The 115,343-nt window shown below is 54.2% G+C and carries 88 protein-coding genes and 1 pseudogene (1 of these 89 running past the window's edge); 52 read left to right on the top strand and 37 right to left on the bottom strand.

Annotation, left to right across the window (positions count from 1 at the left end; translation table 11 throughout):
* The 4 genes from L888_RS0105265 to L888_RS13415 form a co-directional block, all read right to left on the bottom strand.
* Positions 1 to 414: the 5' portion of a glycoside hydrolase family protein gene (locus tag L888_RS0105265; RefSeq protein ID WP_156924984.1), read on the bottom strand. It extends 1,290 nt beyond the left edge of the window; 414 of the gene's 1,704 nt are visible here — the first part of the coding sequence; the start codon lies at positions 412 to 414; its stop codon lies beyond the left edge, outside the window.
* 271 nt (positions 415 to 685) lie between these two features.
* The gene (locus L888_RS0105260) at positions 686 to 2,170 is read right to left on the bottom strand and encodes a glycosyl hydrolase family 28 protein (protein WP_156924983.1); all 1,485 of its coding nucleotides are present in this window, start codon (positions 2,168 to 2,170) and stop codon (positions 686 to 688) included.
* A 46-nt stretch (positions 2,171 to 2,216) separates the two neighbouring features.
* The gene (locus L888_RS0105255) at positions 2,217 to 3,212 is read right to left on the bottom strand and encodes a glycoside hydrolase family 43 protein (RefSeq protein ID WP_027952117.1); all 996 of its coding nucleotides are present in this window, start codon (positions 3,210 to 3,212) and stop codon (positions 2,217 to 2,219) included.
* 68 nt (positions 3,213 to 3,280) lie between these two features.
* Positions 3,281 to 5,998: a hybrid sensor histidine kinase/response regulator transcription factor gene (locus L888_RS13415; protein WP_075261845.1), complete on the bottom strand. Its 2,718-nt coding sequence runs from the start codon at positions 5,996 to 5,998 to the stop codon at positions 3,281 to 3,283.
* 217 nt (positions 5,999 to 6,215) lie between these two features.
* Between L888_RS13415 and L888_RS13410 the strand changes: the two genes are divergently transcribed.
* Together L888_RS13410 and L888_RS0105240 are read left to right on the top strand one after the other, a co-directional pair.
* The gene (locus tag L888_RS13410) at positions 6,216 to 6,461 is read left to right on the top strand and encodes a RagB/SusD family nutrient uptake outer membrane protein (protein ID WP_044248712.1); all 246 of its coding nucleotides are present in this window, start codon (positions 6,216 to 6,218) and stop codon (positions 6,459 to 6,461) included.
* 99 nt (positions 6,462 to 6,560) lie between these two features.
* Positions 6,561 to 7,877: a family 43 glycosylhydrolase gene (locus tag L888_RS0105240; RefSeq protein ID WP_027952116.1), complete on the top strand. Its 1,317-nt coding sequence runs from the start codon at positions 6,561 to 6,563 to the stop codon at positions 7,875 to 7,877.
* A 217-nt stretch (positions 7,878 to 8,094) separates the two neighbouring features.
* Here L888_RS0105240 and L888_RS15060 read toward each other — a convergent pair whose 3' ends face one another.
* Genes L888_RS15060 through L888_RS0105225 form a run of 4 tightly spaced genes read right to left on the bottom strand, consistent with a single transcriptional unit; the run spans position 8,095 to position 10,087 of the window.
* Complete coding sequence (locus L888_RS15060) at positions 8,095 to 8,391, bottom strand: alpha/beta hydrolase family protein (RefSeq protein WP_052323275.1); 297 nt, start codon at positions 8,389 to 8,391, stop codon at positions 8,095 to 8,097.
* Positions 8,352 to 8,681 carry a hypothetical protein gene (locus L888_RS15055; RefSeq protein ID WP_390182670.1) on the bottom strand — a complete coding sequence of 110 codons (330 nt, stop codon included), beginning with the start codon at positions 8,679 to 8,681 and terminating at the stop codon, positions 8,352 to 8,354. The genes L888_RS15060 and L888_RS15055 overlap by 40 nt, the downstream gene beginning before the upstream one ends.
* Before the next feature lie 27 nt (positions 8,682 to 8,708).
* Positions 8,709 to 9,689: an aldo/keto reductase gene (locus tag L888_RS0105230; protein ID WP_027952115.1), complete on the bottom strand. Its 981-nt coding sequence runs from the start codon at positions 9,687 to 9,689 to the stop codon at positions 8,709 to 8,711.
* Between the two features lie 5 nt (positions 9,690 to 9,694).
* The gene (locus L888_RS0105225) at positions 9,695 to 10,087 is read right to left on the bottom strand and encodes an alpha/beta hydrolase (protein WP_044248703.1); all 393 of its coding nucleotides are present in this window, start codon (positions 10,085 to 10,087) and stop codon (positions 9,695 to 9,697) included.
* Between the two features lie 240 nt (positions 10,088 to 10,327).
* On the opposite strand from L888_RS0105225, the gene L888_RS0105215 reads away from it, so the two are divergent.
* Both L888_RS0105215 and L888_RS0105210 read left to right on the top strand, forming a co-directional pair.
* A complete protein-coding gene (locus L888_RS0105215; RefSeq protein WP_015310337.1) occupies positions 10,328 to 10,762 on the top strand; it encodes a DUF6078 family protein in 435 nt (144 codons plus the stop codon).
* A gap of 262 nt (positions 10,763 to 11,024) precedes the next feature.
* The gene (locus tag L888_RS0105210; protein ID WP_005846230.1) at positions 11,025 to 11,375 is read left to right on the top strand and encodes a hypothetical protein; all 351 of its coding nucleotides are present in this window, start codon (positions 11,025 to 11,027) and stop codon (positions 11,373 to 11,375) included.
* Between the two features lie 120 nt (positions 11,376 to 11,495).
* Here L888_RS0105210 and L888_RS0105205 read toward each other — a convergent pair whose 3' ends face one another.
* The 8 genes from L888_RS0105205 to L888_RS0105170 form a co-directional block, all read right to left on the bottom strand.
* Positions 11,496 to 13,163 (bottom strand): DUF6850 family outer membrane beta-barrel protein, encoded by a 1,668-nt coding sequence (locus L888_RS0105205; protein ID WP_027952113.1) that lies wholly within the window; start codon positions 13,161 to 13,163, stop codon positions 11,496 to 11,498.
* Entirely contained in the window at positions 13,160 to 15,934 is a 2,775-nt protein-coding gene (locus L888_RS0105200) for a TonB-dependent receptor (RefSeq protein ID WP_027952112.1), read from the bottom strand. The genes L888_RS0105205 and L888_RS0105200 overlap by 4 nt, the downstream gene beginning before the upstream one ends.
* A gap of 21 nt (positions 15,935 to 15,955) precedes the next feature.
* A complete protein-coding gene (locus L888_RS0105195; RefSeq protein WP_005846237.1) occupies positions 15,956 to 17,233 on the bottom strand; it encodes a DUF4876 domain-containing protein in 1,278 nt (425 codons plus the stop codon).
* 24 nt (positions 17,234 to 17,257) lie between these two features.
* Positions 17,258 to 17,662: a heavy-metal-associated domain-containing protein gene (locus L888_RS0105190; RefSeq protein WP_005846239.1), complete on the bottom strand. Its 405-nt coding sequence runs from the start codon at positions 17,660 to 17,662 to the stop codon at positions 17,258 to 17,260.
* Between the two features lie 356 nt (positions 17,663 to 18,018).
* Positions 18,019 to 18,648, bottom strand: coding sequence for a porin family protein (locus tag L888_RS0105185; RefSeq protein ID WP_027952111.1), 630 nt, complete (start codon positions 18,646 to 18,648; stop codon positions 18,019 to 18,021).
* A 116-nt stretch (positions 18,649 to 18,764) separates the two neighbouring features.
* A complete protein-coding gene (locus L888_RS0105180) occupies positions 18,765 to 21,851 on the bottom strand; it encodes a glycosyl hydrolase 53 family protein (protein WP_044248699.1) in 3,087 nt (1,028 codons plus the stop codon).
* Between the two features lie 74 nt (positions 21,852 to 21,925).
* Complete coding sequence (locus L888_RS0105175) at positions 21,926 to 23,533, bottom strand: RagB/SusD family nutrient uptake outer membrane protein (protein WP_027952109.1); 1,608 nt, start codon at positions 23,531 to 23,533, stop codon at positions 21,926 to 21,928.
* Between the two features lie 34 nt (positions 23,534 to 23,567).
* Positions 23,568 to 26,663 (bottom strand): SusC/RagA family TonB-linked outer membrane protein, encoded by a 3,096-nt coding sequence (locus L888_RS0105170; RefSeq protein WP_027952108.1) that lies wholly within the window; start codon positions 26,661 to 26,663, stop codon positions 23,568 to 23,570.
* 235 nt (positions 26,664 to 26,898) lie between these two features.
* Between L888_RS0105170 and L888_RS0105165 the strand changes: the two genes are divergently transcribed.
* Complete coding sequence (locus tag L888_RS0105165) at positions 26,899 to 30,333, top strand: two-component regulator propeller domain-containing protein (protein ID WP_027952107.1); 3,435 nt, start codon at positions 26,899 to 26,901, stop codon at positions 30,331 to 30,333.
* Positions 30,334 to 30,436: 103 nt separating this feature from the next.
* On the opposite strand, the gene L888_RS0105160 is transcribed toward L888_RS0105165, so the two are convergent.
* The 6 genes from L888_RS0105160 to L888_RS14645 all read right to left on the bottom strand — a co-directional run bounded on the left by L888_RS0105160 (position 30,437) and on the right by L888_RS14645 (position 39,557).
* Positions 30,437 to 31,837 carry a threonine/serine exporter family protein gene (locus L888_RS0105160; RefSeq protein WP_005846253.1) on the bottom strand — a complete coding sequence of 467 codons (1,401 nt, stop codon included), beginning with the start codon at positions 31,835 to 31,837 and terminating at the stop codon, positions 30,437 to 30,439.
* The gene (locus L888_RS0105155) at positions 31,837 to 33,528 is read right to left on the bottom strand and encodes a putative transporter (RefSeq protein WP_027952106.1); all 1,692 of its coding nucleotides are present in this window, start codon (positions 33,526 to 33,528) and stop codon (positions 31,837 to 31,839) included. Before L888_RS0105155 ends, L888_RS0105160 begins: the two co-directional genes overlap by 1 nt.
* A 403-nt stretch (positions 33,529 to 33,931) precedes the next feature.
* The gene (locus L888_RS0105150) at positions 33,932 to 35,116 is read right to left on the bottom strand and encodes an acyltransferase family protein (protein WP_245594827.1); all 1,185 of its coding nucleotides are present in this window, start codon (positions 35,114 to 35,116) and stop codon (positions 33,932 to 33,934) included.
* 371 nt (positions 35,117 to 35,487) lie between these two features.
* A complete protein-coding gene (locus tag L888_RS0105140; protein WP_211234597.1) occupies positions 35,488 to 37,770 on the bottom strand; it encodes an alpha-N-acetylglucosaminidase in 2,283 nt (760 codons plus the stop codon).
* Between the two features lie 99 nt (positions 37,771 to 37,869).
* Positions 37,870 to 39,378 carry a glycoside hydrolase family 28 protein gene (locus L888_RS0105135; protein WP_044248696.1) on the bottom strand — a complete coding sequence of 503 codons (1,509 nt, stop codon included), beginning with the start codon at positions 39,376 to 39,378 and terminating at the stop codon, positions 37,870 to 37,872.
* Between the two features lie 11 nt (positions 39,379 to 39,389).
* The gene (locus L888_RS14645; protein ID WP_169732667.1) at positions 39,390 to 39,557 is read right to left on the bottom strand and encodes a hypothetical protein; all 168 of its coding nucleotides are present in this window, start codon (positions 39,555 to 39,557) and stop codon (positions 39,390 to 39,392) included.
* 60 nt (positions 39,558 to 39,617) lie between these two features.
* On the opposite strand from L888_RS14645, the gene L888_RS0105130 reads away from it, so the two are divergent.
* The 7 genes from L888_RS0105130 to L888_RS0105100 all read left to right on the top strand — a co-directional run bounded on the left by L888_RS0105130 (position 39,618) and on the right by L888_RS0105100 (position 46,291).
* Entirely contained in the window at positions 39,618 to 40,064 is a 447-nt protein-coding gene (locus L888_RS0105130; protein WP_005846264.1) for a PaaI family thioesterase, read from the top strand.
* A 12-nt stretch (positions 40,065 to 40,076) separates the two neighbouring features.
* Positions 40,077 to 41,153, top strand: coding sequence for an isochorismate synthase (locus L888_RS0105125; RefSeq protein WP_027952102.1), 1,077 nt, complete (start codon positions 40,077 to 40,079; stop codon positions 41,151 to 41,153).
* A 46-nt stretch (positions 41,154 to 41,199) separates the two neighbouring features.
* Positions 41,200 to 42,864, top strand: a complete 1,665-nt coding sequence (menD, locus tag L888_RS0105120) for a 2-succinyl-5-enolpyruvyl-6-hydroxy-3-cyclohexene-1-carboxylic-acid synthase (protein WP_027952101.1) — start codon at positions 41,200 to 41,202, stop codon at positions 42,862 to 42,864.
* Positions 42,840 to 43,664 (top strand): 1,4-dihydroxy-2-naphthoyl-CoA synthase, encoded by an 825-nt coding sequence (menB, locus tag L888_RS0105115; RefSeq protein WP_005846270.1) that lies wholly within the window; start codon positions 42,840 to 42,842, stop codon positions 43,662 to 43,664. The genes menD and menB overlap by 25 nt, the downstream gene beginning before the upstream one ends.
* 183 nt (positions 43,665 to 43,847) lie before the next feature.
* On the top strand, positions 43,848 to 44,171 hold the full coding sequence (locus tag L888_RS0105110) for a GxxExxY protein (protein ID WP_044248693.1): 324 nt from the start codon (positions 43,848 to 43,850) through the stop codon (positions 44,169 to 44,171).
* A 120-nt stretch (positions 44,172 to 44,291) separates the two neighbouring features.
* Positions 44,292 to 45,323 carry an o-succinylbenzoate synthase gene (locus tag L888_RS0105105; RefSeq protein ID WP_027952099.1) on the top strand — a complete coding sequence of 344 codons (1,032 nt, stop codon included), beginning with the start codon at positions 44,292 to 44,294 and terminating at the stop codon, positions 45,321 to 45,323.
* Positions 45,302 to 46,291, top strand: a complete 990-nt coding sequence (locus tag L888_RS0105100; RefSeq protein WP_027952098.1) for an AMP-binding protein — start codon at positions 45,302 to 45,304, stop codon at positions 46,289 to 46,291. The genes L888_RS0105105 and L888_RS0105100 overlap by 22 nt, the downstream gene beginning before the upstream one ends.
* A gap of 241 nt (positions 46,292 to 46,532) precedes the next feature.
* Here L888_RS0105100 and aroB read toward each other — a convergent pair whose 3' ends face one another.
* Positions 46,533 to 47,591, bottom strand: a complete 1,059-nt coding sequence (aroB, locus tag L888_RS0105095; RefSeq protein WP_027952097.1) for a 3-dehydroquinate synthase — start codon at positions 47,589 to 47,591, stop codon at positions 46,533 to 46,535.
* Between the two features lie 246 nt (positions 47,592 to 47,837).
* Between aroB and L888_RS0105090 the strand changes: the two genes are divergently transcribed.
* Positions 47,838 to 50,828: an outer membrane beta-barrel protein gene (locus L888_RS0105090; RefSeq protein WP_027952096.1), complete on the top strand. Its 2,991-nt coding sequence runs from the start codon at positions 47,838 to 47,840 to the stop codon at positions 50,826 to 50,828.
* Between the two features lie 120 nt (positions 50,829 to 50,948).
* Here L888_RS0105090 and L888_RS0105085 read toward each other — a convergent pair whose 3' ends face one another.
* From L888_RS0105085 to L888_RS0105070, 4 genes are all read right to left on the bottom strand, one after another.
* On the bottom strand, positions 50,949 to 53,342 hold the full coding sequence (locus L888_RS0105085; RefSeq protein WP_027952095.1) for a TonB-dependent receptor: 2,394 nt from the start codon (positions 53,340 to 53,342) through the stop codon (positions 50,949 to 50,951).
* 224 nt (positions 53,343 to 53,566) lie between these two features.
* Positions 53,567 to 54,028 (bottom strand): RNA-binding S4 domain-containing protein, encoded by a 462-nt coding sequence (locus L888_RS0105080; protein WP_044248689.1) that lies wholly within the window; start codon positions 54,026 to 54,028, stop codon positions 53,567 to 53,569.
* Positions 54,025 to 54,603, bottom strand: coding sequence for an aminoacyl-tRNA hydrolase (gene pth / locus L888_RS0105075; protein ID WP_005846286.1), 579 nt, complete (start codon positions 54,601 to 54,603; stop codon positions 54,025 to 54,027). Before pth ends, L888_RS0105080 begins: the two co-directional genes overlap by 4 nt.
* Positions 54,604 to 54,613: 10 nt before the next feature.
* Entirely contained in the window at positions 54,614 to 55,225 is a 612-nt protein-coding gene (locus tag L888_RS0105070; protein WP_005846288.1) for a 50S ribosomal protein L25/general stress protein Ctc, read from the bottom strand.
* A 240-nt stretch (positions 55,226 to 55,465) separates the two neighbouring features.
* Here L888_RS0105070 and nusB point away from each other — a divergent pair, with 240 nt between their 5' ends.
* From nusB to L888_RS0104990, 15 genes are all read left to right on the top strand, one after another.
* Positions 55,466 to 56,587, top strand: coding sequence for a transcription antitermination factor NusB (nusB, locus tag L888_RS0105065; protein ID WP_027952093.1), 1,122 nt, complete (start codon positions 55,466 to 55,468; stop codon positions 56,585 to 56,587).
* 47 nt (positions 56,588 to 56,634) lie between these two features.
* Complete coding sequence (gene yajC / locus L888_RS0105060; protein ID WP_005846292.1) at positions 56,635 to 56,955, top strand: preprotein translocase subunit YajC; 321 nt, start codon at positions 56,635 to 56,637, stop codon at positions 56,953 to 56,955.
* On the top strand, positions 56,948 to 57,928 hold the full coding sequence (locus L888_RS0105055) for a CdaR family protein (protein ID WP_027952092.1): 981 nt from the start codon (positions 56,948 to 56,950) through the stop codon (positions 57,926 to 57,928). Before yajC ends, L888_RS0105055 begins: the two co-directional genes overlap by 8 nt.
* Positions 57,928 to 58,527 (top strand): dephospho-CoA kinase, encoded by a 600-nt coding sequence (gene coaE, locus L888_RS13400; protein WP_044248709.1) that lies wholly within the window; start codon positions 57,928 to 57,930, stop codon positions 58,525 to 58,527. Before L888_RS0105055 ends, coaE begins: the two co-directional genes overlap by 1 nt.
* Positions 58,499 to 58,942: a DUF5606 family protein gene (locus L888_RS0105045; protein WP_027952091.1), complete on the top strand. Its 444-nt coding sequence runs from the start codon at positions 58,499 to 58,501 to the stop codon at positions 58,940 to 58,942. Before coaE ends, L888_RS0105045 begins: the two co-directional genes overlap by 29 nt.
* Before the next feature lie 181 nt (positions 58,943 to 59,123).
* Positions 59,124 to 59,540, top strand: a complete 417-nt coding sequence (locus tag L888_RS0105040) for an Hsp20/alpha crystallin family protein (protein ID WP_015310347.1) — start codon at positions 59,124 to 59,126, stop codon at positions 59,538 to 59,540.
* A 122-nt stretch (positions 59,541 to 59,662) separates the two neighbouring features.
* A complete protein-coding gene (locus tag L888_RS0105035; protein WP_044248685.1) occupies positions 59,663 to 60,652 on the top strand; it encodes a calcium/sodium antiporter in 990 nt (329 codons plus the stop codon).
* 78 nt (positions 60,653 to 60,730) lie between these two features.
* Positions 60,731 to 61,423: a queuosine precursor transporter gene (locus L888_RS0105030; RefSeq protein ID WP_015310348.1), complete on the top strand. Its 693-nt coding sequence runs from the start codon at positions 60,731 to 60,733 to the stop codon at positions 61,421 to 61,423.
* A gap of 3 nt (positions 61,424 to 61,426) precedes the next feature.
* Entirely contained in the window at positions 61,427 to 61,891 is a 465-nt protein-coding gene (gene queF, locus L888_RS0105025; RefSeq protein WP_027952088.1) for a preQ(1) synthase, read from the top strand.
* A gap of 327 nt (positions 61,892 to 62,218) precedes the next feature.
* Entirely contained in the window at positions 62,219 to 63,997 is a 1,779-nt protein-coding gene (locus L888_RS0105015; RefSeq protein WP_027952086.1) for a biotin/lipoyl-binding protein, read from the top strand.
* 81 nt (positions 63,998 to 64,078) lie between these two features.
* Positions 64,079 to 64,597 carry a hypothetical protein gene (locus L888_RS0105010; protein ID WP_027952085.1) on the top strand — a complete coding sequence of 173 codons (519 nt, stop codon included), beginning with the start codon at positions 64,079 to 64,081 and terminating at the stop codon, positions 64,595 to 64,597.
* A gap of 32 nt (positions 64,598 to 64,629) precedes the next feature.
* On the top strand, positions 64,630 to 65,166 hold the full coding sequence (locus L888_RS0105005) for an HD domain-containing protein (protein WP_027952084.1): 537 nt from the start codon (positions 64,630 to 64,632) through the stop codon (positions 65,164 to 65,166).
* Between the two features lie 348 nt (positions 65,167 to 65,514).
* Positions 65,515 to 68,364, top strand: a complete 2,850-nt coding sequence (locus L888_RS0105000) for a putative LPS assembly protein LptD (protein ID WP_027952083.1) — start codon at positions 65,515 to 65,517, stop codon at positions 68,362 to 68,364.
* 35 nt (positions 68,365 to 68,399) lie between these two features.
* A complete protein-coding gene (locus tag L888_RS0104995) occupies positions 68,400 to 69,572 on the top strand; it encodes a trans-sulfuration enzyme family protein (protein WP_027952082.1) in 1,173 nt (390 codons plus the stop codon).
* Positions 69,573 to 69,641: 69 nt separating this feature from the next.
* Positions 69,642 to 70,832 carry a MalY/PatB family protein gene (locus L888_RS0104990; protein WP_027952081.1) on the top strand — a complete coding sequence of 397 codons (1,191 nt, stop codon included), beginning with the start codon at positions 69,642 to 69,644 and terminating at the stop codon, positions 70,830 to 70,832.
* A gap of 89 nt (positions 70,833 to 70,921) precedes the next feature.
* Here L888_RS0104990 and L888_RS0104985 read toward each other — a convergent pair whose 3' ends face one another.
* A complete protein-coding gene (locus tag L888_RS0104985) occupies positions 70,922 to 73,174 on the bottom strand; it encodes a cation:proton antiporter (protein ID WP_005846318.1) in 2,253 nt (750 codons plus the stop codon).
* A gap of 89 nt (positions 73,175 to 73,263) precedes the next feature.
* The gene (gene pepT / locus L888_RS0104980; protein ID WP_027952080.1) at positions 73,264 to 74,487 is read right to left on the bottom strand and encodes a peptidase T; all 1,224 of its coding nucleotides are present in this window, start codon (positions 74,485 to 74,487) and stop codon (positions 73,264 to 73,266) included.
* Positions 74,488 to 74,963: 476 nt separating this feature from the next.
* On the opposite strand from pepT, the gene L888_RS14870 reads away from it, so the two are divergent.
* The 5 genes and pseudogenes from L888_RS14870 (at position 74,964) to L888_RS13390 (ending at position 83,618) form a co-directional block, all read left to right on the top strand.
* Positions 74,964 to 75,305, top strand: a complete 342-nt coding sequence (locus tag L888_RS14870) for a GNAT family N-acetyltransferase (RefSeq protein ID WP_316929386.1) — start codon at positions 74,964 to 74,966, stop codon at positions 75,303 to 75,305.
* Between the two features lie 142 nt (positions 75,306 to 75,447).
* A complete protein-coding gene (locus tag L888_RS0104965; RefSeq protein WP_027952079.1) occupies positions 75,448 to 77,397 on the top strand; it encodes an alpha-galactosidase in 1,950 nt (649 codons plus the stop codon).
* A 21-nt stretch (positions 77,398 to 77,418) separates the two neighbouring features.
* The gene (locus L888_RS0104960) at positions 77,419 to 79,797 is read left to right on the top strand and encodes a T9SS type A sorting domain-containing protein (protein ID WP_027952078.1); all 2,379 of its coding nucleotides are present in this window, start codon (positions 77,419 to 77,421) and stop codon (positions 79,795 to 79,797) included.
* 87 nt (positions 79,798 to 79,884) lie between these two features.
* Positions 79,885 to 81,336, top strand: coding sequence for a sialate O-acetylesterase (locus L888_RS0104955; protein ID WP_027952077.1), 1,452 nt, complete (start codon positions 79,885 to 79,887; stop codon positions 81,334 to 81,336).
* A gap of 87 nt (positions 81,337 to 81,423) precedes the next feature.
* Positions 81,424 to 83,618, top strand: a pseudogene (locus L888_RS13390) (GH92 family glycosyl hydrolase).
* 21 nt (positions 83,619 to 83,639) lie between these two features.
* On the opposite strand, the gene L888_RS0104945 reads toward L888_RS13390, so the two are convergent.
* Positions 83,640 to 84,701 (bottom strand): AI-2E family transporter, encoded by a 1,062-nt coding sequence (locus tag L888_RS0104945; protein WP_027952076.1) that lies wholly within the window; start codon positions 84,699 to 84,701, stop codon positions 83,640 to 83,642.
* A 32-nt stretch (positions 84,702 to 84,733) separates the two neighbouring features.
* Complete coding sequence (locus L888_RS0104940; protein WP_015310358.1) at positions 84,734 to 85,357, bottom strand: thymidine kinase; 624 nt, start codon at positions 85,355 to 85,357, stop codon at positions 84,734 to 84,736.
* Positions 85,358 to 85,494: 137 nt separating this feature from the next.
* Here L888_RS0104940 and rsmI point away from each other — a divergent pair, with 137 nt between their 5' ends.
* Together rsmI and L888_RS0104930 are read left to right on the top strand one after the other, a co-directional pair.
* Positions 85,495 to 86,208, top strand: coding sequence for a 16S rRNA (cytidine(1402)-2'-O)-methyltransferase (gene rsmI, locus L888_RS0104935; protein ID WP_027952074.1), 714 nt, complete (start codon positions 85,495 to 85,497; stop codon positions 86,206 to 86,208).
* Positions 86,205 to 87,062 (top strand): Cbp1 family collagen-binding glycoprotein adhesin, encoded by an 858-nt coding sequence (locus tag L888_RS0104930; RefSeq protein ID WP_027952073.1) that lies wholly within the window; start codon positions 86,205 to 86,207, stop codon positions 87,060 to 87,062. The genes rsmI and L888_RS0104930 overlap by 4 nt, the downstream gene beginning before the upstream one ends.
* Before the next feature lie 26 nt (positions 87,063 to 87,088).
* On the opposite strand, the gene L888_RS0104925 is transcribed toward L888_RS0104930, so the two are convergent.
* Positions 87,089 to 87,541, bottom strand: a complete 453-nt coding sequence (locus L888_RS0104925) for a nucleoside deaminase (RefSeq protein ID WP_015310359.1) — start codon at positions 87,539 to 87,541, stop codon at positions 87,089 to 87,091.
* Positions 87,542 to 87,646: 105 nt separating this feature from the next.
* Between L888_RS0104925 and L888_RS0104920 the strand changes: the two genes are divergently transcribed.
* Genes L888_RS0104920 through pyrH form a run of 3 tightly spaced genes read left to right on the top strand, consistent with a single transcriptional unit; the run spans position 87,647 to position 89,541 of the window.
* Positions 87,647 to 88,030 carry a YraN family protein gene (locus L888_RS0104920; protein ID WP_027952072.1) on the top strand — a complete coding sequence of 128 codons (384 nt, stop codon included), beginning with the start codon at positions 87,647 to 87,649 and terminating at the stop codon, positions 88,028 to 88,030.
* Positions 88,005 to 88,799 carry a biotin--[acetyl-CoA-carboxylase] ligase gene (locus tag L888_RS0104915; protein WP_027952071.1) on the top strand — a complete coding sequence of 265 codons (795 nt, stop codon included), beginning with the start codon at positions 88,005 to 88,007 and terminating at the stop codon, positions 88,797 to 88,799. The genes L888_RS0104920 and L888_RS0104915 overlap by 26 nt, the downstream gene beginning before the upstream one ends.
* Before the next feature lie 31 nt (positions 88,800 to 88,830).
* Positions 88,831 to 89,541, top strand: a complete 711-nt coding sequence (pyrH, locus tag L888_RS0104910; protein WP_027952070.1) for a UMP kinase — start codon at positions 88,831 to 88,833, stop codon at positions 89,539 to 89,541.
* 79 nt (positions 89,542 to 89,620) lie between these two features.
* On the opposite strand, the gene L888_RS0104905 is transcribed toward pyrH, so the two are convergent.
* Positions 89,621 to 90,481: an AraC family transcriptional regulator gene (locus L888_RS0104905; protein ID WP_044248679.1), complete on the bottom strand. Its 861-nt coding sequence runs from the start codon at positions 90,479 to 90,481 to the stop codon at positions 89,621 to 89,623.
* A gap of 242 nt (positions 90,482 to 90,723) precedes the next feature.
* On the opposite strand from L888_RS0104905, the gene L888_RS0104900 reads away from it, so the two are divergent.
* From L888_RS0104900 to L888_RS0104890, 4 genes are all read left to right on the top strand, one after another.
* A complete protein-coding gene (locus L888_RS0104900) occupies positions 90,724 to 93,825 on the top strand; it encodes a SusC/RagA family TonB-linked outer membrane protein (RefSeq protein ID WP_027952068.1) in 3,102 nt (1,033 codons plus the stop codon).
* 72 nt (positions 93,826 to 93,897) lie between these two features.
* Positions 93,898 to 95,124 (top strand): RagB/SusD family nutrient uptake outer membrane protein, encoded by a 1,227-nt coding sequence (locus L888_RS13385; RefSeq protein ID WP_245594825.1) that lies wholly within the window; start codon positions 93,898 to 93,900, stop codon positions 95,122 to 95,124.
* Positions 95,109 to 95,309, top strand: a complete 201-nt coding sequence (locus tag L888_RS14865) for a RagB/SusD family nutrient uptake outer membrane protein (protein WP_245594824.1) — start codon at positions 95,109 to 95,111, stop codon at positions 95,307 to 95,309. Before L888_RS13385 ends, L888_RS14865 begins: the two co-directional genes overlap by 16 nt.
* Before the next feature lie 43 nt (positions 95,310 to 95,352).
* On the top strand, positions 95,353 to 96,993 hold the full coding sequence (locus tag L888_RS0104890; RefSeq protein WP_027952067.1) for an alpha-L-fucosidase: 1,641 nt from the start codon (positions 95,353 to 95,355) through the stop codon (positions 96,991 to 96,993).
* A gap of 41 nt (positions 96,994 to 97,034) precedes the next feature.
* Here L888_RS0104890 and L888_RS14445 read toward each other — a convergent pair whose 3' ends face one another.
* From L888_RS14445 to L888_RS0104875, 3 genes are read right to left on the bottom strand one after another with little or no spacing between them, the layout of a single operon-like run.
* Positions 97,035 to 97,181 (bottom strand): hypothetical protein, encoded by a 147-nt coding sequence (locus tag L888_RS14445; RefSeq protein ID WP_005846363.1) that lies wholly within the window; start codon positions 97,179 to 97,181, stop codon positions 97,035 to 97,037.
* Between the two features lie 48 nt (positions 97,182 to 97,229).
* A complete protein-coding gene (locus L888_RS0104880; RefSeq protein WP_027952066.1) occupies positions 97,230 to 98,741 on the bottom strand; it encodes a Y-family DNA polymerase in 1,512 nt (503 codons plus the stop codon).
* Positions 98,742 to 99,320 (bottom strand): isochorismatase family protein, encoded by a 579-nt coding sequence (locus L888_RS0104875; RefSeq protein WP_005846382.1) that lies wholly within the window; start codon positions 99,318 to 99,320, stop codon positions 98,742 to 98,744.
* Between the two features lie 580 nt (positions 99,321 to 99,900).
* Here L888_RS0104875 and L888_RS0104870 point away from each other — a divergent pair.
* On the top strand, positions 99,901 to 100,656 hold the full coding sequence (locus L888_RS0104870; protein WP_027952064.1) for a YaaA family protein: 756 nt from the start codon (positions 99,901 to 99,903) through the stop codon (positions 100,654 to 100,656).
* A 227-nt stretch (positions 100,657 to 100,883) separates the two neighbouring features.
* Here L888_RS0104870 and L888_RS0104865 read toward each other — a convergent pair whose 3' ends face one another.
* A complete protein-coding gene (locus L888_RS0104865; protein ID WP_005846386.1) occupies positions 100,884 to 101,177 on the bottom strand; it encodes a hypothetical protein in 294 nt (97 codons plus the stop codon).
* A gap of 280 nt (positions 101,178 to 101,457) precedes the next feature.
* Here L888_RS0104865 and serS point away from each other — a divergent pair, with 280 nt between their 5' ends.
* The 9 genes from serS (at position 101,458) to L888_RS13990 (ending at position 114,798) form a co-directional block, all read left to right on the top strand.
* Positions 101,458 to 102,750 (top strand): serine--tRNA ligase, encoded by a 1,293-nt coding sequence (serS, locus tag L888_RS0104860; RefSeq protein WP_027952063.1) that lies wholly within the window; start codon positions 101,458 to 101,460, stop codon positions 102,748 to 102,750.
* Positions 102,751 to 102,940: 190 nt separating this feature from the next.
* On the top strand, positions 102,941 to 105,340 hold the full coding sequence (locus tag L888_RS0104855) for a bifunctional dihydroorotate dehydrogenase B NAD binding subunit/NADPH-dependent glutamate synthase (protein WP_027952062.1): 2,400 nt from the start codon (positions 102,941 to 102,943) through the stop codon (positions 105,338 to 105,340).
* Between the two features lie 128 nt (positions 105,341 to 105,468).
* Positions 105,469 to 106,626: a hypothetical protein gene (locus tag L888_RS0104850; RefSeq protein WP_027952061.1), complete on the top strand. Its 1,158-nt coding sequence runs from the start codon at positions 105,469 to 105,471 to the stop codon at positions 106,624 to 106,626.
* Between the two features lie 21 nt (positions 106,627 to 106,647).
* Complete coding sequence (locus L888_RS0104845) at positions 106,648 to 107,520, top strand: nucleoside phosphorylase (RefSeq protein ID WP_027952060.1); 873 nt, start codon at positions 106,648 to 106,650, stop codon at positions 107,518 to 107,520.
* A 12-nt stretch (positions 107,521 to 107,532) separates the two neighbouring features.
* The gene (mnmE, locus tag L888_RS0104840; protein ID WP_044248672.1) at positions 107,533 to 108,957 is read left to right on the top strand and encodes a tRNA uridine-5-carboxymethylaminomethyl(34) synthesis GTPase MnmE; all 1,425 of its coding nucleotides are present in this window, start codon (positions 107,533 to 107,535) and stop codon (positions 108,955 to 108,957) included.
* Between the two features lie 191 nt (positions 108,958 to 109,148).
* A complete protein-coding gene (locus tag L888_RS13380) occupies positions 109,149 to 110,189 on the top strand; it encodes a site-specific integrase (RefSeq protein WP_044248669.1) in 1,041 nt (346 codons plus the stop codon).
* Positions 110,190 to 111,102: 913 nt separating this feature from the next.
* Positions 111,103 to 111,321 carry a helix-turn-helix domain-containing protein gene (locus L888_RS0104830; RefSeq protein WP_014226349.1) on the top strand — a complete coding sequence of 73 codons (219 nt, stop codon included), beginning with the start codon at positions 111,103 to 111,105 and terminating at the stop codon, positions 111,319 to 111,321.
* A 1-nt stretch (position 111,322) separates the two neighbouring features.
* On the top strand, positions 111,323 to 112,276 hold the full coding sequence (locus L888_RS0104825) for an AAA family ATPase (protein WP_027952058.1): 954 nt from the start codon (positions 111,323 to 111,325) through the stop codon (positions 112,274 to 112,276).
* A 5-nt stretch (positions 112,277 to 112,281) separates the two neighbouring features.
* Positions 112,282 to 114,798 carry a S8 family peptidase gene (locus L888_RS13990; protein WP_075261839.1) on the top strand — a complete coding sequence of 839 codons (2,517 nt, stop codon included), beginning with the start codon at positions 112,282 to 112,284 and terminating at the stop codon, positions 114,796 to 114,798.
* The last annotated feature ends 545 nt before the right edge of the window (positions 114,799 to 115,343 follow it).

Raw genomic sequence — 115,343 nt, 5'->3', positions numbered from 1 at the left:
GCCGTTGAGCACGAGTGTGATGTTCTGCTGCGGCTTCTTTATCTTGAACTTCAGTATACGGGAGTTCAGTTCCTCCACGTCGTATATGTCGGCGTTGTGGGGCAGTATGTCGTAGTCGCCCAGTTCCTTTCTGCAAGACACTACAATCTCTGTTGGTGTGTCTTTTCTGATGTCTACCACTCCGAAGTTGCCAGTGCCTCCCCATTCGTTCTTGGCGCAGTACAAACCGGTGTAAGCCTCTTTGTTTACCAGCACGTTGAAGCGTGGAGAGAGGTCGGTAGCCGTCATTTCGTTAGGCCGTGCAAATGTCTTGAAGCTGCCGTCGGCTGCGGTATGGTTTGTTCCCTTGGCGTTTGTGGTAGACCATACCTCATAGTCTATGGCGTCTGCCGGCTGTGCAGCAAATGCTGACAAGACTAGGGAGATTATAAATAAAGACTTTATTCTCATATATCAAATAGATGTTTATGGTTTCGATAATAGTAAATAACTCTGTTGCAAAAGTCCGAAATATCCGTGAAACGATATATAAAATTTGTCTTGTTGAATATAAAAAACTGTTATTTTGCTATTTTTATACAATTTTTCAAATTTTTACATACACTCCATTGATGCGTGTTTTTGATTCTGTGGATAAACCTTGTAAAGCGCAGTTTGCTGCATGGTAGCTCCGACGGCTTTGTTGTCAGAATTTCAATTCTTTCTTGAGGTCATGTCCGATGGCAGGTTCGAGGTCGAAATGTGGCGAATCGGCGCTTTGGAGTCTCTTCCCGTTGATGCGCACATTGGCGAACTTGATGTTTCTAAGGAGCTTGTCGGGTGTGCCGTCACGATGCCATTCGTAGAGCAAGACCTTGTTGTTGAGTGGTCCGTTGTCTATCTCGAACGAGCGTATGTTTCTGAACGTCACATTGTAGACGCCTCCTTCTCCCGTCTGGTCACCCTCCAGCTGTCCGAACCAGAAGTCCTGTCTGAAGCCCAGACCTATCAGGCGTTGGCAGTGATACACGTCTATGTTCTCAAACAACAGGTCGTGGAAGAACGTGCCATGGAGTGAACAGATGTTCATGGCGGCGCGTTCGTTGAGGTTGTTGTGGTGTACAGGATCGTCGTAGGAGAAGAGTATGTCGGTGTCGGTGAATCTGATGTTGTTGTATTCGCGGCAGTGGGTCTCGGCGCCTATGCCGAAAGCGTTGTTGCAGTCGTTCCATAACTGCAGATGGCTGAAGCGCAGATCGGTGACCGCCACGCCTTCTGACGGCTTGTGGTTGCCCAGTCCCTTGATGGCTATGGCGTCGTCGTTGGCGCGTATGAAGCAACTGTCTATGGTGCAGTGCGATGAGTTGACGATGTCTATGCCGTCTACGCTTGCGTAGTGGGGGTTGAATATCTTTATTCCCTTCATTCTTACGTTGTTGCTACTGCCTACAATCACTTGCCACGCATGCCACGCATGACCGTGCACGGTGATGTCTTCCACTGCGCAGTGGATAGAATTGTCTACAGTGACCATGGATGTCTGGTTGTTGCATACCATTCCGTTGCCGTAAATCTTTGCTCCGTTGCCGTCTCTTATAGACAGTCTGCCGTTGACGACAGCTCCCGGTGCGAGGTATATTTTCTGTTCGCCGCTGACCGTAAGGGTTGTAGAGCCGGTGAGTTGCTTAAGGTTATAGTAGCCGGGACCGAAGAGATGGGTCTTTGACGGCTCGTCATATCTGTAGCCTGTGGGCTGCGCTTCCTCTGCATATCTGTTGCAAAACAGGTGCAGGACGTGGCCTTTGCGTGGACAACCGTTTATGACGAGGGTCTGTTGCCAGTCTGCCTTTTTCGTCGTTATCTCTATCTGACGCTTGCCTTTCTGCTTCACCTTGCAGTCTTTAGGCTTGGGCAGCAGTTCAAGTGAGCGTATGTCTTCATCCAGCCTTACGCTGATGGTGACTTCTTCACCGTCTTTCATTTCGAAACTTCCGAAGTCGATGGTGCCGCCCCAGAATGTGCTGTCGTTGTAGAGTGCCACCTCTTGCCCTTCGACCGTGACGGCGAAATGGCGTGGCAGCGGTTCCATGAACGGGTATCCGGCGGGTACGGGACTGGTTCTGACGTGTTGGGCTTTGGCGGGTAGCAGACCAAACAGCAAGACGGTAGCCAATAATGTGATGTTTCTCATTTTGTTATATTTGCAAGATAAGTGGGTCTTGTTATGAAAAGTCTCTTTACTTCACCTCTTGGCCTAATCTCAGCGTGTTGCCGAGGTCGTCGACACGGAAGATATGAGCCCGTTCGTTGCCGCTGTTGGGCGAGTGCAGTACGATGCAGAGCTGGCCGTCGAAGGTGCGGAAGAGCATGCCGTGGCCACCGTCAGAGGTGTATAGCGGCTCAGTCTGCTGCCGCCAGGGGCCTGCCACCTTGTCCGTCGTAGACTTGGCGATGCCTGTGGCGTAGTCTTTGCCGTGGAAACTCGACCATATCATGAGCAGTTTGCCGGTGCGTGTGCGGTAGAGAAAGCATCCGTCGGTGACCACTGCGCGTGGCATGTCGGCTGCCTCTGTAGCCACACCTGTAGCCCATGGCGCTGCTGTAGCGTTGAAGAGCATCTGCGGGTTGCCCACCGTGTGTGAGAGATCGGGCGACATACGTATGAGATTCATGGTTCCGTCGCACACTTGTACCCACTCGTGGCAGTATATCATGTATGGTATGCCGTCTTCAACCCATAGCGTTCCGTCGAGCGCCATCTCGTCGAGAGGCGTCTGCTGGTGCTTCGTGAGGGGCAGGAACGGACCAGTCGGCGTGGCGGCGCGGAAGATTTGAGTGCCGCGCCATTTGTATTCGGCCCAGCCTTCCACGTTGTTTTTCCATTTGATGTCGCTGTTCACGGTGGCGAAAGCGTAGTATTTGCCTTTGTATTTGTGTACCTCAGGCGCCCAGATTACGCCCGTGCTCCAGTTGTCGGAGGGCAGGGTGAGCACCTGCTTGGGTCCGTGCCACTGCTTGAGGTCTTTGCTGCGATACACCTCGATGCCTCCCGTCTCCTTGCCGTCGGCGTTCTTCGCGTTGTGTGTGCGGTAGAGATAATAGGTCGATGACGCCTTATCGGCGAGGATGTAAGGGTCGCGTATCTGCAAATCGGTTAGTGACAGAGTTTTCTCTTGCGCCACTATGGCGAGCGATGAAAGGCAGAGTAAGACTGTAATGCTGCTTTTTCTCATAACTCTTGATGTTAATTAGTGAGTGATATGTATGTGTCTTGTTGTCTTGTCTGGTTCCCGTCGCGCTCTCAGCGCTTCTGGTTGCGGAATTCGTTAGGCGTCATGTTGTACTGGTCCTTGAAGCATTTGGAGAAGTAGGCGGGTGAAGAGAACCCGACTTTGTAGCCTATCTCCGCAATGGTGAGTTCTGTTGTGCGCAGCAACTCACGGCTACACTCCAGCCGAATCATTCGTATGTGCTCGACAGGAGCCTGTCCTGTCAGGTTCTTTATCTTCGCATAGAGCTGCGCCCGGCTCAGATTCATCTTTGAACTGATGTCTTCGATGTTGAGGTCGGGGCTTGAGCAGTTCTCCTTTATGCAGTCCTGGAAGCGTTTGACGAACTCCGACTCGCGCGGAGTGGCAAACATTTCGAATTTGTTGTCGTCGTGGGCAAACGACTCGCGCAGCAACTTGCGGTTGGCAAGCAGATTTTCCACTCTCGCCGTGAGCACCTCTGCGGAGAACGGCTTGGTGATGTAGGCGTCGGCACCGTTGTCGTATCCCTCAATGTAGTTGCTCTCGAGCGACCGCGCCGTGAGCAATATCACGGGTATGTGGCTGGTTGCTGTTGTCGTCTTCAGCTTCTGACAGCATGTTATTCCGTCCATTACGGGCATCATAACGTCGCACACCACGATGTCCGGAATCCAGTGGAGCGCTTTCTCATAGCCCTCCTTGCCGTTGTAAGCCTCCTGGCATTCGTACTCGTTACCAAGTATTACGCGCACATATTCGCACATGTCTTTGTTATCGTCGATAATCAATACGCGTGGCTTGCTGGCTCCTTGTATGTTTACTTCCTCCAACATCTTGTCGTCGTCCAGTAGCTTTTGCTCCATCTCTTCGCGTTTTTGGGCTATGGGCATGGTCACGGTGAAGGTCGTTCCCGAGCCTACGGTGCTTTCCGCACTGATGGTTCCGTGGTGCAGTTCGACAAGCGACTTGGTGAAAGTCAGTCCTAATCCTGTGCCCGATTGGCTGCCAGGCGCTTGATAGAAGCCGTCAAATATTCTTGGCAGCACGTCCGGGGCAATGCCTTCTCCCGTGTCGCACACCTTCAGCGTGAACGTGTCGTTGTCGGAAGTGAGCGACAAGGTGATGCGTCCCCCGTCGGGTGTATGTTTGAAAGCGTTGCCGAGCATGTTTACAACGATGCTTGTCATCTTCTTTCTGTCTGCCTGGCCCCAGAGAGTACGTGTCTTTTCGTGGTTGAACTCAAGCGAAATGTTTTTGCTGATGGCGTGGTTGCGGAAGTTGTCGGTCCAGTCTTTCAGTGCCTTGACAAGCTCAAACTGTTCTAATCGCAGCTCCATCTTGCCGTCCTGCACCTTTCTGAAGTCGAGAATGTCGCTTACAAGACTCATGAGAGTGGACAGATTCTTGCTCGCAACGTCAAGCAGACTATGGCGTTGCGCCTCCGTCAGCCTTTCGTCGGTGCGCAGTTTCTCTATCGGTCCGGCAATAAGTGTCAGCGGAGTGCGGAACTCATGGCTTACGTTGGTGAAGAAGTTGAGTTTTGTCTGCACCTCTTCCTCTATCTGTTGGTTGAGCAACAGCAGGCGGTTGTTGCTCTCAAGCAGTTTCTGTGTCTGTATCTCTTTCTCTGCATATTGCTTCTTTATGGTGGCGTGCAGCTCGTGTTTCTTCTTGAACGAGCGGTATATCGTGACGCAGTAGATGGCGAGTGAGATGACGAGTATGGTGAGTAGCAGTGATATGCGCAGTCGCAAGGTACTCTCTGTTTGTGACATGTCTATCTGCACACGCATCGACTGTATCTGCGAGTCAAGCCTGTCGATTTCTATATGTTGCTGCAGTATGGTGGAGACGTTGTCGCGGTCGACAACGCCGGTAGGCAGTATCTCGTCCCTTGTGTAGGGTTGTCGGTTTATGATTTTCATGGCAAGGTCTACCACTTTGTCGCCTCTCGTAGGGTAGACGAAGCTTGCCGAGATAGAGTTTTTCTTCACTTGTTCGATGCCGGACGGTTTTTGGGCGAGGGCGTCGATGCCGATAACTTTCAGCAACTTGCCCTTGGCAAGATAGCGGCTCTGCAGTTTGTAGTTGACCATACCATCGCTATGGTAGAACACCACGCTTATATCGTCGTGCATAGCGAGCGCCTTGTCAACTATAGCCTCGGCAGTCGGGTAGTTCCAGTCACCGTGTGGCGAGGCAACTACCTGTACTTGTGGAAAGGCTTTCAGTGCACTAATAAATCCGCGGTGGCGTTCTTCCGTGGCGAGGTCGCCTGCTTTGCCCTGCACCTCAAGCACTTTGCCGCCTGTCGGCATCAGCATGCGTCCGATATATTCGCCTACCGACCGCCCTATTTCCTCGTTGTCTGCGCCTATGAATGCCGTGTACTTGCAGTTGATGCTCTTGTTGTCTACAAGCACTACCGGTATGTTGCGGTCGTAGCAGCGGTTTATGGCGTCTATAACTTCCTTTGTCGGTATGGGCGATATGATGAGTAGGTCAATCCCTTCCTTTACTAAGGAGTCTATTTGGTGTACCTGCTGCGAGCTGTTATTGTTTGACGACACGGTGGTGACATTCAGATTCTCATATCTGAACGACGCGTAGTTTATCTCATTGGCAAGTTTTTCCCGCCACGAGAACTGATGGTAGAGCACAACTCCGATCTTTGTCTTCTTATCATTGCTGCCGCAGGACAGCAGCATGGTCAAAGATAGCGCGGCAATGAGTGCGTGCGTGAAAAATGATTTATTGCAGTATGGCATAAGCATATGGTGAATATATGTCGTATAAGTAATAGAAATATCGTGAAAAGAGTATTGTCAAGGAGGTTCGTATGAGTATCGTCTGTTAGTGAACTATAGTGCAAATATCATAAAAAACGGCTTAACGGCAGAAGTGAATAAGCAGAATTTTATGTTTACAAGACATTTTTTATGGATTTCAATTGATTTTTTATATCAACCTGGCCACAAGGCAGAGATGGACGTTGCCCCAGCTGATATTGACATCGACTTCATTCTCGATGAAAGAGCCCGCGAGATGGCAGGCGAGTACAACCGATGGATGGATCTTAAACGTACAGGCAAACTCATAGAGCGCACGAAGAAATACAACAATCTTACGTCAAGCAAGGGGAGCATGGACGACCATATCCTCGTCAGACCAATTCCACAGTCGATTATCGACCAAACGACAGGTTATTTCCCACAGAACGCAAACTATTGATACAGTAAGATGTATTCCTGCTAATAATTAGGTTTATAGTAAGTTTTTAAAGAAAGGGAGACGCGTGATGCGCTTCTCCCTTAATGTAAAGACATCAGTATGAAGTCACTTGTTCTTTTAGTATTCACTTTACTCTGTTTGCATGGATTTGGGCAAACCATAGTCAACGGCGTGCCATGGTTCGACCAGAATGGCAATACTGTCAACGCCCACGGTGCGGGCATCATTCGTGATGGCGGTCGCTGGTGGCTTTTCGGCGAATATAAAAGCGACACGACCAATGTCTTCCCTGGGTTCGGTTGCTATTCTTCCGACGACCTTGTCCACTGGATTTTCGAGCGCGTGGTGCTGCCCGTACAGAAGGATGGTATCTTGGGGCCGCAACGTGTGGGCGAACGGCCGAAAGTGATGCGGTGCCCCAAGACGGGAGAGTATGTGCTCTTTGCCCATGCCGACGACATGAAGTATACGGATCCGCACACGGTGGTGGCCACCTGCGTTACCATTGACGGTGACTACCGGCTTCGCGGCACGCTGCAATACAAGGGCAAGCCTATTCGTAAATGGGATATTGGCGTCTTTCAGGACACCGATGGCCGCGGCTATTTGCTATGCCATCATGGTCCCATTTATAGACTCAGCGATGACTATCTGAGCGTGGACACGATGATTGCCGATGTGATGGACATAGGTGAGTCGCCCGCGATGTTCAAGAAAGACGGCATCTATTATCTGCTCACGTCGAACCTGACGAGCTGGGAGCGCAACGACAACTATTATTTTACGGCCACCAATATCGCCGGTCCCTGGATGAAGCATGGCACGTTTAGCCCTAAAGGCACGCTTACATGGAATTCGCAGACGACATGCGTGCTGATACTGCCCGATGGTACACCAATGTATATGGGCGATCGATGGAGCTATCCCCATCAGGCATCATGTGCATCCTATGTATGGTTGCCTATGCAAATAGATGGAGACAGCCTGTCTATCCCACAATATTGGGAGACATGGAATCCGCATACTCTCAAGGCCATCGACATGCTGTGTGGTGGCAAGCAGTTGTCAATGGGGTTTGACTCCAACAAGCCGGGTGAATCGGTGAGTATACAGTTCAGAGGTTGCCAGGCTGCTATCACAGGCAAAACCGACCGTCACGGCGGCTATGCCCTGGTTACCGTGAACGACAGACGAGGTAAGACGGTGTTCTCCTCGCTGGTCGACTGCTACAGTCTTGTGCCCAGTGAGGGTATCCGTCTCCTCACGCCCGTACTGCTCTATGGCTGCTACCGCATCACCGTAAAAGTAACAGGCGACCGTCCTAAATGGTCGGACAAGCGTAAGAACAATTACGGTTCTGACGATTGCCGTGTAAGAATAGATGCGTTGTATGTATTCAAGGCACCGGTTCATTAAAGGTAGAAATTAAAAAGTATATGAACTTTAGAGCGTTTTTCATCAATCTGCTTCTCCTGACCATGTCTTACATAGGAAAATCTGCGTATCAGCAGAGTCTGGGAGAAAATGACTATCCTGTTTCTTATCATTCTAACAAACGGGTTTATTTTGCATCCAAGTGGTTTTGTTGCAGCCAATTTGCAAACAGGTCGGCCAGCACGTTATTGTTGAAGTCTTACATCAGGAAGTGCGTGTTGCCGCGTATACCGAGCTTGGGCAGCTCCACGAGCGTGGCATTGCCGCCATGACGATTGATGCAATCGACGAACTTGCGGCCCATTTGCAGTCGCACGCGCCAGTTTTCGTCACCGAGATTCTTGCTTGGCGTTTCGGGGATGTAGTCGCCGAAATACATCACGACGGGTATTTGCGTGAGCCGTTTGAACTGTTCCGCCGGCACGGGAATGCCCTCGCAGCCACCCGTCAGCCCGTCTATCTTTGCCGGTACTTCCCCCTCGGGGAATACATACACGCCCGGCTCGTAGGCGGCGACGGGAATCCATGAACAAATACCAGCGGCAACTGTTTGGCATCTGCCGGTATCTGGTAATCCACGAAAGCATGGTTTACGCGTGCACTCTGTCCCGTTTCCACTTGCGTGGCCCAGCCCACAAACTTGGAGTTGTCGTAGCTTCCCTCGCGTTGCAGGGTCTTGCCGCCGACAGAGAAGTGTCCCTGACGGGCTATCGAGAGTGGTTGTTGTGCCATTGCACTTGCCGAGAAGAGCAGCATGACAGCTGCCAAAGAGTTTTTTATCTTCATTGTTTTTCTTATTTTTGAGGGTTATTGTTATCTGTCTATATTCTTTTGCGCCTCTGCCGAATAGTGGTTGCCTTGCAGCGTGATGCTGTCAAGCGCCTCGTTGATGTCCCGCATTTCCTTTTCTGTATATACCACTTCGGCTGCAGCAATGTTGTCCGTAAGATGTTTCAGGCTTCGGCTTCCGGGAATGGAAACGATGAACGGCCGTTGCGCCTTGAGCCATGAGAGGGCCACTTGGGCAGGTGTGACGTGCTTGCGCTCGGCTATCGACTTCACTAAATCTACGATTACCATGTTCGCCTCGATGTTCTCCTGGGAGAAGCGCGGCACGGTGGAGCAGAAATCGTTGGCGCCAAACTTCGCGTCTTTGGTGATGCTGCCCGTGAGGAAACCTTTGCCCAACGGACTGAACGGTACCAGTCCGATGCCCAGTTCCTCCAGTGTGCCGAGCAGTTTCTGCTCCGGCTCACGCCAGAACATGGAGTATTCGCTCTGAATGGCGGTTAGCGGCAGCACGGCATGGGCACGGCGAATATTGGAAACGCCGGCTTCCGACATGCCCCAATGCAGCACCTTTCCCTCCTTGACAAGCTGGGCCACGGTCTCGGCCACCTCCTCGATGGGCGTATTCTTGTCCACCCGGTGCTGATAGTAGAGGTCGATATGGTCGGTGCGCAACCGCCGCAACGAGCCCTCCACACTCTTGCGGATGGTCACTGGACTGCTGTCGAGTGTCTGCTTGAAGTCTTTGAGCTGTATGCCGAACTTCGTTGCAATCTTCACTTCGTTGCGGATAGGCTCCAACGCCTCGCCCACAAGCTCCTCGTTGATGTAGGGGCCGTAGCATTCCGCCGTGTCGAAAAAGGTTACATCCAACTCGTGCGCCTTGCGGATGAGCGCAATCATTTTGTTCTTGTCCCTTGCCTCACCGTATCCGTGGCTCATTCCCATGCAGCCCAGTCCGATGGCCGACACCTCGAGGTCTTTACCTAATGTTCTCTTTTCCATATCCATTATTTGTTATTTTGATTTAACTTGCTTGCAAAGAAGCCTTGAATCTTGGCTGTTATCTGGTTCACGTATTCGGGCACGTAGTAGGTTTTGATGTACGTGGCCCCCGGAATGATGAGCAGTTGCTTGTCGGCCGTGCCCGTTGCCTTGGCGAATGCCTCCTCCGACATGTAGCGGCTGTCGGCTTTTTCGCCGGCAATCACGAGCAGCGGCTGGCTGATGAGGTCTGCATGGTCGGTGGCATCCCACGCCATCATGTCCATGAGCGAGCTTTTCAGGTAGCTGCCCGGCGCGTTGGACGTCTTGTGCGTGACGGCATAATAGAAGTAGCCCTCACGATAAAGGTCCACCTTGAGCCGGCGGGCCTCGTCGGGCGACATGTTTGCGAAGCCCATCACCTCGGGCGCCACTCTCCCCCTGATAGCGGGCGTCGAAAGCGATGGCGACGAAGCCGGCCTCGGCCAATCGCTGTGCATAGAGCCCCGCCACCTGCTCTTTGCTGCCTTTTACACAAAACTCCACTGTTCGGGCCAATTTTTCAGAAAATGAAAGGACGACACGAGTTTCGACGAAACACATTGGGCTTGCAATATAATAAAATAATGTGTAACTTTGTGACTAAAATCACTGGAAATATGGAACTGACTTACCAACAAATACCAACAGGATGGCCGCTGTGCTTCCTGAAAGAATGTGTGCGCAAGGGCGAATGCCTACGCTATCGAGCCGGTCTTGCCATTCCCGCCGACCTGCAACAGACCCTCTCCGTCACCCCGTCTGTGCTGAAAGGCCCCGTGTGTCCGATGTTCAGAAAGATAGAGACCATGCGGGTTGCCGTGGGCTTCAGCCGTATATTCAGGGAGGTGAAGCAGCGGCATGCCCCCCAAATGCGTGCGGAGCTGACGGCCTATCTTGGCGGCAACGGCACCTACTACCGCTACTTGCATGGCCACCGCGCTCTCTCCCCCGAGCAGCAAGCGTGGATAGCCGAATTGTTTCGCGGTTACGGCTACACCGAAGAAGTGGTCTTTGATGCCTACGAAGAACGTTTCCGCTTCTACAACGACTGACGACCAAGGCGTTACCGCACATTGGTAATAGCATTACCACATGCCGGTAATGGCATTACCGCAGGCTGGTAATCCTGTTACCACGCTTTGGTAACAATGCGTTGCAAGGCATATCTTCAAGGCGCAAGCATCGGTTGGTGATGTTTCAGACGGTTTGCCTTGATGCTTTCTGCCGAAAAATGAAAGGAAAACCGACTTTTGTGTAAGGCCGGTTCCGTTAGTTCTCCGTATCTTTGCATGGACAAACAAAAGACGAAGCCGTATGAAAAAGATTTTATCGCTTGCATTGATTCTGCTGGGTGCGCTGGGCGCAAGTGCCTGTACACCGGCTAAAAAGGAAATAAGGGAGGTTGAAAGCATGAATCTGCAAACGCTCGACCGCATCGACAATAATCATATGTTCTCATTGAAAGCGGGCGAGATGGTGATTATCGGGCTTCAGCAATTGATGGAGAATACGCAGTGTTCTGTCGATTTGGATGCAATGTGTATCTACGTAAAACAGGATTTCTTGGAGCTTTGCACGCCACGCAGCAATTATGGCATCAAAGGTTCGTTGGCTCTTTATTCCTGTCCGATGATAACTTTCGAGAATGATTCTCGGAATAAATAGACTCTGTATGAGTTTTTTAAGCATGTGTATGTTTTTATAACAACTGTGATTGACTCATAAATGGTAGAGGAAAGAATTTTCCATGGATGCCGGGCTAAACAGCAAGAAACCTGGAGACAATCAAAAAGAAACGAATGCCGTTAGGGATGCCCAATGTTCCTGATGCTTGTCAGGCGTTGCGCGAATCATCGGAGCCGTAGAGGGAAAACCGATGGCTTCGCTGTAGGACACATCGTCTTTCCGTCTGCCATTGGCCAAATAGAGCTTGGCATTCAGACCAACGTCCATCTTTTTCATCCGGTGCTGCCAAGTGACGCTTGCCGTCACCTTGTCGAGTTCGGCACAGCGGAAAGCATAGGGGGCAAAGGCATGCTGAAAGTCAAGATGGGCAATCTGTTGGTTCTGAAAAGACACGTTGTAGTCATTGTCGGCTACGTGTTGGCGGGCATACAGCATGCTCAGGGCGATGTCGTCCTTGGTTCCCTGCCAGTCGATGCCCAGCTTGACATGGGGTGTCAGGGTGCAAACGCGGATATGGTGGTTGTCGGCCTTGTATTTCTCCACATAACTTTCGGTTGCTGCACCTCCCTGTAGGCTAAGTTCAACACGGCCCATCCGTCTGGACGCTTTCAGTGCGGAAGAAAGCCGGCTGGTGTTGCGGACGTAGTTTTGGCGGGTATCGATGGTGCGGAAATCATAAATGTTGTTTTCCTTGTCAATCAGATATTCCTCAATGATGTTCTCATAGCCTTTGCGCATCGTGATGTCGCCCGCGGCGGCCAGTTCAAATTGCCAGTCGTTTTGATGGTCAAATATCAGACGGATGAGTGGCGAGAGCTGGTGGCTACGCGACTCGTAGAGGTTGTAGATGTCGCTCTCTTCCGTCTTCATGTGGTCGAAGGAATAGCCCAGCGCGGCATGCACGCGGAGGGGGTGGGCCTGGGATGAGAGGTATTGCACCCGCGTGTTCAGCTCGTCGATGTAGTACATGCGTGATTTTCCGAAAGATACTCCACTCTGGCGGGTGTCGTAAAGCCCGAAACCGTAGCAGACGAAGAAACGGTCCTGCTGTCCCGGACGCCAGTAGCGCAGTTGCATGTGCTGCTTGTTGCGGCCATATCCGGCATCGAACAACAACAGATTGCGCCCAATTTGTCGTGCCACGCCGGCGTTGAAGCGCAGCCATGTGGTGTTGTTCAAGGCGCGCGGATCGGTCAGCCGATAAGCCTGCTCACCGTAAAAGGAGGCTTTTGCGCCTAAAGTCCATTTGCCGAGCGTGAATGCGTAGTTGCCTTCTGCAAAGTAAGTGTCAAACTTAAAGTCTCCGCCGCAGGAATCGGTAGATATATATGGGAAATAGAGTTCTGGCAGCCGCATGGCGCTCCAGCCGATGTTGCGATGCTTGCCTTGGGCGTATTGGATGCGGCCCGACAGGGTTCCGCTTCGGGGTAAGGTGTATTCGCCGTAGGCTCCTACGCGGTAGTCTGTGCTGCCGTTGCCCTCGTAAGGAATGAAGTCGCCCTTGGTGTCGGCACCTGCCAATCCTGTGTAAACAATGGCCGAGCGCCGGAACAAAGTGGTGTCACTCTGTTTGTGCCATTGCGTGAAAGCCGGATTTGCGTAGATTGTCTTGGCAGCGGTCAGCGTGAAGTCGGAATGGGTGGACAGCCAGCGGTCTTCGGATGGTGACAGACTGTAGTTCACCCGGTCGGGCAGTCTTTGGGAATAAAGTTGATGGCCGACAAGCAAGACAGAGGCGAGGAGGTATATTCGTATGTTGCGTATCATAAATTGAAATTAAAGTATAGTTCGAGCCCGAAATAAGGGTCGTGCCACTCGCGCTGGGTAATCTTGCTGCCCGAGAGATACTTGGGGCTGACATCGAGCAGACCGTTGACGAAGAACGACAACTTGGTGCCTTTGTTGAACTCTTTGGTAGCCTTGATATTCCAGAGAAGGGATATGGGCTTTTCGTTACGGGCATATTTCACGGGCAGGATTGTGCGTCGGAAATAGCGGAACGTTCCGTCGTCGGCAGCGATGCGCGCCCGGACCGATTCGTCTACCGGCAGCCGGTTTCCCTGCATGTCGATGTATTCCGTGGGAATGTAGTCGTGGTTATCCTTATACTGCGAGGTGTTGAGCCACACGACTTGGAAGAAATTCGTCAGAAACAGCTTGAACTTCGGAATATGCGTGTTGAGCCAGATGTTGGAGTTCAGACGGTGGTACTGGTTCTTGGCGCCGTTGTCGTAGATGCAGACGTAAGGATATTCCTTGCCGCCAATCTTCACGGCAGGGTAATAGTAGAGCGGCAGCGACGAGGCGTAGTCGGTCTGATAGTAAGCGCCGTTAATCTCTATTGTCGTGAGCAGCGGCTTGATCTTCGGCAGTATCAGGCGGTATTCTATTCCCCGTTTGATGACCTTGCTGGAGTTCCTGACCTGTTGCGACGTGGTGAAAATGCTGTACTGTTCTTGTATATAATCGCTTTTCTGGGGGATGCGCCCCTCGATGCTCACGCCGGGCTTCAATGTGGTGTAGAGGTCGTAGGTCAGCGGGTGGTACTCTGTGAAGTACTCAAAGCCCGCGTCCGACTTTTCGTAGAAAGCCGTCAGCGAGAGGCTGAAGCCATGATAATCTATGTCCCATCCGGCCTCCATCTTTCGATTCTTGTTGACACGCAGGTCGCGATTGGCCACGTCGTAGACATTGGTGTATGTGATGAGGTGGCGGTATTGGGGATCGACGGTATAGGCGTTGAGCATGTAGAAGTCCTTGTAGAGCTTCTCGGGATAGAGATAGTCAAGCGTAGGCGTCTTGCTTTCCTCGCCATAGCCTATGCGGAAGGTGTTCTTAAACGTTTTGCCTATGGTGTACGAGAGATTCAGGCGCGGGTCTGTCAACACATAGCCATGCAGATAGTAATCGTGGGGCAGGTTCATCAGCATGGAAGCGCGGCCTCCGATGGAGAGTTGCAGGATATTTTTATTATTGTCATCGTAAATAAAGTCGGCCTGGGCATAAGCCGCTCCATTTCCCAAGGCAGGCACTGCCCAGTTTGGTCTCGGGCGCATATACGAGTTGTCGTAGGGGAACGGCGGACGTGTCTCGTCTTTGATGACGGCACCCGCTCCGTGGTTTTTCACGTTGGTATATTCTGCCCCGTATTGCAGATTGAGCATCGTATTCTTCAGCAGCTGAATGCGTGATACGGCATTTAGCTGGGCATAGATGTTTACAGGCTGGTTGTCGATATAGAAGTCGCTGTAGTATTTGCGTGGCAGGTAAATACCTTCGTGCTCACCCTCCTCGTATGCCAGCGGCGTGTTCAGCGGGCCTGAACCCGATATGACCATGCGGTGGCGGCTTATTTTGTCGCGGGTATAGTCGGCAGACATGACCAGTTCCAGTTGGTTCAGCCACGCCTTGCCGAGTGTGAGCATTCCTTTCATCATCAGGGCCGTGCGGCTGTAGTCGGCCTTGTAGGACTCGTCATACTCATAGGTCAGCTCGTCTTTTTTCATCTTGCTGGCGGTAACGGTCTGGCTCAGCCGCCCGTCGAGGTCGAGACTGTAGTTGCCGAGTCTTACCTTATTATTATAGTAAAGCTGTCCCGTCAGTCGCGAGAACTTGTCCATTTCCTCGCGGATGTCATCGATGGAGCGCAGGTAGTCGATGCCTGCGTGGAGCGTACCGGCTTTTTCTCCAAGCCGCCAGCCTTTCCCTGTATAGAAGAGTTTGTTCTTCAGGTCGGTCTTCAAGCGGACGCGCAGTGGGGTTACGCCGTGCTTCGACGAGATGCTTATCATACCACTTGAAAGGTTGCCGTAGCGGGAAGACGAGATGCCGCGCGTGAACTCTACGCTCTGGATGTGGTCGGTGGAAATCATTCGCATGTCGGCCCCTTGGTTGATGCCCGTGCGGCTGCGCACCTCACGGTCGTAGCTGCCACTGCCCTCGGTGACGCCCACCAGCTGGGAACGGATGCCGTCGTTTGTGACCGGGGCACCATCGGTGACGATTCCCACTCCCAGCGAGGTGTTGGCATCGGAGCCCACTTGGCGGCTGCTGATCTGTGAGAATTGTGTCAGGTTGTTTTCTTTATACACGCTGCCGGGCAACAGCAGCAGCACGTCGGCCAGCGAGGTGGGCTGGATATACTCCAGAGCGGCCTCGTCGACAACAACCTTTCCCTTGCGGCTTTTCCTTGCCATCACTTCAAACTCCGGCAGGATGAAACTGCTGCTTTGCAGTTGGAGCGACAGACTGACATCCTTTGTGGCTGTGAACTGGCGCTTCAACTTGGCATAGCCTAGGCACTCCACCTCGACGACATGCTTGCCCACCGGGACGTTACGGAGTTCAAAGTATCCGTTGACGTCAGATCGGGTGCGAAGCTCCTGGTTCTGGATACTGACGATGGCGAAGCTTGCAGCCTCGCCATCGTGGTCGGTTATGACCTTTCCCTTTACCGTACAGGTCTGCCCCATGGCAGCGGTCACCATGCATAGCAGGGAAAGCGTCAAAAGGAGAATTTTCTTTTTCAAAGTGTTCATTTGCTGTTTCCCACTGCCGGCTTACTTCTTTCTCCAGCCAATGGGGAATGCGTTTTGGGTGAGTCCGGCAGCCTTTCGCTCGTTCACGTTCTGCATGTCCTCATCGCTGTTGTTGGTGTCCTTGTAGAAAATCTTGTCACCCACTTTGATTTCTTTGCGGATGCAGAGCTCCTGACGGTGACATCCGTTGACGAGGAACTTGCCGCGATCCACAATCTCCGGTACCACGCGGGTCTTTACGTCCTGCGGTACGTCGCTGGTCTGAATGCCATCGATGATTTTCTCCGTCTCTATGGCGAGGATATGAATGTCGATGTCGCCCTCCGGAGTGGTCTCGGTTGCCTTGACATGAGTCTTCGACAACGTGGTATGGCTCTTGACGAAAGCGTCGATGGTAGACTGCAAGCCATTTTCCAGACGGAACATCACCGGCGACACGTAGCCGCGGGGATGGAGGAAGAATCCATAGGAGTCGCCATTCTCCGTGAGGAGCACATTGGGAACATTGGGATTGTCCACGTCCTTGGAATCGGGACCTTCGTACAACTCGAAGTCGGCGCCGCTCAAGTCTACGGCATGGTCGTAGGCAATCTCGCCTTTCACCACTTCAGAATGGTTGATGGCGGTGAAAGCAATTACCAGCTTCTCGCCGGGCTGCACGGGATGATCCTTGCCACTGCCCGGGACGGTGATGAATCCGCCGATGGGCACCTGGTTGGGATAATATTTGTCGTACCACAGCTGCTTGTTCTGCCAGGAGATGTGCATGGTCACGCCAATGCTCACGCCGTCGGCATAAAGCACGTTCTCCGTCGGGTTGAACAGCACGATGTACTGGTCGGGGTGCATCATGCGGCCCGAGTTGGTCTCGCCGTTGAAGAACACCTCGCTGAAGATGAAGTCCTTGCCAAGTGCACTGGCCGGCAGCGAGTTCACATAGCCGTCGATTGCCTGTCCAGAAGTGTTTACATTGACATTCTCCATACGCAGCGAGATCACCACATGTTCGCCCTGGGCGTTGGTGACGTCTTTCTCTATGGCGATGTTATAGACACCCATCGGCAGAGAGGCAACCGCCTTTCCGTTGGCATCAAGCGGGAACTGGCTTGTGTTCTGGCTGCGCACCTCGGTGAACTTGACGGGCGTGCCTGCCAAAGTCGCTACATCCAGTGCTCCTGCAACCTTGGGAATGGCGTTGAACGTCACATCAATCTTCTTCTCAGCCTCGTCTTCAGAGCAAGAGGCGAGCAGCATTGGGCAGATGAGCACTGCCAATGCAAATTTTACTAATCGCATCATACGGTATTAAATTATAATTAGAGTTTACTTGGATTCCTTGTCGTGTCCGCAACCTCCGGCTCCACACTTGTGCTCGCCGGCTTTCTGCTGCTTCTCTTTCTTGCTGCATTTATGTTCACCGCCCTTGCCTTCGTGCTTGCAACCTTCCTTTTTGTCACATGACGTGGCGACTTTAGCTTCAAACTTGGCATCGGTCAGTGCTTTTTGCAGTGCCTCCACGTTGGTCTTTGCCGCATCATAGCTTACGCTGACAGCCTTGCACTCGAGATTGACTTTCACCTCGCTGACGGCCTTGTTGGCTTTCAGGGCTTTCTCTACTCGGTTTGCACAGTTCTGACAGTGCATGTTGCTTACCTTAAATTTCACGTTTTCTGCCAGCACGTTCATGGCGAACATGGTGACAAGCATCATCATTACAATCTTTCTCATTTTATTATTATGTTGTTGGGTTGTTAGTTGCGGTGCAAAGTTACGCCCATCCTTTGGAATACACAATACCTAAAAATTAGGTTTTTTCTCTCCAATGGTGGTGACGTATAATGCTTTTTTATGATCCAACAACAATCATCACGTGGGCATCATGACACGTTGGCCATGTGCCGTTTCAAAAAGGGAAAGCCGTACAACAGTTCGCAGGTCTGCGAAATTCACTTTCCATTTGCTTGAGACTTTTGCAGGTCTGCAAAGCTCATTTTCCGTTTGCTTGAGGCTTTTGCAGACCTGCAATGTTCACTTCCCGTTTTGTATTGGACTTTTGCGGGGGAGGAGAACGACGCTACGTTCAGTTAAAAATAATAGCCCACGCTGATTTGCCATGCACTCAATTTGCCGTTGCCTACAGTCTTTTCCCACGTACCACCCAGATTCCTGTTGATGTTGATATTGGCCGATTTGCTGCAGGCAAGATTGTAGTTGGCCGACACTTGGCAATGCTTGAGTAGCGTCACGCCCACGCCCATGTTGACACTGACGGTCGCTTTCTTGAAATCCCAGTCGCCATAGCAAGTCCCGATGGTTTTGTCACCGACGTTGAAGCCAACCTGCGGACCGACAAAGACAAATGCTTCCACTGCATGGCCCAGTGACCTGCCATAGCGCAAGTTGACGGGAACCACTACTTGTTGCAGCTTGATGGTTGTGGAATAAATCTTGCCGCCCACAACGTTCGGGGTAATCTTCGTGCTCCGCTGATCGTAGAGCACGGAGCCATCGACGGCAAATCCCAGCGGCAAACCCACCCTGACCGTCGGGCCGATGAAGAATCCCGCTTGATTTTTCATATCGTCATAGTCGTCGAAAGTGTAATGGAGGCCGGTCAGATTCAGACCTCCTTTCACGCCAAACTTCACTTGTGCCGAGGCTGAGAGGCAAGTCATTCCGGCAAAAAGCATTGCAATCAATAGTTTCTTTTTCATCTTTGGTTGGGTTTTATAAGGTTTTACTCCGCAAAGATACTGAATTTTTTATATACAGTCTGTTTTCTTCAACTTTTTATTTGTGAAAGGGGAGGGGGGCAGGATGGCGCGAATTCCTATTTCACGGTCACCGAAATCACTTTCTCGCCCAATTCGCGCTTGGCTTCTTGGGGGAAATACACCTCCATGTCTTTCTGCAATGGAAGTATGCGGAGTTCCAGTTGCCTGCAGTTTTCCGGCACGCGCCAGAGCCCAAACTGAAAGTGGCGGCCATTGTAGAAGTTGTCGTCGAGGAGTTTTCCATCACAGTACAACCGGGCCACGTCTCCCTGATATTCAATGTCGAGCACTTTCAGGCCGCTGTGCCAATCGCCTATCCGGGAGAGATCCAGCAGATAAACCGCAGCGTGCTCAAAGTCTTCATCCGTCGGTTCTTCAGCGACACCGGCCGCTCCGACCGTGATGGAGCGTTCAGGCCTGGCCTCGCGAACCTTGGTCACGGCCACCGTCACGCCGGGGCTCTGCGGCAAGACAGTCCTTGCATGCTCATCGAGCACGGACTGTGCCGCGGGCGAATGCAGCTTCAGATAGTCCAGGTCGAGGTCGAAACTTTCCGCTTCTGCCGCTGCAAGCAGATAGAAATCGGTGTTCCCCCGCTTGTATATGGCTTTCTTGGTGCCTTGAGGACGGACGTTGCCCAGCAGTTTGCCGTCCACCATGAACTCCGTTGCAAAGCCCTCAGGCTGGAAGAAATAATAAGCCACGCGCCCATTTGCCCTCTCACGCCGGGCCAGGAGCTGGGCTGTTGCATACTTCAAACGGACGTCTCCAAGCCGAAGGTTCACGGGAAAGGCAGCCACTCCACCTGCGGGCACCACCATTGGGCGCTGTGGAAAGGTCACGCCGCAAACCGTGAACTGCACGCCTTGCTTGGCCGAGAGCCCCTGCAGCCGCTCATAATTGTTCACAAATACGAAGGCCTTGTCGCCGTCATGGCGGTAGTTCCAGCGCAGTTTCGAGTCGTCGCCCTTTCGGAACACCGCATCTTCAGGGAACGCGGCCGCCATCGGGGCCAGGAGTTCGCCGAAGTCGCGCATGAACACATGCAGCTTGCGCAACGTGAAAAAGTGGGGGTTCACCTGCCCGAACTCGCCCAGGGGAGCCTGAAAATCATAGGTTTTCACCGGCAGATCGTTATAGTTGGTGGCCATGGTGCGCTGCATTTCATTGAGTGTCGTGAGTTTGCCGTCGGGGTTCGTGCCGCCGTGATACATGTAATAACCCAACAGATTGCTTCCCGATCCGAGCTTTACCATTGCCATGGAATAGGCATCGGCAGGATAGAGATATACCCTGCGGTGGAAGCTCGTCATCATTCCGCCGCCCAATTCACAGGTGAAATAAGGGTATTGCAGGTCGGCATTCTCCCTTTCTGCACCTTGTCTGCCGTAGTCTATCTGCTCGGAACCGATGTTTTCGTTGGCCCGGCTGGGCTGAAAATGGAATGCCTGCCAGTAATTTCCGGCGGTCTCCTTGACAGAACGGTCCCAGAAACCGTCGGCATAATCGCCAAAGAGCGGAATCATCTCGCCGTAGGGCATCTTGTCGGCCAATTTGGGCCAGCCCGTGCGCGTATAGAACGGGAGGTCGAAACCTACCTCTTTCGCAATCTTCTTCAGCGAAAGCAGATAGGAAGCATGCCCGCCGAACTCGTTGTCAAACTGTGCCGCAACGACCGGCCCGCCGTCTTTCCACTGCAATCCCTGCACCTGCGTGAAGATTTGGCGATAGAGGTTTCTGGCCATTTCGAGAAACTCCGGATTCTCCGAGCGCATTTTCACCCCACGCTTCAACGCCCAGTCGGGAATGCCGCCATGGCGCACCTCGCCATGGCAGAACGGCCCCAGCCGCAGAATCACGGGCAAGCCCTCCAGCTGGCACACCTCGAGGAAGTCGCGCAGACTGCGCCGGCCGCTCCAATCGTATTGTCCTTCCACCTCTTCTATATGGTTCCAGAACACGTAGCAGGCTATCATCGTGATTCCGCCAAGCTTCATTTTGTGCACCTCGCGGGCCCATTCCTCGGCGGGAATGCGGCTGTAGTGAATTTCGCCCATCACGGGCGCCACGCGCTTGCCGTCTATCATGAGGCTCAGGCCGTCCCACGTCACTGCTGGCCGGGCATTCACCATGGTTGCCGCCTCCCTGAAAGCATCCATGATGACCGTGGGACGATGATTGCGGAATGCCCCCAGTTTGTACTGGCCTTCGAGTTCGGGAGCCCAGTAGAACACCCCATGGCAGTGCCCGTCCGTCTGATGGGCAGCTGCATCGATGAGCCGTTTCATGAACTCGCGTCCCTGCACGGGTCGGTCGGCATCGTAACCCGTCTCGACAATCATCGACTCCGAGCCATACTTGGCGTAGAGATGATTGATGTTGGCCACAGCCTTTTGCAGCGTTTCCTCGTCTGAAGAGGTAAGTTTGGCTTCCTGGTCCCAATAAGGATAGACACTGAGCCCAATCATGTCCCACTTGGCGCCATACTGCCTGAGCCCGTCGAAAATGCGGTCGTAACGCTCCTGGTCGCAGCCTCCGTCAAGATGAACGATGCACGCTGCCTCTGGATAGACCGACTTCACGGCGTCATATCCTGCCTGGGTGAGGCCGGCATACTGCTTCATATTCTCCTCGGCCCTGCCCATGGGCCAGAGAAAACCGTGGGTTGTCTCGTTTCCCACCTGCACCCATTTCACCTCGATGCCGTGGCTTTTCAGGGCCTGCAGCACATCGGCAGTGTGGCGGGCCAGCGCCTTGCGCATCTGGCCATAGCTCATTTTCTGCCACGCCGCCGGAATGTCCTGGTGTCCGGGGTCCGCCCAGGAGTCAGAATAATGGAAGTCGAGCATGACGGCCATGCCGTGGGCTTGGGCACGCTGCGCCATCTGGAGCACGTCGTCCTTGCCGCACCAACCGTTTTTGGGGTTTACCCAAACCCGTAAACGCGCTGCGTTCACGCCGTAAAGCCGTTGCAAACAGACGTTATTCGCGACGCGTCCACGGGCATTTCGCAACGCCACTCCGGCGTGTTCCAGTTGGGTGGTCCCGCTGATGTCTGCGCCCAGCCAGAATGTTTGCCTCTGTTGTCCCCATGCAGGCAGGGACAATGCCATGAGAAAAAGTGCAAAGATAGCTTTCTTCATAAATACAGTTTTTGGTTTTTGCAAAGATAGCAAATAAGTTGTTGAGCCCCCAATGCCGGCTGTTGCAATGTTCGTTATCTTTTGGGGCCGTCGTAATTGTCGCGGGTGAAGTACTGCGTGAGCTCTTTTCCTCCGTCCTTGGCCTGATTGACGGCAAAGTCGGGTATGGGGAAATACTCGCTCGACGGTGTTCGTCCGCTGGCTTTCATGCGTGTGTAGTACTGGTTGAAGCGAATCAAGTCGATTTTGCGGCAGCCTTCATAGAAGAGTTCGTGCCCGCGCTCCGTGCAGAGTGCATCGAGAAAAGCCGCCACCGTGGCGGTCTTGCCGGCGTCGAGGTCGGCCAGCCCTGCGCGATGGCGCACCTGGTTCACGCAGTCTACAGCCTTTTGCGAAACGGCATTGTGGGCCCTTGCGTCTGCCTCGGCATAGAGCAACAGCACGTCTGCCCAGCGTGCCAACGGATAGTCAGTGCCTTGGAAGGCCGTCGACGTCTCGATGGGATACTTGTTAACGATGAATCCATCCCAGAGGTCGCCCAGATGGTCGGCCGTCACCCAATGGTTGTTCTTGCTGTAATAACGGGTCAGGATGGTCTCCGCGCGCTTGTCGCCCGGCTCGAAGGTGTCGTAGAAGTATTTCGAGATGTTGAAGCACTGCCCCCAGCCTCCGCCTTGATTCACGAACGGGGTGGGGTTGCCCTTGTCGTCATATTTCGTTGCGTCGCCGGGCACTGCATACCAGCTCGTGGGATTAAAGTTGCCCTGAGTGCCCGACCCTGTGGCGTTGTTGCTGCAGCTGCACGACATGATTACTTCACTGTTGAACTTGTTTGCAATCCTGAACTGGCCGGCATAATCGGCAAACAAGCTGTAGCTGCCATGGAACTGGCCGAACAGATCGCAAGCCTTCTGGTAGTAGCCTTGCACGTGGTAGCCCTCGTTCAGGTAATGGCGCATCAGGCAGAAGCGGGCGTAGTCGGCATTGTAGCGTCCCTTTTCTTTCTGGGTTTCATTGACGTGCAGGGCGGCATACTCCAGGTCGTCGGTGATATACCGGGTCATTTGGTCGAGTGACGGGCGAACCAAGTTGGCTTCCGCCTCCTTGCTGCCCACGTCTTTCGGATTCACGATGACCGGCACAGGGCCGTAGAAGTGCAGCAGATAGTACATCATCAGCCCCCGGCAAAGCCGGGCCTCGCCCAGGTATTCCTCCTTTGTCGCAGCCGGAAGCACTTTCTCGTCGGCATTCTCGATGGCGCCTATAATCTTGGTCATCCGGGTGATGTCGCGCACTTTCTCGTAGTGGCTGGGGTCGCCGCCCGAACCGCGGCCCACAAGTTTCAAGTCGTCGAACTGCCCGGCCGACATCTTTTGCCAGCTGCCACCCAACGAACTGATGTTCCAGGCGCTGCTTTCGTCGCTTGTCGTGTCGAGCATGCGGTAAAGTCCGCCTTCAGCTACGTAGAAATTGTGTTGCCATGAAGAGAAGTTGTAGCCCCAGTTCACGGAGAAAGGCACGTAGCAATCCATCAGGTAGCTCTCGTAATCGGCCGCCGAAGCCGGGAAATTGGTCGTGGACAGCGTGCCGAATATCTTTGCGTCGAAATTGTTTTCGCAACCGGTCAGGCCTGTGCCGGCGAGTCCCATGGCCAAAGCCATGTACAATATGTTCTTTTTCATTGTCGTGCTATATTAATAATGTGTCGTAGTTGTTTTAGAATTGAACCTTTACTCCCATGGAGAAAGTGCGTATCATGGGATACTCGGCCTTGCCGCCCTTGTAGCTTCCGCCGGTCGTTACCTCGGGGTCGAAGTTCTTGTAATCGGTGAAAGTGAATGGATTCTGTGCGTCTGCATAGATGCGAATGCTGCCGATATGCTTTTTCAGCGAGCCGAGGTTGGTGCTGGAGAAGGTGTAACCCAGCGTGATGTTGCGAACGCGCAGGAAGCCCGCGTCCTGGTAATAAACGTCTGTGCCCGCCCCGCCCGGCAATGCGGCACTGGCAAGTCGGTAGGCAATGCCTGGCAATGTGCCGTTGGGATTGGTCTGCGAGTTGTAGACATCAGCCACGATCGTGCTCTGGTTGGAGGTCTGGTTGGCCAGTTTGCGCACGTCGCTCCAGTCGTATGAGTAGTTGTATTTCTTCAGTCCAAGCTGCGAATACACAAAGATGTTCAAGTCCCAGTCCTTGTAAGTAAAGGTGTTGCCGAAGCCCCAGTAGAGTGCTGGAACCACATTCACCATGTCTACGTCCTTGACCGTAATCTCGTTGTCGCCGTCGAGGTCCTTGATGATGGGGCAACCGGGATGCTGATACAGGGTCGGCTGGTATGCGGGCATGTTGCTCTTGTCGCTGTTCACGATGCCCGCGGTGCGGTAAAAGTAGAGTGCATTCACGGGTTCGTCCTTTCGTTGCTGATACTCCAGATAGTCATACTGCGGCATGCGCTCTTTCCAGATTGAATTGTAGTGCGAAAGCGTCAGCATGGATTCCCACTTGAAGTTCGGAGTGACGATGTTCTTGGTGTTGACAGTAGCGTCCCAACCATAGCGCCGAATGTGTCCGCCATTGACGGGATGGGTGCTGAACATGGACAGACCTTCGGTATTGGCATAACCCAGCATGTTGGTAATGTCGTTCACGAAGTAGTCGAAGCTGCCGCTCACGCGGTCTCTGAGGATCGAAAAATCCAGTCCGACGTTCTTCATTACGGTCTTCTCCCAGGTCACATCCGGGTAGTCATTGCTCGCGAGATAGTAGGGCACGTGGTCGGTTGTGTTGTTATCGAACATCACATGATTGCCGAATGCACTGTATGCGCCATAGAGCGAGGCCCTCAAATAGTCGTTGCCGGTCACACCGTATGAAGCCCGCAGCTTCAGCATGTTCACCCATTTCACGTCTTTCATGAAGTTTTCATTGAATATCTTCCATGCTGCCGATACGGATGGGAACCAAGCATATTTCTTGCCTTTGAAGAACTTGTCCGTACCGTCACGGCGCAGTGTTGCCGCGAGCACGTAGCGGTCGAGCAGGTCGAAGCTGGCGCGCGCAAACTGTGAACGCTTCTCGTCGCTTGTGCGATACGAGCCGATGGTCTTGTCGCCCGTGGCCGCAGCGATGTTGTCGTTGCCTAAGGCGTCGTTGATGTCCTTGTACGAGATGCCCATGCCGTGGGAGTGGTTCAGGTAGCGGCCCATGCCCAGCACAGCATTAAAGGTCAGGGCATCGCCGAAGAAGTTGTGGTCGAAGCTGATGGTTGCTTCCATGGTGGTGTTGTCGCGCTTGTCGCTCTGCATGCTGCCCCTTGAACGGAACATCTGGTCGAAGTAAACGGTTGAGGGTATGTACACGTTGCGCTCTGCATTCTCCTTATTATAACCATAGAGCAGCTTGGCTTTCAGCATCTGTGGAACGATGGTGAAGTCGAAAGTAAAGTTTGCATTGAAGCCGTCAGTGTTCGATCTGTCGGTCATGTCCAGCATTCCCACCGGGTTGGGCACGCTCATAAAGGTGGTATAACTGCCATCTTCGTTGTAGATCGGCAGGTTCGACGGATAGATGAGGGCTGCACTCAGGGCACCCGAAGCCTGAGAACCGCGCCCGTTTGACGTGCCGCCTACAGTACCGTTATTGTTGTTGTTGCGGTTATAGTTGACATTGGCCGTGATCTTCATCCAGTCGAACACCTGCGCAGCTACATTGGAACGAAAGATAAATCGCTCGTAAGCGTTGTTCTGAACAGTACCAACCTGGCGATAGTAGTTGCCCGACACATAGTATTGAAGTCTTTCGGCACCTCCCTGAATGGTTACATTGTGACTCGAGATGCTGCCGTTGCGCAGCACTTGGCTCTTCCAGTCTGTGGTTTGCGCGCTTGCAATCTGCTCTGCTGTGAACACGTCGGAGTTGCCTCCGTCGTAGGCATTGGGGCCATAAGGGGCCATTTGGTTATTAAACAGGTACTGTTCTTTCTTGAACAGGTTGGCATAGCTCATGTATTCCCGGGCATTGAGCGAACTGATGTATCTGTAATTTGAGACGAGCGACACCTCCCCGTCGTAGCTCACACGCATCTTGCCCTGCTTTCCGCTCTTGGTTGTAATGAGCACCACGCCGTTGGCCGCGTTGATTCCATAGATAGAAGCCGAGGCATCTTTCAGCACTTCTATGCTCTCTATATCGTCCGGATTCAAGCCTGCCAGCCCCGAACGGTTCACGCTCGACGGCATAACGGTGGTGGAACCGCCGGAGCCGCCTTCAAGCGAACCGGTCGGCATCACCACTCCGTCGACTACGTAAAGAGGCTGGCCGCCCCCGCGAATGGTCATGTTCACGCCGCCACCAGGCTGTGCACTGGCCATGGTCGCCTGCAATCCGGCCGCACGCCCCATCAGCATCTGGCTCATGTTGGTTGTTCCGGTCTTTACCACTTTGTCGGCATCCACCTTGGCAATGGACGTGGTGAGGTTCTTGCGGCTTACCGAACCGTAACCTGTTGCGATGACTTCGTCGAGCAGATTGGCGTCTTCCATCATGTTTACGTCAATACGGCCCTTATTGACTGTTGCCGTAAGAGGCTTAAATCCTATATATGTGAACTCAAGTTTTTCACCTCTGTTCACGGAAATGCTGTAGTTTCCATCCATGTCGGTTACTGTAGCTCTTGGAGTTCCGGGCACCTTTACGGTCACGCCAATCAGCGGTTGACGATTGGCGTCGAGGACTGTACCCGTTACTTCTTGCTGCTGTGCCATCGCACTCATTGGCAGTCCCAGCATGCACAATAAAGCAAAGTAATGTTTCATACGTTTAATTTGTTAGGTATTAATGTTGGTTTACGATAAAATTAGGTTTGCTTCCGGTTGCAAAATTATGTAAAATAGGGCATAAATCGATATAAGTTTTTGGACATTGAACAACACATAATAGACATTTCGTCGGTTTTTTGCAACATAAAACAGACAACGCGAGATATTTCTACCGTCTAATTTATGTCTTTTCCGTATTTTTAGTATCTTTGCTACGCAACAATCCCACACGATGAAATATCTGAGAAATCTGCTGTTCCTACTGGCAATAGGCATGTCTGCAAACCTTTCTGCCCAGTTTGCAACGGGCTATCAAAACATCATTGTAGGCGAAAACAATTGCGTGATGAACATCGTGCAAGACCGTGACGGCATTATTTGGGTGGGTGCCGGCCATGGGCTCTACAGTTATGATGGGTATAATTGCATCTTCCATCGTCTCACCAATAGGTCGGGAACCAACTTCAACACCTACTGCATTGCTGCCCATGACGGCTATATTTATTTAGGTAGCGACCAAGGACTCTTTATCTACGACCGTCTCCACGGTTCGCTCTCACAGCCGGAGTCTTCTCAAAATAAGGATATACGCACCATTGTGACCAGTGGACGCACGCTCTTCCTTGGCTGTATGGAGGGACTTTTCACCTATAATCTGGATAATCACTCCGTGCAACAGCTTTGTCCGACGTTAAAAACCGTCTATTCTCTGCAACTCACGCCTAAAGGAATACTGGCAGGCTCGTTCTCTGGACTACACATGGTGCGGGGCAATAACTACACCACATATCCCATCCACGTGTTCGTAAACTCATTGGCTCACGACCAAGGGACACGTTATTGGATTGGTACCGAAGGCAATCTGCTTAGTCTCGACATTGCTTCCAACCGTTTTGAAACCTTCTCCCGGCTCAAGGGAAACAGCATCAAGTCGATGGCGAAAGACCGACGGGGCCGTCTTGTCATAGGTACCGACAATGGACTTTATGTCAAGGAGGGAAGCAAATTGAGCCATTTTGTGCACGACTCCGGCAATCCACTCTCTCTGGGCAACAATATTATCTGGAGAGTGTTCATCGACAAACAGCAGAACCTGTGGTTAGGCAACGAGGCCGGCCTGTCGCTCATGCACGCTGCACGGCAATTCAAACGCTATCGCATCGACGAAATGATGCGTTCCAACGAGGGCAACTACCTGCACGAGCTCTACATTGACCGCCGGGGCACCCTCTGGGCCGGGGGTACCAACGGTCTCATCCGCTATTCCACGGGCAGGGGAACTGCCCAAAAGGCGTGGTTCAGACAGGGTAACACGACGCATCCGCTCTCCCATAACCGCATACGCAAAGTGTATGAGGATCCACAAGGAGACATTTGGGTGGCCACCGATGGCGGTATCAACCTCTATCGTCATGCCAAAGACCAGATGCGTAATTTCGTTATTTACAACAAGAACAAGCGGCATAGTGCACGTTGGGCATACGATATTTTCCTCGATTCACGGCAGCGGCTGTGGGTGGCAGCCTACGATGGCGGCATCTTCGTCGTGAGCAAGCAGAAGCTCCTCGCCTCCAATGGCGAATGCGTCGCAGACGAACACTATACCGATGGCCCCCATGGCCTTTCGGGCTTTCATGTACAAAAGCTCCTTCCCACCCATTCGGGCACCGTCTGGACAGTGTCGAACGGTGGTATCGACATCATCGATCCTGCCAGACACCGCGTTACCCATGTTACAGACAACTACGCAAACTGTATTCTCGAAGACCGCCGGCATCGCGTCTGGATGGCCTACGATGGTGGAATCAAATGCTACGATGCCCCCGATAAAGCACCGGTGACCTACGATTTCTCGGGTTCTGGTTTCTATAAGAACATTGTCAGCATGCAAGAAGCCGACGGTCGCATCTGGGCTTTCAGCCGCTTCAACTGCCGTGTCATTGATGACAACGGGCATGTCAACATCTTCCGACTGCCCGACATCGGGGTGTCGGCCAGCTGTTATTCCCCGCTACGCCATGAGTTCTATGTGGGAGGCACCGACGAGATGGTCACTTTCAGTCCCCAAATAGTGTCACAACTCAACGCTCATCCCCGATTATTGCTCACGAATATCAAGGTCAACAATACCAATTTCTCCGATTATCACTACGATGCGCGCTTTATAGACAAACTGCAACTGAAGAGTTCCGAGAACAATCTCACCCTCAACTTCACCGATATACCTTATAAGAATCAGGTAGGATTGCTCTACGCTTATCGCCTCAAGGGCAGCAGCGATACATGGTATCAGCTCGATCCCCGTTCGTTGGAACTCAATTTTGCCGGGCTTCCCCATGGCAGCTATGAACTGGAGATAGCTGCTATCGATGGATTGGGCCATCCACTGGCCACAGCCTACCGTCTGCCCATCTGCATTCTTCCGCCATGGTATCTGGCGTGGTGGGCCAAGTTGCTCTATCTTGTCTTCACATTGGCCCTTGTCTTAGGCTTCCAACGCTATATCCGCGTGCGCCGGAACCTGACCAGAGAACAGCAGGAACGACAGTCCATCCTCGAACAGCAAGAGGCCCGCAACCGTTTCTTCCATCAGCTCTCACGGGAAATGAAGACGCCTATAGCCAATGCTTTCATTGGTGTTGGGCAGCTTCTTGAGCATACGCACACAGACGAAACCATTCGCCGACTGGGCGTCATCCAGCAGGCCGCCACCCAGATGAACACGCTCATACGCCATGCTTTCGACCTGAACAATCACGAGAAGACGCAGCCAAACGACCTTGTCGTCCACGACATTGACCTCAACACCTTCTGTCAGCAAATGGTTCGCAACATGCAGCAACAGGCTGCACGGCGCAACATAGAGTTGCAGTTTGAGGCACCCGAACGGCATCTGCACAAAAACATAGGCATTGTACGTTTCGACGCTATCATGTACATTCTGCTGCGTTTTGTCGTCAACAACACCATCAGCAACGGCCATGTCGTCATGACACTTGCCTTAAAAGAGGATCGGCTGCTCATCATCCTCACTACAGACCGGCCCAAGTTCACCGAAAACGATGTACAGCACATCTTCGAGCGCTATCCGGCCAATCATGATTCTGCCGGCAAAAACGAGAGCAACACCGAACTCTATCTTGCACGCGAATACGTACAAGCCATGCAAGGCGAGCTCTATACCCGCTGCAACAACGAGGGCGGAATCGACTTCTGCCTCTCCATTCCGAATGGTGACACTCGTCAAGCCATCACGAGCACAGCCATGTCGGCAGACGTTACGGAGAAGACCACGGCCAAAAACGAGGTGGACAATCGACTCATGAACGACATTACGGCCACCATCGAGAATCATATCATGGACTTCGACTTCAATGTGTCCATGCTGCAATACGAACTTGGCATAGGCAATAAACTGCTCTACCGCAAGGTGAAACTCCACACGGGCCAGTCGCCCGTGGAATACATTCGCAACATCCGCATGAACCGGGCAGCCCTGCTCCTCAAGGAGGGCAGGTTTTCCGTTTCCGAAGTGATGTATATGGTCGGTTTCACCAATTCGAGTTACTTCTCAAAGTGTTTCCAAAAGTCCTATGGAACCACGCCGACTAAGTTTTGCAGACGCAGTCGCCATGAACCCCTTGAAGGCAAAACGAACAAGCATTGAACAAAGTGTAGGGACACACCCAGAGTGTGTCCCTACTTGTAAGTCGCGGGTATAGGGTTTTGACAGGCCCCCTTTACCCATAAAATTTTGCCGAAAGGCCTGTTTACAGTTTCGACAGGTCCACCATCTCGCCGTGCTTCACGCGCCGCTCCTTGATGAGCTTCAGGAGCTTTTGCTTGCGCTTGGGCTGGATGAGGCGGCGCACAAAGATGTTGGGGATGGCCACACCTGCAGCAATAAACAGGATGACGAGGCTGGCATGGATGGCGTGGTTAAAGGCCACCGTGAGCTCGCCAACCACACCCGACATGTCGATGAAGGCAAAAAGCGACCGGTACATCAGCACACCGGGAATCATAGGAATGACACTTGGGATGGCGATGACCTGGTGAGGGATGTGGTGCCAATGGGCCGACCGCGTGGCGATGAGGCTCACCAAGGCCGAGCCGCAGAACGATCCCACGATGAGTCCCATGTCTAAACCGATGTTGCCGTTGCTGGGACCGAGGTTCACGAAGTTGCGCGTGCACACGGCGATGATGCCTGTCACGGCCAGCACGGGTAGTATGCGGGGAGGCGTGTTGTAGATGGTGGCGAAGCCCATAGCCGAAATTGCGGCCGCCGCGGCAAACGTCAGGTAGTCGTGATGAGGCGTCATGCTCAGGTCTTTCACGAAGTTGTCGATGCCGCACACCTCGATGGCGAAAGCGATGCCAAACGACATGGCCAGCACCATCATCAGGGTAATGACGGCCCGTGTGATGCCCACGCGCACGTAATCGCTCAGCATATCGCTCACGAAATTGATGAGCGGCACGCCCGGCACGATGTAGAGCGTGCAGGCCATCAGCGGATGCCACGGCGTGGACGACAGTAGGAACCCGGGCGCGGCGGCCGCAATCTCCGGCCGCAGAGAGAGCCAAGCCAGCAGCCAGGCCACGAGAGTGGACACGAATGCGCACACGCCGATGTTCACATACACGTTCCAACCCATCTTGCCCAGCCAGCCTTTCAGGCGGAAGCCCAGCATGGCGGCGATGGCGGAATAGAAGAAAGCCGTCCAGTCGCCGCCGAACTGGATGCAAAATCCGCCGCAGGCCAGACCCACGGCCAAGGCTGTGAGCCAGGGCGAATAGTTCTTCTTCACGTGCTTCAAGGCCTCCAACTCTTTCTCGTAACGGTCGAGCGACCAGTCTTCGCGGATGGCCGTCCAGAGCATTTTGCTTACTTTGGAGATGACCGTGTACTCTATGTTGTGCTTCGCGCAGCGTTGATACTTGGAGAACGAGTGGTTCTTGTCGCTCAGGTTCACCATAATCATGTCGAAGTTCAGATAGATGTGCACGTTCTCTTCGGGCAGTCCCAGATAGGCTTCGCAGCGTTCCATGTTGCGCATGATGCGCGGACAGTCTGCATTGCTCTGCATGAGGAGGCAGCCGGTGCGCACCAGAAGGTCGAGCTTGTGCCGCAGCAGATGTTCGTTGTGATGGTTCTCTGATTCCATTATGCAAAAAAGAGGAGGATTAATATCTGTATCGTGATGATGCGAAGGAACATTGCAAACGGGTACACCGTGGCGTAACCCACGGCCGGCGTGTCGCTCGTCGTCAGCATGTTGGAGTAGGCGAGGGCGGGCGGATTGGTGTTGCCGCCGGCCAGTACACCCATCAACGTGTAGTAGTTCAGGTGCAAACCGTAGCGGCCTATGAGCCCGCCCAGCAGGATGGGCACCACGGTGAGCAGCAGTCCGTAGCCTATCCAGGCCAGGCCTTCGCCGCCGGTCAGCGTGCTGAAGAAGTCGGGGCCGGCCCCGAGTCCCACGCACGCCAGGAAGATGGCGATGCCCATTTCGCGCATCATCATGTTGGCACTGATGGTGTTGTAGGTCACCAGATGGTAGCGTGGACCGAAATAACCCACGAGGATGGCCACGATAAACGGGCCGCCGGCCAGGCCCAGCTTGACGGGTTGGGGTATGCCGGGGATGATGAGTGGCAGGTTGGCCACGACGCAGCCCAGGGCAATGCCCAGGAAGATGGGGATGAGATTGGGATAGTTGAGCCGCTTGAGCGAGTTGCCCAGCATCTTGCTCACGTGGCCGATGCCCAGTTCCGTGCCCACCACGGTGAGCTTGTCGCCCAGCTGCAAACGCAGGTGGGGGTAGGCCACGAGGTCCACACCCGACCGGTTCACACGCGTCACGGTGACGCCGAAGTTGCCGTTCGCGTTGAGTTGTTCCAGTGTTTTGCCGTTCAGCTCGGGGCGCGTCAGGAGCACCCGGCGCGACAACAGCTCCTGTTCGTAGGGGCTCCAGTCCAATTCTACCGGCATGCCCACCAGGGCCGTAATGGCATCCACGTCTTTCGGAGCGGCTATAATGAGCACGCGGTCGTGCAGATGCAGCTCGGTGTGACCGTTTACCACAGCGTTGTGCTCCGTGTCGTCGTGGGGCACGATGCGCGAAATGACGAAGCGGCGCTTCACCAGCTCGCGCACGTGTTTCACGGTGGCGCCGTCGATGCGCTGGTTAGTGATTTCGAGCGTGAACTGTCTAACGGTGAGCTGCTCCAGATGGCCCAGCCCCCGTTCGGCCGCTTGCTCCTCCTCGGTGGGGCGTATGCGCAGGATGTAGCGCAGCAGGATGAACGAGAGAATCACGCCGATGACGCCCATCGGATAGGCCAAGGCGTAACCCATGGCGATGTCGGGGGCCTCGACGCCCCGCAGTCCGAAGTAGGCTTGCTGGGCTGCACCCAGTCCGGGCGTATTGGTGACGGCTCCCGAGAAGATGCCGGCCAGGGCCGTGATGGGCGTTCCCGTGGCAAAGTGGAGGCCCACGGTGAGCGCCAGTCCCACCGCAATGGTCGTCACAACAAGCATGTTGAGCGACAGTCCGCCTTTCTTGAACGAGGAGAAAAAGCTCGGGCCCACCTGCAAACCAATGGAGTAAACAAAGAGCACCAGCCCGAACTCACGCAGGAAGTGAAGCAGGTTGGGGTCGAGGTTCATGTTGAAATAGCCGAATACGATGCCGATAATCAGGACCCAGGTGAGCCCCAGCGACACGTTCCTCACCTTGAGCTTGCCCAGAATCAGCCCGAGGGAGATGACCAGCGACAGGATTAAGAGGGAATGAGACACGCCGCCTCCCCAGTATTCGGGGAAGCCTTCGAAGAGATTTCTCAATAATTCCATGATGCGTTGTGCAATATATGATGTGTGATGTGTATGTGCGCGGGTGCTGCCGTTACGTTTTGTCGTGCAAAGGTACAAAGATTAACACACATTCCGCCCCCTGCGGCCGACTTTTTGTGCAGGTACACACAAAATCCGGCCACGCTCTGCACCACGCGCCGCCATCACCCGCCGGCATGGCCATCCGGACATGACGGACAGTCCCCCGCACGTTTGCCTTTGCACGGCGGAGGTACGGGGGATGTACGGTTTCATGGTGGCGGCACGGCCATGGCGGCATCATCGCCTTGCGATTGCGCCGTCATCGCAACGTGGTTACGGCGTAATCGCAGGGCCTTTACGGTGTCGTCGCGTCGCGTTTGCGGCCTTTTCGCACGGCCGTGGCGGGGCCATGGCTGCCGGGCTACAGCTTGATGTAGATGTGCCGCCGCCAGAGAGGGTACCCCATCAGGGTGTGCACCGCCACGAAAAGGGCGGCGTAGGCCGCGCTGGCCCAGTAGCCATTGGCCACGATGGCGTGAATGCCGTCGTATGCGGCGGCCTTGATGCCTGTGGCTCCCAGGACAATGGCGATGGCCTCGCTGGCCACATAGAGGAACAACGGGTTGGTGCCGAAGATGAGAGTAAGGCTCACCGCGGTGCCCTGCCGGGGCCGGAGGGTGCCCGTGGGTGTGGCCGCGGTGTGGGGTGCGGGCCGACGCCACAGGTCGACGAGCAGGATGAGCAGGGCCTGCAGCAGGGCGGCGAGGCCGCAGCTGAGGCAGACGTATGAGGGGCTCCACACGCGCTTGTTGAGCGGCAGCAGGGGGGAGAGGGCCAGACCGACCACTGCAAGCACAGTTCCGGCCGCCGCGAAGCGCATCATCGACCGCCGGGCGGCAGGGCCCGCGCCGTCGCGCCCGGGGCCCAGGGCCCAGTGGGCCACGTAGAAACCCGCGAGGGTGTGGGCCACGGCAGCGAGGGTAGAGACCAGCCCTTCGGGGTCCACGGGCGACTTGTGGTAGAGATGGGCATGGCCCAGCACCGCCTGGTCCACACGCGACAGCAGGTTGATGGCGGCATCGTAAGCATAGCCTTGGCCCATGAGCAGCAAGGCGCCGTAGGCGGCCAGCAGTGCGGCGATGATGGCGGGCATGGCCCGAAAGCCATGCAGCCACCGCTGGCAGCCTACGGCGATCAGGGCCGTGGCTCCGTAGCAGAGGGCTATGCGCTGCATCACGCCCATGATGCGCAGGTGCGACAGGTCGAACGGACGACCGCTGCAAGCCATGTCGAACCAGTTGATGGCCAGGCCGATGACGAAGAGCAGCAGCGTGCGGCGCGCTATCTTGCGGCCCAGACGGGCTGACCAGACGAACTGCGTTTTCCGCAGACTGAGGTAGGTGGACACGCCCATGATGAAGAGAAAGAAAGGGAAGACCAGGTCGCAGAGGGTCATTCCGTTCCATCGGGAGTGCTGGAGCTGGGCGAAAATCTGCTCGCCCGCCCCGTTGTTGACAAAAATCATGAGCATCACGGTGAGCCCACGAAGCACGTCAAGACTGATGAGACGCTGGGAGGACATACGGGTTATGGTTGGGTTGGACATGGGGTTGTGTGGTGGTTTTGGACATAACAACATGTGGTTTTAGACATAACAACATATTTTACATATGGCTGCGCGGTGGGGTTAAAGACAGAGTAACATAATAACATGGGGCTGGCGCGGTGAGGTTAAAGACAGAGTAACATAATAACATGGAGCTGGCACGGTGGTTTGGAGGGAGCAAGTTCTTGTTTTGTTTAATGAAAAGGCGTGGAGGGGCTGTAAATTCGGTGCTTACGATTAATGTTAAGACCGTCCAGACGGCCGAAATTGAAGAGCAAACCATCGTCGAAGCCTGTGGCTTTATTCTTATTGCGCAGCCATCTGTTATTATGTTACTATGTCTTTAAACCATGTTGCTATGTCTTTAAACCTCACCGCGCGGCCTGAATATCGTCGAGCATACGCAGGGCTTCGTGGGCCATGTCTATGGGCGAGCCCACGGGTTGGGGCGAGTAGGTGTTGTGTCGGAGAGTCCAGGGCTCCTCCAAGGCATACCAGTCGATTTGCGGGCCGGCCGGCATGGCGAGGGCAAAGAGCTCTGAAGAGGTCTTCGTGGCGTTGGGTCCGCCACCCAGTGCGTCGGGGTCGGGCAGGGCGTTGCGGGCCATCTGTCGGGAGAGCGCGTCGAGATAAGTGTGCCAACGCATGTAGTAGAAGTCGGCGAGCAGCCCCTGCCACTCCTTGTGGGCATAGTCGCGCAGGCCGCCCTGGTCGGCACACGCGCGGTTGCCCCACGTGGTAATCTGCACGCGGGCGTTCCATTCGTAGAGGTCTTTCTCCGCGGGCGTGGTGCCCAGACTGCGTGCCGCCTCGGTCCAACGGCCCAGGCGGAACTCCCGGCGGGTGCCCAACAGCCGGTCCTGCATGAGCAGGAGTCCGAGGAACCGGGCCGAATCCCGCGAGAATGCCCGGCGGTCGAAGCCGTTGTAATCGGCTATGGCGTGCAGGTAGACCTGCCGCGCCTGGTCGTCGATGGCCTGGCGCACGATGTCCACAAGGTCGTATTCATAGTTGTTGTTGCCCTTGAGGCGGTCGGCCGCGGCCGCCATCAGTCGGGCTGCTTCGAGTGTAGCCGAAGGCTCGTAGTAGTTGCGCATCTTCGACCAACTCTTTACCTGAAAGTTGTTGAGCGAGGGCCGCCCGTCGAAGATGCTCTCATGGGGCCCCTGCTGGTTGTTGCCCGCAGGACAGTTGTAGATGGTTTCGGCCAGCAACTGCCATGCCTGCTGGGCGTGCGGGTCGTCGGTTCCATAGCGTGCCTTGACATATCCGCGCACCCACTCCGTGCGGAAAGTGCGCGCATCGGCGGCCTGGGCTACCTCGTCCGTGCGCCAGGGCAGTTCGCTCATCAGCTCGAACATGATGGGATTGTTCTCCGAGCCCTCCATGGTGAAGCCTATGCCGCGCAGGTGTCGGCGGGCCTGCTGCAGCGGCGACTGCGGCGACGTGGCCAGACGGAAGTTGCCAATGAGCTGGTCTATGCGGCCGTGCAGCCCCACGTTGCCCCCAAAGTTCTCGAGCATGCAGAAGAGCCAGTCGTGTTGCCCGTAGCCCTCGGCGCGTTTCCAGATGGAGGGCGCACCGAACATGGGGCGACATTCGGAGAAGAGATCGAGCACGGTGAGGCTGCCTGCGGGCAGTCCGTCAGTCATGGCGGGGCGTGGATTCTCGGTCCATCCCTGAATCACCCAGTTGGCTTTGGGGTTCTCGCGCTTCATGGCCGCCATGAGCTTGCGGCCCGCCTGGGCGTAGTCGATGTAAACGTCGTCGCTCGTCTCGTGGAAAGGATCCATGGAATAGTAGTGCGACTTGCCGTAGAGGCGTGTCTGCTCGCGGTAGTACAGGTCGGCAATCTCGTCGAAACGCGGGTCGGTGGCACTGAGGTTGGCCGGGCGAACATAGCCGTTCCATGTGCCGCCGGGCGTCACGTCGAGTCCCAGTTTCTGCTTGGCATCGTGGGGCATCATGCCGCAATAGCCGGGCAATACCGGCTCCATGCCCAGTTCGCGCTCGCGTTGGAGTATGCGTTTTTGCAGGGCTTCCTGCTGCCTGTACCACGAGTCGGGCAGCGGTCCGCCCCAGCCCTCGAGGTTGTTCATGGCCCACCAGGCCAGAAAGGCAGGGCCCGCAATGAAGCGGTTCACCTCGTCGCGGGTGTAGCCCAGCCTAAGCAACATGTTGCGCCAAACCACTTCTTCGCCCACGATGGCCAGCGGCATGTTCACGCCGTGCAGGGCCATCCAGTCAATCTCCTGCTGCCAGCGGTCCCAGTTCCAAAAGGCCATGGAGTAAGAAAAGGTGCAGTAATTGAAGTCGTAACGCTCGGCAAGGTCGGTCTCCCGGCGCACGGGCCTGGCTATGCGGGGCAGTCGGGCGGGCAGCTTGGCGGTCATATTGTTCCACGAGAGGTGGATGCCGGCATGGTATTTCAGGTACCAGTTCAGGCCCGAAGCGATATTCACCCAGGTGTTGCCCTTGATGCACACCTTGTCGCCGGCCTGTGAAAGTTCAAAGAAGTCGCGGTCGGAGGGTTGTAGCACGGTCTTGAACTTGCCGGCCGAGCCGGGGGCAATGCGGCCGATGAGCCGGTCCACGGGGTTGGCCTGTGCCAAAAGGGCACAGCAACAGCAAAGGAAAAGCAGGAGTCGTTTCATTGTCTTGAGGGTTGATTGACGGCAAAGATAATGAAAAAACTCGGCTTTTCCCTGCGTTTGCACCGCTTTTATGCGGATTTTGCACCGTGTTTCTGTGGTTTATTCCTGCGCTCCGCAGTTGTGGTAGACAATCTGCCGGGTGGCGCCGTCACGGGGCAGTCGGATGTCTTCGAGCCGTACATCCTGCGCGTCGTCGAAGACCATGGCCGGGCGAAAGTCGGCGTCGGCCAGCGAGAGCCCCACGTTTTTCAGGCTCAGTCCCCGCACGTGGCGCACGTAAAATCCCCATGAAGGCAACTCGCCGAACATGGTAAACTCCGGGTAATCCTTGATGCGCTCGGGCACACTGTCGAGCCGCCAGAGCGGCAGATAGGCCATGCCCTTGGTGGCGCGACCGGGGCAGACGATGCGAATGTTCTCCAGCTCGACATCCTCGATGCAGTTGCCCGGGATGCCGCAGATGGGCGAAGGCATGGCGTTGTGGAAGAAGTCGACCTCCGGGCCACGCAGGTCGTAGTCGGCATCGGGCCGTCCGAAAGGCACCTGCACGAAGACATCCTTGAGCCTGATGTGGCGAATGGCCCCCGGCCGCTGGCCGGCACGCTGCCCCAGACGGATGAAAATGGGGTTGCCTGTATTGGTGGCCACTACGTCTTCCACGCTCACGTGTTCGATGATGGCTCCGTCGACACTCTCGATGGCAATGGCTGAGCGGAACGTGTCGAGCACGCGAATGTGGCGGATGCTGACGTGACGGAAGCCGCCGTAGGAGCCCGTACCGAACTTAATGGCACTGGCCGAGCTGCGTATTTCGCAGTGGCTCACGTCGATGCTGTCGTTGCCGCTGTCGGGATTGTACGATTTCAGGCAGATGCCGTCGTCGGCGCTGTTGATGCAGCAGCCGGTCACGGTGACGCGTTGGCAGTCGGTCAGGTCGATGCCGTCGTTGTTCCAGTAGGCGCGGTTGTGGAGGTCGATGCCGCGAATGGTGATGTTTCGGCTCATGTTGAACGAGAGGCCCCAGTTGGAGCTGTTGCGCAAATGCAGCTGTTCAATGCGTATGCCGTCGGTTTCGGCCAGATAGAAGAGGGTGGGGCGCACGAGTTCGCTGGGGCGCATGCGCCGTGTGTTGTAGTGGGCGTCGACGTAGGCACCGGCGTGGTGCAGGCTGTCGGCCGCGAGGGCAAGGGCCAGTCCCTGCCCGTCTATTGTGCCCTCGCCCGTGAAACTGATGTTGCGGGCGCGGTGGGAGACGAAGAGACCCAGGTGTGCATTGTCCATTCGGTCGGTCTCGCTGCCCGAATGCGCAGTGACGTTGAAGTAGTCGAAGGGTGAGGTGCTGCCCAGAATGGTGGCTCCTCGCTCCACGTGTACAACCACGTTGGAGCGCATGTGGATGGATCCCGTGAGGTAGCACCCGTGCCCAAAGACGATGCGTCCGCCGCCCTCCCGGCTCACCCGGTCGACGAGTTGCTGGATGGCCGCGGTGTTCATGGTGGTTCCGTCGCCTACGATATGGTACTTTTCGGCTGCGTAGTCGCGTGCCGCAGCGGTCTGAACCAGTAGGCAGAGCGCGGCGGCAAGGGTGGTCAGGGCTTTGATGCGCATGGTGGAGAGTGTTAGGTTTGGCTTGGATCCGACTGCCCGCCTGGTGGGGAAAGTCTCGATTTGACGCGGCAAATATAAGGCGTTTCGCCGAGAAACACAAGTTTTGCGGCTTGCTTTTTCATGTTTTCACCCTTTCTTTTTGTTGGCTTTGCCGTTTCATCGCCAATATTTTCGGCCAATCCGTGACGATTTTCAATGATAATCTGTATCTTTGCCCATGTTATACAGGGAACGACAACATGAACATAGAATATCAAAAAGCAAGCGTCGAGCATCAGGACGGACTGTCCAACACGCTCGGCATGGAGTTCATCTCCACGCCCGAGCCCGATACCTGCATGGCGCGCATGCGTGTAGACAGGCGCAACCGGCAGCCGTTCGGATTTCTCTCGGGCGGTGCTTCGCTGGCTTTGGCCGAGAATTTGGCCGGCGTGGGCTCCATGGCCCTCTGTCCCAACAAGATATGCGTGGGCATCAGCGTGAGCGGAAACCACGTGCGTGCCGTGCTCGAGGGCGACACGGTGACGGCTTACGGCCGGCTGCAGTTCAAGGGACGCACCCTCCACGAGTGGCAGGTGGACATCAAAAACTCTGCTCACGAACTGATTTCTACCGTGCACGTGACCAACTATGTGGTGACGCCCAAGAAAGGAACGCCGTTCGACCAGCAACCGGCGGACGAGTAATGCAGACGTGAGGTGAGAAGAAATTTAGTCAATTATGCCTACTGGCGACTGCCCGAGACCGGCCGCTGCATCTTCATGGCACAAGCCGACGGAGAGCCGGAACAGCTGAAAACGGTGGCCGATTTGGACGGACGGTCGGGCTGGGTCATGGCACCCTTTGAGCCATCGGCCGATTGCCCCATCCTGCTCATGCACCCCGACGTGGTGGAAGAACTGCCCACTGACGGGCCGCCAACGGGCGAAGCTGTCCCGGCCGCGTCCTGCCATGGAGCCCATTCCCGACTGGAATCAAAGGCAGAGGAGGGAGACGACACGGCCGAGCGACAGGTTTATCACCACGATTTCTCCAGCTTTCACCATGAAATCGCGGCCGGCCGCTTTGCCAAGCTGGTGTTGTCGCGCCGCGCTACGGTGAAGGGCGCGAACGTTCGGGCCGAGCAACTCTTCTGGAAAGCCTGTCGCCTGTATTCCCATCAGTTCATAGCATTGGTCTCCCTGCGGCACGCCGGCACGTGGTTGGTGGCCACACCCGAGGTGTTGCTCAGTGGCAACGGAGACGATTGGCGCACCATGGCCCTGGCCGGAACGATGAATGCCGGGGGCCATCGGCCGGCCGACGTGGCATGGTCGGCCAAGAACGTGAGCGAGCAACAGTGTGTGTCCTCTTATATAAAAGAGGTGTTGGAGGGCTTTGCACGGCAGGTTTCAAGCACGGGCCCCTATACCACGCAGGCCGCCCACCTGCTGCACCTGCGCACTGATTTCCATTTTTCACTGTCCGACACGGCGCATCTGGGCCGTCTGCTCTCGGCCCTGCACCCCACGCCCGCCGTCTGCGGCATCCCCAAGGAGGAGGCCCGCCGCTTCATTCTTGGGCAGGAGTCTGTTGAAAGGAAGTATTACAGCGGTTTCTGCGGGCCGCTCCAGCCTCACGGCGACACCCATCTCTATGTGTCGTTGCGCTGCATGGAGATACAGCCCGACGGCTGCCGGCTCTATGCCGGCGGCGGGCTGCTCTCCGAAAGTCGGGAAGAAAGCGAGTGGTTGGAAACCCAGAACAAGCTGCAAACCATGCTGCGTCTGTTGTGACGTCGCCCTTTTCTCCATTGTTAGTCCATCTCAAGACAGAACGTCCATGTATTCAAGCAAAGACCATGTGAATATACTCACGGCCCTGCTACTGGGCCATGGCGTGCGCCATGCCGTGGTTTGTCCCGGCAGCCGCAACTCGCCCGTCGTCCATAATCTGGCCGTTTGCCCGGAGCTGACGTGCTATCCTGTCACCGACGAGCGGTCGGCTGGCTTCTATGCACTGGGCATTTGCCAGGCCTTGGGCGAGCCGGTGGTGGTGTGTGTCACGTCGGGGTCGGCCCTGCTCAACGTTGCTCCTGCCGTGGCCGAGGCCTGTTACCAGCATCTGCCGCTCGTCGTGGTGTCGGCCGACCGGCCGGCACAGTGGATCGATCAGCTGGACGGGCAGACGCTTCCCCAGCCCGGAGCATTGGGAGGACTCGTCCGCAAGGTCGTGAACTTGGCCGAACCCCACGATGACGAGGAGCGATGGTACTGCAATCGGCTCGTCAATGAGGCCTTGTTGGCTGCCCGTCGGGGTGGCGGCGGCCCGGTTCATATCAACGTGCCCATCGGCGAACCGCTCTTCGACTACACCGTGGAGCGGCTGCCCCGCGAGCGTGTTATCCATGGGTTGCCCACCGAACCGACAGTGGTGAACCGCGACATGCTGGCCCGTTTTGAGCATGCACGCCGCCCCATGATTGTTGTGGGGCAGTTGCGGCGCGGGGCCTTTCCTCAGTCGCTTGGCGGGCGTCTGCACGCCTTGGGCTATGTGGTGTTGCAGGAACGGCTGAGCATCGCTGGCCGAACAGCCGCAGGACTCGACGAGACCATGGCACTCATCGACGGCGACGACCGCTACCTGCCCGACTTTATACTCTATGTCGGCGACACGTTGGTGAGCAAACAGGCCCGCCGATTCCTGCGTCGTGCCCGTGAGGCGGAGTGCTGGACGGTCTGCCCCGACGGCGAGATACACGATGTGTTGATGAATCTTACAGGAGTGATTGCAGCAGAACCGCGCGACGTGTTGCAACAGTTGGGCACAGCCTCCATGACGACATTTCGCGACCTCTGGGCGCCCGTGCAGCTGCGGGCGGCCCGCTACCGTGCGGTGTTCGAGCCCGATTATTCGCAGATGCTCGCCGTGAAGCGTCTTGAAGAACTGACCGAACGCAACGCCCCAGGCTCCGAAACGCACTATGCAAACAGCATGGCCGTGCGTCTGGGTTGCATCTTTTCGTGGCATTATATCCATTGCAACCGTGGCGTGAACGGCATTGAGGGATCACTCTCCACGGCTGCCGGCTACTCGCTCGTGACTGACAAACACGTCTATTGCGTCATTGGCGACCTGAGTTTCTTCTACGATCAGAACGCCCTTTGGAACCGAAACCTGCGCGGCAACCTGCGCATACTGCTGCTCAACAACGGTTGCGGCGGCATCTTCTACCAGCTCGACGGACTGGATCGGTCGCCTGCTTGCGACCGTTATGTGGCGGCCAGCCACCGCACTACGGCCGAGGGCATCTGCCGAGAAAACGGCATTGCGTATTATTGTGCCGACAATACGGCATCCCTCAACCGGCTGTTGGGGGTGCTGACCGCCGCCTGTTCAGACCGCCCCATCCTGCTGGAGGTGCAGACCGACGGGCGTGAAGACGCCCGCATTTACCAGAATTACATTCAAAATATCAAGATATGGAAAGAGACTGGAAACCCATAGCAGGATTCGACTTCAAGGAAATCCTGTTTGAATCGTATCATCACATTGCTAAAATCACCATCAACCGGCCACGTTACCGCAATGCTTTCACACCGCTTACAGTCATGGAAATGGGGCAGGCTTTCACCTATTGCCGCGACTGTCTCGACATTCGTGTGGTCATTCTTACCGGTGCCGGCGATAAGGCTTTCTGTTCGGGCGGCGACATGCACGTCAAGGGGCGTGGCGGATATATCGGCGGCGACGGCGTGCCCAGGCTGAATGTGCTCGACGTACAGATGCAAATCCGGCGGCTTCCCAAGCCTGTCATCGCCATGGTCAACGGCTACGCCATCGGCGGCGGCCACGTGTTGCACGTGGTGTGCGACCTTTCCGTGGCCTCCGAAAACGCCGTCTTCGGCCAGACCGGGCCCAAGGTTGGCAGCTTCGACGCCGGTCTGGGAGCAAGTTATCTGGCCCGCATCGTGGGTCAGAAAAAGGCCCGTGAAATCTGGTTTCTCTGCCGTCAGTATTCCGCCCACGAGGCCGAACAGATGGGATTGGTGAATAAAGTGGTGCCCGCCGACCAGTTGGAGGATGAGTGTGTGGCGTGGGCCGAGACCATGATGGAGCGTTCTCCTCTCGCCTTGCGCATGATGAAGGCCGGCTTCAATGCCGAACTCGACGGGCAAGCCGGTATTCAGGAGCTCGCCGGAGACGCCACCATGCTCTACTATACCTTGGACGAGGCCCAGGAGGGAGGCCGTGCTTTTCTGGAGAAACGGAAGCCCAACTTCGACAAATACCCGCAGTTCCCCTAAGACGGAATACCCGCAGGAAGACATTGCAACATAGCAACGTGATGCGAAAGTCGGGAGCGGGTAGTTAAAGACATAGTAACACAATAACAAGACATAGTAACATAATAACAAAAAATAGTGGTAGAGTCAAAGATATGTACGCCTCATGACCATCCGACAGATATAGATAATTTGATTTGTAAGATGATGGACATGTCCAAAAATATCCGTAGACAGTTGGGGCCAGGGTATTTGGAAAGCGTCTATAAGAATGCAATGGTTGTGAAATTGCGTAGGAATCACATTGCTTATGAGACCGAACGGCCTATCCGAGTGTACTATGACCATGTGGTTGTAGGTAACTTTAAGGCAGACATTATCGTCGAGGAACGGCTGGTTCTTGAGCTGAAGGCTGTTCAATCCTTGTCTGTTGCCCATGAAATACAGCTTGTCAATTACTTGACGGCCACGGGCATAGATGATGGATTACTCATTAATTTCGGTTCAGAGAAGCTGGAATACAGGTGAAAATACCGACTCTACACCAAGCAATTCTGAGTTTTTGCTATACCGTTGCTTTGAAGTTGCACCTACGATTAAAGTTTTGTTATTATGTTATTATGTCTTTAATCTCTGTTCTTTTGTCGGATGAAAGCAAATTATTTTGACCGTTTGCTGCACTTTAAGCAGCCGGCAGGCACGAGCAGGGGGGTGTACACCACGCACCATTCCTACTACGTCACGCTGGAACAGGACGGCGTGCAGGGGGTGGGCGAGTGCTCGGTGCTGCCCGACCTGAGTTGCGACGCGATGCCCCGGGCGCGTTATGAGGCCCTGTTGCGCGAGGCATGCCGCAACGTGGAGCGGACAGGCGAGATTCCCTACGACTGTCTGCGGCCCTATCCGTCGGTGCTCTTCGGACTGGAAACGGCGATGGCACAGCTTCGTGCCCACGGTTCGCCGGCCCTCTTCGACACGCCCTTTGCCCGTGGCGAAGAGGGCATCGTCATCAACGGACTCGTTTGGATGGGCACCTTCGAGCAGATGAGCGCGCGCATGGAGGAGAAGCTGGCCGCAGGATTCCGCTGTGTGAAGCTGAAGATTGGGGCCATTGACTGGCAGCGCGAACTGGAACTCATCCGTCATATTCGCAGCCGTTACACCCGCGAACAGATAGAGTTGCGGGTGGATGCCAACGGCGGATTCTCCCCCGACAACGCCTCGGAGCGACTGGATGCGCTGGCCCAATACGGCATTCACTCCATCGAACAGCCCATCCGCCCGCGTCAGTGGCCCGAGATGGCCCGGCTCTGCCGCGTGTCGCCGCTGCCCATTGCCCTCGACGAGGAGCTGATAGGCGTGAACGATCCGGGAGAAAAGACGCGGCTGCTCGACGAGCTTCGCCCAGCCTACATCGTGTTGAAGCCGAGCCTGCACGGCGGCATGGCAGGCTGTCGCGAGTGGATAAGGCTGGCCCGCGAGCGGGGCATCGGCTCGTGGATTACGTCGGCTCTGGAAAGCAACGTGGGGCTCAATGCCGTGGCCCACCTCTGCGCCGAGGTCTATGGACCCCATATTCTCATGCCGCAGGGGCTGGGCACGGGAATGCTCTATACCGACAACATCGACATGCCCCTGCAAATACGAGGAGACAAACTATGGTTCTTGAAGAATTCCTGACCGAATGGAACGCTCCCGGCGACCGGTTGCTGGTGCACACCAGCGGCTCCACGGGCACACCAAAACCGCTGTGGGTGGAGAAGCAGAGGATGCTCAACTCGGCCCGTATCACCTGCGACTTTCTCGGACTGACGGTGGCCGACACTGCCTTGCTCTGCATGAATCTGGACTATATCGGGGCCAAGATGATGGTGGTGCGCAGTCTGGAGCGGGGCATGAGGCTGGTATGCGTGCCCCCCACCGGCCACCCGGCCGCCGCGTTGTCGGTCGAACAGCGTCGTCCCGGGGCCATCAGCTTTGCCGCCATGGTGCCATTGCAGGTCTACAATACACTGCAAGTGCCTGCCGAGGAGGCTTGGCTGCGCAACGTGAGACAACTCATCATCGGCGGCGGGGCCGTTGACGACAGTCTGGCCCGCCGTTTGCGCCGCTTCCCCAACGCCGTGTGGAGCACCTATGGCATGACCGAAACCCTCTCGCACATCGCCCTGCGCCGCCTCTCCGGCCCAAAGGCCAGCGAGTGGTACACGCCTTTTCATGGCGTGCAGCTCGGTCAGGATGCCGCCGGCTGCCTCGTCATCGACGCACCGTTGGTGCACGATGGGCGCCTCGTTACCCACGACCGCGTGGAGCTGTTGCCCGGCAAGGGCTTCCGCATACTGGGCCGCAAGGACAACGTCATCGTGTCCGGCGGCATTAAGATACAGATAGAAGAGGTGGAGAAGGCCTTGAGGCCGTTTCTCGCCAAGCCTTTCCTCATTACGAAAGCCCCGTCTGCAAAGTATGGCGAAAAGGTGGTGCTGCTCACCGAGGCCACCGACATGACCGAAGTGGCAGAGCTTTGTACGAATGCCCTGCCCCAGTACTGGGTGCCTCGAAAATATGTCCACGCCGACCATATTCCCCTGACAACCAACGGAAAACCCGCCCGCGCCGAGGCCGAAAAGCTGGCCTTGCAAAACCCATGAGCCCTGCGGCGAATCCTCGCCGCAGGGCTCATTTTAAGTGATAAATTCAGAATCGCATCCTTGCCGCAGGGCTCATTTTAAGTGATAAATTTAGAATCGCATCCTTGCCGCAGGGCTCATTTTAAGTGATAAATTTAGAATCGCATCCTCGCCGCAGGGCCCCTTTTAAATTTTGAACTCCGATTTGCATCTTCGCCGCAGGGCCAATTTTGAATTTTGAATTCTGAATTTTGAATTGCCCTCACCCTTCCCTGAAGAAGTCGAGCGCCTCCTTGATGTCGTCTTCGCCGGCCGTCTGGTTGATGCGGATGTCTCCAATATTGCCCAGCAGGGTGAAGTTGATGGTGCCGGCCGTGTTCTTTTTGTCGTGACGCATCAGCGCAATCAGTTCGTTGTAGTCGTCACAGCTGATGGTGAAGCGGCCATAGTGGTCGCGGATGAACTGTACTGTCTGGTGCATCTTCTCCGTGGGGAATCCCGTTTTCAGGGCCGAGAGATAGAGTTCGCACACCAGTCCGTAGGCCACGGCGTAGCCATGGAGGATAGGTGTAGCCTTATCCTGCTTGCGCAGCGAGAAACTTTCAAAGGCGTGCCCAAAGGTATGGCCGAGGTTCAAGGCCTTGCGCAGCCCTTTCTCATAGGGGTCTTTGCCGACGATGCGCTCTTTCACCTGCACCGACTCGGCCAGCAAGCGGGCCAGTTGCTGCAGGTCGGGCCGTTCCAAATCGAAGTTGAGCAGCTCGGCCCAATGGCTCTCCGAGGAGATGAGCCCGTGTTTCAGCATCTCGGCATAGCCCGAGCGCAGGTTCCGTTCGTCGAGCGTACGCAGGAACTCCGTGTCCAGAAGCACGCGCTTGGCATCGTTGAACACACCTATTTCATTCTTCAGTCCGTCGAAGTTGATGCCCGTCTTGCCGCCCACCGAGGCGTCGACCATGGCTAGCAGCGTGGTGGGAATGTTGATGAAGTCGATGCCGCGCTTGAACGTCGATGCTGCAAAGCCTCCCAAATCGGTTACCATTCCTCCCCCCAGATTGATGAGACAGGAGTGGCGCGTGGCCCCGCCCTGACCCAGTTGCCGCCACACATGGGTCAGCGACTCCAGGTCCTTGTGGGTGTCGGAGGCAGGGATAGTGATGAGCCGGGCCCCTCGCAGACAAAAGAAATTCCGAATGAGCGGCCAGCACTGGGCCGCCGTGTTGTCATCGGCGAGCACAAACAGCCTGTCGTGCTCGCACTCGGAGAGGGCCGTGGCCAGCTCCGTCTTCAAATTATTCGATATAATAACGCTCTGCTCCATAATCATATTTTGTTTTCTTTAATTACAAATATAGTGATAAATCGAACAATGTGGAACCAATTATGACTACATATTAAGTCTTTTTAAGGGAATTGTCGCCCGTATTGCGCACACCCTCCCGTGCGTGTGCAGGTTTTTGACGCCGATGAAAAAACGGGAGATTTCGGCACCGCCATTAAACCCTTGCGGCGCAAACGCGTCATAAGGGTATCATCAAGTCAAGAACCACAGCTTATCAATCAAGGTATGAAGAAGAGCCTCCTCCTTGCCCTCCTGATGCTGACGTCAGTGATGGCCGGAGCCCAGAAGCGGGAAATATCGGGCGTGCTGGTCGACAAGGACTCGCGCGAACCCATTCCCATGGTCACCGTGCAGCTGCTGAAGATGGACTCCACGTTTGTTGCGGGAGCCATATCCAGCGACAGCGGCAAGTTTGTCATTCAGGCGCCGGCCAACGGGCACTATCTGCTCAAGCTGTCGAGCATTGGCTATGTCGCCTCGTTCAAGCGGCTGCTGATGCAGGACGACCGCGACCTCCGCATGGGAACGGTGGTAATGGGCTCGGATGCCGTGATGCTGAAAGAGGCCCGAGTGACGGCCCAGGCCCTCAAGGTGACGCTCAAGGAAGACACCTTTGTCTACAACAGCGCGGCCTATCGCACGCCCGAGGGCTCCACTATAGAGGAACTGGTGAAGCGGTTGCCCGGTGCGCAGGTGGACGACGACGGCAAGATTACCATCAACGGCAAGCAGGTCAAGAAGATTCTTGTGGATGGAAAGGAGTTCATGACGGGCGACACCAAGACGGCCATGAAGAACATCCCGACCTCGATCATAGACAAAGTGAAGTCGTATGACCAAAAGAGCGACCTCGCACGGGTGACGGGAATCGACGACGGCGACGAGCAGACGGTGCTCGATTTCGGCACCAAGCCCGGCATGAACAAGGGGCTCATGGCCAATGCCGACATGGCTGCGGGCAGCCAGAGCCGCTATTCCAACCGCCTTTTCGGCGGCTATTTCAACGCCGACTGGCGCATCTTCGGCATGGGCAATGCCAACAACGTGAACGACATGGGCTTTGGCGGCCGGGGCGGATTCGGCCGCGGCCGCAACGGACTCAACGCCACCAAGATGACAGGAACCAACATCAACTACGAGAAAAAGGACTTGCTGAAGATTGACGGCAGCGTGCGCTGGAACCATAACGACGGCGATGTCTACACCAAGTCGTCGTCGGAGAACTTCGTGAGCCGGGTGGGCTCGTTCTCCAACAGCCTCAGACAGAACTTCTCGCGCGGCAACCAGTGGAACGCCCAGGCCCGCATCGAGTGGACGCCAGACACGATGACCACCATCACTATCCGCCCCACGGCCAGCCTGAATAGCAGCGACGGCATCACGGGAGGTATGTCGGCTGCCTTCAATGCCGACCCCTACACCCTGACCGACGACCCTTTGGCCGACGCTTCGCTGGCCCGACTGGCCGCCGACAGTCTGCTGGTGAACACCAGCCACACGGTCAACCTGACCTACTCCAACAGCAAGAGTGCGGGCATGATGCTGCAATTCAACCGACGGCTGAACGCCAGCGGCCGCAACATCACGCTGCGGGCCGACGGCAATTACGGCCGCAACGACAACAAGGCACTGTCTGCCAACAACGTGCATCTCTACCAAATCCAGAACCGGCAAGGCCTTGATTCCACCTACCAGACCAACCGCTACACGGTGACTCCGGCCCGTAATTGGAACTACACGCTCCAGGCCACCTACAGCGAGCCCCTCTGGCGCGCCACGTTCCTACAGCTGCGCTACCGCTTTGCCTACAGCTACAACAAGAGCGACCGCTCCACCTACGACTTCTCCAATCTGGGCGAAGACTATTTCGCCGGCGCGCTGCTGGGCTACCGCACGTGGGACAACTACCTCTCCCGGCTGGCCCGTCCCTACACCAGCTATCTGAACAGCGACCTGAGCCGCTACTCGGAATACAGGAACTACACGCACAGCATCGAGCTGATGTTCCGCATGATTCGGGAGAAATACCAGCTCAACGCCGGCGTGCTGGCCCAGCCCCAGCGCTCCCACTACGTGCAGGACTATCAGGGCCTCAGCGTGGACACCGCGCGGCGGGTGTCCAATGTGTCGCCCACGTTCGACTTCAGATACCGGTTCAGCAAGGTGAGCAACCTGCGTATCAACTACCGGGCCAACACCTCGCAGCCGGCCATCAGCGACCTGCTCGCCGTCTACGACGACTCCAACCCGCTCAACATCCGCACGGGCAACCCGGGGCTGAAGCCCTCGTTCACGCAGAACTTCAACTTTTTCTACAACAATTATTCGGAGCAGAAGCGGCAGGCGGTCATGACCAACCTGCGGTTCTCCACCACGCGCAACGCCATCAGCAGCAGGGTGACCTACAACGAGCAGACGGGCGGCCGCCTGACACGCCCAGAAAACATCAACGGCGACTGGAACCTGAACGGCGCTTTCATGTTCAACACGCCGCTCGACACGGCCGGCTACTGGAACATCAACACCTTCTCCACGGTGGGCTATGAGAACAACGTGGGCTTCGTGACGCTCGGCCGCACGGCCGATTCGCAGAAGAACACGTCGCGCGACCTGCAGCTGGGCGAGCGTTTCTCGGGCAGTTACCGCAACGACTGGCTGGAGGTGGAGCTCGACGGGTCGCTGTCGTACCGCCACACCCGCAACAACCTGCAGGCCACAGCCAACCTCGACACCTGGCAATTCTCCTACGGGGCCAACGTCAACGCCACCATGCCTTGGGGCACCACGCTGGCCACTGACGTGCACATGAGCAGCCGGCGAGGCTATGCCGACCAGTCGCTCAACACCAACGAGCTGGTGTGGAACGCCCAGATTTCGCAGGGTTTCCTGTCCGGGCGGCCGCTTACGGTGATGCTTCAGTTCTACGATTTGCTGCACAACCAGAGCAACCTGAGCCGCACGGTGTCGGCCCAGCAGCGCAGTGACACGGAGTACAACTCCATCAACAGCTATGTCATGCTCCGCGTGAACTACCGGCTCAACGTCTTTGGCGGCAAGAACGCCCGTCACGACATGCACGGGCCCGACATGGGGCCCGGCGGCCGGCGCGGTCGCGGCGGAGGCCCCGGCGGCGGGCCGGGTGGCTTTGGCGGCCACGGCAGGTTCGGGGGCGGGCGTCCCGGCGGCGGCTTCGGCGGCCCGTCCATGGTGGATTAAGGTTTCGGCGGGAAACCAAAACGCCGCAAAGGCAAAACAACAACGGCGTAATCGCAATGCGATTACGCCGTTTTCGCGTGGCGTCTGCACCGTCGTCGCGGTGCGATTACGCCGTTGTGGTCAATAGAAGGCCCGTATGCCCGCAAAGAAGCAGCGCGGCGAGCCCGGCCCGTAGATGTAGCCCGAGTCGCGGTTCCAGCCGCGGTCGAAGTCGTTCTGGTAGGCATTGGCCAGGTTTTGCACGCCGGCATTGAGCTCCAGCCCGAGCGACGTGCGTGTGGGCAAGGCGTAGGCCAGCTTCAGGTTGAGCACGAGAAAGTCGCGCACGCGCACGGCCTCGGGCCGGCTTATGCCCGACCCGGCCAGATGGGGCACCAGCATGTGGCCCGTGTAGTTGCCCGAGAGGGACACGGACAGACGGCTTGCCGGGGCGGACGACAGGGCGAAATAGGCATAGGTGTCGGGTGTGCGCATCATGCGGCGTTCGGCCGGGGCCTCCTCGTCCCAGGTCTGCGGCGTGTGGTATCGGCTCTGCTGCAGGGTGAGTCCGGCCTGCAACGACACCCATCGGCCGTAGGCCAGCTTGCCCTCCAGGTTGGCGCCGGCCACATGGGCCGCGCTGGCATTGTAGCGTTCCTGCACGTGGGTGCCGTCGGGCAACTGCTCGCTGAGCTGCCGCAGACCGAACACGTCGGTGAGACGGGTATAGAAAGCCTCGCCCAGCAGGTTGACCTGCAGCCCGCCCCACTGGCCTACCCAGTCGGCCGACAGGCTGAAACTGTGCGACCGTTCGTGCCTCAACCCCGGGGCGGCAACGGTCATGATGCGCTCGCCGCCCGCCAGCCCGACGTGCAGTTCCTCGTCGAAGGCCTGGGGTGCACGGAAGCCAGCCGCATACGATGCCCGCAGGCTGACGGGCTCGGCAGGGTTGAACCGCAGGTTGACGCGGGGGCTGAGGATGGCCCGGTGCACCAGATTGTGACGGTCTATGCGGCAGCCGGCGAGCAGGCTCCACTGCCGGTTCTTCCATTCGTTCTGGGCAAATGCGCTCCAGATATTGACGCGCTGCTCCAGGTGCCGGCCGTAGCCGGGGATGCGGTCGTCGAGTCCCGTGTGGTTGTACTCGGCTCCCAGCGTGAGGTTGGCGGGCATCAGGAGCAGCCGGTCGAACCGCCGCGTGTACTGTGTACCGGCCACATAGGTCAGGTCGCGCGTGCGGCCGTAGGCTTTAAGAGCGTTGGCGCGGTCCTCGTCGGAGGCGTTCTCGCCCGTGCCGCCGTAGTAGCTCTTGCGCGCCGTGTGGTGGAAAGAGAAGTAGGCCTTGGCCTGGTGGCGGGCCTCTGCCGAGATAAAGTCGTAGGCCAGATTGCCTCCATTGATGCTGTGCTCTATCTGTTCGGTGATGTTGGCCTCGTGCGGCGCGCGGTCGAGCAGGTTTCCTCCGCGTCGGAACTCGCTCAGGTTGTGGTACTGCAAGGTGAACTTGGAGTGTGGGTTCAGCCGCAGGAACGAGCTGAAGCCCACGGTGGTGTTGTTCAGATTGGGCAGTTCGGTGTAGCCGTCGTGGTCGTGGTCGTAGCCCGGCCGGTAGTGGTGCTGGCCGTAAAGATAGAGTCCCGCGCGGCCGTCGTCGGTCACGAGCGAAGCGTTGGCCGTGGTGTTGTTTTCCCAGCTGCCGGTGCCGCCGATGGCTGTGAGCAGGTGCGAGAACTCGCCGGAGTTGCGCAGGGGCTCCTTGGTAATGACATTGATGGTGCCGCCGATGGCCGAAGCTCCGTAGAGGGCCGAGCCGCCGCCGCGCACCACCTCGATGCGCTCGATCATGTTGGAGGGAATCTGTTCCAGTCCGTACACGCCGTTGAGTGAGGAAAAGATGGGGCGCGAGTCGATGAGAATCTGTGAATAGTGGCCGTCGAGTCCGTTGAGGCGCACCTGCGAGAAGCCACAGTTCTGGCAGTTGGTCTCCGTGCGCACGCCCGGCTGGAAGTTGAGCCCCTGGGCCAGCGTGCAGGAGTTGGTGGCTTGGAGCAGTTTGGCGTCGATGATGTTGACCAGCGACGGAGCCTCGCGGCGCAGGGTGACGGTGCGGTTGGACGAAACCACCACCTCGTCGAGCGATATTTCGTCGGGTGTCAGCTCAAAGTCGAGCGTGCTTGCAGCGGCTGTGGGCGCGAGGGTGCGGGTCTGCGTGCGGTAGCCCGGGGCCTTCACCTCCACGATGCACTGCCCTTGGGGCAGCCAGGGTAGCCGGTAGCCGCCGTCCGACCCGGCGGAAACGACGATGTTGGTGCCCGCCACGCTGACCACGGCATTGGCTATCGGCGTGCGTGTGCCGCGTTGCACGATGCTACCGGAAAGTTGGGTGCGGCTGCGAGCCGGCGTTTCAGGCACGTTGGCCGGCCGGGCGTGGCAGGGGAGGGAGGGGGTGGCGAGACAGAGCAAAAGAGCTGCTCCCGCCAAGTGTTGACGGGCGGACGCAATCCGGCATGGGGATAGTTTTTGGTTGGTTTCCATATAAAAATGGGGGTGAAAAATGATTAAACTTTGAGTTCTGCCGGCCGTTTGTCCGGCATTCGGCTGCAAAATTAATCATTCGCACCGCATCCTGCAATACTCAAAATTGGGTAAAATGCAATGGGCGAACTGCCCGTTCCGCCACGTTCCGGAAACAAAAGAAGGCGTTTCCAGCCATGGCGGGGTATGGTGGGAGGGGGATTCGGGGGTGGGGCAGGCCGGAGTCAGGGCGTGTCGTCGGCCCAGTCGTCGCCGTCGTCGAAGCCAAACAGGGCCGGATCGACAAAGGCATCCATGGCCCGGCGGTCTTTCTTGGTGGGCCGGCCCGTGCCGCGGGCGCGATCCACGAAGCCGCTGATACGGCTCATCTCGAGCAGTTCGTACTGCTTGGGGTCGGTGACGTTTTCGTAAACCTGGGGCACCAGTTTGGGCCCCACGCGCTGCTCGATGCAGGCCAGCACCTTGAAACTGTAGGTAATGGGCGGCTTCTTCACGCTGACCACGTCGCCGGCCTTGACCGTGTGGCTCGGCTTGACGTTGGTTCCGCCAATGGTCACCCGGCTGTTCTTGATGGCGTCGACGGCCATGGAGCGCGTCTTGTAGATGCGGGCTGCCCAGAGCCACTTGTCGATGCGGGCCGATGGGCCGCTCTTGGGCATGCGGGGTTGGGAGGTTTCGGGGGTCATTGCTTGTGTTTGCCTAATTTGTTGTATTGGTTCATCGTGTTGCCGATGCCCTGCAGCACGAAACTTTTGATGATGTCCACGCCCAGGTCGAGCGTGGGCTGTAGCTGTTTCAGCTCGTCTTCGGAGTATCGGCCCAGCACCCAGTCGATTTGCCCGCCGCGCGGATAGTCGTTGCCCACGCCCACGCGCAGCCGCGCAAACTCGTCGCCGATGAGCTGGATGATGTGCCCCAGCCCGTTGTGGCCGCCGTTGCTGCCGTTGGCTTTCAGACGGAAGTCGCCGAGCGGCAGGGCCACGTCGTCGCTGACGACGAGCAGACGGCCTTGGTCTATGCGCTCCTCGTTGAGCCAATAGCGCACGGCGTTGCCGCTGAGGTTCATGAAAGTGGTGGGTTTGATGAGCATGATCTTTCGGCCCTTGAGCATGGTCTGGGCCACGAAGGCGTAACGCCTGTCCTCAAAACAAATATTGGACGCTTTGGCAAAAGCGTCCAATATCATGAATCCTGTGTTGTGGCGGGTACCGGCATATTCGGCGCCGGGGTTGCCCAGACCACAAATCAAGTACTTGTCCATTCAGCGACGATTACTCAGCGGCAGTGCTTTCCTCCTCGGTAGTGGCGGCGGCAGTGGCTGCGTTACGTGTCATCTTGACGGAGCAAACCACCACATCCTTGCTGGTAGCAATCTCGATGCCCTCGTAAGAGAGCTCGCCCACCTTGATGCTCTTGCCAATCTTCAGGGCTGTTACGTCCACGTCGAGGTGCTCGGGAATCTGCTGGTAGGGAGCGGTCACGTTGATTTTGCGGATGGAGAGGTTCATGCGGCCGCCGTCGCGCACACCCTGGGCAAGGCCCACGAGCTTCACGGGAATGCCGATGGTGATGGGCTTCTGGTCGTTCACCTCGAAGAAGTCAACGTGCAGGGGAGCGTCGGTCACCGGGTGGAACTGAATCTCTTTCATCACGGCCGTGTGGTCTACACCGTCAAGATTGACCCTGATGACATAGATATGAGGTGTGTAGATGAGCTTGCGGAGTTCGCTGAAAGAGACTGCGAAAGCAATGGCAACAGGCTTGCCATTCTCCCTCTCCTCGCCATAAAGGTTGCAGGGAACGAATCCTTCCTTGCGGAGAGCCTTGGTGGCTTTCTTGCCTACGGTCTCACGCTTCTTGCCGGAAATACTAATTTCTTTCATGATTTTACTTTTAATGGTGTTACTCTAAATTAAAATGATATTAATTCGCCATCACACTGGAAATCACTTTACCAATCTGAAAAAGCGGTGCAAAGGTAGTATTTTTATTTGTTTACGCCAAGAATTGTGCAAAGTTTCTCTAAAAAACCGAAGTTTTATTCCCGTAATTCTTGCATGTCAAGGGATTTTTGACTACTTTTGCAGTGTAATATCAACAAAACGCAACGTAAAGTAAGAATAATGATCAATAGGGATTTAATTCGCATTAAGGTCGTTCAATTAACCTATGCTTACTATCAAAACGGCAACAAGAATATGGACACCGCCGAGAAAGAGCTGCTTTTCAGCCTGTCCAAAGCATACGACTTGTACAATCATTTGCTGCAACTCATCGTGGCTGTCACCCGCGAAGAGCGGCACCGTTGTGACGTGCTCACCCAGCGTGCAGAGCGTGAAGGCGGTGAGGCACCCTCGCAGAAGTTTGCTTTCAACCAGTTTGCCGTGCAGTTGGAAGAGAACAAAATGCTCAACGGATTCATTGAGGACAAGAAGCTGACTTGGGACGACGACATCGAATTCGTGCGTAAACTCTGCAACCAAATAGAGCAGTCCGAGGCCTACAACGAGTATATGGCCGAGCCCACAACCGACTATGATACCGACCGGGAGCTGTGGCGCAAGCTCTATCGCCAGCTCATTCAGGAGAATGCCGACCTGGATGCCCTGCTCGAAGAGAAGAGTCTCTATTGGAACGACGATAAGGAAACGGTGGATACTTTCGTGCTGAAGACCATCAAACGGTTCGATCCGAAGAACAAAAACAAGCAGGAACTGCTGCCCGAATACAAGGACGAGGAGGACAAAGACTTTGCCCGCAAGCTCTTTCGAGCCACTATTCTCAATGCCGATACCTATCAGCGGTACATGAGCGACACGTCGCGCAACTGGGATTTTGGCCGCCTAGCCTATATGGATGTGGTGATTATGCAAATCGCCATCGCCGAAATGCTCACGTTTCCGGGCATTCCTGTCACGGTGACCATCAACGAATATGTGGAGCTTGCCAAGCTCTATTCCACGCCGCGTAGCGGCTCTTACATCAACGGCATGCTTGACGCCATAGCCCGTTACCTCATTCAAAACGGCAAGATGATGAAGGAAATGCCCGAGCTGCGCCAGCGCAGACCCGAGTCCGACTATCGTCGTCGCGAGGGTGGCGGCGGCCCTGTGCGCTTCGTGCACCGGCCGCGCGTGAACGAGCAACTGGCCCCACAACCTGCGTCTGAGCCGGTTTCCGCCGAGCCACAACCGGAACCGGGTGACGGGGAACCGCAGAGCGGGCCGGAAGAGACACAGGAGTGACGCACCCCTGCCAACGTTATAAACATATAAAATCAGACAATTAAATAATGAGTACATTCGTATTGGCTGCACAGGCAGCCCAAGGAGGCGGCATGAGTGGCATGCTAATTATGCTGGTGGCCATCTTTGCCATCATGTGGTTTTTCATGATTCGTCCGCAGCAGAAGAAGCAGAAGAAGCTTCGTGAGTTCCAGAACGCCCTGCAAGAAGGGACTAAGGTGGTCATCGGCGGTGGCATTTATGGCACTGTGAAGCGTGTCGACCTGAACCGAAATGCCGTGGAAGTCGAGATCGACCGCGGCGTGGTCGTGACGGTTGACAAGGGTTATGTGTTTGCCGACGCAGCCCAGCAGCAACCTAATGCATAGTCTGAAGCAGATATATCAACTGGTCAGGAACTTCTTGTTTGGCTGGATGCACAAGGAGTTTCTGATTTTTCTGTTCTTTCTTGCCTTGAGCGGCATCTTCTGGTTGATGATGACTCTCAACGAGACCTACGAGAAAGAGTTTCCCGTGGCCGTGCGTTTGGTTGGGGCTCCAAAGAATGTAGTGATGACCTCCAGCATGTCGGATACGGTGCGGGTCACCGTGCGCGACAAGGGATTCATGCTGCTTTCTTATTCCATGAGCGACGGATTGCATCCCGTGCAGCTCAATTTCAACACCTATGCCAACAAGCAGACGGGCCACGGGCAAGTGCCGGTGGGCGACTTGCAGAAGTATGTTCGCCAACAGTTGTCGGCCTCGTCGACACTCACCGGCCTCAAGGCCGACCGGCTGGAATTCTACTTCAACTATGGCCGCAACAAGGAAGTGAAGGTGCGATTGTCGGGACATATTGTGCCGGCCAAGAACTATTATCTGGCCCATGTGCAGTTCTGGCCCGAGCGAGTGACCGTCTATGCCAGCAAAAGCAAGCTGGACAGCCTCGAAAATGTGCTCACGGAGTACCTCGATATAGTGAACTTTGAGGATACGGTGGTATGTGAGGTGAGGCTCAAATCAATGCCTGGCGTCAAGATAGTGCCGCAGAGCGTGAAGCTCGCGCTCTATCCCGACATCCTGACTGAAGAGAGTGTCGAGGTGCCCATCACGACCATCAACAAGCCCGACGACTTGGTGGTGCGCACGTTCCCACAGCGTGTCAAGGTGAGCTTCACAGTGGGGGCGAGCATGTACCGTCTGATTAAGGCGACCGATTTTCAGGTGGTTGTGGATTACCGTGAGGTGGCCGCGCATCCCTCGGATAAGTGTAAACTCTATCTGCGGGCCAAGCCACAAGGGGTGAACAGTGCCCGGTTGGAGGTGCAACAGGTGGATTATCTCATCGAGCATCAATGATGCGGATAGCCATTACAGGAGGCATTGGCAGTGGCAAGAGCCACGTATGCCAGCTACTTGAAGCCCGCGGCATTAAGGTTTATGACTGCGACGAGGCCGCCAAGCGACTGATGCGTACCGACCTGCAACTGCAAGCCGACCTGCAAAGACTGGTTGGCGAGGGTGTCTATATTAATAAGGTGTTGCAGAAACCGGTGCTTGCCCGCTTCTTGTTGGCCTCAGAAGCCAACAAACAAGCGGTGAACGGCGTGGTGCATCCTGCCGTAGCACGCGACTTCATGCAGAGCGGATGCCAGTGGTTGGAGAGTGCCGTCCTCTTTGAATCAGGCTTTGATCGTCGTGTCCCTTTCGATGTCTACGTGGGCGTAACGGCCCCGACAGAAGTACGCTTGAACCGGGTGATGCAGCGCGACAACCTGTCGCACGAGCGGGCCATGGCCTGGATAGACAGTCAGATGCCCCAGCAGGACATGGCGCAGCGCTGCCACTACGTGATAGAAAATGACGGCCACCACGACTTGAACAAGCAAATCAATGGATTATTCAACTATTTAAACATAAAAGCAAAAAATGGAGACAATACTTTCGATTGCCGGTAAGCCCGGGCTGTACAGGCTGGTGTCGCGCGGCAAAATGAATCTCATCGTAGAGACAATTGACGAGGCACACCGCCGCATACCGGCCTTTTCGAGCGACCGCGTGACGAGTCTGGGCGACATTGCCATGTACACTGATGCCGAGGACATCGCCCTTTGGGAGGTGCTTGCTAAGGTGGGCGAGAAAGAAGAACAGAAGCCTTGCTCCCTCAACTACAAGAAATGCACGTCCCAGGAGCTGCGTGCTTACTTTGCCGAGGTGCTGCCCAACTTCGACCAAGACAGGGTGCACGACAGTGATATAAAGAAACTTTTGCAGTGGTATAACATTCTGGTGAACAACGGTTACACCGATTTCAAGTCTGTGCTGGCCCCGACCGAGGGTGACAACGCGGACGATAGCAAGGACGCCGAATAGAGCAACACCAGTCCCCCATTGCCCCAACGGCGGTGGGGGACTGGTGTATCTGGGTGTCTCCACGAGAAAGCGTCAATATGTCTGCCATTGTATGACATCATGTCATACGGCTTGCGTTGGTACGGGGTTTGTCCTATGGAGGGTGTAAACAATGATGTTTAACACTTTAATGATAGGAGATATGACAATGTACACACGTAACAATTGGCTTCCAGAAGTTTTTAACGACTTCTTTGATACAAACAGAATGCCCCGCACCAACGCCACGGCCCCGGCCATCAACGTGCTGGAGAGCGCCACGCAGTACACCGTAGAGCTTGCTGCACCCGGACTGAAGAAGGAGGATTTCGATGTCAACGTCAATGCAGACGGCGACCTGACCATCAAGATGGAGAGGCAGCAGAAGTCTGGCGACGACCCCGCACACTACCTGCGGCGCGAGTTTGCTTACGCCAAGTTCGAGCAGACGCTCATCCTGCCCGACGATGTAGACCGGCAAAAGATTACCGCCCGCGTGGCCGACGGCGTGCTCACCGTAGACCTGCCCAAGGTAAGCCGGCAGGAGCAGCAGGTAGTTCGTTCCATCGAGGTAGGCTAATGGCAGCCCGAGCCCGCATTAGGGCAACTGCATAAATGATGTGATTGTTAGATTTTAAGCCCCGGATATGAGAATATCCAGGGCTTTTTCGTTACCTTTGCAGCCTAAAATCTCGAAGCGAAATGTACACACTCGTCCTTTTCAGCATGGTTCCACAACAGATGTGGCTGCAGGTATTGATTCTTGTTGCGGGCATTGCCGTGGTGCTTGAAGGCGCCGATCTGCTCACCAAAGGGGCCGTGGGGCTGGCCGAACGCATGGGCATCCCCCAAATTGTCATCGGTCTCACCATTGTGGCCATGGGCACGTCGATGCCCGAATTCTTCGTAAGCCTCATGTCGGCCATCAACGGGACGCCCGACTTGGCCGTGGGCAACGTCGTGGGAAGCAACATTTTCAACGCCTTGCTGATTGTGGGATGTGCCGCCGTTGTGGCCCCCATCACCATCCTTCGAACCACGGTTCGCAAGGACATTCCCTTTGCATTGGTTGCCTCGGTCGTGCTGTTGATGATGTGTCTCGACGGCAATGTGAACCGATTGGATGCGTTGTTGCTCTTGGCGTTATTCCTGATTTTCATGACCATTACCCTGCGTGGCGCCCGGCAGGATGGGGTAGAACAGGGCGAAAACAAAGAGACCGGGCCCGCCAATCCCCCGATGCACCCCCTCAAGGTCGTGACATTGCTCACGGTGGGACTGGCCGCACTCATCCTGGGCTCCGACGTTTTTGTGGACAATGCCTCGGCCGTGGCCCGAACGCTGGGCGTGAGCGACGCCATCATCGGCCTCACCATTGTGGCCTGCGGCACGTCGATGCCCGAACTGGCCACCAGCGTAGTGGCCGCGAGCAGGGGCAACAGCGGCATCGCCATCGGCAATGTGCTGGGGTCGAACGTGTTCAATATCCTCCTCATTCTGGGAATCACAGGCATGGTGAGCCCCATGGTCATGCAGGGCATTACCCAGACCGACCTCTCGGTGATGGTGGTTTCGATGATACTGCTGTGGCTTTTCTCGTTTACAAAACTCCGTATCGAGCGGTGGGAAGGCGCGGTGCTGACGCTTGCATTTGTGGGCTATATGACTTATCTAATAGGATATACGGTTTGAAAAGGCGGCGTTACGGAATCTTTTTCGTAACTTTGCAGCCGCATAGAGTGCTTGGTAAACCTCTTTAAAAACAAGATTATGACAGAACAAAAGCAAAGCGTAAGTGTGCTGTTTATGCTTTTCAGCATTCTCTTTTGCGTTTGCCTCATTGCGGCAAACGTGCTCGAAACAAAGCAAATTGCGGTGGGCCCCATCAGCCTGACAGGCGGTCTGATCGTCTTTCCCGTGTCTTACATCATCAACGACTGCGTGTGCGAGGTCTGGGGATTTCGCAAGGCACGTCTGCTCATCTGGACGGGCTTTGCCATGAATTTCTTCTTCGTGGCCCTCGGTGCACTCTGCGACGCCATCCCCGGTGCCTCCTATTGGCACAATGACGAGGGCTTCCACGCCATCTTCGGCCTGGCTCCCCGCATTGCCATGGCCTCGTTTGTGGCTTTCGTGGTGGGCAGTTTCATCAATGCCTATGTGATGAGCCGCATGAAGATTCGCGACGGCGGCCGGCATTTCTCGGCCCGCGCCATCCTCAGTACGGTGGCTGGCGAGAGCTGCGACTCCCTGATTTTCTTCCCCCTGGCCCTGGGCGGCGTGGTGCCGGCTGGCGAGCTTCCCGCGCTGATGCTTTGGCAGGTGGTGCTCAAGACCGTCTACGAGGTGGTGGCCCTGCCCGTTACCATACGCGTGGTTCGTGCCTTGAAGCGGCACGAGGGCGCGGATGTCTACGACCGTGGCATCAGCTACAACGTTTGGAAAATCTTTAGTTTGGGATAAGGCATGGAAGACAACAGAAAGGCAGACGGGCTGCAGGCACTCGGGGCCAAGACCCAGTACCGCACGGACTACGCCCCCGAGGTGCTGGAAACCTTTGTCAACAAGCACCCCGACAACGACTATTGGGTGCAGTTCAACTGTCCGGAGTTCACCTCATTGTGCCCCATTACGGGCCAGCCCGACTTTGCGGAGATCCGTATCAGCTACGTTCCAGGCGAGCGCATGGTGGAGAGCAAGAGCCTGAAACTCTATCTCTTCAGCTTCCGCAACCACGGCGATTTCCACGAGGACTGCGTGAACATCATCATGAAAGACCTTGTGAAGCTGATGAATCCCAAGTATATTGAGGTGACGGGCATCTTCACTCCGCGGGGCGGCATCAGCATTTACCCTTATGCCAATTATGGGCGGCCGGGCACCCGGTACGAACAATTGGCCGACACTCGCTTTGCCCGTCACGGGTTGTAGCCCTGCTCCCGCACCGTCTTTCCATCGTTGCACCGTTTCCCGTTGCCGTCATGTTGGCGGCCGGCAACGGTGCAACGATGTTTTTTATTTTCATTGCCGGCAAGGTTGCAGACGGCAGGTACAGCCCTTGGCAGGGCCCGGACATTTGGGCTGTGGCCGGTGCGAAGTTCCTTATAAATCATAAAAAAACAACGCGTTGCTCGGTTTTTTGTTTTTTTTTGGCTAATTTTGCAGCCTTAGTAATGGGGCGGCATTGGCTCGTCGAGGCCTTTTTCGGAGCCGTTGCACGCCTTTATCGCAGTTAAGGCAACAATAATTGAAGAAATAATGAGCAAGAAAATTCAGTTCAGTCTCGTCTATCGGGACATGTGGCAGAGCTCTGGCAAGTTCCAGCCACGCAAGGATCAGCTGGAGCGCATCGCCCCGGTGATTATCGATATGGGTTGTTTCGCCCGCGTGGAAACCAATGGCGGCGCCTTCGAGCAGGTGCAGCTGCTGGCCGGCGAGAACCCCAACGATGCCGTGCGGACATTCTGCAAGCCGTTCAACGAGGTGGGCATCAAGACCCATATGCTCGACCGCGGCCTCAACGCCCTCCGTATGTATCCCGTGCCCGACGACGTACGCGCCATGATGTACCGCGTGAAACACGCCCAGGGCGTGGACATCCCGCGCATCTTCGACGGCTTGAACGACATCCGAAACATCGCTCCTTCCATCCGTTGGGCCAAGGAAGCCGGCATGACACCGCAGGGCACACTCTGCATCACCACCTCGCCCGTGCACACGCTTGAGTACTATGCCAAGCTGGCCGACGAGGAAATTGCAGCCGGCGCCGAGGAGATTTGCCTGAAAGATATGGCCGGCATCGGCCAGCCTGCATTCCTTGGTCAGCTCACGAAAATGATTAAGGACAAGCACCCCGAAATCATTATCGAGTACCATGGACACTCGGGCCCGGGCCTCAGCATGGCCTCCATCCTGGAGGTGTGCAAGAACGGAGCCGACATCATCGACACCGCCATCGAGCCGCTTTCCTGGGGCAAGGTACACCCGGATGTCATTTCTGTGCGCAGCATGCTCAAGAACGCGGGCTTCGACGTGCCCGAAATCAACATGAGCGCCTACATGAAAGCACGCGCCCTCACCCAGGAATTCATCGACGAATGGCTGGGCTGCTTCATCAATCCGCAGAACAAAGTGATGAGTTCCCTGCTGCTCACGTGCGGCCTTCCCGGTGGAATGATGGGCTCGATGATGTCCGATTTGGGCGGCATTCACGGCACCATCAATAACCTGCGCCGCAAGAAAGGCGAGCCCGAGCTGAGTGTTGACGACCTGCTCATCAAGCTCTTCGACGAGGTGGCCTATGTGTGGCCGCGGGTGGGCTACCCACCCCTCGTGACGCCGTTCTCGCAGTACACCAAGAACATTGCGCTCTTCAACCTCCTCACTTTGGAGCAGGGCAAGGGCCGTTATGCCATGATGGACGACGCCATGTGGGGCATGATTCTGGGCAAAAGCGGCAAGGTGCCCGGCCAAATCGACGACGAACTGGTGGAGTTGGCCAAGAAAAAAGGACTCGAATTCACCGAGGCCGACCCGCACACACTGCTGCCCAACGCCCTCGACGACTTCCGCAAGGAGATGGATGAGAACGGCTGGGACTACGGTAAGGACGAGGAAGAGCTCTTCGAGCTGGCCATGCACCCCGAGCAGTATCGCAACTTCCGCAGCGGACAGGCCAAGAAAAACATGCTGGCCGACCTGCAAAAGGCCAAGGATGCCGAGCTCGGCGGCAGCGTGACGCCCGAGCAGCTGGCCGAGTTCAAGCATGCCAAGGCCGATGCCGTGGTGGCTCCTGTCAAGGGTCAGGTGTTCTGGGAGTTCCAGGGCGAGGGCGAGGCCGCACCGGCCGTAGAGCCTTACATCGGCAAGGCTTACCGGGAGGGCGACACCTTCTGCTACATTCTGGCTCCGTGGGGCGAGTTTGTAGAGGTGAAGGCCGGCCTCGGCGGCAAGCTCGTCGAAATCAACGCCAAGCAGGGTTCCAAGGTTCAGAAAGGCGACGTGGTGGCCTATATCGAGCGCGAACACGAAGCCTAACCACACACCATACACCGTGACGGCCCACCTCGGCCCGGTCTGACAACCGGCAGGGGTGGGCTGTTTGTTTGCCCCAGACACATGAAAGATTCTACCTTGCGCGCACGGCTCTGCATGCGCATCCACAAAGCCGACCTCGACGAATGGGCTGCCGAGGCCCGTTCGGCCGGTGGCACGCAGCTCGTGGACGAGTTCTACGCGCTGGTCTATGCCGAGGAGAAACGCGTGGCCGACAATGCCGCCTGGGTGCTGACTCATCTGGGAGGTGTGGCGACGGCCTTTCTGCGGCAACACCGGCACGAGCTGATGCAGGAGGCTATGACCACAGCGAGCCCCACCAAGTGCCGGCTCCTGCTCACGCTGCTGCGGCCGCAGACGTTCGGCGAAGAGGAGATCTGTACCGGTTTTCTGGATTTCTGTCTCGCCCTTATCCCCGACACTTCCCGCCCGGCCAGCATCCGTTCACTGGCCATTTACCTTGCCTACAGCCAGTGCAAGGCCTGGCCCGAGTTGCTTCAGGAGCTGGCCGCCACGCTCTCCCTGCTCGATGGCGAGACGTTGCTGCCGGGAATGCGCTGTGCCCGCCGCAAGGTAGAATAGGCCATCGGCCGTATCTGTAAAACGCAAGAACCATGAATTACCAAGCCATTATCGACCGATACTATCCCGACGACAACGAGCTGCGCCACATCCTGATGGTGCACAGCCAGAGCGTCACGGCACGGGCGTTGCGCATTGTCGACGCCCACCCTGAGCTGCGGCTCGACCGCCGCTTCGTGGAGGAGGCCGCCATGCTCCACGACATCGGCATCTTCCGCTGCCATGCCCCCTCCATAGCCTGCCACGGCACGGAGCCCTACATCTGCCACGGCCGCATCGGGGCCGAACTGCTGCGGGCCGAGGGCTGTGAGCGGCACGCCCGCGTGTGCGAGCGTCACACCGGCGCCGGGCTCACCGCCCGCGAGATTGTGGCCCAGGGGCTGCTCTTGCCTCCCATGGACTTCCTGCCCGAGACGATGGAGGAAAAGCTGATTTGCTATGCCGACAAGTTCTATAGCAAGTCCAACCTGGTCCGCGAGAAGACGCTGGCCCAGGCCGAACGCAGCCTGGCCGGCTTCGGAGCCGACGGCCTCGCACGCTTCCAGACCTGGGAACGGTTGTTTGAATGAGTATGCCGCGCGAGCTGGCCGTCGGGCCGTTCCGGCCGCATGCCTGTGCTGCCGGATTCTCGTCCCGATTTCGTCACGCCGTTTTCGCCTTGCGATGACGGCGTATTCATGAGGCGATTGCGGCGTGATCGCGCGGCCGTTACGGCGCAATCGCAGCGCGTTTGCGCCGTCGTCGCAGGGCCGCGGTGCGGTGCCCGCCAAAAGAGGGTGGGACGGCGGCCTGTTCCGCACGTCTTTTTCCCGTATAAACGGCAGGTGCAAGCGTGCCCGACGGGGCCCTGCGGGGGCAACGTTAAAATTACGAAAACACTCGGCTTTTCCCCATTAATTACGTACTTTTGCACCTCAATGAGGACGAAATCATTCATCATATTGTGGCTTTGTGCCGTTGTTCTGGTCATGGCAGGCAGCGGCGCGAATCTTTTTCCAAGGAAGAAGCGGACGGGGGCCGGCAAGGACTCGGCGCTGCAGAATGATTCCAACGCGGCCGCTCGCCGCGGAAGCGACTCTACGGCCGTGGGCACAAACCTGCCCGACACCACCCGAATGGACTCCTTGCAGCTGGCCATCTATCATCACAACAAGGCCATCGACGACTCGGTGAGGCTGGATTCCATCAACCGCAAGCGTAAAAACGGCATCGACGCCCCCGTGCAGTACGAGGCGTCGGACTCGCTCATCTACGAGGCTGCCACCAACACGGCCCACCTCTACGGCGCGTCGCAGGTGGATTACGAGAACATGAACCTCAAGAGCGACAAGATATACATGAGCCTCGACAGCAGTCTGGTGCACGCCACAGGCACTGCCGACTCCACGGAGAAAGGCGGCATCAAGGGCCGGCCCGTGTTCAAGATGGGGTCCGACACCTACGACACCGACACCATGGCCTTTAACTTCAAAACCAAGAAAGGCCTCGTGCAAAACGCTTATACCCAGCAAGAGGACGGCTACCTGCGCAGCCAGGTGTCCAAGCGCAACGACAACGGCGAGATATATCTGGCCCACGGCCGCTACACCACCTGCGACCACGAGCACCCCGACTTCTACATCGCCCTCTCGCGGGCCAAGGTGCGCCCGGGCAAGGACGTGGTCTTCGGCCCGGCCTATCTGGTGGTGGCCGACGTGCCGCTGCCCTTTGCCATCCCCTACGGCTTTTTCCCGTTCACCAAGAGCTATTCCTCGGGCTTCATCATGCCCACTTACGGCGACGAGAACAGCCGGGGCTTCTACCTGCGCGACGGCGGCTATTACTTTGCCATGAGCGACAAGTGGGACCTCAAGCTCTTGGGCGAGATCTACACCAAAGGCTCCTGGGGCATCTCGGCCGCCAGCAACTACCGCCGCCGCTACAAGTACAGCGGCTCGTTCTACTTCAGTTTCCAAGACACCAAGACCGGCGACAAGGGCCTGCCCGACTTCGAGAAACAGGAGAGCTTCAAGCTGCAGTGGAGCCACCGGCAGGACTCCAAGGCCAACCCGTTCAGCTCGCTCTCGGCCAGCGTCAACTTTGCATCGTCGAGCTATGAGCGCAACAACCTGACGAGTATGTACAATCCACAGACCATGACGCAGTCCACGCGCACCTCGTCGGTGAGCTGGAGCACCACGTTCTCCAGCCTCGGATTGTCGCTCAGTTCCTCGACCAACCTGTCGCAAAACATGCGCGACTCGAGCATCGCCATGACGCTGCCCGACCTCAATGTCTCGCTCAGCCGCTTCTATCCGTTCCGTCGAAGGCATCAGGTGGGCAACGAACGGTGGTACGAGAAAATCTCCCTGAGCTACACCGGACAGCTCAGCAACTCCATCAGCACCAAGGAGGACAAGCTGCTGCACTCCAATCTCATCAAGGATTGGCGCAACGGCATGCAGCACAATATTCCGGTGAACGGCAACTTTACACTGCTCAATTACATCAACATCACGCCCTCGTTCAACTTCACCGACCGCATGTATGCCAGCAAGGTTACGCGTTCGTGGGACGAGCGCAGACAGGTGGAGGTGGCCGACACGAGCTATGGATTCCACAACGTTTACAACTGGAACATGAGCGTGTCGGCCAGTACCAAGCTCTATGGTTTCTGGTTGCCGAGCCGCAAACTCTTCGGCGACAAGATTCAGGCCATCCGTCATGTCATTACGCCGCAGGTGAGCTTCAGCTACGCGCCCGACTTCGGCTCAGCGCGCTATGGCTATTACCAGACCTATCAGAAGACCGACGCGGACGGCAATGTGTCGCTCGTGGAGTATTCTCCTTATAGTACAGGGCTCTACGGTGTGCCCGGCAAGGGACGTACGGGAAGCATTTCCTGGGACGTGAGCAACAACTTGGAGATGAGGGTCAAGAGCGACAACGACTCTACAGGATTCAAGAAAATAAGCCTCATCGACGAGCTGGGCGCCTCCATGTCGTACAACATGGCCGCCACCACCCACCGTTGGAGCGACCTGTCGGTACGGCTCAGACTGAAGTGGTGGAAGAGTTATACGTTTAACATGAACGCCGTCTTCGCCACCTATGCCTACGAGATAGGCGCCGACGGCAAGCCCTATGTGGGCAACCACACGGAGTGGGGGCGGGGACGCTTCGGCCGCTTTCAGGGCATGTCGCAGAACTTCTCGTTCACCCTCAACCCCGAGCGGCTGAAGAAATGGTTCGGCGGAGACGGTGACGACGACCGGAAAAAAGACAAGGACGACGAGGAGGGCGTGGACCCGAAGATAGAAAGCAACGTCGATGAGGACATGATCGAGGGGCAGCGCGGGGCCGCCAAGAAGAGCGGCAGCGGCAAGGCCGAGACCGATGCCGACGGCTACATGAGGTTCTCCATGCCGTGGTCGCTCACGTTCGGCTATGGCGTCACCATGCGCGAGAACACCTCGGGCCGCTTCAACGAGAAGACCATGCGCTATCCCTACAAGTTCTCCCAGACGCTGAACATGAGCGGAAATCTGCGCATCAGCGACGGATGGAACATCAGTTTCTCCAGCGGCTACGACTTTGAGAACCATAAAATCTCCATGACCACCGCCTCGCTGCAGCGTGACCTGCACTGCTTCAACATGAGTTGCTCGGTGGTGCTGGCCCCTTACACCAGCTACAACTTCTCGTTCCGCTGCAATGCCTCCACGCTTACCGACGCGCTGAAGTACGACAAGCGCAGCGGATACAGCAATGCAGTGCAGTGGTATTGAACCGCAACAAACGACAAGGCAAAACGATTTTTCCCATGAAGAAGCGAACACAAGCCATCCACCTGCCCTATGTCCGCCGGGATGCGTTCGACGCATTGAGCATGCCCGTCTACAATGCCGTGGCCTATGAGTTCGACAATGCCCGAATCATGAGCGACGCTTTCTGCAACCGCATCGACGCTCCCGACTATGGCCGCTGCGAGAATCCCACGACACGCTACTTCGAGGAGCGCGTCAAGGCCGTGACGGGAGCCTCGGCCGTCATCGCCCTCAACAGCGGCATGGCCGCCATCAGCAACACCATCATGTCGCTGGCAGCGCAGGGCAAGAACGTGGTGACGTCGAGGCACCTCTTCGGCAACAGCTATTCGCTCTTCACGTCCACGCTCAGACGCTTCGGGGTGGAGGTGCGTCTGGCCGACCTCACCCGGCCCGCCGAGGTGGCACGGCTGGTAGACGATGACACCTGCTGCCTCTTTCTGGAGATACTCACCAACCCGCAGATGGAGGTGGCCAGTCTCGAAGAGCTGGCCGGCATAGCCCACGCCCGCCACATTCCGCTCGTGGCCGACACCACGGCAATACCTTTCACGCAGTTCGGCGCCCATGCCTTGGGCGTGGACATCGAGGTGGTGTCGAGCACGAAGTACGTCAGCGGCGGCGCCACGTCGCTGGGCGGGCTGGTCATCGACTATGGCACCACGCCCGGCTTTGCCGGGACGATGAAAAACGAAATGCTCTTCAACCTCGGGGCTTATATGAATCCTAACGTGGCCTTTTTGCAGACTATGGGCCTCGAAACACTCGACGCCCGCTATCGGGTGCAGTCGGCAAATGCGCTGGAACTGGCCCGCCGCATGCAGACACTGCCGCAGATTCGCCGGGTGAACTACGTGGGGCTGCCCGACAATCCGTTCCATACGCTGGCCCGTCGACAGTTTGGCGACACGGCCGGGGCCATGATTTGCATCGACCTGGAGAGCCGGGAGGCCTGTTTTCGGTTTGTCGATCGGCTCGCGCTCATCCACCGCGCCACCAACCTTTTCGACAACCGCACGCTGGCCATACACCCGGCCAGCACCATCTTCGGCAATTTCTCCGAGGCCGAGCGGGCCGCCATGGACATCCTCGACACGACCATTCGCCTGAGCATCGGGCTGGAAGACGTGGACGACCTCATGGCCGACATCGAGCAGGCACTGGGCTGAGGGCAATTCAAAATTCAGAATTCAAAATTCAAAATTAGGGATTCGTATCTTCAAATCTAAAATGACAGCATGATGGCAAACTACGATTTTTCTACCGTTATCGAGCGGCGCGGCACGGGAGACCTGATGCACGAGGCCTTGTTGCCGCGCTGGGGGCGCAACGATTTGCTGCCCATGTGGGTGGCCGACATGGGCTTTGCCGTGTGTCCCGACATCGTGGAGGCCCTGCGCCGACGGCTCGACCACCCCATCTTTGGCTACACGGTGGAGCCGGCCGACTACTTTCCGGCCATCCACGACTGGGTGCTCGGCCATCATCAGTGGGACGTTCGGCGCGAGTGGGTGTCGTTCATCCCCGGCATTGTCAAGGGCATCGGGATGGTCTGCAACCTCTTTGTGCAGCCCGATGAGAAGGTCATCGTGATGCCGCCGGTGTACCATCCGTTCTTCCTCACGCCGCGGGCCAATGGCCGCGAAGTGGTGTGGAACCCGTTGCGGCTACGCGAAGACGGCGGTTACGACATGGATTTCGAGGGATTGGAGCGTGTATGCGACGACAAGTGCCGGGTGCTCATCCTCTGCAATCCCCACAATCCGGGCGGCATCTGCTGGACGCGGGAGACGCTCGAGCGGCTGGCCGACTTCTGTTGCGACCATCATCTGCTGGTTGTTTCCGACGAGATACATGCCGACATGGCCCTCTTCGGCCACAAGCACATCCCCTTTGCCAGCGTGTCCGACCGCGCAGCCAGCATCAGCATCACCTTTCAGGCCCCCACAAAGACGTTCAACATTGCCGGCATCGTGAGCAGCTATGCCATCGTGCCCCAGGCGGAGATACGCGAAAAGTTCTATGGCTGGCTCAAGGCCAACGAGCTGGACGAGGCCCATATCTTTGCCCACATAGCCACCATTGCGGCGTTCCGCAAAGGCGAGGAGTGGCGCAGACAGATGCTGGCGGCCGTGGAAAGCAACATCAGGTTTGTGGAGGACTTTTGCCGCGAGCACATTCCCGGTGTGCGGCCGCTGCGTCCCCAGGCTTCGTTCCTGGTGTGGCTCGACTGCCGCGACCTGCACCTCACCCACGACCGGCTGATCGATCTCTTTGTCGACAAGGCCCGTTTGGCTCTCAACGACGGTGAGATGTTCGGCCCCGGCGGCGAGGGATTCATGCGCCTGAACGTGGGTGCGCCCCGTGCCTACGTCGTGCAGGGGTTGCGCCGCTTGGCCGGGGCGGTGGCCGCCTGCCGTCAGGAGTAGGGCGGGAATATCTTCTTGAACAGGCCTCCTGCTGGTGCCACGGCATCGGCAGGAGGCCTATTTCGTGTCGGCAGACGGCTGCACATGCGTCAGCAGACGGCCATCAGTGCCTGGAGCGACTGGCGTTCGCCCACCACCCAGATAATGTCGCCGTGCTCAAAACGGCGTGCCGGGTTGATGAGGGTGAGGTTTTGCTGCCCCTCTTCCACGCCGACCACCATCACGTTGAAGTCGTTGCGAATGCCGCTTTCGCGCAGTGTCTTGCCTATAAAACGGCACTGCATGGAGAGAATCAGCTTCTGCAACTTCATTTCTCGCTCCTCAATGTGGCTGTCTTCGGCCACCAGCTCTCCTTTCAGGGATTGTCCAAAGAGCTGCAGCTGCTCGTCGCTACCAATCACCTGAAGGCGGTCGCCGGGGAAGATGATGGCTTCGCCGTTGGGGATGTTGAGCCGTCGCGTGCCGCGCAGAATGCTGCTCACGTGCACGCCGAAACGGTTGCGAAAGCGCAGTTGCATCAGCGATTGTCCGGCCCAGAGCGAGTCTTCGGGCACGTTGAAGTCGGAGATGTGGATGTCGCGGTCGAGCAGCCGCCCCTCGTAGAGCGGTCGTTTGCGACCTTGAACCTGGGCTGCGATGTCACGGCTGTGCAGATTCTTGATGAACATGCGCTCCAGACGGATGGAGCGTTTCTTGAGGTTTCGCGACAGGATGATGAGCACAATGACCACCAAGGCCAGCGTAATGACAATGGCATTGGCGAAACGGGCCAGATAGTTGCAGATGTAGAAAAGGATGGCGGCGGCGATGAACACCCGTGCCAGAACGGTAAACATCAGCGGCAATCGGTTGAACCGGCTCTCAATCCAGAGGGCCTTGAACTCTTCGCTGCGGTTGTTTTTCATCACGAGCGACCGCAGGAACGGGGAGAGCATCAGCAGTGTAAGCACGCCGCACACGCCGTTGGCCCACCAGTGGGGCAGGATATGGCGGATGAAAGGAAGGAAGAATGTGAGCATGAGCGCGGTGATGGCCGTGCACAAGATGGTGTAGATGAGTACGTTGGTACCCATCTTTCGCAACAGCTTTTTCCAGTTGCTCGTCTCCTGTGCAGTATGCTGATGGGCTGCGCCCAGGTGGTCGAGGCGGCGCGTCCACTTCCTGGGCAGCCGCCGTTCTATCAGCTGATAGCAGGGGTCGGCCGCGTGAATCATGTAGGGGGTGAGGAATGTGGTGATGACCGAGACGGCTACCACCACGGGGTAGAGGAAGTTGCTGATGACCCCCAACGACAGTCCGAGCGAGGCAATGATGAATGCAAACTCACCGATCTGCGCCATGGAGAAGCCGCTGCGCATGGCCGTCTTGAGCGACTGGCCGCTCAGCACGAAGCCCGCAGTGCCCAGCACGCCCTGTCCCAGCAGGATGGTCGCCACGAGAGCAAGGATGGGCAGGGCATAGTCGACGAGTACCTTGGGGTCGACGAGCATGCCCACAGAGACGAAAAAAATGGCTCCGAAAAGGCTCTTCACAGGCTCCACGAGCCGGATAATCTTGTCGGCCTCGACGGTTTCGGCCAGGATGCTGCCCATGATGAAAGCCCCGAATGCCGGACTGAAGCCCACCGTGGTGGAGATCCAGGCCATCAGGCAGCACAGGCCCAGCGACACCACGACCATGGTTTCGTCGGTCATCAGCTTGCGGGTGCTGCGCAGGAAAGAGGGGATGACGAAGAGCCCCACGACAAACCACAAGATGAGGAAGAAACCGATGCGCAGCACGGCTCCCAGCATCTGTCCGCCGTCGGGGTTGTTGCCGCTGGCAATGGCCGACAGCATGACCATCATCACGATGGCCAGCATGTCTTCGAGGATGAGCACGCTCATCACCAAACCGGCAAAATGCTGCTGCCGAAGCCCCGTGTCGTCAAAGGCTTTGTAGATGATGGTGGTGGACGACATGGCCAGCATGCCGCCCAGAAAGATGCAGTCCATGCGGCTCCAGCCGAACGCGTGCCCCATCATGGTCCCCAGCATCATCATCGAAAAAATGATGGTGAGGGCCGCAATGACAGGCGAGAGCCCCATTTTGAGTATCTTCTTGAACGAGAAATCGAGTCCCAAAGAGAAGAGCAGGAACATCACGCCAATGTCTGCCCAGATCCGTACATCCACTTTGTCCATCACCGACATGGTGTAGGGCATGTGGGGCGAGACCAGAAAACCGGCCACGATGTAGCCCAGCACGAGGGGCTGGCGCAGCCATTTGAACAGGAGTGTCACGGCTCCGGCCACGACAAGAATGAGGGCCAGGTCTTTGACGAGGTTGGGAAGTTCGGCCATATCAGCAGTATATTCAAGCGCAAGCCTCCCCCGTCTCCTCCTTGACAGAGGGCTTGGGGAGGCTTGGTAAAAGGGAAGCGGGGTGGGGGTTAATCGTTGAACGTGCCCGTGATCTCGCAAATCTTGGTAATCACCTGCACAGCTTTCTCCATCACCTGCACGGAGACAAACTCGTAAGGACCGTGGAAGTTCACACCGCCGGCAAAGATGTTGGGGCAGGGCAGTCCGCGAAACGAGAGCTGTGCGCCGTCGGTGCCGCCGCGGATGGGTTCCACCTTGGGCGTGACGCCCGTTTCCTGCATGGCCTTGAGCACAATGTCGATGACGTACATGTTGGGGTCTATCTTCTCCTTCATGTTGTAATATTGGTCCTTCAGCTCCACGGTCACCGTGCCTTCACCGTATTTCTCGTTCATCTTGCGGGCAATGTCCTTGATGAAGTCCTTGCGTGCCTCGAAGCGTTTGCGGTCGTGGTCGCGGATGATGTAGCTCAGCTTGGCCTCCTCGCAGCGGCTGTCGATGCCCATCAGATGGTAGAATCCCTGATAGCTTTCAGTGTTTTCGGGGATGTCGGTCTCGGGAATGAAAGCATTGAACTCGCAGGCCAGTCGGCTGGCATTCACCATTTTGTCCTTGGCGTAGCCCGTATGCACGCTCACACCCTTGATTCTCACCTTGGCCGCAGCGGCGTTGAAGTTCTCGTATTCCAGGTCGCCGATGTCGCCGCCGTCCATGGTGTAGGCCCAGTCGCAGCCGAATTTCTCCACGTCGAAGTGGTGCGCACCCATGCCTATCTCCTCATCGGGATTGAAGCCTACGCGGATGTCGCCGTGCTTCACCTCGTCGTGGTCGCGCAGCCAGCACATGGCCTGCACGATTTCGGCAATGCCCGCCTTGTCGTCGGCCCCCAGCAGGGTGGTGCCGTCGGTCACAATCAGGTCTTCGCCCCGATGGGCCAGCAACTCCGGAAACTTCTTTGGGGAGGAGACAATGCCCGGCGAGAGCTCGATGTCGTCACCGTCGTAGCTCTTCACCACACGGGCCTTGACGTTGGCACCGCTGGCATCGAGTGCCGTGTCGTAGTGCGAGATGAAGCCGATGGTCGGCGTCTTCTTCTTGGTGTTGGCCGGCAGAGTGGCATAGATGTAGCCCATGTCGTCCATCTCCACATTGGTCAGACCCTCCCGTTCAAGCTCTTCTTTAAGATAGCGGGCAAAGACAAGTTGTTTGGATGTGCTGGGCACCGTTTGGGAATCCTCGGCCGACTGTGTGTCGAACTTGGTGTAATTAATGAATCTTTCGGTAATATCCATAAGGTCGAAATTGTATTTAAGATGGAATTGAATGCTGAAATAAACGCTCCGATTTGGGTTCTCGGCAGGACTTGCCCCCGCGACTTGCAGAACCGCAACCCGGAACCATGAGCGAAAATGCTACCGCTTTTCTTGTCATCATTCTTTCCATCGTCATTTCTTCTTTATATTAAAGGTGCATTTCAAAGCAGCTCTTTCCAAACGTTAAAAACGTGTTTAGTGGTATCAAAAAGAAACCAATCATCTGCATGATAGCCTGAAAGATGCTATCTTTGCACCGTAAACGATTTAGTACAGCGGCAAAGATAAGCAATTTATCCAAACCGAACAAGCGTTTACGATGATTTCTCACACGACAAGGAAGCACGAATCAATCGCTTATGAAGAATTTAGTTACCAATCCGCCAAGGACAAACGAACTCCTCAACGCCCTGGTAGATGTATGAGAGAGGTCTGTACGGGCAACCCATCATTTCCTGACAGAGCAAGATATTCGGAATCTCGGCCCCGTCTGCCGGGAAGGAATAAAGGCGGTCAACCTGTTCGTTGTGAACGACGCAGGGCGACCGGTCGCATGGATGGGTATCTCGGGGGACAAGATCGAAATGCTGTTTGTGTCGCCCGAGCATTTCAGGAAAGGCATAGGACAAAGACTTGTCCGGCTTGCCATTGATGAATACAAAACATGCTATGTCGATGTTAATGAACAAAATCCCAACGCGTTCGTATTCTATCGGAAAATGGGCTTTCACGTCTTCGATAGAACAGAGACCGACGAACTCGGCAATCCTTTCCCGATACTCAAAATGAAATTATAATAAATGTAGTAAGGAATATAATATTTTTCCCACAAACAAGGGATTGCTATTTTTTGACGAGGTGCGATTTGCCCGTCCCTCATCTTTTGATTACTTTTGCCCGTAGAATAGACGAACAACTAAAACCATTTGTCAAACCATCATGAAGAAAATATTCTATGCTGCCACAGTGCTAACCATAGGTTTGTGGTCATGTGGAAACAAGTTTGGCGTTCAGTCCAACGATTGGGAATTAAAGTATTCTAACGGTATCAAGGTATATCACGCCGGACAGGAAATAGCCGGTGACGTCCATGCTGAATACAGTATCGACAACAACATCGTTACTGACAAGGAGTACTCGGCTCCAAGGTTTCAGATACAAAATATAAACGACCGGTTTGGGAAAGGTAAGAAATGGACCCTTGTCTATTCTTCCAAGGGGCATCCTACGTTGACTCAAACCTTTCGCATTTACAAAGACTTTTTGCTTGCGGACATAGAGATTTCTTCCAAGTCGAAGGAACTGAAGACCAACTACATGGCACCCGTGGTAGCCTATACGGACACCTTGCTCTATTCTCAGAACAGGCGCAAACTCTTTGTACCTTTCGATAATGACGCATGGATCAGATATGCCACCACCACCCATATTGACAGTACACTGCGCAGCTATGAGGTGACAAGCGTGTATGATGCACGTCAGAGAGACGGGGTCGTGATGGGTGCAGTCAATCACGACAGGTGGAAGAATGCTGTGGAACTGAGCGACAAGCAAAAGTCTCTCAAAATGTACAGCGGCATAGCCGACAAGCTAACCCGTGACACCCGTTCCCACGGATTTCTCAAGGGAAAAAACATCAAGTCGGCTACATTCATGATTGGTCATTTCAAGGATTGGCGTGACGGCATGGAGAGATACGCGGACAACAATGCCATCGTAGCCCCACGCCGTGCATGGGGCAAGGCTATGCCCGTAGGCTGGAACAGTTGGGGGGCACTGGCGTTCGATGTAAACCATACCAATTCTACAGAAGTGGTGAAGTTTTTTGCCAATGAACTGCAGCCTCACGCTTTCGTCAACCCCGACGGTCTGCTCTACACGGGGCTGGACTCGGGCTGGAATAGCTTCAGCGAACCTGACCTTAAAGACTTTGCAAACCAGTGCAAAGCCAACAACCAGATACCTTGCATCTATTGGACTCCTTTCACCGACTGGGGAAAGGATCCGGAGCGTGAGGTGCCGGGAACCTCCTATAAATATAAGGATGTGTATTTATATGCCAATGGCAAGCCGCAAGAACTGGATGGGGCTTACGCCATTGATCCTACCCATCCTGCCATCAAGAAGACGATGGAAGATGTTGCCGCGCTATTCCGTAAATGTGGATATAAATATGTAAAGATGGACTTCATGACTCATGGGCGCATGGAAGCCGACCATTGGTACAAAAAGGACATTACTACAGGCACGGAAGCCTATAACTATGGCATGCAGTTGCTCGACAGCGTTTTCCACGACATGTATCTCAACCTCTCCATCTCTCCTATTTTCCCTGCTCAATATGCGCAGTCTCGCCGAATTGCCTGCGACGCATGGAACAAGATAAAAGATACGGAATACACCATGAACGCACTCTCATGGGGCTGGTGGATAGACAGAGTTTACCGATACAACGATGCCGACCATGTGGTATTGCGTGATGCCACCGAAGGAGAAAATCGTGCTCGAATCACCTCTTCTATCATTACTGGTCTGTTTATCACCGGTGACGACTACAGTGACAAGGGAGACGAGAACGTTAAGGAACGTGCCCGCAAATACCTGACCAATCCCGATGTCAACATGATTGCCACCGGACGCTCTTTCCGTCCACTGGGGGGCAACAATGACAACTCGGAGAATGTTTTCATTCGCAAGGATGAAGATGGGACCACTTATCTTGCTGTATTCAACTACACCGACCACGACATGAACTTTAACTTACCTCTGTCCAGCATGGGTATTGGCAGTCCGCACTGCATTGAGGAGTTGTGGAGCCACAAGAATATACAGGCAGGAGAGGTCATCACGCTTCCATCCAAGGATGCCATGATATTCCGAATGAAATAATACACCTATATAATCAAGGCAATGAAAAGACATCTATTTATCGTGTTATTGCTTGTTGTGTCGCTGATGGCACAAGCGCAACAGGTCAAGCATGGCAACTGGGAAATCAGTTTGGACAAGAACTCCAAGTTGATGAATATCAAAAAAGACGGGAGCATGGCTCTCTCAAACGTCTATGCGTCTGCCAATTTCGGATTTGATGGGACAGACCGCAAGCTCGCCACCGTGAAATCGACCGAAGCCATCAGCACCATCTTTGAAGAAGAAGAGGTAGCCGACTGCTTTGGGACTGGAAAGAAATATGAGTTTGTCTATCGCTTCGGAAGCGGACTCGTCATGACTCAGACCTTTGCTTTCTATGACAATAAAGATTTGTTTTTCACTCAGCTCTCACTTTCGGCAGAAAGTGAATCCATGATACTTAGGAGCAATCATCTTGTACCATTGGCTACTTCCACTGCTCAAGCAATTATGCCTGGTGACAAGACCAACCGTATGTTGTGGGTTCCATGGGACAATGATGGATTTATTGGTTACGCAGCCAACTTCTTGCGTACCGATATGAACTCGTACAATGTAACGGCCATCTATCATCCGGCCGACCGATATGGGTTGGTGATGGGGGCTGTGGACCATGACTTGTGGAAAAATGCCATTCATGTGAATGCTACAGAATACAATAAGATAAACGAGTTGGAATTGATGTCTGGTTATACTGACGAGCACAGCCATGACTCCATCCAGCTAGAAAGAAGAAGTTATCCCCATGGTACAGTAAAGGCTGCAACGATAACCTCTGCAAGGTTTATGTTTGGCTGTTTTGATGACTGGCGGTTAGGTATGGAAACCTACGGCAGGAGTTGTGCCATGGTCAACCCTCGCCGAGAATGGGATGGCGGAACTCCTTATGGCTGGAGCAGTTGGGGAGTCATGCAAACCAAGATTTCATACGACGCCATCATGGATGTTGCTGATTTTTTGAAAGACAATGTGAAGATTCATGGATTCCACGATGAGAAAGGCAGGATTGTGTTGAGCTTGGACGCATGGTGGAACGACAACCTTTCTTTAGCCCAAATCAAGCAGTTCGTTGCTTACTGCAAAGAGAATAAGATGATACCTGGTCTTTATTACGGACCATTCTGTGATTTTGGCGGCTATGGCAACAACGATGTACCAGGTACCGGGGGCAGATATAAATACAAAGATTTATGGCTCAAGCAAAATGGCAGTTACAAGAAGATAGACGGTGCTTACTGCCTCGACCCAACGCATCCTGGTACCAAGCTCTTTATGGCGCACGATATGAAGAAATTCAAGGATTGGGGCATTGAGTATTTGAAATGCGACTTTATGAGCAATGGAGCCATAGAGGCGGACAGTTGGTATGACAGCCAGTGCTATACAGGCATGCAAGCCTACAACATGGGCATGGCTTTTCTCAGAAAGCAAGCGGGCGACAACATATATCTGCTCTTGTCCATTGCTCCTATGTTCCCAGCCCATTACGCTCATGGCCGTCGTATCAGTTGTGACGCATGGGGATCTATTGACAACACAAAGTATGTCATGAACAATAGTTCTTACGGATGGTGGCTCAACCAAGTATATTTCGCCAATGATCCGGATCACTTGGTTATGAAAACTCTTGATGGAAATGGTAAAGAAAGCGAGGGGGTAAACAGGGCACGCATCACCTCGGGAGTCATAACCGGTTCCTTTATTATGGGTGACAACTTTAGTGACAGGGTGGATGCTGGCTATCCATCCTTATCAAGAGAAAGGGCTCTCGCCCTGCTTACCAACGAGGAAATCAACGAGATACCCCGCACTTGCCAAGCTTTTCGCCCGGTAGAGGGAAACGCCTCTTCCAGCCAAAACGCAGAAAACTTGATGACTTATGAGAATGATAAGTATGTGTATCTTGCCGCCATCAATTACGGGAAGTCTGTCTTTGCTTCGCTTAAAGACAACATACCCTTTGAACGATTAGGCGTGGATGCCGATCGTGTGGAGGAGATCAAGGAATTATGGACTGGCAATCCTGTTGCTGTTTCATCCGCAGGTTTTACATATGATGTTCCTTTCAGTGATGCCCGTATCTATCGCATTACAAAAAAACATTCAGCAAATAGCATCCCCGACATCAAGAAAGGGCATAACTCGCATATTGACATCCAGACAAGAGGAAGAAAAATCTCTGTGAGATCCCCACAAGAGGACGTGCAGAATATTGCTGTCTACGATGCCATGGGGCAAGTGGTGCTGATACAAGAAGGCACCAAGGGCAAACGCTATTATGACCTGTCAATGGAAGATTGTGCTACCGGCATATACATTATTCAGGCAATCGGCTCAAAAGAAAAGAAGAGCCATAAGGTAGTACTCTCGAGCAAGTAACAACTTATTGAATTTGTTTAGGGGCTTATCCCGTCCCCAAGTATTAGGGTATATGCTCCCATCATTCAATCATCACGATTCTAAAAGATGAAGAAAATCCTTTTCTCAACCATCATTATGGCGATGACCATGGCAAATACAGCCATGGCATTGCCAATACTACCGCCTTTGTTCTCCAACAATATGGTGTTCCAACAGCAAACCAACGCTCCAATTTGGGGATCGGCAAAAGCTAATAAGAAAGTAACAATTACCGCATCCTGGAACCAAGAGAAAATCATCGTCAGAGCAGACAACAAAGGAGAATGGAGGGCCTCTCTCCAGACCACTGAAGCTGGAGGCCCTTATACGATCAGTATATCTGATGGTCAGACCATCACGTTGAGAAATGTATTGGTGGGCGAAGTTTGGCTTTGCAGTGGACAATCGAACATGGAGTTTCCTGTAAAAGGTTGGGCCCAGGTGATCAATGCCGACAAAGAGGTGGCAGAAGCCAATCATCAGGGCATCCGGTTGCTGCAAATACACAAGGTGGCAGCCGAGCAACCGTCTCGCCAAGTTGTTGCTAATTCACCAACATGGCAGACATGCACATCGCAGTCCGTGCCAGAATTCTCTGCTGTGGCCTATTTTTTTGCACGTGAAATCAACCAAAAGACAGGTATTCCTGTTGGTGTCATAGATGCTACTTGGGGTGGTTCCAACATAGAGTCATGGATTAGCAAGAGCACGCTTCTGTATGCACCCCAGTTCGCCGACAGTATCTCCAGAACCGATTATCATCCATGGCGAAATTCTCCGACAGCACTTTGGAATGGCATGATTAGTCCATTGGTGCCTATGGCTATCAAAGGCGTATGCTGGTATCAGGGCGAGCAAAACGAATTGCGCGGATATGAATATCGTGACCTCTTGCCCATGCTCATCAGCGACTGGCGAAAGCAATGGGAAAAAGAGGACATGCCGTTTCTTTTCGTACAGTTAGCCAACTTCCATGCTCGCAAGAACGAGCCCATCGAGTCTCTTTGGGCAGAGATAAGGGAAGCGCAGCAAATGGCACTGCATGTAAAAAATACAGGGATGGTTGTGACGGCAGACATTGGCGAGGGTGACAATGTGCATTATCCCAACAAGCAGGAGGTTGGACGCCGATTAGCTCAGATAGCACTTGCCAAATGCTACCATGCCAAGGATGCAATTTACTGGGGGCCAACACTGAAAGACTATACTATTGATGGAGATAAGATAATATTGAAGATGGAACCGGCCGGTGGATTGCAGGTCAAGGGCGACAAACTCAAGAATTTCACCATTGCCGGTGCCGACCATAAGTTCCATCAAGCTGAAGCCAGGATAGAGGACAACAACATCATTGTTTGGTGCAAGGACGTGCCTTTTCCATTGGCAGTGAGATATGCCTGGCAAGACAACCCAGAGATTGAGCTTTTCAATCATTTCGGACTTCCTGCCTCCTCTTTCCGTACAGACGATTGGCCAGGCCTTTCATTTGAAAAAAATCGATTGAACAGTGAATATTAATCGTTTTCATAAGAGGATATTAGCTTATAGAAAGAAGTTTTGAAGACATAACTCTGAAATAAAAGTAAAAACTCAAGAGAAAAACGTATGAGTAAGAAACTATTTGCAACACTTCTTGCCGCTGTCGTATATAGTGCTTCATTTGCAAGAGGCTTTACCCAATATGTGAACCCGTTCATAGGAACAGGTGCTGTTGCCAACAGTCTCTCGGGCAATTGCTATCCTGGAGCTACCTTGCCTTTTGGCATGGTACAGCTATCTCCTGACACACAGGATGCACCCGATTGGGACAAGGCTTCGGGGTATGATTACAACGACTAGAATATCATGGGCTTCAGCCATACCCGATTGAGCGGGACTGGAGCTTGCGACCTCATCGACATCCTCCTCATGCCCACCACTCAAGAAGGTACTGCCAAGCCTTTTTCATCATTCTCTCATGAAGAGGAAGAGGCTCACCCGGGATATTACAAGGTAAGGCTCGGTCAATTTGGCATCATAGCAGAACTTTCGGCAACTACGCGCACAGGCATCCACCAATATACTTTCCCTCAAGGGAAACGTCAGCGGCTTTACCTGGATATAGAGCACTCTGCACCAAAGGGCAGTTGGAACCGACGCATCATCCAATCGCAGATATGCCTCGTCAATCCAACAACAATTGAGGGATGGCGTATTATCACGGGGTGGGCAAAACTCCGAAGGGTATATTTTCACCTCGAGTTGTCAAGGCCGGTCACTTCTCATCTCTTAATAGACGGAAGCAGACAAGAAAAGAATGCCACACTTGTCAATGGTTCGGAATTAAAAGGGTTCTTCGATTTCGACCAGACCGTTGGCAAACCGCTCACCTGCAAGGTTTCACTTTCCTCTACCTCTTTGGAGAATGCACGCGCCAACATGCGCAAGGAAGCCGAAAGCTGGGACTTCAGGCATTACAAGGAAGCGGCAGACCGTACCTGGGACGAGTTGTTGGGGCGTATTGAGGTAAAAGGGAACGAGAAAGACATGCAGAAATTCTATACCGCCCTTTACCATACGATGATTCAGCCCAATGTGCTCAGCGACGTGAACGGCGAATACACGGCACCAGACTATAGCACGCAACGTATGCCAAATGGCCAAAACTATTATACCACATTCTCGCTTTGGGACACCTTTCGTGCCCGCCCATCCGCTTTACAGCCTGATAGTTCCAGAGAAAAACGCCGAGTTTGTGAACAGTATGCTCTGCCACTATGACCGGTATGGCTATCTTCCTATCTGGCATCTCTATGGACAAGACAATTACTGCATGATAGGCAACCATGCCGTTCCCGTCGTGGTGGATGCCTATCTCAAGGGGCAGCTCAAGGGGATTGATGGTGAGCGGGTGCTGGATGCCGTCGTCACTTCCTGCACCCGATCACACCTGGGGTCCAACTTTGAGGCTTGGGAACAGTATGGTTATATGCCAGAAAATATCCAGTCGCAGTCGGTATCTGTCACTTTGGAGCAGTCTTTCGATGACTGGTGTGTGGCCCTGCTTGCCAAAAGACTGGGAAAGCAGGATATTTACGAATGCTTTATGAAGCGAAGCCGGTTTTATCGCAACCTGTTCAATCCTGCCAATGGATTCTTTCAGGGAAAGAATAGTGACGGGAAATGGTTGGAGCCTTTCGACCCTTTGCGTTATGGTGCCAACGGAGGCAATCCCTATACCGAGGGCAATGCCTGGCAATACAACTGGTACGTGCCACAGGACGTGCCCGACCTTATTCGTCTGATGGGTGGCCAAAAAGCGTTTGTTAGCCGGTTGGACAAATTCTTCACGCTCACCGACACGAGTGGTGAAAAGAATGACAATGCCAGCGGATTCATCGGACAGTATGTTCATGGCAATGAGCCAAGCCATCATGTGGCATACCTTTACGACTATGCCGGCGAGCCACAAAAGACGCAAAAACTGGTTTCTCAGATTATGAACACCTTGTACAACACGTCATCAAGCGGATATGCAGGCAATGATGATTGTGGCGAGATGTCTTCTTGGTTTGTCTTCAGTGCGATGGGCTTTCTATCCGGTATGTCCCGTAGGCGGTGAGCTGGCCCTTGGAACTCCGCTCTTCGACGACATTAAAATTCATCTGCCGAATGGCCGCACTTTCCATATTGTGGCTGCAAGGAAGCGTGCAAGTGACATTTATGTAAGGCAGGCCATGCTCAATGGCAAGAAAATCAAAGGGAATTTCATCCATCACCATGACATATGGAATGGAGGAACCCTTAAATTTTCAATGTAAAAGTCTGCCTGTCTCTGGTCTTTACTCGCGGGTCACATACCGTTTCCAGTAGGCAATGATGAGGGTGGTGAGAGGAAGGGCTATGATGAGTCCGATGAAGCCGAAGATGGCACCCCACACCGAGAGCGAGAGAAGGAGGATGGCAGGGTTGAGTCCCATCACCTTGCCCATTATCTTGGGTGTCACAATCATGTCGGTGATGATCTGCACCACAATGAAGAGACCGACGGCCAATCCGAAGATGAGCCAGAAGCTCTGCCCCGTGTCGGCAGCCTTGAGCATGGCCAGGAAGGCTGTGGGGATGAGTGCAAAGGTGTGGAGATAGGGCACCAAATCGAGCAGACCGATGAGTATGCCCAGACCTATGGCCATGGGAAAGTCCATGATGGTGAAGCCTATGCAGAACATCACGCCCATGCAAAGTGCCACAAGCGCTTGCCCACGGATGTAGTTGTTGAGCTCGTGCTCCACATCTTTCATCAAGTCGCGCCAGAAAGGCCTGTTCTTCTGCGGGAAGATGCGCACCCAGTTGGTGGTAAGATATTCGTAGTCCAGTAAGATGAAGAACATATATAATAAGGTGATGAGCGAAGCCACAATGCTGATAACGATGCTTGCCGTCTGCCCCAGAATGTTGAAGAGCTTGGGCGCCGCACTCTTCAGCGTGTCGGTGAAGTCGGTGCTTTTGAAGAATCGCTCTATTTGGCTTTGATTGTTGGCTATCCAGCCCGACAGCCATTCCGAGATGCTGTTGGTATGAGTGGACTCGTGCATCCAGTGGGTCAGTATGTCATAGAGCTTCTGGAACTGCTCAATCATTGGCGGAATAATGAGGTAGACGATGAGCCCGATGATGGACAGCACGAATGCCATGGTGACAATGATGGCCAGCGCACGCACGCGAAGTCTCATCTTCTGCTCTACAAACTTCACGATAGGGTAGAGCAGGTAGGCAAAAAGCCAGGCTATGAAAAAGGGGAGCAACACGCCACTCAGGTAGTTCACCATGTAGAACACGGCAAGTATGAGCAACCCGATGCCGGCCAGGCGGATGAAACGGTCGAAAGTGATTTCCTTTTGCATAAATTCTGAATGGCAGTTTTTGGACGGATTGTTCAAGGGGCTACATGCTCAAAGAGGCTTCTGGACTGGGCGTTTCGCCGGTCTTCCTCGAGTGCTTTCTGAAAGCAACTTCGGCACAGGGGTTCGTATTCCATCTTCTCGCCGAGCATGACCTGGGCGTCGTTGTGCACCAGCCGGTGGCTGGCATAGGCCAGTGCCCCGCATTTCACGCAGATGGCATGCACCTTGGTCACCTCATCGGCCACGGCGCATAGGGCGGGGATAGGGCCGAAAGGAACTCCGAGATAGTCCATGTCCAGCCCGGCCACAATGACGCGGATGCCTTTGTTGGCCATAGCATTGCACACTTCGACGAGCTTATCGTCCAGAAACTGCGCCTCGTCAATGCCCACAACCTCATGACCTGCAGACAGTCGGAGGATGGTCTCTGCATTGTCAACGGGCGTGGAGTGGATGGCGTTGTTGTCATGGCTTACCACATTGATCTCCGAGTACCGTGTGTCCAGTGCCGGTTTGAATATTTCCACATTCTGGCGGGCAAACTGAGCTCGTTTCAGCCGGCGAATCAGCTCCTCGGTTTTTCCGGAGAACATGGAGCCGCAAACCACCTCTATTCTGCCGGGGCGGTGGGCTTCCCCTGTTAGATTTTCCATCATATCATGTGCAAAGATAGCAAAAGATTGTTGATTGATGGAGCGCGACAAAGAGAATTTTTAGGGTAACTTAAAAATTGCAAAGAAATGAGCTATTATTTTGGCAGAGCAGAATATTTGCCTATATTTGCTCATCGTTTATGGGCATATTGTATATCGTACCCACGCCTGTGGGCAACATGGAGGATATGACGCTGCGTGCCGTCCGCATCTTGAAAGAGGCAGACTTGGTGTTGGCTGAAGATACCCGGACGTCGGGCATCTTGTTGAAACATTTCGACATTAAAAATCACCTGCTGTCCCACCACAAGTTCAACGAGCACGGCACGTCGGCCGGTATCGTGGAACGCCTCAAGGCGGGGCAGACCATTGCCCTCATCAGCGATGCCGGCACGCCGGGCATCAGCGATCCCGGCTTCTATCTGGCCCGCGAGGCAGCCCGTGCCGGCATCACGGTGCAGACATTGCCCGGAGCCACGGCTTGCATTCCGGCCCTTGTGTCGTCGGGGCTGCCGTGCGACAGGTTCTGCTTTGAGGGATTCCTGCCACAGAAGAAAGGCCGCCAAACCCATCTTGACAGCCTGCGCGAGGAGACCCGCACCATGGTTTTCTACGAATCGCCTTACCGACTGCTCAAGACTCTCAAGCAGTTTGCCGAGGTCTTCGGCGACGAACGGCAGGTGAGCGTAGCCCGCGAAATCTCCAAGGTGCACGAAGAGCACGTCCGGGGAACGCTTGAAGAAGTGACGGCACACTTTGCCGAGGAGGAACCTCGCGGCGAAATCGTCATTGTATTGGCAGGTACCGTCCCGGTTAAGAAACATCCAAAGAAATCTAAAGACATCGAGATATGAAGAAATTATTGCTTTTATCCATGGCCTGCGCGCTCTTGATGACCGTTGGCTGCAAAGACAAGAAGGCGGCTCCCACCGACTTGCAGAGTATCGAACAGAACGACTCTTTAAAGAAAATCATTGCCCAGAGAGACAATGAAATCAACGACATGATGTCGACCATGAACGAGATTCAGGACGGCTTCCGTGAAATCAACGAGGCAGAACACCGCGTCAGCATCGCCAAGGAGGGCGAGGGTGCCAACAAGGCCCAGCAGATTCGCGAGAACATTCGCTTCATCTCCACACGCATGCAGCAGAACCGGCAGCTCATCAAGAAGTTGCAGGGACAGTTGCGCCAGAGCAGCTTCAAGGGCGAGGAAATGAGAAAAACCATTGAGAACATGCTGAAGCAGCTCGATGAAAAAGACCAGCAGTTGCAGCAGTTGCGTGCCGAACTGGATGCCAAGGACATTCACATCACGGAGCTGGACGAGACGATCAACAACCTCAACACCAACGTTTCCGACCTGAAAACGGAAAGCGCACAGAAGACGCAGACCATCAACAGCCAGGACACGCAGCTCAACACGGCCTGGTATGTCTTCGGCAACAAGCGGGAGTTGAAAGATCAGCGCATTCTGGTCGATGGTAAGGTGCTGCAGTCGAGTTTCAACAAGAACTACTTCACCAAGATCGACATCCGTGTAGACAAGGAGATCAGGCTCTATTCCAAGTCGGCCAAGCTGCTCACCATGCACCCCTCCAGCAGTTATACGCTGACACGCGACGCTAACAAGCAGTATGTGCTCAGGATTTCCAACCCGCAGATTTTCTGGAGCACCAGCAAATATCTGGTCATTCTTGTCAAGTAACCGCGCAGGTGGGCTTTTTCGGGAGGCTATCTTTTCTTCCTGAAAAAGTCCACCATCAGTTTCCGGCACTCCTCGCCCAGCACTCCCTCCACCACCTGTGCCTTGGGATGCAAGGCGTGGGGCGCATATTGGCGGTAGCCCCGCTTGTCCTCGCCGGTTCCATAGACGATGCGCCCCATTTGGGCCCACCCGATGGCCCCGGCGCACATCACGCAGGGTTCCACGGTCACGTAGAGCGTGCAGTGGGGCAGGTATTTGCCGCCGAGGGCATTGGCAGCCGCCGTGATGGCCAGCATTTCGGCATGCGCCGTCACGTCGTGCAGGGTTTCCGTCTGGTTGTGGGCCCTCGAAATGATGCGCCCATGGCTCACCACTACGGCTCCTATGGGTATCTCCCCCTCGGCCAAAGCCGTCTCGGCCTCTTGCAGGGCCATGCGCATGAAGCGTTCGTCGCTTTGCCGCTGCGTCTCTGTTTCCATGGTTTTCTTCTTTTTCGACTTGTAATTTCCCCACAAAATTACAACATTCTTTTTGAAGTGTGGGATAAAAGCACTATTTTTGCATGACAATCATAAGTACGACGCATGGCAGAGCACAACGAAGTGGGCAAGTGGGGCGAGGCTTTTGCCGCAGACTATCTGCGGCAGCAGGGCTACGTCATCCTGGAGCGCGACTGGCGGTCGGGCCCGAGCCACCGCGACATTGACATTATCTGCAAGTCGCCCGATGGCCGGACGGTGGTCTTTGTCGAAGTGAAAACACGTTCCGCCGAGCAGCTCCGCGACCCCGAACAAGCCGTCAACCTGCGCAAGATGCGCCACATCGGACTTGCGGCCGACTGCTACGTCAAGCAGTGCCACGTGGTGGAACACCTGCGTTTTGACATTATCACCATTGTAGGGCGCAAAGGCGGCGCCGACATTCAACTTCATCACCTGCAAGATGCTTTCAATCCGCTCCTTGTTTAAAAAGGCCAAAAAGCCGGCCCCCAACGTGCAACATATCGCCCTGGACGAGACGACGAGCACCAATCAGTATTGCCTCGCCGAATTGTGCGGCCGTAATCGCATCGGGATTGCGCCGTATTCGCTGGCCGTTATCACCGCAGAGTATCAGTCATTAGGCCGTGGACAGGGCGCGAATACGTGGGAAAGCGAACGCGGGCAAAACCTGCTCTTCTCCATACTGTGCCATCCTGCATGGGTGCCCGTGCGTGCGCAGTTCTGCATTTCCGAGTGCATCGCACTGGCCATTCGGGATGCTCTCTCCGAACTGACGGGCGGCATCTCGATCAAATGGCCCAACGACATCTATTGGCGCGACCGCAAAATCTGCGGCATCCTGATAGAGAATCGGTTGGAGGAAGGCCGCATCCGCGACTGTGTGGTCGGCGTGGGCATCAACGTCAACCAGCAGATATTCCGCAGCGACGCCCCCAACCCGGTGTCGCTCGTCCAGATTCTGGGTCGCGAGACCGACCGCCGGCAGCTGCTCGACCGTGTGATTCAGCTTTTCCGCGAGAATCTCGAGGCCCTGCGCCGCGGCAATTATGCCGGCATAGCCGCGGCCTATGCTTCCCATCTCTATCGGGCCGACGGTTTTCATGCCTATCGTGATGCCGCAGGCAACTTTGAGGCGGCACTGGTTGAGGTGGAGGAAGACGGACATCTCATCCTGCGCGACACCGCGGGGAGCATTCGCAGCTATGCGTTCAAGGAAGTGGAGTTTGTGTTATAAAGATTTTTACTCATCAAAAACAATACCAGTTATGGCAAGATTTAAACGTATTCTGCTCAAGCTCTCCGGCGAGAGCCTCATGGGCAGACAGGGTTATGGCATCGACGCTGAACGGCTGAGCGACTATGCCCGGCAGATTAAGGAAATACGTGACATGGGCGTACAGATCGGCATCGTCATCGGCGGCGGCAATATTTTCCGCGGTCTCAGTGGCAGCCAGAAAGGGTTCGACCGCGTGAAGGGCGACCAGATGGGCATGTGTGCCACGGTCATCAACTCTCTGGCGCTCAGCTCGGCGCTCGGTGCCATTGGCGTGAAGACCAAGGTGATGACGGCCATCCGCATGGAGCCCATCGGTGAGTTCTACAACAAATGGAGGGCCATTGAGGCCATGGAGCAGGGCACGGTCTGCATCTTCTCGGCCGGCACCGGAAACCCTTACTTCACCACCGACACCGGCTCGTCGCTGCGCGGCATTGAGATAGAGGCCGACGTGATGCTCAAGGGAACCCGCGTGGATGGTGTCTACACGGCCGACCCGGAGAAAGATCCCGCGGCCACGAAGTTCACTTCGATAACTTATAAAGAGGTGTTGGAGCGTGGCCTCAAGGTGATGGACCTCACGGCCATCTGCATGTGCCAGGACAACAACCTGCCCATCTACGTCTTCAACATGGACGTTGTGGGCAACCTCAAGCGCGTCATGGCCGGCGAGGAGATTGGCACATTGGTGCACAATTGAGCAAAACTCCCCGAAAACCTTGTCCGATGGTTTTCGGGGAGTTTCTTGAAAAGAGAGAGTTTCGTCTTTTTTCAACGTTTTATTCCGTCTTCCCCATTCGGTATTCCTTGGGCGTCTTCCCTACTTTCTTCTTGAAAATCCTGTTGAAATAGGGCACCTCGTCATAGCCCAGCAGGGCTGCAATGTTCTTGATCGGCTGTCGGGTAGTGACGAGCAGCAGCTCGGCGCGCTCCATCTTGAGTCTGATGACATAGGAATTGGGCGTCTCTCCCAACTCTTTGCGGAACATGCGGATGAAGTGGTCTTCCGACATGAACGCCCTACGGGCCAGTGTAGGAATATCCATTGGCTCGGTGATGTGTCGGCGAATGTGACCCACAACGCTGCTGATGCGCTCGTCCTTAATGTCCTGTTTAGGTCGCGCCCCTTTGAGAAACCGGGCCAGAAGAATAAAGAGAATGCCTCTCGATTCCACAATATCACAGAATTGCCGTTGCTTGTTTTTGGCAATATTGCGTAGCAGTGTGGTGCTGTTGTCATACGACTGTGGGTTTGATTCCGGAAGCTGCATGGAGGGGTTGAGCTCCATCAGTCGGCAAAACAGCTCCCGGTCGTGTGAGGTTCCAGCGGCTTCGTGGGGATAGGAGAGCTGTTCCAGAAAGCTGAAGTCGACCGGAGCCTCGTAGATATGAATGTAATAGTGGCAGAAGCGTCCCGTGCAGATGTTGCTGTGCACGGTGAAAGGCGGTATCATATAAATGTGGTCGGGCTGCAGATGGATGCGCCGATTCTCCATTTTCACCCATGCCTCCCCTTCGGTGACATAGTAGAGACGCGCAAAAGGACTCCGCACGTTCTGCCAGTTCCAGTCGGAATGGTGCTCCGCGTAACCCGTATTGAGGGTCGTAATCTGTAGTTGCGAGATGTCGTGATGGTTCATATCTGTGCAAATGTCGCCATTTTCTATGAAACATCAAAGGGTTTCCCAAAAAGAAAAGGAGCTTTCCCATGAATCTATATGGGAGAGATGAAACAGTGCAGAAGACGTGACGTAACAAGCAACAAGTCGACAAAGTGCAATCTTTAACGCATAAAGTTTAATGGATTATTGAATGGTAATTCCTACTTTTGCAATATAGACAGATAAAGAAAGAATATGATTTAAACCTAAAAATAACGCTTATGAACTACAAACGGCATGGCATTCTTCTGGCCTCTATGCTTGCCCTTTGTCCGACAATACAGGCTAAGCACTTTCCCTTTACTACTGCTGTCCCAATATTTTCTGATGCAGGCGTTTACGTTGTCCAGCAAGATGGAAGAACAGTAAGAGGGCGCATCCTTGATGCTTTGGGTGAACCCATCGTGGGTGCAACTGTTATGGTGAGGGGAACCACGAATGGGGCCGTGACCGACATGGATGGAACGTTCTCTCTTTCTCACGTCGCCCAAGGACAAGAACTTGTTGTAACCTATGTGGGGTATCAGTCAAAAGTTGTCAAGGCAGATGGGCAAGACGTTTTAAATGTCCGGCTCACGGAAGACGTTGCCCTACTGAACGAGGTGGTGGCCGTGGGGTATGGTACGCAGAAGAAAGCTAATCTCACAGGGTCTGTATCGTCAGTGACGGCCAGGGATATTGCTAATAAGCCCGTCTCTAGCACGTCACAGGCCTTAGCTGGACTGGCTCCCGGCCTCAGCGTCATCGCTTCTTCCGGTCTTCCTGGCACGGGAGCCAACGTGAAAATTCGTGGTACAGGCACTTTCTCGAACGCCGAAACAGACCCATTGGTGCTTATCAATGGGATGGCAGGAAATCTTGACGATGTGGAACCCAACGACATAGATAACATCTCTTTTCTGAAAGATGCCGCCTCGGCCTCCATCTACGGCAACCGCGCCGCCAATGGCGTGATCCTGATAGAAACCAAGAAAGGTAAGGAGGGCAAGACCAGCATCAGCTACAATGGCCAGATGGGATGGCAGTGGGCAACCGAGCTTCCTGAGTTCCTGAACTCGTGGGAGTATGCCACCTATTATAATATGGCCATGCAGAATATGGGGCGGCAAGATGCCTACAGCCAAGAACAGATACAAAAATTCCGGGATGGAAGCGATCCGGACAATTATCCTAACGTGAACCATCTGAAGTGGTTGCTGGAGTCGGGTAACGGTTTTCAGCACCAGCACAACGTGAGCGTGTCGGGTGGAACACCAAAGCTCACCTACAATCTTTCCGTGGGCTACCGCAAGCAGAACGGCATGACGGACAAGACCTACAACGAGCGCATGACGGCTTTGCTCTCTCTGCGGGCCGACCTGACCGACCGATTGAACATCAGCATCGACGTCAATGCCTACAACAATCGCTACAAAGCACCCCATGAAATCACCAGCATGATAGGCTATGCCGTGCGCGAAGGCGCACAGTTTGCCGGTCGGAAGAGCGATGGCAGCTTTGGCTATCAGGACAACTACAGCCCGGAGGCATGGATGGCCGGCGAGTCGTTTGTGCGCAATGTGGGCCGCAACATCAGTGGTTCGGCCCTGCTCACCTGGGTCACACCACTTGAGGGGCTCTCGCTCACGGGCAAAATGGGTGGCAACTACTATACGGCATACGACAAAACCTATAATGCCAATACCTATTTCGACGCTACAAAGACCGTCGGGCCAGCCAGCCTGAACGTGTATTCGGCCAACAACACCTACACCGACATGGAAGCCTATGCCAAGTACGACCGTGAGTTTGGCCGTCATGCGCTCAGTGCACTGCTGGGCACCTCGGTGGAATGCACGAAAGACAGGGACTTGAATGGTTATCGCAATACGTTTCCCAACAACTATCTCTACGAGTTGTCTTCGGGCGATGCTTCGACGGCCACCAACAATAGCGGGCTCTCTGAGTATGCGTTGATTTCCTATTTCGGGCGTGTCAATTATGCCTATGCCGGCCGCTACCTGCTGGAAGCCAACGTACGCTACGACGGTTCGTCGCGTTTTGCCAAAGGGCATCGGTGGGGCATCTTTCCGTCAGTGTCGGCCGGCTGGCGTGTGTCCGAGGAAAGTTTCTGGAAAAAAGCTGCTATCTCCAACGTTGTCGACTATCTGAAACTCCGTGCCTCCTATGGTGTTTTGGGCAATCAGAACATCGGTGTTTATCCTTATCAGCAGACTTATACCCTGGGCTACGACTATCCGTTGGGAGGCACATTGCAGTCGGGAGCAGCCATGACAACTTATCTGAATCAGGACATCACATGGGAAAAGACGGCCGTGACCGACTTCGGCATCGACTTCAACCTGTTCAGCAGCCGCCTTACGGCCACCATTGACTACTTCTATAAGTACACGTCCGACATACTTGCACCCGTCGAAGTTTCTTCCATCATGGGCATGTCGGTGGGCCAATCCAATGTTGGTGCGGTGTCCAACAAGGGCATTGAGGCCAGTCTTGCCTATCATGGAAAGATAGGAAAGGATTTCACATTCAGTATATCTCCCAACTTTACATGGATAAAGAATGCTGTGGAAGAGCTTTCCAATGGTGCCACGGAGGAAATCAATAACAACCGTATTGTGGGCCAACCCATCGGTATTATCTATGGTTATGAGACCGATGGCCTCTTTATGGATCAGGCCGAGATAGATGCCGCCCCTGAACAACTGGTGGGCAAGAGCAACATCAAGCCGGGATATGTGAAGTATAAAGACATTTCCGGCCCCGATGGTGTGCCCGATGGCAAGGTCGATGCCAACTATGATCGCAAGGTGCTGGGCAGCACAACTCCTAAGTTCTACTATGGACTGAACCTGACGGCCCAGTACAAGGGATTTGATTTTTCGGCTCTGTTTCAGGGACTGGGTGGTTACAAGCGTCTCATTGGTTCCTATATGGCCTATGCTTTCTACAATGGAGGATCCATCCAACGGTGGCAAGCCGACAACTGCTGGACTGTGGAGAATCCCAACAAATGGGCTGAATACCCACGCTTGGAAACGCTCAACATGAACCATCCCAACCTGCAAATCTCTGATTACTGGACGAGAGATGCAAGTTTTCTTCGCCTGAAGACTTTGCAGATAGGCTATACCTTGCCTAAGCGGCTGGTTCACCGGATTGGCATTGAGCACATTCGGGTGTTTGCATCAGGGCAGAATCTCTTCTGCATCAACAAGTTCTATAAAGGATGGGACCCTGAGAACGAGATCGCAACGGGCGATGCACCGAGCTACTATCCCATCAACAGTGTTTATTCGTTTGGACTGAACGTAAAATTCTAAAAGCAGCATACGATGATGAAAACAAGATATTATTTAGCGAAATACACCAGTGTGGTGTTGTTTCCAGTCATATTGGCAGCAGGGTTGACCGCTTGTTCTACCGACCTGCTTGAGAAGAACCCGCCGGCAGCCATCTCCAATGGCAACTTTTGGACGGGAGAGAGCGATGCTCATTTGGCTCTTGTAGGATGCTATCGCTTTGAAAGCGGCTGGTCGCATGACGACTTCCTTACGCCTCAAGGCCTGCTCTATCTTGACTTTGCCGGTGGAAATGGCACAGAGAAAGAGAACTTCACGACACTGATGGCCAGCACCAATACGGTGGCTACCAACAGCAATCTGCGTTGGTATTGGAGTAATGCCTATGCCCATATATCCCGCTACAACACATTTTTCGGCAATATCGACAACTGTCCGATGGATGAGACGCTGAAAAATCAGTATAAGGCCGAGGTAAAATGCCTGCGTGCCTACTACCTGTTCTCCTTGGCTTTCTATTACAAGGATGTGCCCATGCCGCTGAAGACGCTGTCTGTAGCAGAAGCGAATACGATTGCGCAGACTCCTCAACAGCAGGTCTACGACCAAGTCGAGAGCGATTTGAAAGAGGCCATATCCTTACTCCCGGCTACATATGAGACTTCAGATGTAGGCCGATACACCAGTGGTGCGGCCCGTACATTGTTGAGCCGCCTCTATCTGGCCGAGGAACGGTGGGCCGATGCGGCCGGGGTTCTCGGGCAAGTCATAGATTCTGGCATCTATCAGATAGACAAGACTAACGGTGCTGACAGCTACGCGAAATTGTTCCAAATGGGTGGAGAGAAGAGTGCCGAGCAGATTTTCTGCATTACTTATGTCAAGGACCAGTACACTACTTCCCGATATCAGTATGCCTATCCGGAGTGTGCGTATGGTGGCTGGCACCAGTTTGCGCCTTATAACGAGCTTGTAAAGGCTTATTTCTGCACTGATGGCAAGAGCATTGACCAGTCGCCGCTTTATAATGACGCAGATCCGTATGTCAATCGCGACCCTCGTCTTTATGCCACGGTTTTCTTGCCACCTCTCGGCAGCTATCCAGGAACGAAGTATAACGACATTACTTACGACTGTTTCAAAGGTGCCAACACCTCCGACAGCTATAACCGCTACACGCTTTTTAACGGTTATTGTCCAAAGAAAGGGCTTGATCCGTCGATTACAAACAATTTGGGAAGCACCTATACCTCCGTTATTTCGATATTCTTCGTTGGGGCACTGCCAAGCAGGAGCTCAACCATGTGTTTACGGGTGTGAAACTCTCCGATGATCCGTCGGAACGCAACTATCGCGGCAGTGGTGCTTCGGCTTCTCCGATAGACAAAGATGGCTATTATCAGTTTGAAGCGCGTGCATGGGACAGCCATAATCGCTATTTCCCAATCCCTCAGAACGATCTGAATGTCAACAAAAACTTAAAACAAAACGAGGGCTACAATTAAAAAAGAATTGCTCCGTTTGACTTAAAAGTAAAGCATACCCGATATGAAACAACCATTATTCATAAGCCTGTTGTTCCTGCTGCCCTCTGTTTCATGGGCCCAAACCTACGAAGTGCCCGTGTCCGAGGCGCAAGAAAAGATGACTACGGGCCGGTTTCAGCCCACATGGGAATCTCTTGAAACGCAATATCAAGTGCCCGAATGGTTCTGCAATGCCAAATTTGGGATATGGGCCCATTGGGGACCACAGTGTGTAGAGGGTTCGGGCGACTGGATGGCGCGCGCCCTGTACCAGGAGGGATCCAAGGCTTGGAAGTTTCATTGTGAGCATTATGGGCATCCGTCTGAGGTGGGGTTCAAGGACATTCTACCTCTTTTCAAGGCAGAGCGTTGGAATCCAGACTCGTTGGTGGCCTATTACAAGAGCCTCGGCGCGGAGTATTTCTTTGCTCTTGGCAATCATCATGACAATTTCGACCTTTGGGATTCCAAGTATCAGCCTTGGAATTCCAAGAATATAGGGCCACATAAGGACATTCTTGCAGGATGGTCAGAGGCAGCCCGCAAACATGGATTGAAGTTTGGCGTGTCGCTACATGCCGACCATGCGTGGTCGTGGTACGAGCCGTCGCGCCGCTACGACCGTAGTGGCGACAAGATGGGGGTGCCTTACGATGGCTGGCTCACCAAGGCCGACGGCAAGGGCAAATGGTGGGAAGGCCTGGATCCGCAGGACCTTTATCAGCAGAATCATCCCTTGAGTCGGGGCTCCTGGGCCGATGGCATGATTCATCAACAGTGGGGTTGGGGCAACGGTGTGGCTCAGCCGTCGCAGCAATTCGTTACCTACTTCTACAATTGGACGCTTGATGTCATCAATCGGTATAACCCCGACTTGCTCTATTTTGACGTAACCGTACTGCCATTCTGGCCAATCAGCGATGCCGGACTGAAAATAGCGGCTGGCTTCTACAACCACAACCTGGCCACGCATCAGGGGAAAATGACGGCCGTTCTGTTTGGTAAGATTCTCAATAAGAACCAGCGCAAGGGCATTACATGGGATGTTGAGCGCGGTGCGCCCAACCAAATTGTTGACCATCCTTGGCAGACTTGCTCGTGTATTGGTGGTTGGCACTATGATACCGAGGGCTACGAGAACGGCTGGTACAAGACGGCCTCGCAGGCTGTACGGCTTCTTGTTGATGTGGTCAGTAAGAACGGCAACCTGTTGCTCTCGGTACCTCTACGGGCTGATGGTACTTTCGACGAGAAGGAGAAAGCCATTCTGGATGAGTTTGGCGCATGGATGCGTGTCAATAAAGAGAGCATCTTTGCAACCCGTCCTTGGAAAAAGTTCGGTGAGGGTCCCATTGCAGAGTCCGATATTAAGATTAACGCCCAGGGCTTCAACGAGGGTTCATACACCAAAGCCGGTGCCTCTGAGATTCGATTTACAACAAAAGGCAATGTGCTCTATGCCACAGCACTTGCCTGGCCGGACACTCATCAGTTAACGATTAAGAGCCTGGCGGACGGTAGTGATCTCTATTCGGGGAAGATTCATACTGTCCGACTTCTTGGCCACGGTAAGGTGAAGTTCAACCGTACAGCCACAGGGCTTGTGGTAGAGCTCCCGGGAAAGCCCTGCAACACTATTGCGCCCGTACTGGAGATTAGGTAGTCGCGGCCCCTTTTTCTCCTTGTCCACTAAGCGCTGGCCTGTCAGCTCTTGGCGGACGAGGAGGTAAAGTCCAGGCTGCCAAGCGCAGCGAAAGAGCCGAACTGGGCCGCCCGCTCCGACATGGGCATAGGGGGATGCAGCTTGGAAACGTGGTGGGGCAGGTGAATGATGTCGTCGTATTTTCCCATTATCGTCGTATTTTCGATGAGTGTCCGTGGCTTTGGCGTGCAGAAAGGTCAGGCGCGGTGCCCGCCTATCTGGCTGTTGCGCTGGCGGGCCGTCGCTCCCTCAGCAAAGTCGAGAGCCCGCAGGATGGCATTCTTCCCAAATTTCTTTTTGATGTCGAGCAGTGTCTCCTGCATGCGGTGCTCGCGGGCGAGCGACCGTTCCTCGTCCTGCTGCTGTTGCAGCAGCAGGGAATTGTCGGCAAACATGTCGAGCTGTACCGGCGTCTGGTGCTGCTTCTCGGCTTCCTGCTCGGGCAACACCCGTGCCGCGACAATGTTCAAGCGACGAATGAGCAGGTTAGGGTTAACCATGCTGTCGAACAAAGAGATAGCCGCTTCAATGATTTTTCTACTCGAAGCCGTGAGCCTCGTCAGATTTTGCGACCCATGTGCCGGTCGGGGCACCTGCCGGCCATAGTGGTCGAAGCCGATGGGGCCACGGTAGGCGGCCCGTATCTCGGGGCGGATGAGGCTTTCACGGTCGTAGCCAATGGTGATGACAATCTGGTCGGTTACCAGCCGTTTGTCCACCAAGTCGAGGGCCAGCGCGTCGGCCATCTCTTTCATCACCACCTTGGCCTTGGCAAAATCATAGGGTTCGGACAGCACCTGCCCACTGCTCAGCGAGCTCGTCTCCGGCCGGTAAGCCTTGATGGCGGCCATGGTGCACGGTTCCCAGCCCCAGGCATGGTCGATAAGCAGCTCGGCATTAACGCCAAAAAGCCGGTAGAGCAACGCCTCGTGATTGACGGAACAACGGGCCACGTCGCCCATGGTGTGCATGCCGTAGGCCTCCAGCTTGCGGGCAGTGGCACCCCCAACCCGCCAGAAACTGGTGAGCGGCCGGTGGTCCCACAGCTGCTCACGGTAGGCTGTTTCGTCGAGTTCGGCTATGCGCACGCCGTCGCTGTCGGCCGGCATGTGCTTGGCAACGATGTCCATAGCCACCTTGGCCAGGTAGAGATTGGTGCCGATGCCGGCCGTAGCCGTGATGCCGATCTCGCGCAGCACGTCGCGTATCATAGTCATGGCCAGCTGGTGGGCAGTCATTTTATAGCTGGCCAAATAGGGGGTCACGTCGCAGAACACCTCGTCGACGGAATAGACGTGGATGTCTTCGGGCGAGACGTAGCGCAGGTATATCTCGTAGATGCGCTTGCTGTAGGCCTTGTAGTGCGCCATGCGTGGCGTGGCGGCAATGTAGCCAATCTCCAGCTCGGGATGGGCCTTGAGCTCCGTGTCCGACACCGACTGCCCCGCGAACTGCCGCCCCGGCGCCTGCTGGCGCCGCGCATAGTTCACCTCGCGCAGCCGCTGCACCACCTCGAAGAGGCGTGCCCGGCCGCTGATGCCGTAGGCCTTGAGCGAGGGCGACACGGCCAGACAGATGGTTTTCTCGGTGCGACTCACGTCGGCCACGACCAGATTCGTCGTCAACGGATCCAGTCCACGCTCGCGACATTCCACGCTGGCGTAGAACGACTTGAGGTCGATGGCGATATAGCTGCGCTTGTCTGTCATCTATTCGGCGGTGATGCCGTTTTCCCGGACAAAGGCGCGCAGCCGGCTGCCATCGTCGAGCGAGGGCGAGTAGGGGGTGAGCAGGTGCAGCCGCCCGGGGCCGTAGAGGGCTAGCAGGTCGCGTGCGGTGTTGAGCACGCACACGTCGCCGGCCAGGCCGCACAGGTCTATCCGGTCAATGCGGAGGGCCCGCACCAGCCGGTCGACGACGGCAGCCGACCGATCGTTCTGCATGATGGAGTATTCTTCGCGGTCTACCCGGTCGCCCTTATATAATAAGGTGAAGCCACCGCGCGAGCGGTTGAGCGCCTCGAGCAGGGGTTGCCAGAGGGCCGCCCCCGCCGAGTGCTGGATGCAATGGGGCGGCCACTGGCCGCCTTCACGGTCGAACGATGCGTGACGATAGGGGTGCCAGTCGGACGTGACGAGCTTCACGGCATAGTCGTCGTGGGTCTCTACATACCGGGCCAGCCCGTCCATGGCCTCGGCCGCACCGGGCACGGGTAGGGTTCCACCGATGAAATCGATCTGCGGATCCACGACGAGCAGCATCTTTTTTATCTTCTTCGTTTCTTCCATCTTCGTTGCAGGGTTTTCTCCGCCCTCACAGTTTCGGGGTGAGGGGTACTTGCAAATGCAAAAATAGAGATTTTTTCTGAAAGCGGCAAGCCGTGGGGACATTCATTGCGACGAACAGGAGTTTTTGTGTTGTGTCCGCACACAACTTGTTGATTTAGGTCAAGAATTGAGCGGTTTTGGGAGAAAACAGGAGCGAAAACATTGTGCAGTCGTGAGAAACGCCGTATCTTTGCATCGTCAAAAGGTTAATAAGATTTTTAGGTTAGTAGTTTCATATAGGTTTTTAGTTTTAGGTTTTTAGGTAAAGATTGTTTAAGTCATTAGGTAATTAGTTTAAGGTAAACAAAGATTGAACCATTCAGGACAACAAGTTGAAGCATGAGCGTTGGTTTCCGCCGTGAGGCGTGAACCCACAATCAAGCTCCAAAAGCGGAACCAAGGTTCTGCCAACAAAGATGCAAGGTCTCGCGAGAGGTCTTGTTTTTTTGTGTCCCGACGCAAAAACAGCCGGCCCCGGACGACGGGATTCGCCCAAAAACCTTACCTTTGCACCGCAACACAAACTCCCAAAACCGCCGATATGCAAATACTTCTTGCCGATGCCAAGCTGATGAATGGCCGCTGCACGGTGCAGCCCCAATCTGTCCCCATGTTTGACGCCACGGCCCAAGCCATTGCGGCCGACCTGGCCCGGATGGATACCGGCGAGCTGGGCGACCGGCTGAAATGCAGCCCCAAGCTGGTCGCCGAGAACTGGCTGCGCTACCAGAACTTTCTGCTGGCCGAACGCCGGCCGGCCATCATGGCCTACAGCGGCCAGGCCTACAAGCACCTGCGGGCCACAACGCTCAGCCCGTCGGCCCTCAACTATGCCCAAGAGCACCTACGCATTACGTGCTATCTCTACGGACTGCTGCGGCCGCTGGACGGAATCGCGCCTTACCGTATCGTGCCAACCATCAGTCTTCCAGCCACCAACGACGTTCCGCTGTTCCATTTCTGGAGGGACAAACTCACCGACTTGCTCATCCGCCGCACGCTGGCCGACGACGGTGTGCTGGTGCATCTCAGCACGGGCGAATACGAACATCTGTTCGACTGGCGGCGGCTTTGCCGCGAGCTGCGTGTCGTTCAGCCCATGTTCATGGTGGACAGTGGGGGAGAGCTGGCCGTCCAGGCAGTGTGGGCCAAGGCCTGCCGTGGAGCCATGACACGCTGGCTGCTGGAACAGCAGCCCACGTCGGTCGAAGTCCTGCACGAGTTCGGCTACGAGGGATTTGCCTGGCGGCCTCAGCTGGGCGAGCCCGCCATTCCTTATTTTGTGCGCGAGGGATAAACCGTCCCCGTGCAACGGTTCCGCGTGCACGGCGTAATCGCCGCGCGTTTGCGGCGAAAAGGCCATACGATTACACCGTAATCCGCTCGCGTTTACGGTGTTGTCGCAAGCCGATTATAGCTTTGCTTTCAAGTGCCCACTATGCGGCGCGTTACGCAAACCGCCCAACAGATGCTTGGTCTGCCGGGCGGCCGATGAGTAAAGGACGTGCACACAGGTGCCCATGGTCAGCAGCCGGTGCCGTCAAGGCTGCATGCAGGGCCGTCGGGCATGGGCTCCAGACCCACCTCGGCCGACGACAACGTCACGCTGCCATCCTCGCGCACATAGCAGGGAATGCCCACGTCGCCAATGCGACGGGCCTCCTCGAAAGCGGGATGATGGTCGCGCAGGTCGAGAAACTCTTTCAGATTCTTCACATGTTCGCCAATGTCCACAAGCTGAAAATCGGGATTGCCTTCCACCTGTTTCTCCACATAGCTGCAGTACGGACAGGTTTTCATGCCATACATCTTAATCATAATCGTATTCTTTACAGTGTTTAATGAGTTGCAAAGATAAGTAATTATGCCAGAACAAGCTGCTCCCGGTCTTCAAATTATAAATTATTAGCAATACGGCCCACCGCTTTCCAGCCTCCGTTCGCCCCACTTTTCAAATATAATTGCGATTATGATAAATTACAAAGACCTGTGAACGAAAAGAAAGCAACGGCCGCTTATTTCATCGAAATTGTTTGCGCTCTCACAGTTTTTTTGTACTTTTGCCCGAAATATAGATAATTCTTAAAATCACAGCATCATGCTTACACTGAAGCTTATAAGCGAAGAGACGGAGCGTGTGGTCAAAGGACTGGAGAAGAAACACTTCCAGGGCGCACGCGAAGCCGTCGAGAAAGTATTGGAATATGACAAGCTGCGCCGCGAGACACAGCTGAAACTCGACAACAACAAGCAGCAGCAGAACCAGTTTGCCAAGCAGATTGGCGGACTGATGAAGGACGGCAAGAAGGCCGAGGCTGAAGAAATAAAGAACCGCGTGGCCGAGTTGAAAGCCACAGACAAGGCTTTGCAGGAGATCATGGACAAGGCACAGGAGGACATGACGCAGGTGCTGCTCCAGATTCCCAATATTCCCAACGACGCCGTGCCCGAGGGCAAGGACGCCGAGGACAACGTGGTGGTGAAAGAAGGCGGCCCCATGCCCCAGCTGGACGGCGACGCGCTGTGCCACTGGGACCTGCTGAAGAAGTACAATCTGGTGGACTTCGACCTCGGAGTGAAGATTACCGGGGCCGGCTTCCCCATCTATCTGGGCAAGATGGCCCGCTTCCAGCGTGCGCTGGAAGCCTTCTTTCTCGACGAGGCCCGCAAGTCGGGCTACCTGGAAGTGCAGCCGCCCTACGTGGTCAACGAGGCCAGCGGCTACGGCACGGGCCAGCTGCCCGACAAGGAAGGACAGATGTATCATGCCAATCTCGACAACCTTTACCTCATCCCCACAGCCGAGGTGCCGGTGACCAACATCTTCCGCGACGAGATTCTCGACGAGAAAGAGCTGCCCGTCAAGCGGTGCGCCTACTCGGCTTGCTTCCGTCGCGAGGCCGGCAGTTACGGCAAGGACGTGCGCGGACTGAACCGTCTACACCAGTTCGACAAGGTGGAAATCGTGCGCATTGACAAGCCGGAACACTCTTACGAGAGCCTGCAGGAGATGCTGAACCACGTGGAAGGTCTGCTGCAGAAGCTGGAACTCCCCTACCACATCCTGCTGCTCTGCGGCGGCGACATGAGCTTTACGTCGGCCATCTGCTATGACTTCGAGGTGTGGAGCGCCGCCCAGAAGCGATGGTTGGAGGTGTCGTCGGTGTCCAACTTCGAGAGCTACCAGGCCAATCGGCTGCACTGCCGCTTCCGCCGCGCGGAGACCAAGAAGACCGAACTCTGCCACACGCTGAACGGCTCGGCCCTCGCTCTGCCCCGCATCGTGGCTTCGATCATTGAGAACAACCAGACGCCCGAGGGCATCCGCGTGCCGAAAGTGCTTGTGCCCTACTGTGGCTTCGAGATGCTCGACGACAAGAACTTCGGATAAGACACCTTATTATATATATACAACAGCTGACATTTGGCAGGGACATACGTCCTGTATGTCTGTGGCCGCAAAGCCTTGACAGACATGCGGGGCGCATGTCCCTGCCGCATTCCACCTATCGTCCGGCCCTATCCGCCCTACCCTGCTCAACCTCATTATACAAAAACAACCACTAAAGATATTGCGAACCATGAACAAGATTATCAAGAAAGAGCAGTTCTCCGAGAAAGTATATTGCTTCGAGGTGGAGGCTCCGCTCATAGCCCGGAGCTGCCGTCCCGGCAACTTCATCATTGTACGGGTGGACCAGAAAAGCGAGCGCGTGCCCTATACCATTGCCAAGGCAGATGCCGCCAGGGGCACGTTGACGCTCGTCATCCAGGAGGTGGGTCTCTCGTCTACCAAATTCTGCCGGCTCCGTGAAGGCGACACCGTGCACGACATTGTGGGCCCATTGGGCAATCCCTCGCGCATCGAGAACTACGGTACGGTGATTTGTGCCGGCGGCGGCATTGGCATTGCGGCCATCCTGTCCATTCTCATGGCTCTGAAGCAGGCCGGCAACCGTGTCATTTCGGTGCTGGCCGGCCGCACGAAGAACCTTGTCATCATGGTGGACGATGTGGCCCGATACAGCGACGAGGTCATCATCATGACCGATGACGGCTCCTACGGCCAGCAAGGCGTGGTGACTGTGGGCGTGGAACAGGTGATTCGGCGCGAGCATGTGGACAAGGTGCTGGCCATTGGCCCGCCTGTCATGATGAAGTTCACCTCGCAGATGGCCCGGAAATACGGCATACCCAACGACGTTTCGCTCAATACCATCATGGTGGACGGCACGGGCATGTGCGGCGCCTGCCGGCTCACCATCGGCGGTAAGACCAAGTTTGTGTGCATCGACGGCCCCGAGTTCGACGGCGATCAGGTGGATTGGGACGAGATGATGAAGCGCATGGGCACTTTCAAAAACGTGGAGCGGGAGGAGATGGAGCATTACCAAGCCTCCCCCGCTCCCTCTCCTGCTGGAGGAGAAACTGGAGGGTTCTCCCAAGGAGGGCCGTTGCCTCCTCACACTGGAGAGGAGACGGGGAAGACTTTCCAAGGGAATCCGTCGCTTCCTCCTGCGGAAGAGGCAGAATCAGCAGAGGACTACTCGCGTAATGCTCAATGGCGCAAGGATTTGCGTGCGGCGATGAAAGCAAAGGAACGGATGGCCATTGAGCGGGTGAAAATGCCCGAACTGGATGCCACCTACCGTTCCACCACCCGGCTCGAGGAGGTGAACCAAGGCCTGACGGCAGAGATGGCCGTGAGAGAATCCCACCGTTGTCTGGACTGCGCCAAGCCCACGTGCGTGGAAGGATGCCCGGTGAACATCGACATCCCCTCGTTTGTCAAGAACATAGAGCGGGGCAACTTTCTCGCTGCCGCCAAGGTGCTCAAGCAAACTTCGGCCCTGCCGGCCGTGTGCGGCCGCGTGTGTCCCCAGGAAAAACAGTGCGAGAGCCGCTGCATTCACGTCAAAATGAACGAGCCGGCCGTGGCCATCGGCTATCTGGAGCGGTTTGCCGCCGACTACGAGCGGGAGAGCGGACAGATGGCCCTGCCCGAGATTGCCCCGGGCAACGGCATCAAGGTGGCCGTGGTAGGCTCTGGCCCTGCGGGGCTGAGCTTTGCCGGCGACATGGTGAAGCGGGGATTCGAGGTATATGTCTTCGAGGCCCTGCACGAGATTGGCGGTGTGCTCAAGTACGGCATTCCCGAGTTCCGTCTGCCCAATCGCATCGTAGACGTGGAGATTGACAATCTGCGGCGTGCCGGCGTGCACTTCCAGACAGACACTATCATTGGAAAAACCATTAAGGTAGAGGAACTTGAAGAACGTGGATTCAAGGGAATCTTTGTAGCTTCGGGAGCCGGTCTGCCCAATTTTATGGACATTCCGGGCGAGAATCTCATCAATGTGATGTCGAGCAACGAGTATCTGACACGCGTGAACCTGATGGATGCGGCCAACCCCGACACCGACACGCCCATCATTCTGGGCAAGAAAGTGATCGTGGTGGGCGGTGGAAACACGGCCATGGACTCCTGTCGCACGGCCAAACGGCTGGGCGCCGACGTGACGCTGGTCTATCGCCGGTCGGAAGCGGAGATGCCCGCCCGTTTGGAAGAAGTGAAGCATGCCAAGGAAGAAGGCATCCGCTTCCTCACGCTCCACAATCCCAAGGAGTATCTGGGCGACGAGAATGGGCGCATCTGCGCGGCCGTGCTCGACGTGATGCAGCTGGGTGAGCCCGATGCCTCTGGCCGTCGGCGGCCGGAGATCACGGGGCAGACCGTCACGCTGGAGTGCGACCAGGTGATTGTGGCTGTCGGTGTGTCGCCCAACCCGCTGGTGCCGAAGTCGATACCCGGGCTGGAACTCGGACGGAAGAATACCATCGTGGTGAACGAAGACATGATGTCGTCACGCTCCGGACTCTATGCAGGCGGCGACATTGTTCGTGGCGGTGCCACGGTGATTCTGGCCATGGGCGACGGACGGCGTGCCGCCGCCAGCATGGCGTCAACCCTGCTGGCCTAAAGATGGAACGTCTGTAATAGGCCAGTCCGCCGGCTGACGATGCCTATTAATATTATCTAAAAAACACTTTGGCGGCTTCGGCGTTTATCGGAAAAGCCTTATCTTTGTTCTTCCAATTGAGGAGACAGATGAAACAGAAAATCATAATGCTGATGGTCATGGCCCTGCTTGTAGCAGAGACAGGGCATGCACAGAGACAGCGAACCGCGGGGAAAGCCAGGCCTACCAAGAAAGCGGGCAGGCCCGCAATGCAGGAAACGCCGGCGAACAGCCTCTATCGCACCATGCTGCCCGCAACGGCCAAGATGATGTTTGTAGACAGCATGGTGGTGGCCAAGGCCGATTTTCTGGCAGCCATTCCCATAGACAGCGAGGTGGGACGGCTGACGGCCCGACAGACCGGCACCAATGCGCAGGGCGGATGCCAGATGCAGTATCAGGATGGGTTTGGTGACCGGCGCATCTTCGCCGGCGGCGACACCACCGGCACCACGCTCTGGTCACAGACCCGATTGGGCAGTGCTTGGGGGCAACCCGTGCGGTTGGCCGACATATCCGGCGAAGACTACATGTGGCAGGACTACCCTTTCCTCTCAACCGATGGCACCACGCTCTATTTCTCGGCGATAGGCCCAAGCTCCATAGGGGGGCGCGACATCTTCATGACAACTTTCGATGCCGACAAGGGCGAATGGTACAAGCCCGAAAACTACGGACTGCCTTTCAACTCCACGGCCAACGATTACCTGCTCGTCATTGACGACGTAGATACATTGGGCTGGCTGGTCAGCGATAGGTTCCAGCCGCAGGATAGCGTGTGCATCTATACCTTTGTTCCGTCCGGTCTTCGTCAGGACTTTACCAACGACGGACTCAGCACGAGTCAACTGGAACACTACGCTGCCATTCGCAGCATCAGAGACACTTGGGCGTTTGGCAACCGCAGCGAGGCACTAACCCGGCTGCGGACCTTGGCAGCCCGTCGCAAGGCCAAGTCGGGCATGGCGGCTGGTGGCATGCGGTTTGTGATCAACAACGGGCGTGTTGTCACCTCGCCCTCCCAGTTCAAGAAAGCCGAGAGCCGACGGCTCTATGCCCAGATAGAAGAGCTGGATGCAATGATTGCCAAGACAGAACGGGAACTGGAAAGTCTGCGAAGTGCATATCATCGGCAAGCCGAACAGCAGACCGCGCATCAGATAATCGATGCCGAGAAGCAACAGGCCCAGCAAAGGGAAGACCTTCGGGCACTGACACTCAAAGTCCGCGTGCTCGAAAATCAATGAATAACTAAAAACATAAACGCTATGAATACGTATTTTGCAGAGTCTGAACTCATCATCAACGGCGACGGCTCCATCTTCCATCTCCACCTCAAACCCGAACAGCTGGCCGACAAAGTGATTCTGGTAGGCGATCCCGAACGGGTGGCCTTGGTCGCCTCACATTTTGAAACCAAGGAGTGCGAGGTGAGCAATCGCGAGTTCCTAACCATCACCGGCACTTATCATGGCAAGCGTATCACGGTGCAAAGTACGGGCATTGGCTGCGACAACATCGACATTGTGCTCAACGAGATGGATGCACTGGCCAATATCGACTTCCAGACACGCACGTCCAAGCCACAGCTGCGGTCGCTCGAGTTTGTACGCATTGGCACCTGCGGGGGACTGCAACCCGATGTGCCGACAGGAACCTACGTGGCAACGGTCAAAAGTATAGGATTCGACGGGCTTCTGAATTTCTATGCTGGTAGAGATAAGGTTTGTGATCTTTCGTTGGAGCAATCCTTTAAGGATCATGTGAAATGGCAGGACAAGATGGGCAATCCCTACGTGTCCGTCTCTGATACAGGACTGCTCGACCGAATTGCCGACAAGGACATGGTTCGCGGATATACCATTGCCTGTGGCGGTTTCTTCGGTCCTCAAGGGCGTCAGCTCCGTGTGCCGTTGGCCGACCCGAAGCTGAACGAGAAGATAGAGAGTTTTGATTACGACGGCTTTCACATCACAAACTTTGAGATGGAGTCGAGTGCCTTGGCCGGACTCTCTTCGCTCATGGGGCACAAAGCACTTACGGTGTGCATGGTCATTGCTAATCGCGTGGCCAAGAAAGCTGAGAGCAATTACAAGAACGACATTGACGGCCTCATCACCACCGTACTCGACCGCATCTAATCACTCCTTTGCATGATAAACAGTGATACCATCGTAGCACTGGCTACACCTGCGGGCGGTGCCATTGGCGTGTTGCGCCTCAGCGGCCCCGATGCCCTTACGGTCACCGGTCGGCTCTTCTCCCCTATCAAGGCAGGTTCAGCCGGAGACGGTGCCCATCAGTTTGTCCATGCCCGGCCCAACAGTCTGCACTATGGACACCTTCATACGCTGGATGGCGAGGATATCGACGACGTAATGGTCTGCATCTATCGTGCCCCGCACAGCTATACCGGCGAAGACTGTACGGAGATTAGCTGCCATGGATCGGCCTATGTCCTCCATGAGGCCATTAAGGCCTGCATCGATGCCGGAGCACGGCAGGCCACTCCTGGAGAATATACCCAGCGGGCGTATCTTAATGGCAAGATGGACTTGTCTCAAGCCGAAGCTGTGGCCGATTTGGTATCGGCAACCAATCGGGCAACGCATAAGATGGCGCTTAGCCAGCTGAAAGGACATTTCAGCAGCGAGCTCTCCCTCCTGCGCGAGCAACTGCTCAAGATCACGAGCCTCCTGGAGCTAGAGCTCGATTTCAGTGACCATGAAGAACTCGAGTTTGCCAATCGGGATGAACTCGAGACTCTTGCTGTCAGAATAGACCATCGGATAACGACCCTTGCCCGCTCTTTTGAGACCGGCAATGCGCTGAAGCAGGGTATTCCGGTAGCAATCGTGGGAAAGACCAATGTGGGAAAGTCGACTCTGCTCAATCGGTTGCTTCATGAGGAACGGGCTATCGTCAGCGACATCCACGGCACAACGCGCGACGTCATAGAAGATTCGATGACCATTCAGGGTATTCCTTTCCGATTCATTGATACGGCTGGCATCCGCACCACCTGCGACAAGATAGAGCAATTGGGCATAGCACGCACCTATCAGAAACTTGACGAGGCCACCATTGTACTTTGGCTCACAGATGCCACTCCCACTCCCGAAGAAATGGCCGACATGCAACGGCGCACTCATGACAAGCACCTCATCATGGTGCGAACCAAAATCGACCTGCACTCCCCTACCCCGGAAACAACCAACGCTACCACTTCCGTTCATTCTCTCTCTGCAAATAAGCCTGGAGCGACTATTTATATTTCTGCAAAACTTGGATTAGGGCTCGACACTCTTGAATCGGCTTTACTCCAGGCTGCCGACATCCCCGATATTAACGAAAGTAGCGTTATCATTACAAGTGCCCGCCATTACGAGGCTCTTTCTCGTGCACACGATAACCTGTCTCGTGTGCTTCAAGGCATGCGCTCGAATTTCCCTACTGACCTGATTGCCGAAGACCTCCGTCTCGTCCTCGACGACCTTGCAGATATAACCGGTCGGGGCCGCATCACTCCCCAGGAAACCCTCCACAATATATTTTCTCACTTTTGCATCGGAAAGTAAGCCTTATTTTGGGTGTATCAAATCAGATATAAAACTGATGCAACTAATGTGAGATTACAAAGGGAGTTTCATCGAAATAAGCATCGGAAAATAAATCGAAATTTTTGCACGGTTTATACCCGATTTGTCGTTTATTTGTTGTTACTTTGTTGCTGGAAACATATTAAGCAACAAAGCAAGCAACAAAAATCATGGGACAGTCAAAAGAGCCAATCCGCCTACGTCAAAGGCGTACACCGTCGGGGCTGATAAGCCTGTACCTCGACATCTATCTCAACGGGCGACGCTCGTATGAGTATCTGAAAATGTATCTCGTTCCCGAGAAGACGAGAGCCGACAGGGAAAAGAACCGAGAAACGCTCAAACTCGCTGATGCTATCCGTGCAAAACGGGTTCTCGAACTCCGCAACGGGCAGTACGGCTTCCAATCGCAGTTTGCAGCCTCTACTCGTTTTTTCGATTATTATCGTTCACTCTGCGAAAAACGGCTGGGAGGAGAAAGCAGAGGCAACTGGGGTAATTGGTATTCGTGTCTCCATCATTTGAAGAAGTACGAAAAGCGGGAGGACATTACCTTTGCCGAGATAACGCCCGAATGGGTACAGGGGTTTAAGGATTACCTCGATAATGATGCTGTGGCGTGGACACACGATTACCGAAAGCGTATTAAAGACCATCCACTTGCCCGTAACAGCAAGATGTCGTATTTCAATAAATTGCGGGCGTGCCTTAATCAAGCCTATGAGGAGCGGATTATAGCTGTCAATCCGCTACGTGGTATAGACGGGTTCAAGGCGGAAGAGGGAACACGAATGTACCTCACTATCGACGAGGTAAAGAAACTTGCACAGACAGAGTGCGAGTACCCACAAATCAAAGCAGCATTCCTGTTCTCTTGCCTCACGGGGTTACGGCGTAGCGATGTGCTACGGTTACGCTGGGGTGATGTTTATCAGCAGGGCGATTTTACCCGTATCATTTTCAAGCAAAAGAAAACCGCAGGGCAGGAATATCTCGACATAACGGCAGAGGCTGTAGAGCTGATGGGTGAACGAGGAAACCCCGATGATTATGTTTTTACGGATATACACTCTCCATCCTGTACGAACAAAACCATAAAGCTGTGGGTTGCAAAGGCGGGTATAAATAAGGATATAACATTTCACTGTGCACGACATAGAGATTTTTATAAACGACAAATAATCAATAGATTAAATTGTTTGTCAATATAGGGAGGTAACGATAAGGAAACCAGCGAACTTCTATACTCTACCTTGTTTTGCCATTTCAAAGAACCACTTTGTTTGCTGCAAAGGTAGCGATATTTTCGCGAAAAGATGGGAATTTCTTCGTTTAAAATAGTTTGGGTATTATAAAAAGTAATCCATCATGACAAAATATTCATATAGCACTCCTTAAATTCTGCTTTTGGGACATAGAACTTAGTGGTTGTTTGACTTAAACAAAGGTCATTCTTTATCGAAACATTTTATCATATTATAGTACTCCCTAATTTTAGACAACGGATTTGCCTTTTTCTTTCACAGTTAGAAACATACAGAATTTCTTTGATATGGTTTATTGTTCTTCTTATGCAGCTTCTACTATTATTCCATATAGCATAGCTGGTAGTGGCCTGGCGATGCTTTGGGGTGGTCTCTCAAAGCAGTAGAAATTTATCCATGTTTTGGATCCCATTTCTGAGTTCAAGAGCTGTATCAATTGGGGGCAGATACATTCATTCGAAGAGTAATCTGTTTTTTATGTCTATATTTAAAGAAAGATTTTTATAGAGTTATTTCCAAAACCTCGAAGCAGGCAACTTATCAACATTATTCTGTCATCTTTATTGGTATAAATCTTCTCTTTGAGCAAAAAACAACATATCATGTTTAAGTAGTTGTTAAAATATCTATACTTTGTTTTGATTGTTTTTGTAGGGGCAAGAAGACTAAAAACTCTTAAGATTTTAATGAAAGATAAATGTGTTAGATAGGCACAAGCAAAATTAGTCTTCCCATATTCAAGCAGGCGGAGAAGAGCTTAAATAGGTTTAAAATCACAAAAGAATTATCTGGCTGAGATATAAACATCTCGATTTATTTTGTATATTTGCACTGAAAAATTGAGTAAAGTATTTGATCTATGAATAAGATAAAACTTGTGCTTGACAATAAAGGCATTAAACAGAAATGGTTAGCGGAGCAATTAGGAAAGAGTTTTAATATGGTTAATTCTTATGTGCAAAATAGGACTCAGCCAAACCTTGAAACTCTATACAAAATAGCTTCAATTCTTGATGTAGAGGTAAATGAACTACTATATTCAAAAGATGATATAGAACAAATTAAAAATAAGCAATAATATGGCAACAGCGAATCAATTAAAAACGCTCGTAAAGAGCCACTTTGAAGACAATAGCGAGAGATTTAACACTGTTGCATTACAAATTGCAGCTCATGAAGCTAAATTGGGACATACAAATTTAGCTAATGATATACGAAAAATTATTGATGCTGCAAAAATCAATAAGCCTAAATTAAAAAACATAGATTCTAATTTACAAGGCTTATTCTTAGAAATTTATCCACAGGAACATTTAACAGATTTAGTTGTTGCCCCGCAAGTAAAAAATAGAATAGAAAGAATTATTAATGAATTTACCTATAAAGATAAATTGTTTAGGCATAACCTTGAAAACAGACGAAAAATTCTTTTTTCGGGGCATCCTGGTACAGGAAAAACTATGACAGCATCAATAATTGCCAATGAATTGCACTTGCCAATATATGTAGTACTAATGGATAAAATAGTAACAAAATACATGGGAGAAACAAGTGCTAAATTACGGCAAATATTCGATTATATTGAAGATGTTCCTGCCGTTTATCTTTTCGATGAGTTTGATGCAATCGGAGGACAACGAGGTAAGGATAATGACGTGGGCGAAATGCGTCGAGTATTAAACTCATTTTTACAATTTATTGAAAGAGACCATTCTGATAGTTTAATTATTGCAGCAACTAACAATTTAGAATTGTTAGATCAGGCATTATTTAGACGTTTTGATGATGTAATTCATTATCATCTTCCAAGCGAACTTGAAAAAGTTCAACTGCTTAAAAACCGATTATATGGGAAACTTTCACAAAAAGATATTGATTCGATTTTGCCAGAGTTAGAATCTTTAAGTCATGCAGAAATAAATCAAGCATGCTTAGATGCAATTAAAGAATCTGTAATAAATAATGTTAAAATATCCACAGGTTTGCTTGCAAAGACAATTCAAGAAAGAAAATCAGCTTACAATTTAAAATAATAAATATGAATAAATACGAGCATATTATTATCCCTGAAACAATAAAAAAAGCTATTAAATATTCTCCCAGAGGTAGTGGTGGTGGCGGTCTCTCTATACCTGTGCGCAATCGGCAAGCACATGCAGAATATTTACAACGGAAATTTGATGCTGCCAGAGTTGATGATACAAATGTCAAACAACAAATGGAAGCAATCTCCTTACCTGCGAGAAGTGGAATTTATCTCGAATTTGCAAGTGCTCCCACTTATGATTTAGTATCAAAAAGTTTAGAAGATCAAAAAGCTGGTATCCGATTGTTAAATATTCGACAGGTAAAAACAGAAGATAACCAGGAACAGACTTTTGCAACTATCTATATTCCTCATGGAAAGGAAAATAGACTTTTAGAAAAGCTACATAAATATGCGACGGAAGAGTTACGTAATGGGAAACCTAAAAATGACACTCTTTTCCGAAGTATCGAAAATATTAATGTAGCTCTCCTGAAAGCATTATGGACTGACAGATATGAAGATTTTCCAACTGATCACAATGATTGGTATGAGGTTTGGATAAGAACTTCTGTAACAGAAGATATTGTAAATCAACATAACAGATTTATAGATTCTCTTCAGAGTCTCAACATTCACTTCAAAGAGGATTCAATTCTAACATTTCCAGAAAGGACTGTATTTTTAGTATATGCAAATATAGATGCTCTGACTAAATTATTGGGATGTTCAGACCAATTAGCAGAATTGCGAAGTGGACGTGTATTGACAGGATTTCTATTTGATGAGTATAGAAATGAGCAACAAGAATGGGTGGAAGATTTATATAATAGAGTCCAATTTAACCCAAATACAAATTCCGTCATTTGTGTATTAGATTCAGGTGTTAATAATGGACATCCTCTTTTGGAACCTATAATTCCAGAAAGAAATTGTGGCTCTGTCGTTGGAGAGGGTCTTGCGGATAGGGATGGGCATGGCACAAGAATGTGCGGAACCGTCATTTATGGCGATATGTCTTCTTGCCTTGCCAGCACCCAGAAAATACAAATTGATAACCAAGTTGGTTCAATTAAATTATATCCGCATGGTCTTCCTAATCCCAAAGAAGCATGGGGATTTTTGACAGAACAAGCAGTTTTGACGTCTGAAATTATATTCCCTCACAAAACCGTTTGCTATTGCATGGCAATAACGGCAGAAGATAGTGAGCAAGGAAAGCCAACATCTTGGTCAGGAGCAGTTGATTCGATTGCGTACAACAATGGCAATACAGGTCGCTTTTTTATGGTTTCTGCTGGTAATATTAGGGATATAAATAATTTGGATAAGGAAATTGTTACTGGTTATCCAAACAGAAATAGCCTTCGACCAATACAGAATCCTGCTCAAGCTTGGAATGGTTTGACTGTTGGGGCCTTTACCAATATTGTAGCAATAGATAGTCCTAATTTGAGAAACTATGATCGTGTTGCGCCAAGTGGTGGAATTAGTCCCTTTTCTCGAACGTCATCACTATGGGAAAAAGGTGCATTGATTAAGCCAGAAGTTATGTTTGAAGGAGGAAATTTATATAAAACCAATGATCTTCAATTCCCATTTTCTTCTCATCAAGATTTAGAATTGATAACAACGAGTAAAAATTACCAAATAAGCAGTTATTTTGACACTATTAATGCGACAAGTGCAGCAACGGCGTTAGCTGCAAATTTTGCAGGTAAATTGCAGGCTCGGTATCCTCATTTATGGGCAGAAAGCATTCGTGGAATAATGGTTCATTCTGCAAAATGGACTTCATCTATGGAAATACAATTCCCTGTAAGAAATAGAGGAGACATGGAACGAAGATTGCGCCATTGTGGTTATGGTGTACCATCAGAAGAAAGAGCATTTTATAGTACAGAAAATGGTTTAACGTATGTTGCCCAAGAAATAATACAGCCCTTTATCAAGGAGCGAGGAGATAATTCTCCAAAAATAAATGAAATGCACTTTTTTGAGTTACCTTGGCCTCGTGAGGTTTTAGAGCAACTTGCAGAAACAAATGTTACAATGCGAGTAACTTTATCATATTTTATTGAACCAGCTCCTGGAGAAATCGGTTGGAAAGATAAATACAGATATGCGTCATGCGGATTGCGTTTTGATGTAAATAAAGAAGATGAAGATCAAAGGGCTTTTCAATTAAGAATTAATAAATTGATTGAAGCCGAAGAAAACGAAGAGCGTGGAAGGAATGATTCTACCAGATGGTTAATTGGATCGGACAATAGAAATAAAGGATCAATACATTCAGACGAATTAAACCTCACAGCTGCTCAATTAGCAGTATGTAACTTGATAGTTGTTTATCCAATTGGAGGTTGGTGGAAAACACGTACTAATTTGAAACAATATAACAATAAGCTGCGGTATTCTTTGATTATATCTTTGGATACCCCTGTTGAAAATATAGATTTTTATAATACCGTTAAGACAAAGATAGAAACCGTAGTTAATATTCCCATAGAAATCTCAACGAATGATTAATAAATAGGTGGGAACCTAAAAAACAAAGATGATTATTGGCTTACCCGATAAATCGCAGTTCTTGTATTATATGGGTTGACACAAAATATGGATAGAGAAAAACTGTCTCCGTAAAATCTATCATTTTGGTTCAAACGATTGGTATTCAATGCCTAATGAGTTATGAAATGCTATAGGTAATGATTGGGCGACCTATCTTCCGCAATGATATACAACGCTTTACATAACTCGAATAACCTGTTGCAAAGATAAGGGTATATTGTGAGAAAAAGGAATTTTCTCTCTTAATTTTTTCGTAAAGCCGTCCGTTGGGCGGCTTTTTGTTTTCTGTGTATTCTATTCTTATGATGAAATGCAGTCTCCGAAGACGGCGTTTTTTGTTTTCGCCCTGCTTCTCTCCCTGCACATCCTCCACTTATGCTCGTGTATCATGTCGGGATCGGTTTGTTCGTTGTCAGCGGCAAAGGTAGTTCCGGGCTTCTACGGACAAAAAAGGTCGGGGCGGCAAGCCGTTTAGACGACAATCTCCACACTTCCATTTCATT

It is taken from the genome of Hallella seregens ATCC 51272, assembly GCF_000518545.1.
GTDB classification, from domain to species: domain Bacteria; phylum Bacteroidota; class Bacteroidia; order Bacteroidales; family Bacteroidaceae; genus Prevotella; species Prevotella seregens.
This window is presented reverse-complemented; position numbering and strand designations above follow the sequence as displayed.

What these genes read in the sequence shown, in the direction of transcription:
- L888_RS0105260 (WP_156924983.1), bottom strand. Translation starts at nt 2,170, where the DNA reads ATGAGAAACATCACATTATTGGCTACCGTCTTGCTGTTTGGTCTGCTA.
- L888_RS0105255 (WP_027952117.1), bottom strand. Translation starts at nt 3,212, where the DNA reads ATGAGAAAAAGCAGCATTACAGTCTTACTCTGCCTTTCATCGCTCGCC.
- L888_RS13415 (WP_075261845.1), bottom strand. Translation starts at nt 5,998, where the DNA reads ATGCCATACTGCAATAAATCATTTTTCACGCACGCACTCATTGCCGCG.
- L888_RS13410 (WP_044248712.1), top strand. Translation starts at nt 6,216, where the DNA reads ATGGACGTTGCCCCAGCTGATATTGACATCGACTTCATTCTCGATGAA.
- L888_RS0105240 (WP_027952116.1), top strand. Translation starts at nt 6,561, where the DNA reads ATGAAGTCACTTGTTCTTTTAGTATTCACTTTACTCTGTTTGCATGGA.
- L888_RS15055 (WP_390182670.1), bottom strand. Translation starts at nt 8,681, where the DNA reads ATGAAGATAAAAAACTCTTTGGCAGCTGTCATGCTGCTCTTCTCGGCA.
- L888_RS0105230 (WP_027952115.1), bottom strand. Translation starts at nt 9,689, where the DNA reads ATGGAAAAGAGAACATTAGGTAAAGACCTCGAGGTGTCGGCCATCGGA.
- L888_RS0105225 (WP_044248703.1), bottom strand. Translation starts at nt 10,087, where the DNA reads ATGGGCTTCGCAAACATGTCGCCCGACGAGGCCCGCCGGCTCAAGGTG.
- L888_RS0105215 (WP_015310337.1), top strand. Translation starts at nt 10,328, where the DNA reads ATGGAACTGACTTACCAACAAATACCAACAGGATGGCCGCTGTGCTTC.
- L888_RS0105210 (WP_005846230.1), top strand. Translation starts at nt 11,025, where the DNA reads ATGAAAAAGATTTTATCGCTTGCATTGATTCTGCTGGGTGCGCTGGGC.
- L888_RS0105205 (WP_027952113.1), bottom strand. Translation starts at nt 13,163, where the DNA reads ATGATACGCAACATACGAATATACCTCCTCGCCTCTGTCTTGCTTGTC.
- L888_RS0105200 (WP_027952112.1), bottom strand. Translation starts at nt 15,934, where the DNA reads ATGAACACTTTGAAAAAGAAAATTCTCCTTTTGACGCTTTCCCTGCTA.
- L888_RS0105195 (WP_005846237.1), bottom strand. Translation starts at nt 17,233, where the DNA reads ATGATGCGATTAGTAAAATTTGCATTGGCAGTGCTCATCTGCCCAATG.
- L888_RS0105190 (WP_005846239.1), bottom strand. Translation starts at nt 17,662, where the DNA reads ATGAGAAAGATTGTAATGATGATGCTTGTCACCATGTTCGCCATGAAC.
- L888_RS0105185 (WP_027952111.1), bottom strand. Translation starts at nt 18,648, where the DNA reads ATGAAAAAGAAACTATTGATTGCAATGCTTTTTGCCGGAATGACTTGC.
- L888_RS0105180 (WP_044248699.1), bottom strand. Translation starts at nt 21,851, where the DNA reads ATGAAGAAAGCTATCTTTGCACTTTTTCTCATGGCATTGTCCCTGCCT.
- L888_RS0105175 (WP_027952109.1), bottom strand. Translation starts at nt 23,533, where the DNA reads ATGAAAAAGAACATATTGTACATGGCTTTGGCCATGGGACTCGCCGGC.
- L888_RS0105170 (WP_027952108.1), bottom strand. Translation starts at nt 26,663, where the DNA reads ATGAAACATTACTTTGCTTTATTGTGCATGCTGGGACTGCCAATGAGT.
- L888_RS0105165 (WP_027952107.1), top strand. Translation starts at nt 26,899, where the DNA reads ATGAAATATCTGAGAAATCTGCTGTTCCTACTGGCAATAGGCATGTCT.
- L888_RS0105160 (WP_005846253.1), bottom strand. Translation starts at nt 31,837, where the DNA reads ATGGAATCAGAGAACCATCACAACGAACATCTGCTGCGGCACAAGCTC.
- L888_RS0105155 (WP_027952106.1), bottom strand. Translation starts at nt 33,528, where the DNA reads ATGGAATTATTGAGAAATCTCTTCGAAGGCTTCCCCGAATACTGGGGA.
- L888_RS0105150 (WP_245594827.1), bottom strand. Translation starts at nt 35,116, where the DNA reads ATGTCCAACCCAACCATAACCCGTATGTCCTCCCAGCGTCTCATCAGT.
- L888_RS0105140 (WP_211234597.1), bottom strand. Translation starts at nt 37,770, where the DNA reads ATGAAACGACTCCTGCTTTTCCTTTGCTGTTGCTGTGCCCTTTTGGCA.
- L888_RS0105135 (WP_044248696.1), bottom strand. Translation starts at nt 39,378, where the DNA reads ATGCGCATCAAAGCCCTGACCACCCTTGCCGCCGCGCTCTGCCTACTG.
- L888_RS0105130 (WP_005846264.1), top strand. Translation starts at nt 39,618, where the DNA reads ATGAACATAGAATATCAAAAAGCAAGCGTCGAGCATCAGGACGGACTG.
- menD (WP_027952101.1), top strand. Translation starts at nt 41,200, where the DNA reads ATGTATTCAAGCAAAGACCATGTGAATATACTCACGGCCCTGCTACTG.
- menB (WP_005846270.1), top strand. Translation starts at nt 42,840, where the DNA reads ATGGAAAGAGACTGGAAACCCATAGCAGGATTCGACTTCAAGGAAATC.
- L888_RS0105110 (WP_044248693.1), top strand. Translation starts at nt 43,848, where the DNA reads ATGATGGACATGTCCAAAAATATCCGTAGACAGTTGGGGCCAGGGTAT.
- L888_RS0105105 (WP_027952099.1), top strand. Translation starts at nt 44,292, where the DNA reads ATGAAAGCAAATTATTTTGACCGTTTGCTGCACTTTAAGCAGCCGGCA.
- L888_RS0105100 (WP_027952098.1), top strand. Translation starts at nt 45,302, where the DNA reads ATGGTTCTTGAAGAATTCCTGACCGAATGGAACGCTCCCGGCGACCGG.
- aroB (WP_027952097.1), bottom strand. Translation starts at nt 47,591, where the DNA reads ATGGAGCAGAGCGTTATTATATCGAATAATTTGAAGACGGAGCTGGCC.
- L888_RS0105090 (WP_027952096.1), top strand. Translation starts at nt 47,838, where the DNA reads ATGAAGAAGAGCCTCCTCCTTGCCCTCCTGATGCTGACGTCAGTGATG.
- L888_RS0105085 (WP_027952095.1), bottom strand. Translation starts at nt 53,342, where the DNA reads ATGGAAACCAACCAAAAACTATCCCCATGCCGGATTGCGTCCGCCCGT.
- L888_RS0105080 (WP_044248689.1), bottom strand. Translation starts at nt 54,028, where the DNA reads ATGACCCCCGAAACCTCCCAACCCCGCATGCCCAAGAGCGGCCCATCG.
- pth (WP_005846286.1), bottom strand. Translation starts at nt 54,603, where the DNA reads ATGGACAAGTACTTGATTTGTGGTCTGGGCAACCCCGGCGCCGAATAT.
- L888_RS0105070 (WP_005846288.1), bottom strand. Translation starts at nt 55,225, where the DNA reads ATGAAAGAAATTAGTATTTCCGGCAAGAAGCGTGAGACCGTAGGCAAG.
- nusB (WP_027952093.1), top strand. Translation starts at nt 55,466, where the DNA reads ATGATCAATAGGGATTTAATTCGCATTAAGGTCGTTCAATTAACCTAT.
- yajC (WP_005846292.1), top strand. Translation starts at nt 56,635, where the DNA reads ATGAGTACATTCGTATTGGCTGCACAGGCAGCCCAAGGAGGCGGCATG.
- L888_RS0105055 (WP_027952092.1), top strand. Translation starts at nt 56,948, where the DNA reads ATGCATAGTCTGAAGCAGATATATCAACTGGTCAGGAACTTCTTGTTT.
- coaE (WP_044248709.1), top strand. Translation starts at nt 57,928, where the DNA reads ATGCGGATAGCCATTACAGGAGGCATTGGCAGTGGCAAGAGCCACGTA.
- L888_RS0105045 (WP_027952091.1), top strand. Translation starts at nt 58,499, where the DNA reads ATGGAGACAATACTTTCGATTGCCGGTAAGCCCGGGCTGTACAGGCTG.
- L888_RS0105040 (WP_015310347.1), top strand. Translation starts at nt 59,124, where the DNA reads ATGACAATGTACACACGTAACAATTGGCTTCCAGAAGTTTTTAACGAC.
- L888_RS0105035 (WP_044248685.1), top strand. Translation starts at nt 59,663, where the DNA reads ATGTACACACTCGTCCTTTTCAGCATGGTTCCACAACAGATGTGGCTG.
- L888_RS0105030 (WP_015310348.1), top strand. Translation starts at nt 60,731, where the DNA reads ATGACAGAACAAAAGCAAAGCGTAAGTGTGCTGTTTATGCTTTTCAGC.
- queF (WP_027952088.1), top strand. Translation starts at nt 61,427, where the DNA reads ATGGAAGACAACAGAAAGGCAGACGGGCTGCAGGCACTCGGGGCCAAG.
- L888_RS0105015 (WP_027952086.1), top strand. Translation starts at nt 62,219, where the DNA reads ATGAGCAAGAAAATTCAGTTCAGTCTCGTCTATCGGGACATGTGGCAG.
- L888_RS0105010 (WP_027952085.1), top strand. Translation starts at nt 64,079, where the DNA reads ATGAAAGATTCTACCTTGCGCGCACGGCTCTGCATGCGCATCCACAAA.
- L888_RS0105005 (WP_027952084.1), top strand. Translation starts at nt 64,630, where the DNA reads ATGAATTACCAAGCCATTATCGACCGATACTATCCCGACGACAACGAG.
- L888_RS0105000 (WP_027952083.1), top strand. Translation starts at nt 65,515, where the DNA reads ATGAGGACGAAATCATTCATCATATTGTGGCTTTGTGCCGTTGTTCTG.
- L888_RS0104995 (WP_027952082.1), top strand. Translation starts at nt 68,400, where the DNA reads ATGAAGAAGCGAACACAAGCCATCCACCTGCCCTATGTCCGCCGGGAT.
- L888_RS0104990 (WP_027952081.1), top strand. Translation starts at nt 69,642, where the DNA reads ATGATGGCAAACTACGATTTTTCTACCGTTATCGAGCGGCGCGGCACG.
- L888_RS0104985 (WP_005846318.1), bottom strand. Translation starts at nt 73,174, where the DNA reads ATGGCCGAACTTCCCAACCTCGTCAAAGACCTGGCCCTCATTCTTGTC.
- pepT (WP_027952080.1), bottom strand. Translation starts at nt 74,487, where the DNA reads ATGGATATTACCGAAAGATTCATTAATTACACCAAGTTCGACACACAG.
- L888_RS0104965 (WP_027952079.1), top strand. Translation starts at nt 75,448, where the DNA reads ATGAAGAAAATATTCTATGCTGCCACAGTGCTAACCATAGGTTTGTGG.
- L888_RS0104960 (WP_027952078.1), top strand. Translation starts at nt 77,419, where the DNA reads ATGAAAAGACATCTATTTATCGTGTTATTGCTTGTTGTGTCGCTGATG.
- L888_RS0104955 (WP_027952077.1), top strand. Translation starts at nt 79,885, where the DNA reads ATGAAGAAAATCCTTTTCTCAACCATCATTATGGCGATGACCATGGCA.
- L888_RS0104945 (WP_027952076.1), bottom strand. Translation starts at nt 84,701, where the DNA reads ATGCAAAAGGAAATCACTTTCGACCGTTTCATCCGCCTGGCCGGCATC.
- L888_RS0104940 (WP_015310358.1), bottom strand. Translation starts at nt 85,357, where the DNA reads ATGATGGAAAATCTAACAGGGGAAGCCCACCGCCCCGGCAGAATAGAG.
- rsmI (WP_027952074.1), top strand. Translation starts at nt 85,495, where the DNA reads ATGGGCATATTGTATATCGTACCCACGCCTGTGGGCAACATGGAGGAT.
- L888_RS0104930 (WP_027952073.1), top strand. Translation starts at nt 86,205, where the DNA reads ATGAAGAAATTATTGCTTTTATCCATGGCCTGCGCGCTCTTGATGACC.
- L888_RS0104925 (WP_015310359.1), bottom strand. Translation starts at nt 87,541, where the DNA reads ATGGAAACAGAGACGCAGCGGCAAAGCGACGAACGCTTCATGCGCATG.
- L888_RS0104920 (WP_027952072.1), top strand. Translation starts at nt 87,647, where the DNA reads ATGGCAGAGCACAACGAAGTGGGCAAGTGGGGCGAGGCTTTTGCCGCA.
- L888_RS0104915 (WP_027952071.1), top strand. Translation starts at nt 88,005, where the DNA reads ATGCTTTCAATCCGCTCCTTGTTTAAAAAGGCCAAAAAGCCGGCCCCC.
- pyrH (WP_027952070.1), top strand. Translation starts at nt 88,831, where the DNA reads ATGGCAAGATTTAAACGTATTCTGCTCAAGCTCTCCGGCGAGAGCCTC.
- L888_RS0104905 (WP_044248679.1), bottom strand. Translation starts at nt 90,481, where the DNA reads ATGAACCATCACGACATCTCGCAACTACAGATTACGACCCTCAATACG.
- L888_RS0104900 (WP_027952068.1), top strand. Translation starts at nt 90,724, where the DNA reads ATGAACTACAAACGGCATGGCATTCTTCTGGCCTCTATGCTTGCCCTT.
- L888_RS0104890 (WP_027952067.1), top strand. Translation starts at nt 95,353, where the DNA reads ATGAAACAACCATTATTCATAAGCCTGTTGTTCCTGCTGCCCTCTGTT.
- L888_RS14445 (WP_005846363.1), bottom strand. Translation starts at nt 97,181, where the DNA reads ATGGGAAAATACGACGACATCATTCACCTGCCCCACCACGTTTCCAAG.
- L888_RS0104880 (WP_027952066.1), bottom strand. Translation starts at nt 98,741, where the DNA reads ATGACAGACAAGCGCAGCTATATCGCCATCGACCTCAAGTCGTTCTAC.
- L888_RS0104875 (WP_005846382.1), bottom strand. Translation starts at nt 99,320, where the DNA reads ATGGAAGAAACGAAGAAGATAAAAAAGATGCTGCTCGTCGTGGATCCG.
- L888_RS0104870 (WP_027952064.1), top strand. Translation starts at nt 99,901, where the DNA reads ATGCAAATACTTCTTGCCGATGCCAAGCTGATGAATGGCCGCTGCACG.
- L888_RS0104865 (WP_005846386.1), bottom strand. Translation starts at nt 101,177, where the DNA reads ATGATTAAGATGTATGGCATGAAAACCTGTCCGTACTGCAGCTATGTG.
- serS (WP_027952063.1), top strand. Translation starts at nt 101,458, where the DNA reads ATGCTTACACTGAAGCTTATAAGCGAAGAGACGGAGCGTGTGGTCAAA.
- L888_RS0104855 (WP_027952062.1), top strand. Translation starts at nt 102,941, where the DNA reads ATGAACAAGATTATCAAGAAAGAGCAGTTCTCCGAGAAAGTATATTGC.
- L888_RS0104850 (WP_027952061.1), top strand. Translation starts at nt 105,469, where the DNA reads ATGAAACAGAAAATCATAATGCTGATGGTCATGGCCCTGCTTGTAGCA.
- L888_RS0104845 (WP_027952060.1), top strand. Translation starts at nt 106,648, where the DNA reads ATGAATACGTATTTTGCAGAGTCTGAACTCATCATCAACGGCGACGGC.
- mnmE (WP_044248672.1), top strand. Translation starts at nt 107,533, where the DNA reads ATGATAAACAGTGATACCATCGTAGCACTGGCTACACCTGCGGGCGGT.
- L888_RS13380 (WP_044248669.1), top strand. Translation starts at nt 109,149, where the DNA reads ATGGGACAGTCAAAAGAGCCAATCCGCCTACGTCAAAGGCGTACACCG.
- L888_RS0104830 (WP_014226349.1), top strand. Translation starts at nt 111,103, where the DNA reads ATGAATAAGATAAAACTTGTGCTTGACAATAAAGGCATTAAACAGAAA.
- L888_RS0104825 (WP_027952058.1), top strand. Translation starts at nt 111,323, where the DNA reads ATGGCAACAGCGAATCAATTAAAAACGCTCGTAAAGAGCCACTTTGAA.
- L888_RS13990 (WP_075261839.1), top strand. Translation starts at nt 112,282, where the DNA reads ATGAATAAATACGAGCATATTATTATCCCTGAAACAATAAAAAAAGCT.